We start from the raw sequence: 115,343 nt of genomic DNA, 5'->3' as shown, positions 1-115,343 counted from the left end.
TATCACCAGGAGCACCATTTTTAGCTTTTTGCATGACTCTGTATGCAGAATAGCCAGATATTTCCTCTAACTCATTACATAATTTTTTTTCTTCTGCAATACTAGGAACAATTGATTTAAATTGTTTGTATGTAGCCATTAACACTTCACGATCTATTCCCTTTTCATACGCTTTTTCTACTGATGTGTAGAACTGTATTACCTCTATTGTCTCATCTGTTGTCCAATCATATGAAATTGGGTATTGGTAATCCATTTACTTCACTCCTACTATTTTCTAATTAATTCCATTTTAACACATTTTTTAAATTCCATTCTTATTTTAAAAATTGATATAATTTCATTCAAATGTATAAAATTTCATAATTTATTATATTTTTCTATACAGAAAATTCATAGAATGATATAATCTTTTTGTTTTTCAAATGAAGGTAAGACAGTTTATAACTTAATGAGAGTAAACAGTAGAATTGTTTACAAACATATCACTTCCGAAAAACACTATTATTCATTAAATGGGGTGTATGTTAAATGAAACAAATTGAAACGCCGTTATTTTCTTCTTTATTAGAACATGCAAAGAAGAACCCTATTCAATTCCATATTCCAGGACATAAAAAAGGAAATGGAATGGATCCAACATTTAGAGAGTTTATTGGTGATAATGCATTATCGATTGATTTAATCAACATTGCTCCTTTAGATGATCTACATCATCCAAAAGGTAAAATAAAACAAGCACAAGATCTTGCAGCAAAAGCTTTTGGTGCTGACCACACATTCTTTTCAGTTCAAGGCACAAGTGGAGCGATCATGACAATGGTAATGAGTGTTTGTGGACCTGGCGATAAAATTATCGTTCCTAGAAATGTTCACAAATCTGTTTTATCTGCAATCATTTTCTCAGGCGCTACACCAATTTTTGTTCATCCTGAAATTGATAGTGAATTAGGTATTTCACACGGTATTACGACAAATGCAGTGAAAGAGGCCATTTTAAATAATCCTGATGCAAAAGCAGTATTAGTCATTAATCCTACATACTTTGGATTTGTAGCAGATTTAAAAAGCATTGTTGAATTAGCACATTCACATGGCTTAGCCGTATTAGTTGACGAAGCGCATGGTGTACATATTCATTTCCATAACGAATTACCAATCTCTGCGATGCAAGCAGGGGCTGACATGGCTGCTACGAGCGTACATAAGCTTGGTGGCTCTATGACTCAAAGTTCCATTTTAAACGTAAGAGAAGGCATTGTGAATGTCCACAGAGTACAATCTGTACTAAGTATGCTAACAACTACTTCAACATCTTATTTATTGCTTGCCTCACTAGATGTTGCAAGAAAGAGATTAGCAACTGTTGGTGAAGAATTACTAACGAATACTATAAGACTAGCAAATACTGCGCGAAATAAAATTAATTCAATTAATGGTTTATATTGCCCTGGTTATGACTTAGTTGGTAAAGAGGCTACTTTCAACTTTGATCCTACTAAAATATTAATCAGCGTAAAAAAACTGGGTATAACGGGCCATGATGTTGAAGTTTGGTTAAGAGAACGATTTAATATTGAAGTTGAAATGTCTGATTTATATAATGTTCTTTGTATTTTAACACCAGGTGATAGTGAAGAAGACATTCAGCAGTTAATTCATGCACTTGAAGTATTAGTAACTGAATTTGATATCTCAGAGCGCAATACAAATTTAAACGTTGAGATCCCAACGATTCCAAATTTAGCAGTCTCTCCTAGGGATGCATTTTACTCCGAAACAGAATCTGTTCCACTTGAGGATTCTGTCGGTAGAATTATTGCTGAATTTGTAATGGTTTATCCACCTGGAATTCCAATCTTTTTACCTGGTGAAGAAATTACACTAGAAAATCTAGTTTATATTAAAAAGAATATTGAAGCAGGATTACCTGTTCAAGGCCCAGAAGATGAAGAATTATTAACGTTAAAAGTATTAAAATAACGAAAGATTTCATGAAGAAACTAGGAAATGAATCCTAGTTTTTTTGCATTCTAAATCACATCTAAATTATATAGGCATATGATAGGTAAGGTAATTATATTGATTCGCACGAAAAAATTGTTTTTATGTTAGGATGTGGACTCATTGATAGTCGTGAATAATAAAATTGTTCATGCTTCATTAAAAAATAGCGAAGATTCAAACAATAAACTTTATCAAGAAATATTGTCTAGCTTAACAAACAGTAAAAAGTCTCATATTTATAAATCTGACCGTGAACTTTCTTTTGATTTGACAATTAGAACTAATATACTTCAGGCTTCTAAAGATTTATTAACAAGTGGCATGCAATTTAGGGTTTTTAGACGAGCATATTGTAATCCTATGTTTTGGATTCGCACACCAATGGGTGGATTTAGACTTAGGCCAGGCATAAGAACTTCCATGGGAATTTATGATATTTTTCGTAACGGACAATTTTACGCAACAGAATGTGCAACTGCAATCATTATGATATTTTATAAAGCCCTGCTTGATCTTTTCGGCTATGAAATTTTTGATCAACTATTCGATAATGGCATATACTTATACACTTGGAATTACGACCCTAAATTAGCTATTTTAACGGCTGAAGTTGATCGTCCAGCCCCTGGTGACGTTGTTTATATAAAAAATCCTGAAGTTGACCCAATGACACCAGAATGGCAAGGAGAAAACACTGTAACTATGGGAAGTCATTATTATTATGGTCATGGTATCGGAATACGTTCATTACACGAAATTATTTTCCATTTAAATATGCATAGATATCCTTTTGCGATGGTTTCTGCCTTTTTAACAAATTTAAATACTAGAATTGACTCGAACGAAATGGCTCAATATTTAAAAGATAATTCAAAATTAATTCCAGTTACAACGAGGGAAGCTTCATCCGACGTTATAACTGCAAGAATTGGAGATCAAACTCAAATTGCATAAAAAGTAAAGTGGGTGATTCATAATTGGGTCTCCCTTTTTTATGGTTAATTAAAATCATTTTTACCCTTATAGAAAAACATAAAAAAACCACAAGGAAAAACGATTCCCTTGTGGAATTTCTCATTTATAGATGTCTATAGATACTCTATTAGACTTTATGTTTTAATTAATTATAATTAGCAAACTTCATTATCAGTTGGTTCACAATCTTCACAGTTTTTAACGTAAAGAGTTGTTACTTTTTCATCCTCGAAATGACCTACCGTTTTTTCACAACATTTACATACGAACGTTCCCATCTTTGTAACCCCTTTCATAATGTTGTATCAATTAACTAACTTCATTATAATGTGTTATACTTATTTACGCAAGTGGTAAATAAGTATAACTTAATTTTTCTAATACTAGATTATTCAAGGGGTTTCATAAGGTGAATGCGATTTAATTAGTATAACACATTTATTTTTTATTCATAGCTCTCTTCTATACTTGGTGACGGTAGCCAGTCAGCTAAATATTCTGCAAGTTCCATTGCCTCTTCCTCACTTTTTAGTTTACATAAAAATTTCAACTGATTTGGAAAAGAAACATCTTGTCGATCTAATACAATGCATTGTCTAGATTGCATGCAGATGACGAGTGGCTTTCCAAAGAACATGTTCGTATATACAATACCAATATCGTATCTTGTATCGTTCGTAACAAAGCCAACAAATCGGACTCTTACATTTTCGTGATCATCATATAATTTCTCAAACATTGTTTCACCCACTCCTCCGTTTTAGTATTGTAAGTTAATACATATGAAGAAAAAATTAAATTCATACCGAAAACTTGTCTAAAAATTTGAAATAATGTTATGATAAAAACAGATTAAAAGTGATGTTTTTCATCAAAACATCTTAGGGGGAAAATTTAAAAATGGTTCAACAAGCTACCATTCAATTAGTGGATAAATCAAAATACCAAGAAGCAAATTTAGACTTAATAAATAATTTAATAAATGATTACATACAATCTTCAACTAAGATCGGTCAACAAGTTGACTGGAATTATGAAAGGGTTTCCTTTCCTTACTCTATTTCAAATAAAAAATTAGATGACCAAGATGCACTTTATTTACAGAGCGATGATTCACGTTATAAACATTTTGTTGTTTCAATTCAAGATGACAAAAATATCGTGATTACTCTGTTACCAAACTCAACATACGGTGATAAAGGAAAAGCAAATGAGCTATGTAGATATTTAGCTCAAAAAATTGAAGCAAAGCTTGAATTATTTAACAATCGAATCATGTATTTTTACAAACGATAATTTAAAATAAATTTACGATCGCCTGGCAAAAGAAAAATATCGAAGCATAAAAGCAAGTAATAATAATACTTGCTTTTCTTGTGTTTCCAACGTATTTTGCAATTAAATAAAGCTGGTAAAAGAATACTAGAAACAATATGACTTTAGAATATAATTGATCCCTTTTCGACAAGAATAAAACAAATGAAAATCCTATCCAAAATAGTTGATGAATCATTAATACTATTAATTGTTTTCGCATCAATACTCCCACCAATCAATGATCAAATACTAGAAAGTTTGTTTTTTAAACGTTATGCGAGACATGCCTTAATCATGCAAAAAAACCTCCTAACAAAAAGGAGGTTGCAGACAGTCGTTTTTTTCGTTATTTTGCCATCGTATTGCGCTTAATGCATCTACGTTTAACAAACTACTTTATGCTTTAAACAAACCGTTTCAAATGAATTTGAACAGTAAAAAACCTCCTATAAAATATAGGAGGTTTTTAGTAATTATTTTAAAACGTGGATTGGATGACCCATCGCTAATTCTGCAGCTTCCATTGAGATTTCACCTAATGTTGGGTGAGCGTGAATTGTTTGAGCAATATCCTCAACGCTCATGCAAGCTTCAATTGCAAGACCAAGCTCAGAAATGATATCTGAAGCATTTACACCTGCAACTTGAGCACCAACTAGTACTCCATCTTCTTTACGAGAAACTAATTGTACGAATCCTTCAGTTGAATTTAGTGATAATGCGCGACCATTTCCACCGAATGGGAATTTTGCTACACTAACAGCTAATCCTTCTTCATCTGCTTGTTTTTTAGTATAACCAACAGTTGCTAATTCTGGATCAGTAAATACTACTGCAGGAATTGCTAAGTATTCGATTTGACTTGACATACCACTGATTGCCTCGGCAGCAACTTTACCTTCATAAGAAGCTTTGTGTGCTAATGGAGGACCAGCAATTACGTCACCAATTGCGTAAATATTATTAATTGTTGTACGAGCTTGTTTATCAGTAGAAATTACACCACGTTCGTTAATTTCAACACCAACATTTTCTAAGCCCATGTCACGAGAGTTCGGGAAACGTCCAACTGTTACTAAAACGTAATCAGCTTCGATTTCTTTCATTTCGCCATTTGTTTCGAATTTAACTGTAACGCCATCTGCAGTTTCTTCAACGCCTTTACCGAACGCTTTCGTTACGATATCAACATTACCTTTTTTCTTTAATCCACGTTTAACAATTGAACTCATAGATTTTTCGAAACCATTTAAGATTTCGTCACCAGCTTCAAGAATTGTTACGTGTGTACCAAAGTTAGCATAAGCAGTACCTAATTCCATACCAATATAGCCGCCACCAATAACAACTAATTTTTTAGGAATTTCAGGTAAGTTTAATGCTCCTGTTGAATCGATTACACGGTTGCTCCATTTGAAACCAGGGATTTCGATTGGAGTTGAACCTGTTGCGATGATTGCATTGTTAAAAGTATAAGTTTGAGCTGACTCCTCAGTGATTACACGAAGAGTGTTAGCATCATTAAAGTAAGCTTCACCTTTAATAACTTCAACTTTGTTACCTTTTAATAAACCAGCTACACCGCCAGTTAATTTATTAACAACACTGCTTTTCCAAGCTTGAACTTTTGTAAAATCAACTTTTACATTTTCTGCTGTAATACCGATATCTTCAGAATGCTTAGCTGTTTCATAACGGTGACCAGCTGTAATTAATGCTTTTGAAGGAATACAACCTACGTTTAAACATACTCCACCAAGATTACCTTTTTCAATAACAGCAACTTTTTGTCCAAGTTGTGCTGCACGAATTGCTGCAACATAACCACCAGGACCGGCACCGATAACGACCGTATCTAGTTCAATTGCAAAATCTCCTACTACCATTTATCTTACGCCTCCATTAATAATAATTCTGGATCATTTAATAATCGTTTAATATGATTTAAAGCGTTTTGAGCAGTTGCACCATCGATAATACGGTGGTCAAAACTTAATGATAACGCTAATACTGGAGCAACTACGATTTCTCCATTTAATACTACTGGTTTTTCAGCAATACGACCAATACCTAAAATAGCTACTTCAGGGTGGTTAATTACTGGAGTAAACCATTGTCCACCAGCTGAACCGATATTTGTGATTGTGCATGTAGCACCTTTCATTTCTGCAGGAGCTAATTTACCATCACGAGCTTTAGTAGCTAATTCATTAATTTCAGCAGAAATTGAGAAGATCGCTTTACGATCAGCATCTTTAACAACTGGTACTAATAAACCTTTATCAGTATCTGCAGCAATACCAATGTTATAGTAATGTTTGTGTACGATTTCGCTAGTAGCATCATCGATAGATGTATTTAAAGCTGGGAATTTACGTAATGCAGAAGTTAAAGCTTTAACAACATAAGGTAAGAATGTTAATTTGATACCTTGTGCAGCTGCAACTTCTTTATATTTTTTACGGCTAGCAACTAGTTTCGTTACATCTATTTCATCCATTAACGTTACGTGAGGAGCAGTATGTTTAGAGTTAACCATTGCTTTAGCGATCGCTTTACGAATTCCACTCATTTTTTCACGAGTTTCAGGATATGCTCCTTCTGGAATTGGCATTGCTTTAGGAGCTTCTTGTGTAGCAGCTGTAGCTTCTGTTACAACTTCAACAGCAACTTCTGTTTGTGCTGCAGCAGCTGGTGCTACTCCACCTAATAAGAATGCATCTACGTCTTGTTTTGTTACACGGCCATTTTTACCTGAACCTGGTACAATACGTAAATCTACGTTTTTCTCACGAGCATATTTACGTACAGATGGCATTGCAATTACATGAGCTTTTGGTTCAATTGCAGCAACAGGTGATAGTGGTGCAGCATCTGTTTTTGGTTCACTTTGCTCATATGATTCTTGTACTTTTGCTTGAACTGCATCAGCAGCTTCTGGTACTGGAGTAGTAGTTGGAGCTTCTTCAGCATGTTGTCCTTTGAAGCTAATGTTTTCATATCCAGGTGCATCTAAACGTACTAATACGTCACCAACAACTGCAACTGTTCCTTCTGAAACTAATACTTCTAATACTTTCCCTTTTACAGGTGATGGAATTTCTACTACTGATTTATCGTTTTGAACTTCACAAATGATATCATCTTCATTCACTTCGTCGCCTGCTTTAATAAACCATTTTACAATTTCACCTTCGTGAATACCTTCACCGATATCTGGTAATCTAAATTCAAATAGACTTGCCACTGAGTTTGACACAGATTTCTACCTCCGAACAAAGTTAAATTAATTTTTTAAAATATTTTATCTATAATGTAAGAAAGGTATTGATGAATTCATCAAATACCTTTCACTATTTTTTGTTATAAACTAAATTAGAAGTTTAAAACTTTTTGAATACCTTCAACTACATCTTTATGGTTTGGTAACCATACTGTTTCCGCTTCTGAGAATGGGTAAACAGTATCAGCTGCAGTAATACGTAAAACTGGTGCTTCTAATGAAAGGATACAACGATCATTAATTTCAGCAACAATATTTGCGGCAATACCAGCTTGTTTTTGTGCTTCTTGTACAACAACAGCACGGCCAGTTTTCTCAACAGATGCAACGATTGCATCAGTATCTAATGGATGAACAGTACGTAAGTCAACAACTTCTACTGATACTCCGTCTTTTTCTAATTCTTCAGCAGCTTTTAATGCAGCGTGAACCATTGCACCGTAAGCAAATACTGATACATCTTTACCTTCACGTTTAACATCCGCTTTACCTAATTCGATTGTGTACTCGCCTTCAGGTACATCTTCACGGAATGAACGGTATAATTTCATGTGCTCTAAATAGATAACAGGGTCATTATCACGAATAGATGAAATTAAAAGACCTTTAGCATCTTTAGGTGTTGATGGAATAACTACTTTTAAACCAGGAGTTTGAGCCATTAATCCCTCTAGACTATCCGCATGCATTTCTGGTGTATGAACCCCACCACCAAATGGTGAACGGAAAGTAATTGGAGAAGTAAAACGACCACTTGTACGGTAACGCATACGAGCAGCTTGCCCAGCAATTGAGTCCATAATTTCGAATAAAAATCCGAAGAATTGGATTTCTGCTACTGGACGGAAGCCTTCAATTCCAAGACCGATTGCTAATCCACCGATACCTGATTCAGCAAGTGGTGTATCGAATATACGTTGCTCACCGAATTCTGCTTGTAAACCTTCAGTTGCACGGAATACACCACCGTTTACTCCAACGTCTTCCCCGAATACTACTACAGTTGGATCGTTTTTCATTTCAACGCGTAATGCATCTGTGATAGCTTGAATCATTGTCATTTGCGCCATGACTTACTTCGACTCCTTCTCTTTGTAAATTGCATATTGCTCTTCTATATTACTTGTCATTGTTTCGAACATATTTTCCATTAAATGAGTAACTTTTTGTTTTGGCTCTTGGTCAGCAAGTTTGATAGCATCTTTAATTGCTTCTTTTGCTTCTTCGATAATTGAATTTTCTTCTTCTTCAGTCCAAAGACCTTTTTTCTCTAAGAACTTACGGAAACGAACGATTGGATCTTTTGCTTCCCACTCATTTTCAGTATCTTTTGTACGGTAACGAGTTGGGTCATCACCAGCCATTGTATGTGGTCCATAACGGAATGTTAATGTTTCAATTAATGTTGGACCTTCGCCGTTAACTGCACGTTTACGAGCTTCTGATGTAGCAGCATATACTGCTAATGGATCCATTCCATCAACTTGAATACCAGCAATACCTACAGCAATTGCTTTTTGAGCAATTGTTCTAGCTTTTGATTGCTTAGAAACTGGAGTTGAGATTGCGTATCTGTTATTTTGAACAACGAAAATCGCAGGAGCATTATAAGCACCAGCAAAGTTCATACCTTCATAGAAATCACCTTGAGAAGATCCACCGTCACCTGTATATGTAATGGCAACAGATTTTTGGCCTTTCAATTTCATACCAAGTGCAACACCTGCAGCTTGAATAATTTGAGCACCAATAATAATTTGTGGGAAGATTGTATTTACATCTTCAGGAATTTGACTTCCTACTAAATGTCCACGAGACCATAAAAATGCTTTATATAATGGTAAACCGTGCCAGATCATTTGAGGTACATCACGGTAACCAGGTAAGATAAAGTCTTCTTTTTCAAGAGCAAATTGACTTGCTAATTGAGAAGCTTCTTGTCCTGCAGTAGGAGCATAGAAACCTAAACGACCTTGTCTGTTTAATGAAATTGAACGTTGGTCAAGAACACGAGTCCATACCATACGTTTCATTAATTCTTTTAATTGCTCATCTGATAATTCAGGCATCGCTGCTTCATTAACGACTTCGCCCTCTTCATTTAAAATTTGAAGAGTTCCAACTGAATCACCAAATTGAAGCATTTGATCCATTAATTCAGAAACAGTTTGTGTATTCTTCATTTCTGTTGTTTCCTTTCCAGCTACTTTCTTCGTAGTAGTTGCCACTAAAACCCACACCCTTCTTTAATTATGGAGGATTTATTTTCTTTATCCATCATGTGTATTTTCTTAAGAGTAATTACAAGCAACTTGTACTTATAATTAAAATCTGTACTTATACTATTCGTGTATTACACTAGTACAACATTGAACACTAGTACAGTTTATAACACGTTCATAAACTCGTCAAATATTTTGTTGTATTATTTTATTCATGATTTTTCGGAAAATTTGCCACAAAATTTTCACCCTGTACTACCTTTGAAACAGCAATCTGTTATACAATAACAGAAACTCCTTTAAATTATACTCAAATAGCTATTAATGGATTTTTTTTATCATAAATTTCAAACTGTACTACAACGATTTTTATTTAGTAATTCTAGTCCCAATATGTTATTTACCATATTTTTCATATATGTCTTTTTGTAAATTATTTAATTTTTGAGTATAAAGATTTAATTGATCATTATATTTAATGACATCTTTATAAATGTGATTTGTATCCTTTGTCTCACTCTTTACATTTTTTAAATCAACTTTTTTCTGCGATAATAAGTTATAAATGGAAAGATCCGTTTCCATTGCATCTTTATATTTTGAATTCAATTTATCGTATAACTCGGTTCTTTCTCTCCATGTTTTAATAAAGTTATTAACTTCATTTCGAAACTGTTCATCCTTCGTTTCAATATTTATTGTTTGAAGTTCTTTAATTTTTATGTCTATATCGTGAATTAATTTTGACTCCTCATTGACTCGTTCTTTTCGTTTATTTAATAAATTAATTGCTTGTTTAGCTGACTCTTGTCTTTTATTTACTTCGCTGATTTTATATAAATAAATTTTTTCATAATACTCCAATTCTTTTATTTCCAGTTTTTGAATACCTTCTCCAGCTTTTTGAAATTTCTGTTCCATTTTAGCAATTTCAGCTAGTTGATTTATGACTAAATTCTTTTGTTTTACTTGAGAAGTACAACCCGAACAAAGGATAAAGAGTATGACTATTACAAAAAATAAAGAATTGAATTTTTTATACATAATTTCACCCAATTTTTTTTTCATTATTATTTCCATGTTGCATCTTTTCACACTTTTTATACGTCCTAAAAAATAATCTGGTCACATACCCACACACTTTATGTAGTTTTTCATATTTTGTAGTATCCGCTATATGCGGAAACAGTTTAAAGGGAGGTTATTATATGTACGGTTACGGATACGGTGGAAAAGGTGGATACCCTGGTTATGGTTACGGCGGCGGATGCGGTTGCGGTTACGGCGGTTTCGCATTAATCGTTGTTCTATTCATTTTATTAATTATCGTTGGTGCAGCTTTCGTTTTATAATTCACACTAGTAAGCCTCTACTATTAATGTATAACCACAAACTTTAAGGAGCGATAATTTATCGCTCCTTTTTCCAACTCTATTGCTTTAGACTGACAATTTAAAAAAGATTTGTTAGACTAAATTAATAATACTAGTAAATAGTACATACTTATATTTATGAAATATTAGACAGGAGTGAAATTCATTTGATTACAATGAAAGATATAATTCGAGAAGGCGATCCTAGATTAAGGGAAATCTCGAGTGAAATAAGCTTACCTCCATCGGCAGAGGATATTAATTTAGCTAATTCATTATTAGAGTATGTTATAAATAGTCAGAATCCAGAAATATCTGCCGAATACGGTCTACGATCAGGTATTGGATTAGCTGCGCCACAAATTGGTATTCTTAAAAGAGCCATAGGTGTTCATGTTACTGACTTACAAGGTAATTTATTTAGTTATGCATTATTAAATCCTAAAATTATAAGTCATTCAGTTGAGGAAGTTTATTTATCAGGTGGTGAAGGCTGCTTATCTGTTGATCGTGATGTTCCTGGGTATGTTCCACGTTACGCAAGAATAACAGTCACTGGTTATGACACGAGATTAGGAGAAGTAAAAATCCGTTTAAAAGGTTTACCAGCAATTTGCTTCCAGCATGAAATTGACCATCTAAATGGAGTAATGTTTTATGATCGTATTAATAAAACAAATCCTTTTTCTCCTCCAGAAGGTGCTTCACCTTTAGAGAGAAAATAAAAAAGAGCGATTGGAAAACCAATCGCTCTTTCAGTCTGAGAAAAAGTTTTTTGTACATTGTCTACAGACTTAAAGAATTCCAGCCCATTTTAAACCGTTTAAAATTCCATCTTCATCAACATTCGTTGTAATATGGTTAGCTAATTTTTTTAGTGGATCCACAGCATTACCCATGGCGATACCCGTACCAACTTCTTCAATCATTTCTAAATCATTTAATCCGTCACCAAATGCGATTACATTTTGCATATCAAATCCAAGATGGTTTACCATTTGAAGTATTCCATTCGCTTTAGATCCTCCAACTGGTAAGACATCTGACGAATACTCATGCCAGCGAATAAAATTAAAATCATTAAATCCATCAGTTAAAGACGGTTCTTGATGCTCTTCGCAGAACAGTAAGACTTGGTAAATTTCACGATTATGATAAAAATCATGCTGAACTTCAGGATGTTGCATTCTAATCGATGTCATTGCTTCTTTTATATGAGGATGTGAATCAATTGACGCTCTCATTGTCTCGTTATTTAAATAAATTAGCGGAATACCTAGCTCTTTTGCTTTTTGAGTAAATTGGTGAAGTTGTTCTGGATGTAGAGCATGTTTGTGAATAGCTTCACCTTCAAATTCAGCATATTGCCCATTTAAACTTACAAAACTATTTATATTTAACTCTTCACGAATTTCTTTAAACATGAATGGCGCACGACCAGTTGCAATCGCTACGTGGATATCTTTATTTTGAAGTTCCGAAATTGCTTTCTTTGTACTTTCCGGAATTACTTTATCATGGTTTAAAATCGTTCCATCAATATCAAAAAAAACGATTGGTTTAGTCATATTATTCTCCCCTCACTAAGACGCTGCATTTGCTTTTGAGTTATTCATTTTTGACTTCTGTTTACTATTCGTAATAAATACTCCTAAAAGTACGATTAACAGCCCTAAAATCATTTTGAAAGATAAAGGCTCATTTAAAAAGAAAAATCCCCAAATAGAAGCAAATACAGGTACTATATAAGTAACCATTGTTGCAAATTCTGCACTTCCCTCTTTAACCATATAATAAAATAATAAATATGCCAACCCCGAACAGACAACGCCTAGTCCAAACACACCACTAAAAACTTCAAAATTAACAAATGGTTTTAAAGTGCCTTTCCCGACAACAAGCATATAAAAAAAGCCGAATACACCAGAAATACCTAAGGTTAAAAATGAAACAATCATTACATCAATTTGTTGTAAATACTTTTTTGTTAAATGTGAACCAAGCCCATAACAAAAAGTAACAAATAACATTAATATTGAATAAATTATATTATCCGAGAAAATTGTTGATGGATTAAGATTCATCATAATCATAAGTCCAATGATCCCGATCATAAGTCCAATCCATTGTTTCTTATGAATTTTTTGAGAAAAGAAAAAATATCCAATAATGAGTGTTGCAATTGGCGTAAAAGCATTTAACACTGCCGCTTCATTACTTTGCAGATGGGTCTCACTAAAAGAAAGAAAAAGCCAAGGTATAGCATGATTAAATAATGAGATGACAATAATTAAACTCATTTTCGGTAAATTTTTATAATCAATCTTTACCTTTTTTACTAACATAATAATTAATAATGTCATAGCACCAAAGAAACAGCGATAAAATACAATTGCTTCTGGCCCTATATCGTTTAAAAGGAGCTTAATAAATAAAAAAGATGTACTCCAAATAATACTTAATAAAAACAAAGCTCCATATAACTTCTTCACATTCTTCTCCCCTTAACTTTAAGATACCCTCTATTTTAACTGCTTTTTGGATTATATTGAATGAAAATGTTTTTTCGTTCAATACTACACATAAATATACTATGTCCGTGTTCTATATAAATAAGTTTAATTTCATGTCTAGGAGGTAAAACTAATGTTACGTAAACTTAGAAAAAAATTAAAAAAGCGGCTAAAACAATTTTTGAAAAAGAAGAAATATATCTCAATAATTTCAAATTTTTTTTTAAAATAACTGTATTTTAGGTAATCTTCAATAAAAAGAATGAAAATATATAGAAAATCACTTATAATATTGAGAAGATAGTGATTTGACAAGGAGAGATTTAAATGATTTTTAAAGTATACTATCAGGAATTACCATTAGAGGTACCTGTAAGAGAAAAAACTAAAACAGTTTATGTAGAAGCAGATAGTGAAAGAGAAGTTCGTGCGAAATTATTACCTTTCAATTATAATATTGAGCTTGTTCAAGCTTTAACCGGTGCTCATCTTGAATTCGAAAAACAAAGTGAAAGCTTTAAAATTTTGGAGCTAGCGTAATTTATGAAATTTCTTAAAAATGATCAAGCTGCCGTATTCGCACTAGGTGGCTTAGGGGAAATTGGTAAAAATACATACGCAGTACAATATCAAGATGAAATTATATTAATAGATGCCGGAATCAAGTTCCCTGAAGATGAGCTACTAGGGATAGACTATGTTATACCTGATTATTCCTACTTAGTTCGAAATGAGGAAAAAATTAAAGGTTTATTTATCACTCACGGACATGAAGACCACATTGGTGGTATTCCATATTTATTAAGAGAATTAAACATTCCAATTTATGGTGGAAAACTTGCTCTTGGCTTAATTAAAAATAAACTAGAAGAGCACGGTCTTTTAAGAAAAGCTAAATTAATTGAAATAAAAGAAGACGACATCATTAAATTTAGAAAAACTAGCGTAACTTTTTACCGTACTACTCATAGTATTCCAGATTGTTACGGAATTGTTGTTAAAACTCCTCAAGGACAAGTCGTACATACAGGTGACTTTAAATTCGACTTTACACCAGTTGGAGAAACAGCTAATTTAACAAAAATGGCTGAGATTGGTAAGGAAGGCGTTTTATGTCTACTTTCTGACAGTACAAATAGTGAAGTATCACATTTTACAATGTCTGAAAGAAAAGTTGGAGACACGATTAATGAAATCTTCCGTAAAGTAGACGGTCGAATTATTTTTGCAACATTCGCATCAAACATTCATCGTCTTCAGCAAGTAGTTGAAGCTGCTATTGCAACTGGACGTAAAATTGCTGTTTTTGGTAGAAGTATGGAAGCGAATATCGAGATCGGTCATGACCTAGGTTATATTAAATGCCCTAAGGATACATTCATTGATGCTTCTCAAATTAATCGTATTCCGGCTAATCAATTAGTAATTTTATGTACAGGTAGTCAAGGTGAGCCTATGGCTGCATTATCACGTATAGCAAATGGTACACATCGTCAAATTCAAATTATTCCTGGAGATACTGTAGTATTTTCTTCTTCACCAATTCCAGGTAATACAATGAGCGTAAATCGTACAATCAACTTACTTTACCGTGCTGGTGCTGAAGTAATTCACGGATCGTTAAATGATATTCATACTAGTGGTCATGGTGGTCAAGAAGAGCAAAAATTAATGCTTAGACTGATGAAGCCTAAGTATTTTATGCCAATTCACGGTGAATATAGAATGCAGCGCATGCATGCTAAGCTTGCTATGGACTGTGGAGTACCTGAAGAAAACTGTTTTATCATGGATAACGGTGAGGTTTTAGCTCTTCGTGCAGATGAGGCTATGGTTGCCGGTAAAGTACCTTCTGGTAATGTTTATATTGATGGAAGCGGTATCGGTGATATTGGTAATATCGTTTTAAGAGACCGTCGAATTTTATCTGAAGAAGGTCTTGTAATCGTAGTCGTAAGCATCGATATGAAGGAATTTAAAATCTCTGCAGGACCAGATATCATTTCACGCGGTTTCGTTTATATGAGAGAAAGTGGCGATTTAATAAATGAAGCGCAAGCAATGATTTCTACTCATTTAAACAAAATCATGGAACGTAAAACTTCTCAATGGTCTGAGATAAAAAATGAAATTACTGATACTTTATCACCTTTCTTATACGAAAAAACAAAACGTAAACCAATGATTCTCCCAATTATTATGGAAGTTTAATCATTAGTACATCATAAAAGGGCGATTTCAAAAGTCAAAATACTTTTGAAATCGCCCTTTTTTATTAATCTTGCAAATCATTTTTTTCATTACTTTTTAAAAACACTTTCATAAAAAAAGGTTTATTAAGAACTAAAAATATAAAATACACAGTAAATAAGATAAAAAATACAACAAACAGAATAATTAGTACGATTGCTAAACTACTCTTAGCAAAACTTGTTTCGATTCTTAAATAAGGATATAAGATAAATGGTAGATGACTTATTCCATACCCAAAAAAAGCGAAGAAATATTGTAATAATACTAATATAAACGCTAAACCATATCTTTTTCTTTTTATAACAAAATAAATTGCTATACAAAAGCAAATCAAAGAGATCAGAAAGAATTCCCATACATTATGCATTCGATCAAAATGAACATTATTATGTAATTTCATTGATAAAAATACGATGATACTCGAAATAATAGTTGGCAATGACCAGACTAGTACATACTTTCTTAATTTAGTTTCCGACTCCGAATCATTAATTAATTTTGCAGAATAAATTAAAAACATTGCACTAATAAATAGAACTGAACAAACAGCCAATAGCATAACAGATAGAGAATAAGAATTCGTAATTAATTTAAATGGATAAAAACGTATATCTGTTCCATTCTCGATAATAAATCCACCTTCAGAAATTGTTAAAACAGTAGATAATGTAACAGGTATTAATAGACTTGTCGCACCATACAAAATTAAAAAGAACTTACTCCTATTTCCTCCATATTGCTGAAAAGTATAAAACGAGCCCCTAATTGCTAAAAAAATCATTGCTACACTACCCGGAACTAATAGGGGAACACCATAATAATATGCTACCCTTGGGAATATTCCAACTACACCTACGAAGAAGAAAATGAAAAATAATGTAGCAAGTTCCCAAATAGATGAAAGATGTCGATTTATTAAGCCAATTAATTTTGGTTCTTCTTTAGTTGTAATCGTATAAAACGCATAAAATCCTGCACCAAAATCAATTGAAGCAATAATCATGTAGGCATATAAAAACAACCATAAGATAAAGATTGCGATTGTTTGAATCTCCAAACTTTTTTCCTCCTACAGAATAATTCCTTAAACTAAAGATTAGTTTTCTTTAATTATACCTATAAAATACACTTTCTACTAGTTTCAAATGCAGATTACGGAAATACAAAAAGAGACTTTAAAAAAAGTCTCCTTAATGATGATTGATTCTAAAAACTATTCTACTTTTGCTGCTTCATCTAGTACTCGATTAACACGCTTTTCTAACATTGGCATTCCGCCTTCTCCAGCTTGGAAGTGGCGTAATACACCTGTTTTATCAAATACGTAATATGATGGTACATATTTATTTTCAAAAGCATCTGTAATTGTATGTTGGTTATCAACTAATATCGTTTGTGTAATTCCATGTTCGTTTGCAACTTCTTTAATTTTATCAATATCTAAATCATCTTCAGATCTTGGCATATGAACACTTACAACATTTAATCGATCTTTATATTCATCTCTAAAAGCATTAATGTTTGGCATTGCTACTTTACATAAATGGCAACTAACAGACCAAAAATGAATTAATGTTGGTTTGTCACCGATTAGGTTTTCTTTTTGAATTTCTTCATTTAATACTGTTGTTGCACCATCTAATTCAGGCATTGGTGAGCGAAGTCTCATTTTATAGTCCTCCTACTTGTTTCATTAGCTCTAAGTGAGCTTGTTCTACTTTTAGTTTTTGTCTATTTATAGGCATTTGACTCTCGAGGTCCTGGCCTTATGCTTGTCGGGTCTTAAGCAATCGCCTTCCACTTTTCGTAATTGTGTTTAAAAAGGCCTAACAATAAGTTAGACCTTTGACATTAATTCATAATTGACTGTGAATTATAGAGTTGCTTGACCTGGTTTCCAGTTAGCTGGGCAAAGTCCACCAGTTTGTAAAGCTTGAAGTACACGTAAAACTTCATCAACTTCACGACCGATGTTGTTGTGGTGTACTACTTGGTACATTAATTCACCCTCTGGGCTGATGATGAATAATCCACGTAATGCAATACCTTCTTCTTCAATTAATACGCCATAGTCACGAGAAATAGCGTGGTTTGTATCTGCACCTAATGCATATTTTAATTGGCCTAAGCCATTATCTTTACGATCAGTGTTGATCCATGCTAAGTGAGTGTGAATTGTATCTGTAGAAACACCTACAACTTCTGCATCAAGATCTTCAAACTCGTCGTAACGATCAGAGATTGCTACGATTTCAGTTGGACATACAAAAGTGAAGTCCATTGGATAGAAGTATAATACTGTCCATTTATCGTTTTTCATATTTTCTTCTAAGCTTACTTTACCAAATTCTTTATTTGCTAAAACTGCTTCCATTTCAAAGCGTGGTGCTTGTTTTCCTACTAAACGTTCTGCCATCGTTATTACCTCCAATATTTATGTAACTATTTATCATACAAGTGATATTATAGTAAACTACTTATTTAAAGTCAATATTAATTTATAATTATTATTAACTGAAAATCATTTTCATTGTTATTGTTTCATAAAGTCCGAAATAAATCGAATCATTAATGGAATCACATTTTCATCTGGGTTTAATTTTTGGTTATGGAGTCCGAATTCTGAATTTACGCCGATCCAAAACATTAGGCCTGGAATTTCTTTTGTCATATAACCAAAATCTTCACCTGTCATTGCAACATTGCATAGGGCGGCCTCAATACCGTCATATTGTTTCGCAAAATTTAAGAATTCATTCGTTAACGTTTCATCGTTTATTACTCCATAGTAATTACTTCCAAAATCTACTTCTATTTTACACTGAAAACTCTCTTGAAATCCATTCACAAGACTTTCAATTCTATTTTTTAATTTTAGCATTGCTTCTTCACTTAATGCTCGCATCGTACCTTCTATTCGAACATGATCTGCAATAACGTTCTGAACTGTACCACCAGTTATTTTTCCAATCGTAATGACAGCACTGTCTAATGGATTAACATTTCTTGATACAACTGATTGTACTTGCGTGATAAAGTGACTTGATGCAACGATCATATCATTCGTTAAATGAGGGAAAGCTGCATGACCGCTTAAGCCATGAAAATCAATAAAAAGCTCTGATGTATGAGCAAATAACATACCAGGTTTCGTTGCAATTGTACCAACAGGATATTCAGGCGCTATATGTAAACCATAAATTACATCCGGTTTAAATGGTTTAAATTCTTCACTTTTTAGTAAAGGTTCCGCTCCTCCGGGACCTTCCTCTGCAGGTTGAAAAATAAATACAACATCGTCATTTATTGGCTCATTAACAAGCTTAGTAAGTACACCAAGAGCAATACTCATATGTACATCATGACCACAGGCATGCATATTACCTTCATGAATCGATGAAAACTCTAATCCTGTGTTTTCTTTCATTGGTAATCCATCAATGTCTGTACGGTAACCAATTGTTCTAGTAGGTTTTAACCCTTTTACTCGAACGAAAATACCTGTTCTCCATGTATCAATTATCATTCTTTCTTGATCTAAACTAGATAAATAATCTAGTAAATACGCTTGTGTTTTGAATTCTTGAAATCCAAGTTCGGGGATTAAATGTAAATCCCGTCTAATTTTAATAAATGAATCCATTTTAACTCCTCCAAAAAAAGCGTAGAAATATAATTCTACGCTTCAGACTGCCCACAAAACGCGTGCTTTCTTCGATGATTCACCTGACTGCGGTGCTAAATTACCGTCTAAAAGGTAATTCCACTTCTTATCAGACTTCACGCCTCGAAAGTCAATGCTTGTAATCAGTTCTGAACTTATATTTTAGTATAATGCCTATAAAGTAAGCGTAGAAAATAAATTCTACGCTTACTTCTTGTTATTATTGATTTAGTTGTCGTAAAGCCTGAATGATTTCAGTTTTTGAAATTGTTTTATCATCGATATCTTTGATTTTTCTTGCAGGAACACCAGCAACTACAGTGAAAGGAGCAACATCTTCAGTAACAATTGCACCTGCAGCCACTACTGCGCCTTCACCTACTTTAATACCTTCTAAAATTACTGCATTAGCTCCAATTAGTACATTATCTTCAAGAATAACTGGGTTTGCTGATGGTGGCTCGATTACGCCAGCTAAAACAGCGCCAGCACCAACGTGACAGTTTTTACCTGTTGTAGCACGTCCACCAAGTACTGCGTTCATATCGATCATTGTACCTTCTCCAATTACAGCACCGATGTTAATTACAGCACCCATCATAATAACTGCATTGTCACCAATCGTAACTTGATCACGAATAAAAGCACCTGGCTCGATGCGAGCTTTAATACCTTTAGCATCTAAAAGTGGAATCGCTGAATTACGACGATCTGATTCTACTACATAATCTTCTATGTATTCTTTTTGCTCTTCAAGGATTACTTTAACATCATCCCACTCACCAAATAAAACTCCAGAATTTTGAGAAATAAATGATTGAACTGATTCAGAAATAGTAAGCTTGTCTAATTGACCTTTTACATAAACCTTTACAGGTGTTTTTTTCGTGCTATTTGCAATAAATGCAATAATTTCATTTGCGTCCATTAATTTCATAATGAATTGCCCCCTTTATTATTATCAATAAGAATACTCTATCAAATCTAGTAAGTAACTAGCAACATTTTGTCGATTAATCTTTATTTTTTTTTCGAATTGATTCTATAAATCCTTCTACTTGTTTTAATTTCATCGCATCTCGATTATAAAGTAAGTATGTATCGCGATATAACCCTGATTGTTCTTTTGTAATTAAAGGTGTTTTTATAATACTTTCATCACTAACATCATGTAATACAGAGGAAGGTAAGATCGCAAAGCCTAGTCCATTCAATACAAATTGCTTACATGTTTCAATTTGATCGACTACAATTTCATGTTTTGGTAATGAATTAAAATGCTCATACCACCATGACTGGATAAGCTGATAATAATTTGAATTACTTTTAAACTGAATAAATGGTCTTTGTATAGTTTTATATTCCTCAAGACTATGTTTTTTTGTATCAACTAATAATAGTTCATCAGAAAAAAGTAATTCCTTTTCTCCAAACCAATTTTGGTTTCCTCTTACAATTGCTAGATGAACTTCATTTTCATATAAGCGATTTGTTATTTCACTGCTCCAACCGGTAAAAAGTGAAACTTGTACTTCTGGATAGCTTGACACATATTTTTTTAAAACTGGTGGTAACCAGTATTGCGCAACAACAGATGAAACGGCAATCTTTAAAGTACCTGAAATATCGGATTTTAAAATTTGTAACTGCTCTAACATTGTTTGATACGTTTCTTCCATCTTTTTCGCGTAGTTTAATATGATTTCGCCAGAGGCAGTAATAATCAATCCTTTTTGAGAACGAATAAACAATTCACTACCAATCTGCTTCTCTAAATTTTGTAGCCTTTGACTTAAAGCTGGTTGAGAAACAAACAACCTCTCAGCTGCCTTCCTCATATTCTTCTCTTCAGACAAAGTAATTATTAAACGTATATCATCAATTTGCACATAATCCCCCCTTGCCTTTATATCTAATTGGATCAGACACTTCGACACTAAAAAAGTAAGTCAATTTGATGATGACTTACTTTTTTATCGTTAATGCTTATTATATCTTCTAACATTTTTATTCAATTGTTTTAAAATCGCTCTACGAGTTAATATACCTTCAAACGTATTATTAGCATCAACCACACATACAAAAGGATGATCAACTACAGATTCAAGCCCTTTAGCGAGTGTATCAGTCGTTTTTAATAATGGTATTTCAGTTCCCATTACCTCTTCAACTTTCATATTGCTTAAACGTTCAAATTCAATTCTTTCTAATCCAAGTATTCCATCTAATATCATAGATGTACTAATTAAACCTAGCAACTGAAACTTTGGATTTAACACTGGAATTGAAGAATATCCAGATTTTGTAAGTACTAGTAATGCATGCTCCAAACTATTACCAATTTGTACATGAGCTACTTTTTCACTTGAAATAATGACTTCTTCTACTTTATGTTCAAAAAATTGTGAACCATCAATACTAATCAAAAACATCGTCCCCCAATAGAAAAGCAAAAGTATTAAAAAATGGTAGAAATTATCTATTCATAAATAAACATCAAATAAATACACATACAACTTTGCTAATCATCTGTATAGAAAAAATTCTATACATTATTTTATTCGATTAAGGACTATGTCCCCATCCCTATATTATCAGATTTGTAACCCCTTTCCAATTTAACTTTTCTTAAAAATTTACTTATTTAACTATAACTATTCAAAAAACAAAAAAACGTTTAGATAAATAATTTATTATCTAAACGTTCATCTATATTTGTCTTCATAGCCCTAAATCCCTTAATTTTTGATATAAATGTACTAATCTTTCGTATTGATCCTCGCCTGCATCCATTAAACCACTTTCTATATCAGTTATCTGTGATGAAATGAGTTCAATTGCATAATTTTGTTTCATCACTGTGTCGACCAATAAAGACAATTCATCTTCTGTGAAATTTTGTTCACTTAGCATCCTTCATCCCTCCTAATCCTCATTTTAATCAATGTTTATTTAGTTTAAACTTCTTATTTTGTAAATTTATTTGCATAACTAAATGCTGTATAAGAATCAGGTTTTATCTTAGGAATGATTCCCATTGCGCTTACTTTAGATGTCATTTCTTGTATAAACTCTTTCGTTAGCCCCATCGTACCAATATCTAGATGAATCTCAAAACTAAAATTATTCGAATTAGCATTTTCATGAAGAGGACTAAATATTTTTTCTAAATGAAAAGGTGATAATAAAAAAGCTATTTCCTGACTATACATAGTTTCTAGAAATATTTTCTCTTTTAAATTTCGGATTTTCTTGTGATGCCAACAAGTATGTAAACATCCCCAAGCTCCATTACCTACTCTATGCAAGTGAAGTGCTGTAATAAACTTAGTTCCATTACTATGAACCTGAGAATCTGTTCCAATGGAAAGTCGATATTGTTTATTAGGATCACTTTTTACAAAATGATATAGCCGATCAACAACATGATCAAAACTCATATTTCTTTCACTTACATTGTAAAATCGATACTGATCTTTATTCACGTATATGACCTCCCTTTTCATAACAATACATAATAATGTATTCATTAAGAATTGGGATTAGCACGCCCTTACTATTTTGTAATAAAATATTAAAAAAAAAGAAAAAACAAGCTAAGCTTGTTTTTTCTTTTCTTATGAAATAATTTCGTATATTTCAATTGCTACCATATCGATATTATCGAATGGGAACGTTTGTGGTTTTTCACCTTGTTGAAATACTTCTAATTCAAATGTTTCATTTTTCTCAGAATACTTTACGCTACACTTTCTTTCACCGTTAACTTCAAAATATCTTTGAGCAACCTCACCGTTCGTAGCTTGTTGTTTTAAACTTTCTAAGCGTTCTAAAATTCCTAATAATAAAGACATATTAGAACTCCTTTCTACCATGTGTCATTCCCTAAATATAGGTTTTACTTTCTTACAATTTCTATCCAAAAAACTTCTGATAGATTTCAGCTATGTAAGTGTCCATTAATAAGAATACTTGTATTTCAAGATAAATTCAAGAAAAATAGTCGTTTCAACTAAAAAACAAATTTCTTTATATCCTATATTTTTCTATGTCATAATAGTTTTATACAAATGCTTTAAGAAAAAATAAAAAAGGATGTCGTTTTATGAAGATCGAATTATTCACACAAGATGGTTGCCCTCCTTGTGAATTTTTGAAAAATTATTTAAAAGAAATGAATGCTTCTTATATTGAATATAACGTATCACAAGATGAAAGTGCTAAAAAAAGAATGATGTTTGAGTTAGATTCATACTCAACACCTACTTTAATAATTGATGATGAGGTAATTAGAGGCGTTCAGATGGAGCAAATTGAAGCTGCATTACAAAAACGTTAATCCTATCTATTCACCCTCCTTTTCAAATTAAAAACACCTAAATGAACTGTTTACATCCATTTAGGTGTTTTTTCAATCTATACTTCTTTTGTGATTTAAGAGTTTTTCAAGGACTTGTCCTAAAAATAGTTTCTCATTACCCAACTCCTATAAAATGAAAAACAAAAAACATGACGGACGATGCAAAAAGAACTTTCGAAATAAGTCCTCTCAAATAAAATCCTCCTCGGGCTGAACTTTTACTAATCGTATCATTATTATATTGAAATTTACTATACGAATCGTTCTTATCTTTTTTACATTAGTTGACAGAGAAAAACACTACTTTTAATTAAAATAGGCTTTTATATTTGAATTCGTCGATTTTTGATTAAGATCAACTAAAACTCTTAGCTTCAAATCAAAATTTTTTCTGGGTAATTTCTCCCTTTATCTAGATCAAATTTAATGTTAAAGTTAGATAATTTGTGTCAATTTTTCATTTTTTTTAAAATTTTTTAAACGATTAGGGAGTGTTATTATGGAGTATCGTGGTTCAACGGTTTACACTCAAGATGATTTTTTTTCAGCATACATTCGACGAAAGAATAGAGAAGATAGTCCTAACAATGCAATCGAAGGACCAATCATCAAAGAACTAATTGGGAATGTTGATCGAAAAAACATATTAGATTTAGGTTGTGGTGACGCATCCTTCGGTAATGAACTTCTACTTCTAGGAGCTAAAACCTATACAGGTATCGAGGGATCAGAGCACATGATTAAAGCAGCCTTGACCAATTTAAAGGATACAGTAGGTACCGTCCATCATACTTCAATCGAGGAATATCATTTTCCTACGAATTCATTTGAACTTGTCACTTCTAGATTTGCACTTCACTATATTTCAAACATTGAACTAGTATTTCAAAAAATATTTAACAGCTTAAAGGAAAACGGCCATTTTATATTTAGTGTACAACATCCATTAACTACTGCCTCCTTTTTAAGCAAACTCTCAGGAGATCGACGCGAAAATTGGATTGTAGACGATTACTTTCGAACTGGCGAAAGAAAGGAACCATGGATGAATAAAGTTGTAGTTAAATACCATCGAACAATCGAACAATATTTTAATCTTTTAAGAAAAACTGGATTCAGGATTGATCAACTACATGAAGGTACTCCAAAACAAACACATTTTAAAAGCGAAGAAGAGTTTTTAAGAAGACAAAGAATACCAATCGTACTTGTCTTTTCTTGTTTTAAATAAAATTATTTTTTTTTTAGCATCTAAACAAATAAAATTGACTGTCAATTCAGAGAGTTGAAACGATATTATAGTCATTTTTGAAATCGGAACATAAAGTTGTAATCTTTGTTGGTATAGCCTTAATTTTTGTATAAGTTACACAATGTATTTGTATTTGATTTACAATGTAATTCCTACTATGTTTTTGATTCTTTTACTCTACAACTACATGATTTGTGTCCTTATTGCAGGTTTTATGATTTTGATTGAAGATTTGACTTTTTTTATTTGCTATTTGCACTTCCTTTGAAAGATTTTTCTAAAGTTTTTAATGGCAAACTTTTTTTGATAACAAGTTGATTGGAACGGAAGGTTGCTCGACTCCTATGGGATATGCAGGAAGGCTGAGACCCCGCAGGAACGAGGAGGTTCAGCTCATGCCCCATGGAAAGCGAGCAACCTGTAGAGGAAATCTACAAGACATTACTTATTTAATTGACAACTTCTTTTTCAGCATTAAAAAATGACTGCCTTTTTTCAAAGCGACAGTCATTTTTTGATTAAATCTTATAAGAGAGTCATTAAAAAAGTAACTCATTATGTTTAAATAAAAAATCATAACTTAAGTCAATATATAAATAGCTTCCATTATTCATTGGATAAGAAAACGTTCGAATCTTTTCACCTGTTTCAATATCTCTGTACATATCTGATAATTGTCCCTGATCATTTGATTGCATTTTCAAAACGGTTTCTAAAAAATACGGCCTCCAGCTCCAGTTTCTACCTTTATACTTCTCTTGAAGCTCCCACTGCTCACCATTAATTTTAAACAAGTTAGCTGATTGCTGAAAACCATCCTCATCACAAATATACATCCTAAAACAAAAGGAATTTAATTCACTTGATATATTAATTAAAAATGAATTTATATCCACTCCTAATTTAAATTTATTAATTGTCGATTCGACTTTTTGTTGTATTAAATTAGTCATATCTCTAAGCGCAATTAATTTGTTCTTTTCGCCTCGAATATATTTTAAGATATCATTCTTTAGTGGTTCACATTCATGATTTAACTGACTAATTGATGGTTGTGGTTTAAACAAGTATGCGCCTTGATAGAATCTTCCACCATTCTTCCATGCATTTCTTAATTGAATTGAATCGATTATTCCATCGTAATACATCGATGCCCCTACTTTTCTTGCCACATAAATTACGGAATTTAATAAATCTTGAAATGATGATGTATGAAGTTGTTGAACCATTTTAAAATCGATTTTAATGATATCAGGAGACAAAAATCGAAGTTTTTCTAAGTTAATTAACTTCTCATTTACGCTATTAATCGCAAATTTAATACCATAAGTTTGATAATATGTAATTAAATTTTTTAGTTCTTTCTCAAAACCATAAAAAAGTTGATGTTGAAGAATAATGACAATTTTATTTAGTTGTATGTCCTTTTCTTCATATGATTGTAAAATCGATAAAAGATTTTCTGGGTCATCTGAAAGAAGTGCTGAAGGGTGACGATTAATAAAAATACCACCATCGAATTTAGATTGTACAACTTCATCAAGAGCTTGAATTAATATATGATTGTCAACCTCTAATAAGTAGTCATCTGGCACCAAATCATTTGCAAAGAAGAATTCAAGGCTGTGTAAATTTTCAAGTTTTAGTCTACCAACAACCTCTACTCCTACACAGTTTTGTGTATCGGCTCCATATATTGGTTGAAAATATGGTACGACTTTATCTAAGTTACTTATTACGTCTAAAGGATCCATTTTGAACCTCCTTCTAGAATGGGTATTGATGTAAGGACTGTCCTCCATCCATTGTAAAACAAGAACCATTAATATAACCAGCCTCATTTGAAAATAAATATGCACAAAGTCCCGCTATTTCTTCAGGAGTACCTAACCTGCCTAGTGGTACACTTTGTATTGTTCTGTTTTCTAATTCCTCAGAAAGCCATAGTTTAGCCGCTCCACCTGTCCGCTCAATAGGTCCAGGAGCAATCGCATTGACTCTAATTCCATATTTCCTACCCCACTCAACTGCTAAAGTCCTTGTCATAGCAAGAACACCAGCTTTAGCTGATGCAGAGTGAATAACTCCAGGACCCGCATCCCAGGCATATGTAGCTATTATATTTGTAATCGCGCCTTTAATTTTATGTTGTATCATATACCGTCCTACCTCAGAACTACAATAAAAGGTTCCATTTAAAACTATATTTATAACCGTGTTCCAACCGTTTACAGACAAATCCTCTGCAGCACAAATAAAATTACCAGCCGCATTATTTACTAAGAAATCTATCGTTCCAAATGTTTGATCAACTTCATTGACCATATTTTTAATTAATTCAGGATCCCGAACATCCATAGCTATTGGTAATACTTGACCTTCAAATTGTTCAATTTCTTCTTTTGCATTTTTTAATTTTTCTAAATCTCTTCCCGCAATGACCACTCTTGCACCATCCTTTGCAAAACGCATAGCCATTGCTTTCCCCATACCACTAGAGCCACCAGTAACGATTACAACCTTATCCTTCACTCGTATCACTCCCTTTGTATTCTATAGTTTAACAACATTTTATTATTTTGAGAATATTTTTAACAATTAAACTATTTAATATAGTATGCAGTATTTATTTCTTTAAAAAGGTCGGGGGACAATTGAAAATAAAACTTACATCATTTTTTTTACTATTAATTTGTACAATCTATTATTCAGTCTATGTTGAGCCAACATCAATTCGAACTAAGCATTTAACCTTTTCAGACAATCGGTTAAATTCAAATACTACTATTAAATTAATACAAATCTCTGATACTCATTTTAATAATAAAGAAGATATAGAACGATTTAAAAAGGTCGTAAGTAATATAAACCAAATGAAGCCTGATTTTATTCTATTTACTGGGGATTTGGTTAGTGATATACGAAAGTTTTCCTACAAGCATGAAGTTATTCAGCTTTTAAAAGAACTTAGTCCAAAAATAGGAAAGCTAGCAATATACGGTAACCATGATCATGGTGGTTATTTTACTGAACAATACGAAGAGCTGTTAACCGAAAGCAATTTTATATTATTAAAAAACGAAGAAAAAACTTATTACGTTCAAAAACAAAAAGTTTCATTTATCGGTCTCGATGATTATATGCTAGGAAACAAACAATATAATGACATTTTAGAACGAATTCAAAAAAATAGTTATACAGTTGTTCTAGCTCATGAACCTGACATTGCTGATTTGACGAAAAACTATCCGATAAATCTTCAGCTCTCTGGACATAGCCATGGCGGACAAATCTATTTACCTTTATATAAGTCTTTTATAATGCCTCCATATGCAAAGAAATACAACCGAGGTGTTTACACCCTATCAAGTAAATATAATAGTCATTTAGTCGTTTCAAATGGAATTGGAACAACTAAACTACCAATTCGCCTATTTACTCCACCTGAATTAGTATCAATTGAAATTAAAGGCCAAATTAAAAAGTAAGAATGATAATTCCTCACGGTTCTCACCCATACTAGGTTGGTTACCTATTTTAATGGGTACTTGCTCAATTATTTTAGTACTCCATACACTAATATTGAAGACAAGAGAGGAGGTTAAATACATGAATTATCAATATCACCCTAATTTAAATCATTATTATAGAGACGATCATGCTCCATCCTACTACTTTGATCATAACGAACAACGCTTTGTTCCATTTTTCCCAATTTTGCCAATAATAGGAGGATTAGCGGGATTAGCAGGCGGATTCGCGTTAGGTGCACTAGCGTTTAGACCACCTTATTATCCGCCATATGGACCATACCCACAATATCCAGCATATCCTCCGTACGGTGGTGGATTTGGTGGTGGATTTGGTGGTGGTTTCGGTGGTGGGTACCCTGGATACCAACAACCTTACCCACCTGTAAATCCTGGCGCTTATCTACCTAGTAATGCAGGATTAAATTCGCCAGGTAACATAGGACCCTATCCATACTAATTAAATAAAAAAGCTAGTCGCTTTAATGAATATTATTTCGATTAGCTTTTTATTCTATAACCACTTCTCCATATTTGATTTGAAAAAATTTAAACTAAAGATATAATATATTCATATCTATTATTTTTCGGAGGTAACTAAGAAGCATGAAATCGAAAGAACCTAGCCTGAATAAACTAAATTTTACAAATGAAGAAATTTTTCAGGCAATATTTGTTGTAAATAAACATGCTAAAACAGCACTTGAACCAAGTGAACTATATTCACTAAAAAGACAAGCTATATTAAAGCTTATTGATAAAGGAATTGCTAAGAAAGTTGGATTACATTTTTCAAATAATCCCAAGTCAAGTAAACAACAATCTGATGTATTGATTGCTTGTGGAGATTTTTTCTTTCATATACCACCGTTAAAAGAAGACTTTAAACTTCTCCCGCATTTAGGAATATTAGAAAATACTCATCGTAACCCAAAAGTATCCATGTCATTAAGCTATGCCAAAAAAATACTTCATCATTTCTTAGGTATTCAAAACGTTAAATCTGAAAACCATTTCAAAAACGGATCTAACTACCGAAGAAATACCCCGGGGCAATTTTTAAGAGCTTCTTCATTTCTAAATAACTCTACATTTACTTTTCCGAGTGAACCAATTCGTAAAAATAAAGGTAAGCAAGAGAAATAAGTTGAAACAATTCTTACTAAATTAACATTAATATAGATTAAATGGGAAGATTATAAGACCTTTTAAATTAAAGGGTTTTTAATCCTTCCCTTTTTTATTTGAATGTTCGGAAAATCATTATTTTCCTTTCATATTTTAGTAGATTTGTCTCACCTATTAATTGAGACAAGCATACTATATGAATAGGGGGTGATTGATATGTTCGGTAATAATAACATACAAGATATTATTCGTTATGTTGCTGGGTTCTTATTTGCACTTCAATTGTTACTAAATTCTTTTGGGTTTAAATTCCTAAATAATGAACAAATTGATGCTGTAATTAATATAATTTCATTCCTTTTTATTTTATACTTCGGTGCTAAGCATAATTATTTAGGTAAAAAAGGACAAGCTCAAAAGGCTGTACTTCAAGAAGCTGGATTAGAAAAAACAAATAAGCAAACAAATTCAGATCAATAGATTACTTTATGTCTACTTTTTGATAGATTAGATTACAAATTTAAAGATTTTGTTTGAGAGTGATTAAACATTGAGTCACTCTCTTTTTTTTAGTCGAATTTATGCTACTTTTTAAGTAATATTTTCTATTTTTCACTATTTTTCCTCATATATTGATTTTAATTTTACTAATCATATGGACTTTGTTATACATTGTAGAATTATTTTAAGTAGATTAGGTAGGAAAAATTTAACTTTGTATTGAATGTTCTAAAAACACATATTTTTCAGGAGGATATCAAATGTCAGTAATTTTTACAAGTAAAGACATTTCAAAGAAATTAAAAATAGGTAAATCTCGTGTAAGAGAAATTAGTAAGGAACTAGAAAAGAAAGAATATCATTTTACAAAGAACCAAGATACTAGGATCTATAATCAAAACGATTTCGAATTATTTCAAATGATAATTAATGAGTACCAAAAGAATGAAAATCTTTTACAATCAGTTGAATATGCATTAAATAACCAATCAGTTCAAAGTCAATCTGAAGTTCATGTAATTGAAACAACTTCAATTGAGAATGAAATTACAGAAAAAAATATTGAAATCGTTACAAATAACACCCCGAATATTCCTCTAGAAAATAACATACATAAAAATTTTGATATGAAGAATGACATGGAATTAATTGAAGTAAATAAGAATGATATTGTTGAAGAAGCAGAATCCCAAATTGAAACAATTGATTTGGAATTAATCCATCATTCCATTTTACAAGAAGAAGCACCTATAGCAGCGTCTGTATCCCAAAAAGAACCTATCGAAGTAATAGAGATCAGTCAAATAACTTCACAAGATACTAAGCATTTAGAAGAATCACTTTCTCAACTAGAAACAATTGATGAATATGTAATGGAGCAATCTTTTTCACAAGATAATGAGATGTTTGAAGACTCCGTATCACAATTAGAAATAATTGAAGAAGTCGTAATAGAGCAATCTTTACAAAAAGAAGAGCATGTTACAGTATCTGGTGAATTATCAGTGCATACAGATCAAAATTCTGAGTATGAAGAAGTCCAAGACTATCGTTTTGAAGAAATGACTGTTGAACAAGTACTTGAGGAAAATAAAAAACTACCTGATGAAGTAGTTCTTTCAAAGTTAAATGATTCAAACGTAGTAACGGAACCTATCGTTTCAAAAGAGAATGTTACTACTTTTGTACCGACAAATTCTAATCAAATTATGTTTGAAGAGTTTATGTCCCAAATTACTAATTTAGCATATCAAAATGAACAAATCCTAACTCAAAATCAAACATTAATCAAACAGAACTTGGAGAAGGATCAAAAGTTAGAAAAAATATTATATTCGGTAGAAGAAAAAAGTGAAGAGCTTCAAGGGTTAGCAACAGTAATAGAAGAAAAAGATGAAAAATTAGAGCAAATGTTTGAAGAAATTAAATCAAAAGAATCTGGTCGAGATGCTCAATTAATGAGGATGATTAGAGAATTACAGGAAACAAAAAAAATGGTAGCTGCCTCAAAAGAAAGAGACTGGAAAAATGCAATTAAGTCACTCTTTTTTAAACCTAAATCATTAAAATAATTTGTTTATTTATTTAGTACTTTTACTATATTATGAATTTTAAAGATTTTTAGTTTGAAAAGAGAAGGGAATTTTCCCTTCTCTTTATTCTTTCATTATACCTCTTCACTCTGTTCTTGATGATAAGCTGGTAAGACTATATGAACTTCAGTACCTTTGCCTTCTTCACTTAAATACTCAATCGTACCCTTATGAGCTTCGATAATACTAAAAGTAACCATTAGACCAAGACCTGTTCCTTTTTCTTTTAAAGAATAAAAAGGTTGTCCTAAACGATCCAATTGTGCTTTCGACATACCTACTCCATTATCTTTCACAACAATTCGTATGTACTCTCGATCTCTTACTTTCTCAATATTTGCTTCGATTTTAATATAGCCTTTCGTATCCTTTATAGCTTCTACACCATTTTTTAGAACATTAATGATTGCTTGTTTAAGTTTAGCCCGATCTCCGACAGTATACATATCCTCATTTACATTTACTTGTAAGAAAGCACCCTGCAGTGAGGCGTAACTTGACATTAATGTTGTTACTTCATTCAGTTGTTCTGTCATATTGATTATTTTCTTTTCTTCAATTTGAGGTCTAGCTAAGTTTAAATAATCCGAAATGATATTTTCTGCCCGGTCTAGTTCAGCTAATACAAGTTTCATATACTCTCTATTCGTTCCACTTTCTTGATTCTCAATTAACTGAATGAAACCCCTTACAACTGTTAATGGATTTCTAACTTCATGAGCTACACTCGCCGCAAGTTCACTCACCATATTTAATTTCTCTGATTTCTGCATTTGAACACGAATTTCAGCATTTTCAAATAAAAACTCTCTTAAATAAACATGAAATAGCATTGTAATTGTTAAAACAGTAAAAAATATGCACGCCGAAAAAATTGTTTGATCTGATTGGTACTCTTTTATACCATTTACCGTGGCTTCATAATAAAGCAAACAGACCATACTGAACGAAAATAAAATTGGCATTAAAATACTTAAAGCAAATTTCTTTCGTTTAGAAAAACTAACCCAATGTGGTGAAACAATAAATGGTAAGATACACGAAATCACTTCAAATGGAAAAGATTTCAAAGAAGCTAAACCATATAGCAAATACACAAAAACTGCTTTCGTTAAAATAATAATCGTTCCGATCAATCTTCCACCATATAAAATAGATGAATAGATTAATAAAATACTAAAAGTAATAGCCATGCTTTCACTAATGTGAATTGGGTAAAGCAAGCAAATAAAAATATTAAAAAAAGTTAGCAATCCAACTAATATTCTATTTTGTTTTGGGCTTGTATTGTGGTATCTACTAAGCCAGAACATTTCGTATAAAAAGACCGGAATGATTATGATTGCAAATTGAATTAACAAATCTTTTAATTGCAGCATTAAAGTGTCCCCCACCCCTTCTTTCAACAAATTATAACATAGTTATTTAAACTTCTAATTATTAATACAAAAAATACGAAAAAAACATTTCTACATAGAAAGACACATTATTACAAAGTATTCTAAAATATAAGAAAAGTCGTCAAGCTTAAGTGCTTAACGACTTAAAACCAACCTTTTCTTTTAAAAAATATGTACATTAGGATCGTAACAAATCCCATTAAAATTAAAATAAATAAGTATCCATATTTCCATGTTAATTCTGGCATATAATGAAAATTCATTCCATATAAGCCTACGATAAACGTTAGTGGTAAAAAGAAAGATGATATAATTGTTAATGTTTTCATAATATTATTCATTTTTTCTGAGCTTAATGAAAAATAGCTTTCTCGAATATCAGAAGCTAAATCTCGATTCGTCTCAATCATATCCGAAAGCTTCATTAAATGATCGTGTATATCTTCAAAATAAATTCGATGTTCAGATATATCTTTAAATCGATTCGAATTAAGGATTCGATATAATAAATCACGAGTTGGTAAAATCGTCCTTCTTAATTTCGATAAATCCGATTTAATATCATATAATCTTTCTACAGCATTATTTACTTGTTTCTTTAATGGATCAATTTCTAGGTCTGATAGTTCGTCCTCCAAGCGATAAATTAGTGGAAAATAACTATCAACAAGCTCATCAATTATTCGATGAGTTAAATGAAGTGGACTCTTCGAAGCTCGACGATCTGACATAATATTATCTAAAACTAGTTGTACAGTCGGACTTTTATGCATATGAAATGTGATAACATAATGATCACTTACAAAAATATCCAGTTCCGTCTCCTCTAAGTCTATTTTATTTAATTCGTGCAATATTAAAAAATGATATCCTTCATAGTAGTCAAGTTTAGGTCGTTGTACGTATTCCAAACAATCTTCAATCGCTAAAGGATGAAAATTAAATTCGGTTGATAAAAGTTGAATCTCATCTTCGGTCGGTTCATCAATATCTACCCAATACCATAAGTAATTATTTGATTTTGCATCTGCAATTGTTATATTACGATCGATTACTTTATTTTTAGTTATTCCTATTACTTGTAACAAGTTATTACTCACCTTCTTTAGGCAATCAAATTATTTCACTACTAAATACTTTTTTTATTATATGGTAAAATGAAGAAAATTTCATTGAATAGTTCGATTAAAAAGTTTAATTTTAATATAAAAATAATAAGTAGAGGGTTTTAAAATGAACAAATATATAAACGAAAGTGTAAAAGAAATTCAAATCTCTGGTATTAGAAAATTTGCCCAAAAAATTGAAAAATATGACAATGTCATTGCATTAACATTAGGTCAACCTGATTTCCCAACTCCAGCACCTATTAAAGAAGCTGCTATTCATGCAATTAATCAAAATCAAACAGTCTATACTCCTAATGCAGGACTGCCTGCACTTAGAAATGCTGCTTCAAATTTTTTAAAGAAAAAATATTCTTTATCCTATGATCCAACGAACGAAGTAATCGTTACAGTAGGGGCTAGTCAAGCACTAGATGTTACATTCAGAACAATCCTTAACGATGAGTGTGAGGTTATTCTTCCTGCACCAATCTACCCTGGCTATGCACCCATTATTCAAACATGTGGTGCAAAACCAGTTTTTGTAGATACATCTAATAGTGGTTTTAAAATTACACCTGAATTATTAGAAGAACAGATCACTGAAAAAACACGTTGTATTGTTTTACCTTATCCAAATAACCCAACAGGTGTCACATTAACGAAAGAGGAACTTGAGAAATTAGCTAACTACTTATCTCAGAAAGACGTATTCATTTTATCAGATGAAATATATAGTGAGCTGACATATGATTCGTCTCATACTTCAATTGCAAATTACCCTGGAATGAGAGAAAAGACAATTGTCATAAACGGTCTTAGCAAATCACATTCTATGACTGGTTGGAGAATTGGTTTTATCTATGCGCCTGCTTATTTAGCTCAGGAAATCTTAAAAGTACACCAGTATAACGTATCATGCGCTACATCAATATCTCAATATGCAGCAATCACAGCATTAACAGATTGCATTGATTCTCCAATTGAAATGGCAAAGGAATATAAAATAAGACGTAATTATATGATTGATCGATTAGAAAAGATAGGGCTACCTTGTATTAAGCCAGAAGGTGCATTTTATTTATTCCCATCAATTAAAGAATTCAATATGCCATCCATGGAGTTCGCACTAAATCTAGTAGAAAAACATAATCTAGCGGTTATTCCAGGAGAAGCTTTTTCTGAATATGGAGATTCATATATTCGATTATCATATGCTTATTCAATGAAAGAACTAGAAATTGCATGTGATCGATTAGAAGAGTTTGTAACTAGTCTTAGAAATTAAAATAAAAAAGCAGGGGTGGATTTCTTAATCCTCCCCTGCCTTTTTATCTAGCTTGTATTACTCTTGTTTTAAATAACAAGTCCTGAATTGTTTTATGGTCTTTTCTAAATAACATTAAATAGACATTAACTATTAATGGTACACCTAAAAATAGAACTGATATTCCTGCTATAAAGATAAAACGGATGAAAAATAGTATCATTGTCGTTTCTTCATAGTTATCTTTTATCATTTTAATAGCTAAAAATCTTTGACCAAATGTCATCCCTTTATTAAATTGTGGAACAACTACAAATAATATGATCATAATAATTGAAATTACGATTAAATCGACCGTTGAATTTCCTGATGTAGAATTAAAACGACTTAATATCTTCTCTGGATTCATTGTAATAATAGCGATAATGATCCCATAAGCTACTGAAACGATAAACGTATCGAATAAAAACGCACTTAATCGTTGATAAAACTTTGCAAGTTGAAAATTTTGCACTTGTTAACCTCTATTCATTAAGTTATTGAATGTGGTGAGACGGATCGTATAAAGTATAAAGTGCTTGCGTTCCTTTTTCATCTAAACCATTTTTAGACAGTTCATCGTAGCATTTTTTTGCAAGTAAAAGTCCTGGTAGATTTAATTCCATCTTTTCAGCTTCTTCAATTGCGATTCCCATATCTTTTATAAAATGTTTAATATAGAATCCCGGCTCGAAATCTCCTTTTAAAACACGAGGTGCTAAATTAGATAATGACCAACTACCTGCTGCACCTGTAGAAATACTTCCTAATACTTTTTCACCGTCTAATCCTGCTGATGAAGCATATGCAAGTGCCTCACAAACGCCTAACATACCTGAAGCTATTGCAATCTGATTACACATTTTTACATGTTGTCCACTACCAGCATTTCCATGATACGCAATATTTTTTCCTAAAACATCAAATAATGTGGACATTTTATGAAAAGTTTCTTCTTCTCCACCAACCATAATCGCTAATCTAGCTTCTCTTGCCCCTAAATCTCCACCTGACACAGGTGCATCTAATGATGACATACTTACTGATTTTGTTAGCTCATCAATTTTTTTAGCTAAAGTTGGTGTCGAAGTTGTAAAATCGATAAATGTTGTCCCTTTTGAAGCCGATTGGATGATCCCATTATCGCCAAAATATACTTCCTCTAAGTCACTTGGATAGCCGACCATCGTACAAATAACCTGACAATTTGGTGCTAATTCTTTAGGTGTATCATACCAAGTTGCACCTAAATCAATTAATTCATTTGCTTTTTCTTTTGTACGGTTATAAATATGTAATTTTGCACCTGCATCGATTAAATGCTTTGCCATACTTTTACCCATAACGCCAATTCCGATAAATCCAACTTGTAAATCCTTTAAATTAATTGCTTCCATATTACACACTCCTCTTTTAACATCCATAAATAAACTAACATAAAAAATATTAATAAAAAAGCCTGAGCTATTCTTTTAAAAAAATAAGCAAACTAATCCTTATTTCAAATTAAATTTAGGTTATTTCAACACTAATTTGTTGACTCTAATAATGGAACTATCTATATTAAAAAAGTACATAAAAATGTATCTAATGCACCTAATATTTGGAGGTATTTTCATATGAAAAATGAACAATTTTTTGAAATGATTAAAGAACGAAACTCTACTCGAGTATTCGATTCTTCTACTGAAATCAGTAGCAGCGAAATTACTGAACTTCTTGATGCAGCAATGACTGCACCATCTGCTTGGAATTTACAACATTGGAAATTCGTTGTATTCCATGGTGAAAACGCGCAAGGTAAATTATTACCTGTTGCATATAACCAAGGTCAAATTAAAGATGCTTCATGTGTAATTGCTGTATTAGCCGATACACAATCAGCAAAAAATGTTGACTTAGTTTTTGGCCCTGCAGTGGAAGCTGGTTTTATGACTCAAGAAGCAAAAGACAAATTAAAAGCAAACGTTGAAAATGCTTATGCAACAGAGCAACGTAATCGTGAACAAGGTATCTTGAATTCTTCTCTTGCTGGTATGCAATTAATAATGGCTGCTTCTGCAAAAGGTTGGAACACTTGTGCAATCGGCGGATTTAACGAACAAGCGTTTAAAGAAACTTTCTTAACGGATGAACGCTATATTCCAACAATGTTGATTGCCATCGGTAAAGAAAAAGTACCTGGACATCATACAACACGTTTTTCTGCAAAAGAAATGTCTATTTGGATTTAATCATAAATGAAAAGTAAAAGGGATTCTGACAAAAGTCGGAGTCCCTTTTATGTCATTACGATTCATTAACAATGTTGCTCAACAGTAATGATTAATTTCTTAAGTAATTCTAGAGAAGAATCAATTGCTAATGAATAATATCTATGTGTGCCTTTTTGCTCAATTTGTACTAATTGATTATCACGCAATATTTTTAAATGATGTGATATAGCCGGTCTAGATAATGAAGTTTTTTCCGTAATTTCATTAACAGTTAGCGCTTCACCTTCTGATAACATTAAAATGATATCCTGTCTGTAAGGATCGCTTAACGCTTGGAACAAGGGAATACATTCTCTAAATACTTCAATTGCTTCTTTACTCAAATCTTCCACCTACTTTTATTATCCAAAAATAATCTTATTCGTTTAATAATTTAAACATACACTAAATTAAAGAAGCGAATTTGTCAACAGTAGGAATTTTTCGATTCAGTTTTTCATCTGTCTAAATACTTACATAATCTTAAAAATCTTAAAAATAAAACAACAGGTTTCCCTGTTGTTTATTGTTTTATTTTAGATGCTATTTACTAAGTTAACAACTTCTTCAGCTGTAGACATAGATAAAGCTTTTTCAGCTAATATCTCCATTTCAGCCTTAGAAAGCTTAGCCATTTGACTACGAGCAGGTAAGATTGAAGTAGCACTCATAGAGAATTCATGTAAGCCTAATCCAACAAGTAAAGGAATAGCTAATGCATCTCCAGCCATTTCTCCACACATTCCAGCCCATTTACCTTCTTTGTTTGCAGCATCGATTACCATTTTAACTAATCTTAAAATAGATGGGTTATATGGTTGATATAAATATGAAACCTGTTCATTCATGCGATCCGCAGCCATTGTATATTGGATTAAATCGTTAGTCCCGATACTAAAGAAATCAACTTCCTTAGCGAATACATCTGCTAAAACAGCAGAAGCAGGGATTTCTACCATCATACCAATTTCAATATTGTCGGATACTTGAACATTTTCTTTTACTAACTGTTCTTTTTCTTCTAATAAAACAGCCTTTGCAGCTCTGAACTCATCTAAAGTTGCAATCATAGGGAACATAATTTTTAAGTTACCATATACACTAGCACGAAGTAATGCACGTAATTGTGTACGGAATATTTCCTTCTGATCTAAACATAAACGAATCGCTCTGTAACCTAAGAAGGGGTTCATTTCTTTTGGTAAGTGTAAATAAGATAATTCTTTATCTCCACCGATATCTAGTGTTCTTACTACTACCGGTTTATCACCCATACTTTCAAGAACTGATTTGTATGATTCAAACTGCTCTTCTTCTGATGGGAAGTTATCGCGTCCCATATATAGGAACTCAGTACGGTAAAGGCCAACACCTTCACCACCATTATTGATAACGCCCTCTACATCATTAGGCGTACCAATGTTAGCTACTAACTCAACATGATGTCCATCTTTTGTTACAGTTGGCTCATTTTTCAGTTTAGCCCATTCAACTTTTTGAAGCTCGAATTTTTCTTTTTTAGCTTTATACTCTTCTAATTCTTCGTTCGAAGGATCTACTATTACATGACCATCTAATCCATCAACAATGACCATTACGCCATTTTCGATTTTACTTGTTACTTCTTTTGTCCCTACAACAGCAGGAATTTCAAGAGAACGAGCCATAATAGCTGAGTGAGATGTACGACCACCAATATCAGTTGTAAAACCTAATGCATATTTACGGTTTAATTGAGCTGTATCAGATGGTGTTAAATCTTCTGCGATAATAATTACTTCTTCAGTAATATTAGCAGGGTTAGAAATCGTAACGCCTAAAAGATGCGCCATTACACGTTTCGTAACATCGCGGATATCTGCAGCACGTTCCTTCATATATTCATTATCCATGCTTTCAAACATTTGAACGAACATTGAAGCAACTTCATTCATAGCAAAATCAGCGTTGACACTTTCAGACTTAATTTTATCTTTAACTGGGTTAACTAGCTCTGGATCATTTAAAACTAAGATGTGCGCAGAAAAGATTGCTGCTTTATCTTCTCCAAGTTCAGCATTTGCGTGATCACGAATTTTTTCTAATTCAGTGTTAGAAACTTGAATTGCATTGTCAAGTTTAGCAATTTCAGCATCAATATCTGAAATTTGTTTTTTAACAATGTTTAATTCAGGATTTTCTAAGCGAAATGCTTTTGCAATTGCAATTCCACTAGAAGCGGCAATACCTTTAATATGTAAAGACATTATTCGCCTAAACCTTCTTTTTTCATTGTATCATCGATTGCAGCGATAGCTTGTTCTGCATCTTCACCGTTAGCGCTAATTTTGATCTCAGTTCCTTGTTGAATACCTAAAGACATTACACCCATGATTGATTTTAAATTAACTGTTTTACCATTATACTCAAGATTGATATCAGAATTAAATTTACCTGCTACATTTACTAATAATGTTGCTGGACGAGCGTGGATTCCAGAATCAGCTGTTACTTTAAAAGTTTTTTCCATATTAATTTATCTCCTTTGTGATTAAATCTACATTTTTGGTATAGACGTTTGGCCTACTATAAATATTCTATTAAAAGGGGTGCATAGTGTCAACTATACTACCCCTTTTAAAATCAAACATTTTTCGTCTATTTAATTAGATTTATTTAATCTTAATGATGCCTACTTCACCTTTTGATTGCTTACCTGGTTTTTCAATTACAACTTGTTGTCCTTCAGCTAAGTTTGTAAATACAACAGGTGTAATTGTAGAAGGTGCATTTTCACGAATAAAGTGTAAATCAATTTTAACTAATTGTTGACCTTTTGTTACTTTCTCACCTTGTGATACCAGTACTTCAAAGCCTTCACCATTTAGTTTTACCGTATCAATACCAATATGGATTAAAATTTCTTTTCCACCATTTGATAAAATACCAATCGCATGTTTTGTTGGGAATACATTTACGATTTCGCCATCTACTGGAGAGACAACTGTACCTTCTGAAGGAATAATCGCAAATCCATCACCCATCATTTTTCCAGAAAATACCTGGTCTGGTACTTCTGTAATTGGGATTATTTCCCCTTCAATAGGATTAATAATCGCTTCTTCAATAGTAGTATCTACTGCTGAAGCTGTTTCTTTATGTGCTTCTTGACTAACAACTGGTGTTTTTCCAGTCATAATGTCTTTAATTTGTGATTTTAATGTATCTGATTTAGGTCCAAAAATAGCTTGAATATTATTTCCAACTTCAAGAACTCCAGCAGCACCTAATGATTTTAAACGATCTTTATTTACTTCATCTTTTGAATTTACTTGTACTCGTAATCGTGTGATACATGCATCTAATGAAGAAATATTACTTTTTCCACCTAATGCTTGTAAAATTTCATATGGTAATTCATTAGCTGGCGTATTACTTTTAGTATCTTCAGCGATTGCATCTTCACGTCCTGGAGTTTTTAAATCCCATTTTCTAATTGCAAATCGGAAACCGAAGTAGTAAATCACTGCTAATACTAAACCAACGATGATTACCCACCACCAGCCAGTTCTATTCGGTAAAACACCGAATAATAAGAAGTCGATTAGACCACCTGAGAAAGTCATACCAATTTTTACATTTAATAATTGCATTACCATAAATGATAAACCAGCAAAGATTGCGTGAATTCCGAATAATACTGGTGCAACAAATAAGAATGAGAACTCAATTGGTTCTGTAATACCTGTTAAGAAAGAAGTTAATGCTGCTGATGCTAAAATACCACCAGCGATTTTTTTGTTTTCAGGTTTTGCTTCATGATACATAGCTAGTGCAGCAGCAGGTAGACCAAACATCATGAATGGGAATTTACCTACCATGAATGTACCAGCAGTTAATTTTACTCCGTCTTTTAATTGAGCGAAGAAGATTTTTTGATCTCCGTGTACAACCATACCTGTTTTATCAGTATAAGAACCAAACTCAAACCAGAATGGAGCATAGAAAATATGATGTAAACCAAATGGTATTAATGAACGTTCAATAACTCCAAAAACGAATGCTGATAACGTTAAATTCGCATCGATCATATTATGCGAGAATGCGTTTAAGCCATGTTGGATTGGTGGCCAAATGAAACACATTAATATTCCAAGTACTACTGAGAATGCTGCTGTAGCAATTGGAACAAATCGTTTACCAGCGAAGAAACCTAAATAAGAAGGTAAATCAATTTCAAAGTATTTGTTATAAGCCCATGCAGCTACTAAACCAACGATAATCCCGCCAAATACACCTGTTTGAAGTGTAGGGATACCTAATACAAACGCATAGGATGGATCATCAAATTTAGCAATATTTAAAGCTTTATCTAAAACGACAAAATGTCCAATATCCTTGAACACGCTCATTGTTTTATTCATGATCAGGAATCCAACGATTGCTGCTAAACCTGCAACACCTTCTCCTCCTGCCAAACCAACGGCAACACCTACTGCAAATAATAATGACAGATTACCGAAAATGATGTCACCAGATTGTTCCATAACTTTTGCAACTAGTTGGAACCAGTGTGCGTCAAGAAATGGTAAGTACTTTAATGTTTGTGGATTTTGAAATGCATTACCGAATGCAAGTAACAATCCAGCAGCTGGTAAAATTGCAACTGGAAGCATAAGCGCTTTACCAACTTTTTGTAAAACTCCAAAGATTTTCTTAAACATTATAATCCTCCTTTTGTCCAAACAAAAAAGGCATGAGCAGAAAAAATGAGATTATTGAATCCTGGATATAGTTTCCCCTACCCAAGTATAATAATTCACATTTTTTCAACTCATGCCTGATCGAATCAGTAACACGTTTAATGTGTACAATATTCAATTATGTTTTTAATGATTTCGCTTTCATTATATCTATAGAATTTAAAAATATCAAGCCAAATTACCTATTTTTTAAAATATTTATTTTCTATGCTTAAAAGAACCAAATTTCTCATTAGGTTAATTGAATTATTAATTAATTTTACTTTGAACAAGCCGTTCTAAGTGTAAGGTTAAGTATATTACTTCGGCTTCGCTTGCCTTTTTATTTAATGAAGCTTGGATTGACTTTAAAATTTTCCATGCTAAGTCATAGCATACAGGATATTCTTTTTTTAAGATTATGCCCAGAGCTGGTGACTCTTCAGATGAATTACCATGAAATATACGATCAATTAAAAATCGTAAATGACGAACTAATCTTGAATAATGAATACTTTCTTTATCAATTTCAATTTTTAAATATTCTTCTATATAGATTACTAAATCTTTAATAATCTGAGAAAACTTATTTACATCCGACACAACTTCCATCGATAAATTACTAACGATATGAAGAGTTACAAACCCTACTTCTTCAATCGGTAAATTTATATCTATTTCTTTATTTATCAAATCAATAACTTCTTGTGCAATTTTAAAATACTCTGGATACATTGCTTTCGTTTCTTGTAGGAACGGATTATCAACATTATAGCCTTCTCTAATACGCTTGATCGCAAATATTAAGTGGTCTGTTAACCCAATATGAATTTGCTCATTTAAAGTACATCCCGTTCTTTCTGAAATTAAATAAATCGCCTGCTGCAGCGTACCCATTAATTTTTCATCCATAAAGTTGATTAATGATTTATATTGTTTTTGTTTTTGTTCATCTTTTAAGATAAACATTTTTTCTACTACACCTTCAGAAATTAAATCTCCTCTAGTTTTATTAAAACCGATGCCTTTACCTAGCAAAACTACTTCGGTATGATCGGGATTTTTCGCTATTAAAACATTATTATTAAGAACTTTTTTAATTGTATAACATACTGACATCTCTGACATTTTTTTTATCACCCCCAAGTTTAAAAAATCGCTTTTATATCATAACATAATTTTTCTGAAAAAGTTAAAACACAGTTTAAGTTTCATAATTTAATCATATTTTTTTGATAATCTATTATAGTAGGATAGAATATAAAAGTATAAATATAAATTGAGTAGGTGTTAAGAAAAATGATTAAGTTATTTGTTAGTGATCTGGATGGGACGATGTTTCACCAAGGTCAACTATTTGAACATGATGTAGAAGCATTAAAAACCCTTTTAGATCGCGGTGTTTTATTATGTTTTGCATCCGGACGTTTAGATTATGAAATCGTAAAAATTATGGAAAGCTTAGAAGGTAATTTTCACCGTATTAGTATGAATGGAACTTATATTTATTCAAATGATGGCGAAGCATTATTAGATGCAACCTTCCATCCAAGTGTAATCGATAAAGTTTACGAAATGATTTCACACGATAAATTTTTAATCTATGTAGCTGATAATTCAACATACTATATAGAAGAAAAAACCGATTTAGTAAGAGAAATTGAAAAGAACTCTAGCATGAATGCAGTTGAATTAAAAACACTAAAAACCGATTTAGGTAAATCGATTACTCCAAAAAAATATGTAGTTTTAGGTGAAGATGAGGACTTACTTGAGCTACAAAAAGAATTACAAAAAGAACTACCTGAATTTGTAACTTCTTTTATTTCTGCTAAAAATTGTTTAGATATCGTTCCAGTTAACGTAAGTAAAGGTTCAGCAATTCAAATACTAATCGAAAAATTAGGAATTAAACCTGATGAAATTGCTTGTATAGGTGATGCATACAATGATATCTCTATGTTTGAACTCACTCCTAATAGCTTTGCGATGGAAAATGCTGACGATGAAGTTAAGAAATATGCTTCGTATATCGTTCCTTCAGTAGCCGACGCAGTTAAAATTGTTTTACAAATTAAGTAAGAGGAAAGGGTGCTACTTGGAGCACCCTTTTTCTTATTGAATATTAATGTATCAGAGTCATATGAGTTAGTAGATTTCAGTAGTGGAAATCAACATCACTCTACTCCTTTTACGAAAATTTGGTAATTTAATTGACAAGGTTGTTTTTCACCAGTGTTAAAAAGAGTGCTTAAAAAAGCACTCTTTTTAACGGTCGATATCAATTGTAAAACGATAGCGATCAGCCCGGTAAATACAACTTACATATTCAAGTGGTATTCCTTCATTAATAAACGTTACTTGGTGTAATTCTAATGCTGGAGAATCCTCCGCCACCTCAAGAATTAATGAATCTTTTTCTGTCATTAAAGATGCTTTAATCCATTTTGTGGCTTTTTTTATTGAATAACCTAATGTAACTTCAAAATATTCATATAATGAATGATTTAATACTTTTTCATCAATTCGATTTACTAATTTTTTTGGTAGGTATGTTGTTTCGATTGCAATGGGATGATCATTTGCTAAACGACATCTTTCAATTTTAAAAATTTCAGAACCACTTTCAATTGATAACACTTCTGCCAAATATTCATCAGCTTCAATCGTTGAAAAGCCAAGTAGTTTATTTGTAGGGGTCAATCCTATGGATGTAATATCCTCAGAAAAACTCCTTAATGATTTTAGTGATTCCTCAACTTCAATCCCATCTTTTACTGAAACAAACGTACCAATTCCTCGTTTCCGACTTATTAATGATTCCTTTACAAGATTATTTAATGCTTGTCTTATTGTCATCCTGCTTACATTTAACATCTCACTCAATGTTTGCTCAGAGGGAATTCGCTCACCAGGTTTCCATTCTCCTGAGTTAATTTTAAGCTTTAAAATCTCTTGTATTTGAAAATAAATCGGTAACGGTGAATTTTTATCTAGTTTTAACATTATTTATTACAAAGTGAGTATGCTTCTTCATCAACAACAATCGTTACATTGTTGTGGTTTTGAAGTGCAGTAGCAGGACAGTTAATATCTAATTTTCCATTTAACATTTCCTTAACTGCTTCAGCCTTTTTGATGCCTGAAGCTACTAAAATGATCTCTTTCGCTCTCATAATTGACCCAATTCCCATAGTTACAGCATGTGTTGGGACATCTTCTTCATTTTCAAAATAAATTTTATTGGCGTTACGAGTTGATTCAGTAAGCTCTACAATATGAGTAGGTGTATCGAATGGTGTACCAGGCTCATTAAATGCAATATGGCCATTCTCACCAATTCCTAAAAGTTGTAAATCTACAGGATGCTTTTGTAGTAATTCCTCATAATTTTTACAAGCTTCTTCTAAATTTTTTGTATTTCCATTTGGTAGATGGTTTTCTTTAAAATTTAAATGGTTAAAAAGTTGTTCTGCCATATAAGTGTGGTAGCTTGTTTGATCATCTTCAGCAAGTCCAACATATTCATCAAGATTTACAGTAATGACGTTTGACACATCTGGTTTATGAATACGGAAAAGTTCATAAATACCTAGTGGAGATCCACCTGTAGCTAATCCTAATGTGAATTCCGCTTTCCCTTCAAATGCCTTTACCATTTTTTCATATGCTACTTTTGAAATTTCTTCTGCATTTTTTGCTACGATTACGTTCATAAAGTCACCTCATTCATATTTTTACCTTGTCTAGTTGTATCAATAACGAAGAAATCAGGAGTCATTTGCACAAAATCAGCGTCTTTACCTGGTTCTAATACGCCCTTATGTTTAAGACCAAACTCTTCAGCTTGGTTTATTGATGTCATTTGTACTGCCTCTTCAGGACTACAGCCAGTAAATGCCATAATGTTTCTGAATGCATCATCCATTTTCAAAATACTACCCGCAAGCGTTCCGTCTTCTAATCTTGCACTTTTATTTTTTACAAATACAGGTTGTCCACCTAATTCATATTTGCCGTCCTCTAACCCTTTTGCTCTCATCGCATCAGTAATTACACTTATTTTTTTAGCACCTTTTAGGCGATAAGCAAGCTTTACCATATCAGGATGAATATGAATTCCATCAGGTATCATTTCTACCATTACTCGGTCATCAAGTAATACATGTCCAACTGTTCCTGCTTCACGATGATGCATAGGTCTCATTTGGTTATACAAATGTGTAGCGTGGAAAATATTTCTACCTTCAAAATCTGAACGGATCGCATCAGAGTGACCTACTGTGCCAACTACATTTGTGCGTTCTAGCTCTTTTTCTAACTCTTTTGCACCTTCAACCTCAGGTGCATAAGTAACTAATTTGATTAATCCACCAGAAGCTTCTTGCCATTCTTTGAATAGTTCAACGTCAGGGTTAATAATGTACTCTAATGGTTGTGCTCCAGCTTTATTTTTATTAACAAACGGTCCTTCTAAATGAATATATTCAAAATGAGCGCCAAGTTTTTTAGCCTCGTTTAAAGACTTTAAAGCATTTTTAATATTTTCTTTAGATTGCGTCATTGTAGTCGGGAAGAATGTTGTTACTCCTTCCTTCATCATTTCTTTACTCATCGTTACCATTGAGTTTGGATCAGCATCCATTGCATCGACATCATATGCACCATGAATATGGACATCAATCATTCCAGGAATAATAACAGTTCCTTTTCCATCAATGATTTCTTCACCTTCATTTTCATAACCATTCATATGACCAACAGAAGAAATTTTTTCATTGTATCGAATATAACCATTTTCAATTACTTCTGTACCTGTGTATATTTTTACATTAATAATTGATTTCATTTACTCTCCTCTTTCCTTTGCTTAAGAAGTCTTCGCCAATACCCCAATATAGAAAGTAGTGTTTACTTAATCATCATTCACATTCATTTATATAAGTACCTTGATTTCTTCATAACTATTTTATGATATATACTCCTAGTTGTCTATACTACTTATAAGCAATTAACAAAAACGTCACAAATAATGACGGATTTAGTTTGCTTTTATCCTTTATACAAAAAAAGTAAAAGTATTGGTTCTTGTCCTTCAAGGATCTACCAATACTTCTTCTTTTTCAATATATAAACTATGACCATTTGTTGATAATTCGATATCTCCGAATTGGTCCGTTGTATATTGCTTAATTCCTAGGTGATTTAACCTCTTCATTACTGACCGATGTGGATGACCAAATAAGTTAAATTTATCATATGAAAGGATTGCGACTGTAGGATTTACAGCAAATAAAAACGCTTCTGAAGTTGATGTTGATGATCCATGATGCGGAATTTTTAGAACTTGAGCATTAATATTCTCATTTTTAATTAATCTTTTTTCAGTGTTTCTTTCAATATCACCAGTTAATAAAATTGAAATGTCATTATATTTAACCTTCAATACAATTGAACTGTTATTATTTGTATACGATTTTTTCCCGCTATTTAAAACAGTAATATCTACATTAGGGTCAAGCATTACTTTTTCATTTAACTTAGCAATACTAATTGGAATATTCTTCTGATACGCTTCTTTCTTATATAAGTAATAAGAATGTGAATTATATTTTTTCCCACTATCTAGGATTTTTGTTACCTTAACACTATTCATTACTTTTAATAACCCACCAATATGATCGATATCTGGATGTGTACTGACTAATAGATCAATCGCATTTATATGTAGTCGTCTAAGTTTTTTTATAACGACTCCACCATGTTCAACATCTCCTCCATCGATCAGTACAGTCTTACCATTTGGTAAAATCATAACCATGCTATCTCCTTGACCTACATCAAAAAAATAAATTAATAACGGGTGAGTAATATAGCCGTAATTTGTAGTTCTTGCTTCACTATTTATGTTATTACTAAAAAAAGCAGTAAAAAAAATAAAGATAGAAAATATGAGAGAGTATCGTTTTCGATTTTTGTTCATTCACACTTCCTCCTAACATTATTTTCTCATAGCCATTTCAAAAGTATGTATGATGCCCATAAAAATAAGTTGGAAATTGAGTATACTTCAAATTGGATTTGTAATTCAAATAAGTGTTAAAAATGCCCACTGCACAATAAAAAACTGTAAGCAATTTTTCGCTTACAGTCTTTTTTAGTTATTCAAATACTTCCTCTAGTTTTTTTACAACTAACAAGGAGTCACTAACTTGTAAAGTCGTTTGATTTGTAATATAAACTCCGTGCATTCCTAATTTTAAAGCAGGAGAAATTTCATTAATGAAATTATCGCCGATTGACACAATTTCATGTGGCATAACATTAAACTTATTCATGATATTTTTAAAATGGTTTTCTGTTTCTAATGGCTTCTTACCATCCGTAATTTCTAGATGAAATAAATCATTTAAATTAAGTAACTTCAATAATCTAGTTACATCTTCTCGATCAGAGTTCGTTAACAATACTATTTTTTTTGAATCCTTAACTTTTTCTAAAGCCTCTTTTAATCCTCTTATATAAGGAATATTAAACTCTTTTGTTGCCATATACTCTTTTGTTTTATCATAACAGTGATATACGTCTCTTGCACCGTAGTGATAAATTGCTACTAAAGGAATCCACCAACCATCACCTACTGGGATATATGGTAATTCATAATTAATTTTTTCAAGATATTTCTCTGGAAGTTCGTCTTTAGAAAGTAGTTGCCCTTCCCAAGTAAATACTTGTATTGGCTTCAATGTAATTGGATCTAACGATATGATTAAATCATTTTCTGAGTCATAAATTTTTCCAATTGTTAATGCGTGATCATAATCTTTTATTTTTTTATAATCCTTTAAAAAAGAATCACGCTTTTCTGAACTTATTTCATTAGCTAGTAATTTAGCATAGTAATCGTAGTGCTCAGTACCATCATACAAAGTACCATCTAAATCAAAAACTAATACTTTTGAATTCATTAATAAATTATGCATTTCCTACTCCTTAGCTGTCTTTGTCTTTTACGTCTAAAATAAAATCAAATGATTTTTGATCGTCATTTAATTTAAATTCATAAAATATTTTATACATACCTGCTTCAGGTAAATCAAGTTCATAGTTTACTTTTGAATGATTATTAGGATTACTAATTAGCTTAAAATATGTTCCTTCTTCATTCATAATATAAAATTGCTGATCTGTAAATTTAGAACGTTTTTTAAATTGATCAAAATCAAAAGTAATTTTACTCTTAGTTTTTGGAAGAATTGAAGTATATAGTAGAGAAACTCTATAATCATCAGTCTTTTTCGTTAAAATTGCTGTCGGAAATACTTCTTCTTTTTTGTCCTTTTGTTTTTGTAAAATCTTTGTATCAAGCGTTTGATTATTTAAAAATATACTAACATAATAAGGAATGTCTTTCTTAAAAGAATACTTAAATGTAAATTGATTATTTCCATTATATACTGGTTCAATGACTTTATAAGATTTTAATTGATCTGTCGTAATAAATATTCTGATTTTTTCGCGTTGTAACACATTCAAAGTTCTAGAGGATACGGTTACTTCTTGTGAATTTTTTTTAGTCGTAAGATTCCATTTTACCTTTTGAACTTTTAGGTGGCTAACCTGACTACCACTTGATAATATACTATGATTAACTAGGCGATTGCTAATTAATAGAATAATTAATATAGCTATACATAGAGCTGCAATAAAACGAAATTTCATAGATCATTCTCCCTTAACTAGTTAAAATTATTAATTTTTAGTTATCTCAAGAAAGCTGAAATTTAATTGTAAACTCTTTCATAATTTTATCACCTGTGCAATAATTAAAATTCGCCATAAATTATCTGTATTGGTTAATTTTGTCTATGAATATTTCTATATTTAATATGTACTACGTCCATCTTACTTTTTCCTTTAAGTAGTATACAAATAAGAATGTTTTTTATTTAAATGTAGAAACTAACATACTGATAATGGATGGGCTATTTACACACAGTTTTAAGGAGGAACATTAAATGAGTATACATATTGGTGCCGAACAAGGTGCAATTGCTGATAAAATTTTATTACCTGGGGACCCATTAAGAGCTAAATATATCGCAGAAACATTTTTAGAGGATGTTGTTTGTTATAATGATGTACGTGGAATGCTTGGTTTTACTGGTACATATAAAGGTCAAAGAATTTCCGTTCAAGGTACTGGAATGGGAGTACCTTCAATTGGTATTTATGTAAATGAACTGATTAATAGTTATGGTGTAAAAACTTTGATTCGCGTTGGTACATGTGGTGGACTTCAAAAGGATGTAAAAATTCGTGATGTCATAATTGCGATGACGACTTGTACAGATTCAAATATGAATCGTCAAACATTCCCTGGTTTCGATTATTCTCCATGTGCTAGCTTTGATTTATTAAAGAAAGCGTATGATGGTGCAGTGAATAAAGGGTTAAATGTTAAAGTAGGAAATATTTTAACTTCAGATCTTTTCTATCGAGATAGTATGGACATGTATGAAAAATTAGCTAATTACGGTGTTCTGGCTGTAGAAATGGAAACTACTGCATTATACACAATCGCAGCAAAACATAATGTAGACGCTCTTACTGTTTTAACTGTAAGTGATCATATCTTCACTGGTGAAGAAACATCTGCACAAGAAAGACAAACTACTTTTAATGACATGATTGTCATCGCTCTAGACGCAGCAATCGCATAATATAGCTAAAAAAACCTGGGATTATGATCTCAGGTTTTTTTAGCTTTTATAATATTCTTTTTATCAAAATCAAAAAAAGCCTAGAATATTTTTCCTGGCTCTTTAAAATAACTAAAATTTAAATTTATTAAATATTAGTGACCAAACGTCGTTTTTATACCACTTTACATCCAATCAAAGGTACAATAGCAATATCGAAAATCAAATTAAGGATGGTAAGGAATGAAGAAACAGCAATCAATTTTATTTTTCACCTGGATTGTAAGTATTATTGCAACACTAGGTAGTTTATCATTTTCAGTAATTAATCATTGGACACCTTGTTCATTATGCTGGTATCAGCGAATTTTTATGTACCCAATCGTTTTTATAATAGGAATCGCTTTTTATAAAAATAAAATAAAAGATGTTATTTATGTTTTACCTTTATCATTAATAGGTATGTGTATTTCAATCTATCATATTTTAATTCAAAAAGTTCCTGCACTTAAGGAAACAGCAACACAGTGTGGTCCGGTCCCTTGTACTGGAGATTATTTAAATTGGTTTGGATTCATTACAATTCCAATGCTGGCATTTGTTGCATTCCTACTTATTAATATTTGCTGCATAACTCTTTTACGAAAATCAAATTAAAATAATTCAAGCTGCTCGGTAGAAGATGGTCCAAACTCTATACCTAGCAGCTTCATTAACTGTTTAGCATTATCCGCTGCATCTCCACCAGAGTTATTATTAAACAGTATACAAATTTCTTTTGTGTTTTTTGATATCTGTTCAATTCGATCTACCCATTCGTATAATTCTTCTTCATTATATCGGTATAAATAACGTACCTCACGCCAATTATCTTGTCCATTATGATTCCAACCATATATATTTCTACCGTGGAAACGAATTAAAGTGAAATTTGGATTCGTAGGATGTAATACGATTGGTATGCTTCCATTACCTGCTTGTGGCTCATCACAAATTGAATGAATCCATCCTTCATCCTCCATAAACTTCAACGTTTGCTCATAAAACCTAGGATAAAACCATGACTGATTACGAAATTCTAAAATTGCAGGAAGACCTTTAAGTTTACTTTTCAAAGTTCTTAATAATTCAACATTTTCTTTTTTACAATTAAACCATGGTGGAAACTGAAATAATATACCTTTTAATTTATTCGCTTCAATTAAAGGCTGGATTGATTCCAAAAATGGCGTTAACAGTAAAATTTGTTCCTCTTTAGAATAGTTTTGCCTTGAATGGCCGGTGATTCCGCCATATGCTTTAACGATAAATGAAAAGTCAGTTGCTGTTTGATTTACCCATTTTTGATAGTTTGATTGTGGCATAATACTATAATAGGAAGAATCAATTTCAACAATTGGAAAATGCATACAATATTGTCTCAATTTTTTTGAAGAGTGAATCCGATCAGGGTATAGACTATCATGATCGCCCCACCCAGTAACTCCAATTTTTATTTCCATACTTCTCTCCCATTAGTTCTTTCATTACTAATTAATTATTTCTAATTTTCATTAAAATAAACGAATTTGTTTGATATAATGACTACAGTATAATCTTATTTTAGTAGAAATTGGAGTATAGTGTAAATGATTAACGAGACAGTACAAGAACTAAAAAATAAAATAACCGAGCTTGAAGAAAAAGTAAAATCGTATGAAATAATTTTAAATACAATAACTTCCGGATCTATATTTTCAAATGAAACTCGTGAATTATCAAATTCAAATCATTTAACTAGAAATACAAGTTTATGTAATACAAATAATGAAACACTTCCATTACATACTAAATTCTCTAGCTTTTTATCTAATAGTCGAAGAACTTTGCAATCCATTTACGATGCTTTACCGCATCACATAGTATTTATCGATAAAGATGGGATCATTACGCTATATAACCAACAAGTTGCGATTGATTTTAGAATTACTAAATACGAATTAATCGGACGGCATATTAGAAATTTATTAAAAATAGACGATAAAGACATTTGTTTACTACAAACACTTTATTCAGGTGAAGAATTTTATAATAAGGAAATTTTAAATATTAACTATGGCATTATCAATACCCGTATTATTCGTGATATAAATGGGGAAATTTCGAGAGTAATTGGTGTTTTTCATAATTTAAACGAGGCAAGGGATTCTGAAAAGCTAGCAATGTCAGGTAGAATTGCTGCAGGTATAGCACATGAAGTCCGAAATCCACTTACAACTGTTAGAGGTTATTTACAATTCTTGCAAGAAGAAGCTCCACCTCAATATAAGCAATTGTTTAATGATTTATTGATTCCAGAATTAGATAGAGCAAATGGAATCATTACTGACTTTTTATCTATTACAAAGAATGCGAACTATAAACCAGAGCCTATTAATATTAATGATTTTTTATCGAATCACATAAAACAATTATTATTTAGCGAGACTGTTTTAAATAATGTTAATATTGAATACTACCTATCTGAGGAATTAACAGGAGCACATATTTTCTTTGATAAAAACCAACTTGTACAAGTTATTTTAAATTTATTTCATAATGCATTAGATGCAAAAAAAGAAGGTCTGCTTACAATTATTATATCAACTTACATTGAAAAGGATTTTATTTATATTGCATTAAAAGATGATGGATTAGGAATTCCACCTTCAGATTTACCATATATATTTGATCCATTCTTCTCAACTAAAGATGACGGTACTGGACTAGGTTTATCTTTAACTAAAAAACTAATCCAAAATCATAATGGTACTATATGCGTAATGAGCGATAATAATGGAACTACTTTTACAATTACATTACCAATTAAATAACAAATTTTTAATATTTTGTCTACAAACAAAGACCAAAACTTTGATGTTTTGGTCTTTGTTATTAAACAGATAATATGATTTTTCCAGTTGATTTTCTACTTTCTAATAGATCATGAGCAAGCTTACCATCTTTTAAAGGAAACACAGTAGGTTGTTGTACGATTAATTGTTTAGTTGCAATCCAATTAAATAGCTCATTACTTCTACGTAGTCTCTCTTCTTTTGAAATTAGAACATTCCACAAGTCTCCACCAGTTAGTGTTTTTGAAGTATCCATTAACATTCTTGGATCAATATGTACTGGATCCCCTCCAGCCATTCCATAAAATACAACTGTACCGTGGACTTTTGTTGCTTCAAAGCTATCCATTATTGTAGATCCTACTGATTCATATACAACATCTACACCATTTTTTTCTTTCGTAAACTCTTTTATTTGTGAAACCCAATTATCAGTATATAAAAATACTTCTTTCGCACCGATTGATAAAGCTTTTTCCCTTTTTTCTTGTGATGAGGTTAATCCGATTACCTCTCCACCTTTTAAAAGAATCATTTGAGTCAATAATTGACCAACACCACCTGCTACTGCATGAACAAGTGCAACATCACCTGCTTTTATTTTATAACTATCATTGATTAAATAATGTGCAGTTAACCCTTGTAGCATAATAGAAGCAGCAATTTCAAAATTAATTTCATCTGGAATTGGTACAATATGAGATTCCTTTGCAGCAACATACTCTGCATTCGAAAAAGGAACATCTGCAAACGCTACGCGATCTCCTACTTTATAGTCCGTTACATCAGAACCGACTTCGGTAATAATTCCAGAGCCTTCATACCCTAAAATATACGGAGGATCACCTGCTAAATGATAATTTCCTTTACGACGATAAATATCTGCAAAATTAACGCCTACAGCCTTCATTTCAACTAATACTTCATCGTTAGCAATTTTAGGTGTTGCTATTTCTTCGTATTTCAATACGTCTGATTGACCAAATTCTCTAAAAACAAGTGCTTTCATTTACATACTTCCTTACATTTTAAAATTCAAAGACAAAATCCTCATCTGTTAATTTTTCCACTGTAACTGCTTTTACATACCCATTACCTTTAACAGAGAAGAAATCATGATTTTTTGTATCCGTTTTTAAGCCATTTAAAACAATTGGATTAATATCTTCTTCATCAAAATAATAATCAAAACCTAAGTTCATTAACGCTTTGTTTGCATTATATCGAATAAACTTATTAACTTCATCTACTAAACCAATTGAAGAATAAATTTCGTCTGTATATTGTAACTCAATTTCATATAATTGAACTAATAATGACATTGTTTCATTGTAAAGTCGAGTTTTTTGTTCATCAGTAAATTGGTCATAAATTTGTTGCGCTAATATTCCTACAAATACACCGTGAATACTTTCATCACGTAAAATCAGATTAATAATCTCACCACTAGCAGTCATTTTACCTTGACCGGCTAAGTATAACGGGAAGAAAAATCCACTATAAAATAAGTAACTTTCTAAAAATACACTTGCAACCATTGCCATGTATAACTCTTCATCCGAAACATCACGCTTTAATAGATTTAAATAGTAAGAGGAAATTAATTCCGATTTTTTAGTTAAAATTGGATGCTCGTCCACCCATTTAAACAAATCTTCAATTTCATCTTCTGTAGCAAGAGTTGTAAAAATATGCGAATAGCTTTTTGCATGTACTTCTTCCATCGCACCCATAAATGCTAGTACACTTTTTGCTTGTAAATTTTTAAGGTGAACTAAGATTAAAGGCATACCTTCTCCGCCTTGCTTAGTATCTAATAAAGTTAGACCACCTAAAACCTTTTTAAATGCTGATTGTTCCTCTTTTGATAATGTATTCCAAGTATTTTTATCAGATGAAACGACAATTTCTTCTTCAGTCCAAAACTGCGATAGATTTTGCTTCCAAAATACTAAACTAAAATCATCTTCTTTTTTATTCCAGTTAACAGCTTTCATTCATATTTCCCCCTAATCATAAAGAAAGCTCGATAATATAGAACAATAGCAAAAGCATTCTATATTCGAGCTTTTCATTTTAGATCATTAAGTAATTTAATTTAGATTTCAATTTAGACTATTGAACTCTTTATATACTAAAGTCCAATACTAATTTTTTTATACTGAACAACTAATACATTCTTCAACACTTAATTTACGAGTACGTGTGTAATATAAACTCTTTAATCCTTTTTTATTAGCATAAATATAGTATCTAGCAAGCTCTCGCGTTGAGATATCACTGTTTACATATAGGATTGTACTAATACCTTGATCGACATGCTGCTGAATTTCAGCAATTAAGTCAATTAACTTAAATTGGTTAATATCATAAGCTGATTTATAATACCAGAAACTATTTTTTGATAAATATGGCATCGGATAATAAGTTGTTGAATTTGCGTAAGTTCTAGACTCTATAACATTTACAATCGGCATAACCGATGAAGTTGCATTTTGAATGTAGCTAATCGATTGTGTAGGCGCGATTGCTAAACGATAGCTGTTATATAATCCATACGCTTGTACTTGCTTACTTAATGTAACCCAGTCAAATTCATTTGGGATATAGATCCCATTAAATAATTCCTTTACCTTGTCAGTTTTAGGTTCAAATGATTTTGAAGTATACTTTTCAAAATAAGTACCTTTAGCATATTCACTCTTTTCAAAATCCTTAAACGTTTTACTAGTTTCTTTAGCAATTAGCATACTTTTTTCAATTGAATAAAAGTTTACCATCATAAAGAATGTATTCGCAAAATCTTTAGCCTCAGCACTTTCATATGAAATTCCATTTTTCGCTAAAAATCCATGCAAATTCATTGCACCTAGACCAACCGAATGAAGTTCTTCATTTGCCTTTTTCACTGTAGGTGCATTCTCTATTTCCGTCATATCTGTCACAGCTGTTAATGCCTCAATTCCAACATGAACAGATTCTCTGATCGCTTTATTTTCCATTACGTTTACAATGTTTAATGATCCTAAATTACAATTCACATCACGTTTGATCTGATCTTCTTCACCATAGTTATTGATGACTGATGTTTCTTGTAGTTGGAAAATTTCTGTACACAAATTAGACATTTTAATTTCGCCAATATCCTTTAATGCATGCTGCTGATTAGCATTACTTTTATACATCAAATATGGATAACCAGATTCTAACTGAATCGCAGCAATTTTTACTAAAAGATCACGTGCACTTAAATCTAGTTTTTTCTTTTTAACTCGCTCATTATTTAATAATTCTTCATATCTTTCATCTAGATCAAAATCATCTAAATGAATACCATACTCTTTATACACTGTATATGGAGCGAATACGTAGAATGGTTCATTTTTTTCTGCTAGTTCAAAGAATTTATTTGGAACAATTAAACCGATTGATAGTGATTGAATTCTACTTTTCTCATCGGCATTGATTTTTTTTGTATCAAGAAATTCAACTACGTCCCAGTGGAAAATATTTAAATATGATGCACCAGCACCTTTACGTTGTCCAAGCTGGTTAGCATATGAAAACGAATCTTCTAATAGCTTCATAACAGGAACAACACCACTTGCAGCGTTATCAATTTCTTTAATTTGCTCTCCACGCGCTCTAAGTTTTGATAGATTTAGTGCAACACCACCGCCGATTTTTGACAGTTGCATTGCTGTATTAATTTGAAATCCTATTGAATTTAAACTATCGTCCATTTCTAGTAAGAAACATGACACCAATTCGCCTCTTCTACTTCTTCCAGCATTTAAGAAAGTTGGAGTAGCTGGCTGATAGTTTTGTTGAATCATCATTTTTGCTAATTTCAATGCTTTTTCAATATTGCCTCTTCCTAAATATAGTGCAACGATCGCAACTCGATCTTCATATCCTTCTAAATAATGCTTTCCATCATTTGTTTTTAATGCGTAATCTTTAAAGAATTTTGATGCGGCCATATATGATTGAAAAGTGAATCCTGCATTGTATACTAACTCATATAATTTTTCTATTTCATCAAAGGAGTAATCCATCTCAACATTATAATAGTAGTTTTCTTGAATCATATAGTTTAAGCGTTCTTTTAAAGAAGAAAACTGAATCTTTTTATCTTCAACTTCTTTTAAGAAACAGAGAAGCGCTTCTTTATCTTTTGCGAGATCAAAAAAACCATCTTTTTTAATCGTCAATTCATTATTCAGCTCAATATGTCTCAAGCTTTTCCACTCCCTCAATAAAATATTGTACATCTCGACTTGTCCCTGACAGTTCAAACTTTGATAACACTGGAACTTGATAGTCTGATGCTATTTTATCTGCACTTGCTGCAAAAGAATCTCCCCAGTTTTTATTACCACTTGCACTGACTGCTTTTAAATACTTCGAATTACTCTCCAAAAAAGTACTTACGTTTTCAGGTACGCTACCAAATCCTGTAGTATAGGTTACGAGAATATACGGTACTTCAATTTTTAGTCCATCTTTTATTTGGATTGACGGCATTCTAACTTTATTGACAAATCGCTTAACATTGCCAGTCATTGAACTGTAAACTATCACCATATTATCACCCTCGTTAATATGTAAGAATATTGAAAATACTTATATTATATACCTACATATTGTATTACCTTTTTAGAACAAACACAACATATAGGTACTGAATTTAGAAAATAAACATTTCGACAATATGTCTCGAAATAAAACAATATATGAAATTTAACAAATTATGGAGAAGAGTGCAATAAAGTGTAAAACGATTTTTTTGTCAAATGAGGTCATAACATTTTCACAAAAAAAGTACTCATTAACACCTTGCGAAATAAGAAAAAAAGCTAAAAAAACTTTTTTTTTTCGCAAACTTTTAATGAGTACATGATTAAAATAATATAATTTTGACTTTAATTTTTAACAAAAATAGTTAACTTCTAGCTTCTGCCAAGTAAGTATAAATTGCATGGCCACCATGCTGAGCGATTCCACGAAAGTGCTTAAAATCCTCGCGATTAACGATTATTTGTCTAAATGTTAAAAAATCATCTTTTGTAACGCTAATTTCTGAAATCTCACCTTTAGCTAGCTGATCAATCAAATTGATAAATTCATTTTGTTCCATATAATCACCCTTTATTATTTTGATCGTTTTTTTTGATGGCTACAAGAAATAAACTTCAATTCTAACATTAACAAAGAATGTACTTAATGGAAACTAAATCGTCACATCAAGAATTTTTTCTGTAACAGCTAAATTCATATTTTTATTATTTACTAAAATTACTTCACTTTTTCCATCTTTTAAAACTAAAAATGCTTTAGGAATTACTTCTACTCCTGTTCCAATACTCGCAAACTCGTATGATGAATGAGCTTCGCCAAGCGCTAAAATCATTTCAAAAAATGGTACTAAAATAATGTTTTCAAAAAATAAAATTGGATCACCTATAAGCGTATTACTACTTACTAAATTTTTAATTTCATTTGAAATTTCTACTTCAAACTCTTCAAACCATTCTTTCAACAAACTAACCTCCTGAAAGTGCTACAACCATTTTTGCCTTTCAAAAGGTTTTTAAACATAATTTCTTATGAAAAAAGACAAAATTGTATAAAAATTTAAATTTTCTCTTTACCTTTAAACCGTTTTCATGCATTATAGAAGGTGTCAAGTCAAAACTTTGTTAGGAGATACGCTCATGAAAATTGCAGAAGCAGGAAATATCATTGAGTTTAAACAGGGGTTGAAAGGTAGAGTACAAAAAGTTAATAAAAATTCTGTCATTGTTGACATATCCATAATGGAAAACTTCAGAGATTTAGAAATGGAACCGCTAACAGTCGTAAACCATAAAAATTATAAAATAGTAAGAACAGCGGAATAGTTTATAAATAGTAGATTCTGCTTATATTCATATTTTAAAAGGTTCGAACTACATAGATTTCGATTCTATTAAAATTTTATTAGAATTCTTTACCAAATCAGTCTCAGGTCCCGTGTATATCACGGGACTTTTTTTTATGATTACAAATGAAAATGTGATAAGTGATATGCACGAAAAAAATCTGGTACCAATCACTCTTTAGTAAAGGAGATGGCTATTTTGTTTCTTTGTCCAATTCTTTAAACGATTTTACTTTATCATGTGGCTGATGGTTCGACTTTCTTTCATTCCAAAATCGTTCCTTTTCTTTTTTTGATTTTGTCATTTTCATACCTCCTAAAAATAATCAATTTCTTGCCATCTTATCATTTCACAAAAAATGAAAATATATGTTAATTATTTTTAGAAGGATTGAGCAAGAAAATCGTATAAAAACTTTAAGATCTTTCTCTTGAATTTTAAAGCGAGCATCCTATGGTTAAAATGTGCATTCTTCTTAGAGAAAAAACGCCATCAAAAGATTGAAAATTCGGATTATACATATTTATCACTTTATCACGATCTATAGAAAGGAAGGTAGCTAATGAACTTTTTAACTAAGTTTAGTTTAAAAAACTCTGTAGCAATATTTATTATTTCGTTTTTATTAATATTTGGAGGATTATATTCTTATTCAAAATTAAAAGTTGAAGAGCTTCCAAATATTGAATTTCCAGCAATCTCTGTTCAAGTAGTTTACCCTGGTACAGCACCAGATGATATAAATGAGCAGATTACAACAAAACTTGAAAATTCATTTAAATCAATCGAAGGAATTAAGACACTTTCAAGCTCTTCTTTCGAAAGCGTTTCTGTTATTAATTTAGAATTTCCATTTAATACGGATATGGATAAAGTTGAACAACAAATAAATACAACTTTAAAGGACGCTGGATTACCTGAAAATGTAACAACAAAAGTAGACCGGTTTTCGTTCGGATCATTCCCTATTTATTACCTCTCTATGTTTTCAAAAGATGGTTCAAATATTGAATCAACTTTAAACGACGAAATTGTACCAGCTTTAAATAAAATTGAAGGTGTAAATAGCGTTTCGATAGGTGGAGGAAAATCTACTTCCCTATCAATCGAAGTTGATAAGCAAAAAATTGCAAATTTTGGACTTTCTTTATCAAGTATAAAAGATCAAATTAATGCAAAATTCCTATCCTTCCCTGCTGGAAAAATAACTGATGGCGATATTAAAATTCCAATTCGTGTCGAAGAAAAATTAGATACACTTCAAAAACTAAAGGATTTAGAGTTACAACCTGCATCTTTTATTTCTTCCGCACCAAATCAAAATGCTCAAACTCCGAAAGTTTTATTAGGAGAAATCGCTAAAATTGAATCAGTAGACTCTAAAGATGAATTAATTCGTTATAACGAAAACGATGCTATTTCAATGGCAATAACGAAAAAACAAGATGCAAATACAGTTGAAGTAGCTGACAAAGTAATAAACGTACTAGATAAGTACAAAAATGAAATTTCATATAAAGTGGGTTATAGTTCTGCTGAAGGCGTAAAGTCATCTGTTGAATCTTTAATTAAAGAAGGTTTATTAGGCGCATTATTCGCCTCATTAGCAGTATTGATTTTCTTACGTAATTTCAGAGCTACATTTATTGCTATTATATCGATACCTTTATCATTATTAATTACATCGATTTTCTTACTTAAATTAGATATAACATTAAATATTATGACGCTAGGTGGTATGGCAGTTGCAGTAGGGCGTGTAGTGGACGATAGTATCGTTGTAATTGAAAATATTTTCCGAAGAATACGTAAATCAAAAGAAGGCATTTCAAATAATTTAATTTTATCTTCAACAAAAGAAATATTAAAAGCAGTCACATCTTCTACTATTACTACAATTGTAGTTTTCTTACCTTTAGGTGTTGTAGGTGGATTTACCAGTAAAATATTCCTACCTTTTGCTTTAACAATTGTTTTTTCTTTACTTGCTTCATTATTAGTTTCGATTACGATCGTTCCAATATTAGGACGCTATGCATTTAAAAAAGTGCCACCTGAAGAAAAAGAAGAAAAAATTCAAGTTTGGTACGGTAAAGTGATTGAAAAATCTTTAAATCGCAAATGGATTATCATTATACTAGCTATTGTATTACTTGCAGGTTCTTTCTCTTTAGTAGGTAGACTTGGTTTTACATTTATTCCTAATGAATCTTCACGATCTATCATTGCTTCATTAGAACTTCCATCCTCAACATCATTAGAAAAAACAAATGAAGTTTCATTAAAAATGGAAAAGATGTTCTTAAATATGAAGGAAGTGCAAGAAGTTTCTACTGGTGTTGGTAGCCGGGACTTTATGACAGGCCTAAAAACTGAGAATAAAGCTAGTTATTTTATTAATTTAAAACAAAGTGCAGATGTTGATCAATTTATTAAAGATACAAAAAGTAAAATGGAGAAAGTAGCAGCTTCAGAAGTTCAAGGTGCTAAAGTAGGATTACAAGAAAACTCTTCTGGTGGGCCACCATCAAATAATAATGTTGACATCAATTTATATTCTAATAACTTAGTTGCACTTCAAGAAAGTGCAAAAAAAGTTGAAGACTATATGAAAAAGAATGATCACCTAAAATATGTTACAAATAATTTCTCTGAAAAACAAAAACAAGTTATTGTTTCAGTTGATGAGAAAAAAGTTTCTGAAAATGGTCTCTCCGCTAGCATGATCTTAGGTTTAGTTGCAGACCAAACAAACCCAGTCAATATGGGAACATTAAAAATTGATGGTAAAGACCAAAATGTGCAATTAACTTATAATAAAGAACTCCAATCCGTAGAGGATATTAAAAATATTAAATTGCTTGGTAAATTAGGACCAATTAAATTATCAGATGTAGCCGAAGTTAAAGTAGTTGAAACATATTCTGCCATTCAAAAATTAGATGGTAAAGTATTTGCGAAGGTTTCTGCTCAAATAAAAGGAAAAGACATTGCAAAAGTAACAAATGAAGTAATCAATGATGTGAAAAAAGATGTAGACATACCATCTGATGTAACTTTAAAAGGTGGCGGCGGTAGTGATGATACTACTCAAACATTTAAAGACTTAGGTGTTGCAATGGGAGTTGCAATCGGATTAGTTTATTTAACGATGTTAATTACTTTTGGAAAAGCTCGAATTCCATTTATTATTTTGTCTGCATTAGTATTTGTACCAATCGGTTCATTCGTTGCACTATTCCTAGCAGGCGAACCGCTTTCAATTAGTGTAATGATTGGTTTACTAATGTTAATTGGGATTGTTACAACAAATGCAATCGTACTAGTCGATCGAATCGGACAAAATATAGAACAAAAAAGATTACCTCTTCGCCAAGCGATCATCGAGGGAGGTAAAACACGTCTGAGACCTATATTAATGACCGCATTTGCTACAATAGCTGCTTTACTCCCTTTAGCATTAACAAAGTCTAGTGGTACACTTATTTCGAAAGGATTAGCTATTACAGTAATTGGTGGTTTAACTTCTTCGACTTTATTAACGTTAGTATTTATTCCGGTTGTATATGAACTGTTCTTTACTAAAAGATCAAAGAAGCATGCTAATTCTTTAACTGCCAAAGTAGTTAATAATTAATTTGAAGAGAAAGGTTAATCCTTTCTCTTTTTGCTTTCTTCTTTAATTGTACTTTATCGGCCTAAGAATCCTTTCCTCATGATTTATAACCAATATAAAAACTCCGACTTTTAAAAAGTCGGAGTTTTTCCTTATAAATTTTGATCGTTAACTCCTACTAGCCATTTTCTAACAGGTTCTAGTGTTTCCTCAATACAACCATCATTAAATGGAGATTCAAGTTTAGCCTCTTTAACTAAGCCTAAAAATGATTTACTTCCCCCTAATTGGCAAAGTCCAACATAATCGGACCACGCTGAATTTCGGTCTTCATGCATTTTATTCCAAAATTGTAATGCACAAATTTGAGCTAAAGTATAGTCAATATAATAGAATGGTGATTGGTAAATATGCCCCTGTCTTTGCCATAAACCACCCTTTTCTAAATAACTATTTCCATCATTTGCTCGATGAGGTAAATATTTTTCTTCTATTTTCTTCCAAAGTCCGTGACGTTCCTCAGGTGTTAAATCGGGATTTGCGTAGATTTCATGCTGGAATTCATCTACTGCCACACCATAACTAATAAATGTAATTGCACTACTTAAATGTGTAAAATAATATTTTTGGGTATCTTCCTTAAAGAATTCTTCTTGCCAAGGCCATGTGAAAAATTCCATACTCATTGAATGAATCTCACACGCCTCAAAAGTTGGCCAGTTATACTCAGGAGTTTCAAATTTACGACTTTCATAAACTTGGAATGCATGACCAGCTTCATGTGTTAATACGTCAATGTCACCAGATGTTCCGTTGAAATTCGAGAAAATAAAAGGAGCCTTATAGTTTGGAATATAAGTACAATATCCCCCACCTTGTTTTCCTTCCTTAGCAACTAAGTCTAGTAAATTTTCTTTTAACATAAAATTGAAAAATTCACTTGTTTCTTTCGATAATTCATCATACATTTTTTTACCATTCTCAATAATCCATTCAGGATTACCTTTAGGTGTTGCATTACCAGTTACAAATTCGAATTTATCGTCATAGTAATAAAGTTGTTCTACACCAATTCGATTAGCTTGTCGTTCTCTTAATTCGGTAGCGATTGGAACAATTGTTTCAAGAACTTGCTCTCTAAACTTCTTAACATCATTTGCATCGTAATCTGTCCTCATCATACGAGCATATCCTAGTTCAATAAAGTTCGAGAAACCAAGTTTGTTTGCAATACGAGTTCGGATTTTTACTAATTTATCGTAAATCTCATCAAATTTATCTTGATTCTCCGAGAAGTATCCAAAGTATGTATCGTAAGCTGTCTTTCTAACCTCTCGATCTTTATCCTCGAAATGTGCTGAAATTTGTGCTAACGTTTTCACTTCTCCATAAAACTGAAGTTTAGCAGCCGCTACTAACTTAGCATATTCAGTCGTTAGTTTATTTTCTTCCTGTAAATCCGGAATTACTTCTTCACTTAAAATTTTCACTTCACATTCAGCTAAAGCAAATAATTGATGGCCATATTTTTCTTCAAGTTGCTCTCTAAATGGAGAACCGATTAATGCTTTATAATACTGTTGCCCATATGATTGGACAATTGGAGTGTTCTCATCAAAAAACGCTTGCTCATCCTCATAAAACTTATCGTTTGTATCAACCGAATGGCGAACTGCACATAAATTTTCCATTGTTGAAAATTCATTCCTTAAATCATTGATTTCATTCATTGCTAATTCTTGTTCGTAGACCGTTGAAGCATCATAAAAATTTTGTAGTGAACGTTTAAATTGTTCCCCAAAGTTCTTAATACTTGGTCTAGAATAATGGTAATCTTGAAAACCCATGTTAATCCCTCCATTTTTTGTGATATTGCTATTATATAAAAAATCTTCCTGTAAAAAAACCTAAATCTAAATAAATTTCTGAAAATTTAAAAATTTTTTCACTTAAAATCCTACAATATAATTACAAAGAAACTAGTTTTTAGCAGCATATATAGTTGTAAATACAAATTAATTTAAACGATAATTGTTTGAAAATAAAAAAAAGCCCCATCAAATGAGAGCTTTTTTAGTTAGACCCATGGTATCCAATTTTCTTCAATAAGTGAATTAAGAAATTTTTTTCTTCATTAGATAGATCACTCATTTGTTCATGTAAAAATTCTTCGTGCACAGGAAATATTTCTTCCATCAGTTTATTTCCACTTTCAGTTATTTCTGCATAAATTACTCGACGATCTGCACTACAAGGATTTCGATAAACTAGACCCTTTTTCTCGAGTTTATCTACAACATAAGTAATACTGCCACTTGCAATTAATATTTTTTCTCCAATATGTTGAAGTGGTTGATTTCCTTTATGATACAAGAGCTCTAGCACTGCAAATTCAGTTGGATTTAAATTAAAACTAGCAATTGATTTGTTTGCAGAATCATTTATCTTTCTATGAGCTCGCGATAATACAATAAATAGCTTTAAAGAAAGCTCTATATCTTTTCTATTTGTCTCTTCCATAATAATACCCCTTCAATTTCTTTTACATTGCTCATTCTATATTATTATTTTACACTTATTAATCAATCTTAAGATTATTTCAATGAAAATGACTTATTTAATTCCGATAGCAATTTTTTTTGGTATGAAATAATTAACTCGTCCAATTCTTGACTGGCCTTTAAGGTCAAATGTTCATTTAACCCTTTAGTTTCCGCAAAAAATACCATTTCTTCCCTTTTTAATGAAATAGATAATAATAAACGGCTGAGTTGATATTCATTCATTAGACTGATTCCCTTCTACAGGATGTTTTTTAACAAACCTTTTCATTCTTAATCGAATTAATTTCTATTATTCATTCTATCTAAATTATTTAAAATAGATACAATATGAAACCTACTAAGCAAAATTACCTAGTAGGTTTATTTATTTTATGAAATAGCGCTTTTTTCTATCGTTCTTACTTATAAATTAGACGACTTTTTATTAAATCCTGCTTAAAATGATTAATTTTGATTTAAGTGAAATTGTATAGACACTTTTATATAAAGTTAATTAAATTGTAGCTATGAACAAATTTTATTGCTCAATTCCTTTATATACAGTATACTCTAAAAAAATTTTATTTAGCAAAACCTTCTAGAAATGATCAATTTTAAAAAATAGTATAATTTTATTATAAAATAAAAAAGCTGAAATGTAATGGAATTTATTTACCACTACTATTTCAGCTTTTTTCGCTTTTATTTAGTTGCCTGCTTTTATTTTATGACCTTGAATCATCATTAGTTTTACTTTATAACTTATTAAAAATTCAATTCCTTCTAGCCACTTCTTCGTTTCTAGTGGGCTTCTTCCCCAAACAGTGATCCCGTGATTTCTAACAAGAACAGCCCCAAAATCCTTTGTTAAAAATGGAGTGTATGCACGTTTAAAAGTTTCCATGTCTTGTGCATTCTCAATGATTGGAACTGTTATTTTATTTTCAAAATAAGAACTTGTTAATATATGAATCATTTCATTATTTTCAAGTTCTACCTGCCCCTCACCACCAAATAATTCAGAAATAACATTATTATCTACGGTATGTACATGGAGCACACAATTAGCAGATGTTTTTTCGTAAATATTTGCATGAACTAAAGTTTCAAGTGATGGCTTTAATACCGTATCAAATACTGGTTCACCAAGATTATTAACTACTATAAATTCTTCATCACAGCGTGCTCTCTTATCCTTTTCATCAGCTGTTACAAGAAATAATAATGGATCGTCTGAAATTTTCATAGACAAGTTTCCACTAGTACCATAAAACCAATCTCTTTTAGCCAAATCACATTTAATATTCGCAAGCTTTTTCCATTGTTCTAAAAATAAACTCATATTTACACCTCCACTTATTTAGACTATCTATTTGGACACCGTTAAAAATTCAAACTATTCATACTATTTAATAAAATTATGTCATGTGACGGTGTTCATTGTCAATAGTTCTAAGTAAATGAACAATCATCAATTTTCTACAACTTTTATCCATTTTTGATAGTAATTAATGATTTAATACTTTTTTTACATCCTGATTTGACAGCACTCCTATTTTATTACACAAATAAGTGAAAAATAAGACTTTCTTACTCATATTGTTTATCCTTTCTTTCCCAAGGGAAACTTTTTTGTATTTAGTAAATCATATGTCTTTTTTATAAAAAATGTGAAGAAAATCTACTATAAAATATGGTAAGTTTCAGTTAGACGAAATCACTTTAAGGCGTTAAGTATTTTGGAGAAGGACGGACTAAAATACCCTAATAAATAAGTAATTTGATATTTGGATCGCTTCTTTTCATCATTCATTTTCTATTTCGCTTTTGAAAATTTAGTAATCTCAATATTTTATGATAAAATAAATCGATAATAATTTAGAACGAGGTATATAAATGAACATTGTTTTAGCAACATTAAATGCAAAATATATCCATACTAATTTGGGAATTCGATACATTAAAGCGTATGCTCAGCCTGAATATGATATAGAGCTTGCAGAATATACAATAAAAGACCCAAGTCTTAACATCATCACTGACTTATATAAACGCAAGCCAAAAATACTTGGTTTTAGCTGTTATATTTGGAATATCGAACAAACAATTGAAGTCATCCGTATGTATAAAAAAATTGATCCTTCCGTTATTATTTTTGTTGGCGGACCAGAAGTAAGCTATGATGTGAATTATTGGTTAGATCGCGTAAAGGAAATTGACATCATTACGATTGGGGAAGGAGAAATTACTGTTAAGAAATTAATTAAAGCTATTGAAAATGGGAATGATTTCACTTCCATAAATGGCATTGGTTATCGAGATGAAGGAAAAAATATCATTAAACCGCAAACCGAAAAATTAGATTTAACAACTATTCCTTCCCCATATCGCTTTAAAGAAGATTTACCTTTTCTAAGTAAAAGAATTCAATATATCGAAACAAGCCGAGGTTGCCCATTTAATTGCCAGTTTTGTTTATCTTCTATTGAAGTTGGGGTGCGATATTTTAATCGAGAGGTTATCAAAGACGATATTCGTTACCTAATGGCAAATGGAGCTAAGGTTTTTAAATTCGTAGACAGAACTTTTAACATAAGTCGTAGTTATGCAATGGATATGTTCCAATTTTTAATTGACGAACATGTGGAAGGAACGGTATTCCAGTTTGAAATTACTGGTGATATTATGCGACCAGAAGTCATCGAATTTTTAAATCAAAATGCTCCAAAAGGCTTATTCCGATTTGAAATAGGTGTTCAATCTACAAATGATGCTACTAACGAACTAGTTATGAGAAGACAAAACTTTGAAAAACTTTGCAGAACTGTCACACTTGTACGAGATGGCGAAAAAATAGATCAACATTTAGATTTAATTGCTGGTTTACCTGAAGAGGATTACAATTCATTTCGTCAAACATTCAATGACGTTTTTGCTTTAAGGCCAGAAGAGTTGCAACTAGGATTCTTAAAAATGCTAAGAGGCACTGGAGTACGACTAAGAGCGCATGAACATGATTATGTTTATATGGATTATGCTCCGTACGAAGTATTAGGTAATAATGTACTATCATTCGATGATATTGTAAAAATTAAGCAAGTTGAAGACGTACTTGAAAAATATTGGAATGACCATCGAACAAATAATACGATAGAATATTTAATTAAAAATGAGTTTGAAAGTCCATTTGATTTCTTCCAATTATTTGGTTCATATTGGGAAGAAAGAGGTTGGTCAAGAATCGGCCACCAGCTTGAAGATTTATTTAAGCGTCTTAATGAGTTTTTAACTCAATATCAAATCAAAAACGATACAATCGTTAAAGATATTATGAAAATTGATTATTATTTAAATCATAAATATAAACCGCGTAAACCTTGGTGGGACGAAGTAACAAACCATGATTTTGCGAAGGATATTTATAAACGAATTATCGAAAATCCTGAATATTTAGGCTCAGATTTTATTACACTTAATCTAAATGAAAAAGAAATTTATAAGCATACAATGATTGAATCACTTTCATTTGATATCGAACATTTCTTACTAACTGGAGAGTATAGAACTGGTAATTATGCGATGCTAGTTTATTTCTCACCTAAAACATTATCGCCTTCATTTTTTACAATAGAAGCATAAGTAAAAGAGGACAATATTCATTTTGGATATTGTCCTTTTTGTATTGATTTTACTATTTAGCAAATAATAATTGGTAAGTAGAGGTGATATATAATGAAGAAAAAAAATGAGAAAACCAAAATTGATTCGCCGGTAATGAATGATACTTTACCCCATATTTCAAATTTCCCTTCTTTTAAAGGGACAAACATTAAAATGGAAGAGCCTTTTGTAAATTCAAAGGGGGTAGTAATTGGAGATAGTAAGTATAGCTCTCCTAACTCTCCAATAAATAATTGGTCTGACGATGTTGATCCATCTGTTATGGCAGGCGACGAGTGGGTTCATCCAACTAATGATATTGGTTGGGCAAGTGCAGAAAACACAGACTTATTAGAATCAAGAAAACGAGAACAGCCTGCAAAACAATTTATGCATCCACAGCACGAAACGAAAGACTGATGAAGTACAAGATTAGGGGATAGGAAGAAAGTATCATTTCTCCTATCCCCTATTTTTTCTTTAAAATAGTCCGATATTAATATCGCCCTTTTTTTGGACTAGTAGCATATGTAATTGCGCTCTGTGGTGAGTGAAGTGGACTAATATCTCTAATAACCACTCAAATTTTGAATATTGAAGACCCCAATATGAAGTAGTTTTTTCAACTAAATCTTTTTCTTTCAAATTAAAATAGAATTCCTTTAATTCATGAAAGTTTTTTTGTAATAAACTTTTCATTTCAACTAGTGATTTACATTCAACCCCGGTATAGTATTTAACCATTATTTCTTGACTAGCACCGCTCATAATTTCCATATCAGCACCAATAAGCTCACATAGATGTTGGACTAACTCCCCCATCGATTTCTTGTCCTTAACCGGTCGGAACGTTAAATCTTCCTCATTAATTAAATCAATCATTTCTAAAACACTCTTTACACATAAACTCAATTGATGAATCACATTCTCAATATACATAAGTTTTGTGGGACAAGAATGGCGGAATAGTTCTAGTTCAATCCCTCAAATAACTTCCAACCTTCTCCCATTTCCTCCCTTCCTGCTTAAACTCTACCTTTTTTTCGTCATATCACCATTCCTTACTGAATAGACTTGTACAATAAAGGAGGGATCCTGATGAGAACATTGGCTTGGCATGAAACCTTAGAATTACATGAAATTGTTGCAACAACTACTTACTACTTATATAAGCTTAAAACAAATATAAAAAATATAACAGATTCTGGATTAAAAGAGTTATATAAAACTTCTATTACATTGTTTGAAAATAACTTACGGGATTTACTAAAATTTATGAGCAATATAACGATTGGGGACAGGGATGCAGCAAGCGATAAATTAGCAAGCGAAATGAGTGCAGAAGATTTATTATCAGCAACAAAAGTATTAACAAAAATGTATGCACATGCAACTACAGAAACAGCTACTCCTGATTTAAATAATTTATTTATTAAACATCTAGTATCGGTGAACAATTTGCATACGCAAATTTTTAGCTATTTATCAAAACAAGGTCAATATTCCGTATTTAATATTAATAAGTTAATCGAAAACGATGCTAAAAAAGCTATGGATGTCATAAATATGCCGTATTAAAAAATGGACGTAATAGAACGTCCATTTTTTAATCTTTATTGAAGTTTTTATTAGATAAGTCAGTAACCTTTTCAGCTGCTATGTGATGATATCTTTTCGTATTTTCAACTAATTTTATCAAATTCAAATAAGTTTGCTTAGCCCCTAATACAAGTAATGGAACCCCAATAAAATCGATATGTAAAAATCTTGATGTAAAACCACCTAAAGTCATAGCTAGTGGTACTGTTGGCGATGTACTTGATAAAATAATTTTATCTTCTTCATTTAATAAGATTTTTCCTAAACTTTCGATCGCTGTCGGTACATTTTTAGTATATCTTTTTGCTACTGTATACACTTGGTCTCCATTTTCGTCTTCACCGTGAAAAAATAGTTTTCCACCATCTTTTGGTTTTAGTTTATTAAATAAATAGGTATTCTTTACTTCTTCCGTTGTCGGCTGGCGATCAAGTGGTAATTGCTTTAAATGATATGCAGCAGCCAAAGGTGAAGAATGTGTACCACCAAAACAGTAATAAATATAATATTTCATTTATCTCATCCTCAAATTTTTATATTAATACGTATGTAAATGTAATTGTTTTGAATCCCATTCTGCAAAGCATACTTGTTTAAGTGATAAATTTGACTCAGAAAGTTTTTTATGAACCCATTTTTCATCTTTTTTCAAAGAGTTAAGAGCCCTTTTAATTATTTTTCCATCACTAATTACGACCACAGGTAAAAATTCTTTTTCCATTTGAATTTTTAAATCCTGTTTAGTAGGCGTGTCAAAGTTTGATTTCTTCAGGACACTAATCGTGCCGTCATTTTCTAAAATAGCATACGCAACTTCACTAACTGCAAAAGTATCCTTTGCTCTTAGTAATTGCATCAGTTGGTCAGTGTCCAAACGATTTCTCTTCAATTCTTTCCATTGAATTGCTCCATGTTTAATTACAATAGAAGCATCACCTTCTAAGAACTTTCTTGCCCACATTGATTTTTGTGTCAAGACCTCAGTAACAAATATTAATGCACCCCAAACAAATATACTAAAAAGAATTTTTGGTAGATTTGCTTCTTTATCATATATTCCATCTCCTAGTATATTTCCTAACACTAGTGACGAAATCAAATCAAATGGCGTTATTTGTGTAATTTGTGTTTTCCCATTAATTTTAACGACAATAAAAAGAGCTATATAACCTAAAAACAACTCTGTAAACATTTCATGATAACTCATGTAATACACTCCTATATTTTTATTACCTATTAAATTTTCTTACTACTTTACTCTTTTTATACATAAAATTGGTAATCGATTAACATTCTAATTAAAATTTAATGATCCATATAAAGATATGCGTCTGGATGAGACCCCACAGTAACTAGATCTTTTAGTATTTTAGCTAATATATAACTATAAACCGTTCCATTGCCGCCATATGCCATTAAAAAAAGGCAATTAGGATATTCATCGTATTGTCTAATCATTGGTAAGCCGGAATGTGTTCCTCCAAATGTACCTGTCCAATAATATTCTGCTTTAGCTTCTTTATAATGAGGAAACAACTCTATTAAATTTTTTATTAGCAGTTCTTTTTTATGGAATAACATAGATTCACGTTTTTCTGGTATTATTGTAGGTTCGTCAAGTCCTCCGACAATTATTCTTCCATCCACTGTAGTCCGTAGATATAAATATGGTCTTGCCGTCTCCCAAATTAAACAATTTTCATACCATGCATTGCTATTTTCAACTAGAGGTTGTGTTGCAATCGCAAATGTTGAAGTTAAAATTGCATTTTTCTCACTTTTTATCTCTAACGATTCATAACCCCCAGCAAAAATAACTTTTTTTGCTCGAACCGTATGTTTATTTTTAGTAAAAAGTTGTACCCCTTCATCTTTACCGATGATCCGAGTTACCTCTGTATCCGAATACACCTTCAATCCTCGTTTCAGAGCATATAACAGTAAGCCGTGTGCGGATTTATATGGATTTACTTCAGCGTCATCCCCTGTGAACAATGCAACTTCCTTTGTAAAATTAAACTTTTCTTCAATTTGCGATTTTGTATATCGTTCAACATTAAAACCATTTTCTTTTAATGCTTTATATTCCAAATCAATCATTTCTTTACCATCTAAATTACTAGCATAGTATAAACTTTTTCTTTTTATAAAATCAGAATTAATTTCAAGTGTTTTTGACATTTCTTCAAGCCCTTTAATTGCCTCTACACATAATTGGTAATGACGAACAGCTTTTTCTTTTCCATATGAATTAATAAATGAATTTAAAGATTTGTCATTTGTATACTGTAAGAGCCCCGTATTTGCACTAGTACTTCCCTGTACAACTTTTTTTCGCTTATCTAATAAAATGACCTTAGCTCCCGTTTGACTTAAGAAATATGCGCATAAACTTCCTGATTCACCACCGCCTATTATTACAAAATCACAATCTAAATCTTCATCGAGTGGCTTTATCTTTTCTAGATCGGGATGAGAATCAGTGTAAGTCGTTGGCCAATACAAAACTCCGCTAATACTTTTCACGTCTTCTATTCTCCTTTCTTCAGATCATATTTAAGGTAGTTTTTGTCAGTTGAATAAAAAAAATCCCACTTTTTTAAAAGTGAGATTTTTTAATATAATATTTAATGTGAATGGATTTCTAGAAATTTACTGAAATTATGATCTTTCAGCTAACCATTTACCAATTGTAGGATATGTCGTTTTTAATGAAACAGGTCCAAACATGATTGATACATGGCCCGATGGAATCGAAACATACTGCTTATCTACACTAGAAATATGCTCATTTAATGCTTCAACTTGGCAAGGCATCGCAATATGGTCCTTCGTAGCAGAAATATTTAAAACATTAGCTTTAATGTTTGATACATCTACTTTTCTTCCTCTAATTTCTAAGTCACCGCTTAATAATTTATTTTGTTGGTAAAACTCTCTGATCCATTGGCGATATGCTTCACCTGGGAATGGAATACCATCTGTAACCCATTTTTGCATTAACTGCCACGACCTAATAAATTTTGTATTATCAGAGCGATCCAATAATGTTACATAAGGTCCAACAAAATTAGTAACAGGTTTTAACATTTTGTTACCAAAATCGATCATTTCAGGAGGTATATTCCCTAATGTATCAACAGCTTTATCAAGTGCAAAGTATTTTTCATTTAAAAATGCACCATATAAACCTGTATCTGAAAAATCGAATGGACTAGTTACAAAAATTAAGTTTTTAATTGGTGCATTTTCATAAAGTGATGCGTAAATACTTGTTAACGTACCACCCATACAATATCCTAACATCGATAGTTCTTTTGCACCTGAAAAACGAAGTACCTTATTTACCGCTTTTGCAATATAGTCGTGAATAATATCGTCAAATTTTAAATGACGATCTTCATGAGCAAAGGTTCCCCAATCTAATAAATAAACATCAAATCCTTCATTAACAAGATACTCAACAAACGAGTTCCCCTTTGTTAAATCAAGAATATACGGTTTATTAATTAGAGCGTAGATAAGAAAGATTGGAGTCTTTTTTACCTTTTTTGTAGTTGGAATATAATGATATAACTTACTTTTATTTTTCGTCCAAATAACTTCTTTAGGAGATTGACCTACTAAAGGTTCTCCCTCTTTTATAAGAATATCTGCAGTTTTCTTCAATCTTTTGTATGATTCTTTTAATCCGCTCGGAAGCGATTCCGTAGCTTCTTCTAACATTTGTGAATTAAACACACATTTCCCCCCTTTTGATCTTAAAAAAGGTAATCTATTAAGTAAGCCTTAAACGTAAAGTCCGCCATTTACATTAATCTGTTGACCAGTAATGTACTCTCCACCTTCACATAAGTAAATTACAGCTTTAGCAATCTCTTCAACTGTACCAAATCTTCTTTTTGGTATTCTTGATTTAATTTGCTCTTGTACATTTTCTGGAATTTCTCTTACCATGTCAGTTTCAATAAATCCTGGACATACAGAATTTACCGTAACGTTTGTTTTTGCTAATTCAAGTGCTAATGATTTAGTAAATCCAATCATACCAGCTTTTGCAGCAGAATAGTTTGTTTGGCCAAATCCGCCTGCCTGACCAATAACTGATGAAATATTAACGATACGAGCGTTATCAGATTCAAGTAAGTATGGTAAAGCAGAATTACAAGTGTTATAAACACTGCTTAAATTTACATCAATAACCTCATGCCAATCTTCTGCACTTAGTTTTTTGAAACTACGGTCTCTAGTAATACCAGCATTATTAACAATAATGTCTAATCGGCCAAAATGCTCAACCGTACGATCAATTAATGCTTTCGCTTGATCTAATTCAGCAACATTAGCTTGCACTGCTAACGCTTCATAACCATTTTCAAAAAGTTCATCTACCACTGCTTTTGCGTGTGCTTCACTATTATTATAATTGATTACAACTTTTGCTCCTTTTTCTGCTAAAGCAAATGCTATACCTTTTCCTATCCCTTTTGCTCCACCTGTTACGATCGCTACACGATTTACTAAATCCATTATCATTTCTCCTTTTTTAACTAATTATTGTTTTGTTGGTTGTTTAGTCGTTAATTGTTGTAAAAGTTGTTCAATGTTAGCCATTGAAGACTTTAATTGTTCAATACTTTCCATTGATGACTTTAATTCACTAACTTGTTGATGAATTGATTTGGTTTCAGCTTTCAATTTTGTAAGATCTCGTTTAACTGTCACAATGTCTAACTCTTTTTTCAATGCTGCTACATCTAACTCGGGTTGGGAATCTAAATATAATTGATCTTCTAATGTATCTACTTTCGATTCTAAATTAATCACTAAGCTAGCTACATTTGCAATATCTTCTTTAGAAGCAATATTTGAAGCCTCTAAGAAAGTTTTTGATTGATCATTCAACATCTTTTTACAGAATAGATTAAAATCTATTACAGAACCCATCCACTCGGAAAATTCTTCTTTCTGAACATATTCGTTCATCATTTTTCCAAAGTATTTTTCATTTACATCATACATTTGCTTCCACATTTTCAATGGATCTGAATAATTTTGCTCTGACATGTTAATCCCCCTCACTACTTTTAAGTATAGAAAACAAGCTAACGACAAAACAATCCAATGTTTTCGTGATATTTCTACATTTTCTGTCGAAATTTGTTTTATAATATTCATTATATTTAAAATACATTGACAATAAATTTAACTAAGTGTAAATTACACCTAAGGGATGATGATTCCATTACTACGATATAGGGGGGAACATAACTTTATGACAACAAATGAAAAGGAAACAAGTAAAAAAAATAAACACGAAACCTCTGATTCGATTACATTGCCTAAAAACTTCTTAGTTCCCTTTCTACTTCTTAGCCTTAAGCAATGGAATATGCATGGCTATAAATTAATGCAAGTATTATTTGATTTAGGTTTTACTACGCTTGATTCAAGTAATGTTTATCGAATTCTAAGACAACTTGAAAAAGAAAGTTATATTAAATCTAGTTGGGAATATGGAATGGAAGGTCCGGCAAAGCGAATTTACTCAATTACAGATGCCGGAGAGGAATATCTAAAAACTTGTCATAATTCATTTACTCAATATAATCAGATGCTCCAAACATTTTTTTCGATTTACACAAATTCATTCTTTCCATTTAGCAACTCTGATCAAAGTTTTAAAGATGATTGAAATTGCAGCAATGCATTCAATAATAAATTTTTTTGGAGGAAACACTAATGACTGAAAAAACAATCGAATTACAAACTGAACTTGCAGCTGAGAATTTTCAAAAAATGCTTCAATATTTGTTAGACAATCAATTACAAATTCAACAATGGACAGAGTCTTTATTTCAAGAACAAGCAAAACAATGGAAAACTTTAAACGAGCAAGTTCAAGTACAACAACAAGAGTCTTACGAGCAGTTCCAAGAAATGATTAAGTTATTAAACGAAATTAAACCTACCATTAATCAAGAAACTTATGAAAAAACTTGGAAAAAATTATTTGATCAGTTTGCTCCATTTCAATCTTTATGGACAAATATGAATCAAAACCCATATCAACCGTTTTTTCAAGTTATGAGTACATTTTCAAATCAACAACAACAATTTTTTCAACAATTTTTTAAACAACCATTAAATAACACACCTTACACTGCTTGGACGAACATGTACCAACAGTTCCAAAAAACACAAGAAGATTGGTTTAAAAACTTACAAGAATTCTCATTCACAAAACTATAATTAATATACTTAAACAATTTTCTTGATTAGCTAGACATTTCATCAAGGAGAGGATGAAACAAAATGAATGTTTTCGAAAGTGCAAGAAATGTACAGGAAGTTCATTTTGACTCCATTTCAGTTGGTGACGAAGCTACTCTTGAAGTTAAAATTACTGCAGAGTTAATTGAACAATTTGCTGCAATTTCAACAGATGTAAATCCAATTCACTTATTAGATGATTTTGCAAAAGAAAGCATCTTTAAAGAAAGAATTGCACATGGCATGTTGATTTGCAGCTTTATTTCCTCAGTACTAGGTACAAAACTACCCGGCAAAAACACCATCTACTTATCTCAAGAAGTATTCTTCAAAGCACCAGTAAAAATTAATGACACAATTAAAGTAATCGTCAGTGTTGTACGTAAAAGAGATGATAAAAAATTATTAACGCTTCAAACGAATGTATATAATCAAGAAAATGTACTCGTCGTTGAAGGCTCAGCATTGGTTAAAAAGTTAACATAACCCTAATATGACTGTATTTACCAAGCATGAGAAAACCCTAAATGTAAAAAATAGAATTGTAAGCTATTACTTACAGAAAGGGAGATAATCATGACAAGAACAAATAAATTATTAGTTCCAGGTGTAGAACAAGCACTTGATCAATTTAAATATGAAATCGCTAACGAATTTGGTGTAACTTTAGGATCAGATACAACTGCACGTTCAAACGGATCAGTTGGTGGCGAAATAACTAAACGTTTAATTGCTCAAGCGCAAAGTCATTTAAAGGGTCAATGATTAAAGAAAAACAAACTATATAAAATGGCTTAATATAGGGGGAGAATTAATTCTTCCCTTTTTATTTTTAATTTTTTTGGAAGAAAATAGCAATTTTTATCTTAACTAGTTGTATAGACAAGTTAGAGCTTTTAAGTTATTATTGAAAGCGTAATCATTATAATAATTTTCGGAGGGAAAATAATATGCTTAGTTTCTTACAACGTATTGGTAAAGCATTAATGCTACCAATCGCTGTCCTTCCAGCTGCAGGACTTTTACTGCGCTTTGGACAACCAGATCTTCTAAACATTCCGTTTATGGCGGCTGCTGGTAATGCAATTTTCTCTAATCTTCCATTAATCTTTGCAATCGGTGTTGCAATCGGTATTTCAAAGGATGGAAATGGAGCCGCCGGTCTTGCAGGTGCAATCGGTTACTTTGTATTAACTGCAGGAACAACTACGATAAATAAAGATATTAACATGGCTGCCCTTGGTGGTATTATTACAGGGGTTGTAGCTGGACTTCTTTACAACCGTTTCAGTGGTATTAAATTACCTGAATGGCTAGGATTCTTTAGTGGACGACGATTCGTTCCAATTATAACATCAGCTACTATGCTCGTATTAGCAGGAATATTTGGTTATGTATGGCCAACAATTCAAGATGCAATTAACTCAGTTGGTAACTGGATCATTGATATCGGTCCAATCGGAGCTGCTGTATTCGGTTTCTTAAACCGTATTTTAATCCCACTAGGATTACATCACGTATTAAATACAATTTTCTGGTTCAACTTAGGTGACTTTACTGATGCTGCTGGTAAATTAGTTCACGGTGACTTAAACAGATTCTTCGCTGGTGACAAATCTGCTGGTGCATTCATGACTGGTTTCTTCCCTATTATGATGTTTGGTCTTCCAGCTGCTGCATTTGCAATGATCGCTGCTGCAAAACCAGAAAGACGTAAAACTGTTGCAGGTATGTTTATTGGGCTTGCTTTAACATCTTTCTTAACAGGTATTACTGAACCAATCGAATTTGCATTCATGTTCATTGCTCCAGTACTATATACGCTCCATGCAATCTTAACTGGTTTATCAATGGGTATCGTAAATGCTTTAGGAATTAAAGATGGCTTTACATTCTCAGCTGGTTTCATGGACTACATTCTAAACTACAATATTGCAACTAAACCAATTCTGTTACTCCTAATCGGTTTAATCTTTGGTGTAATTTACTTTATCGTGTTCTACTTCGCAATTAAGAAATTTAACATTAAAACACCAGGTCGTGAAGACGAAGATGTTGAAACTGATGAAGTAACAACTGAAATTGGTGATTCTTTATACCTACAAGCTCTAGGTGGAAAAGAAAACTTAACAAATATTGATAACTGTACAACTCGTTTACGCTTACAAGTAAAAGATGCTTCTAAAGTAAATGAAGCACTTCTTAAAAAAGCTGGTGCTCGTGGAGTTATTAAATTAGACGATAAAAACGTACAAGTAGTTGTAGGCACAAACGTAGAGTTTGTTGCTGAAGACTTGAAAAAACAAGTTAAATAAATGATTTTAAAAGCTTGTCCATATGGGCGAGCTTTTTTTTGCTTATTTTTCTGATAAAGGGATTTATGAGTTGGTGAAAAAGCTAAAATTGACGGATATATGCTTATAATGGCTGGGCTTCATGGGGAACTAAATTAGCTGAATCAAGATTTATACTTCCTCATAAGCATTTCATGAGGGTCTATTTAACCTAAATCATGAATCTTACTTCCTCATAAGCGGTTCATGAGGAACTAAATAACCTAAATCATGAATTATACTTCCTCATAAGCGGTTCATGAGGAACTAAATAACCTAAATCTTGAATCTTACTTCCTCATAAGCGGTTCATGAGGTACTAAATTAGCTGAATCAAGATTTATCCTTCCTCATAAGCGGTTCATGAGATACTAAAATAACCTAATTCATGAATCTTACTTCCTCATAAGCGGTTCATGAGGTAATGAATAATCTAATTCATGAATTATACTTGCTCATAAGCATTTCATGAGGATCTATTTAACCTAAATCATGAATCTTACTTCCTCATAAGCGGTTCATGAGGTACTAAATAAGCTAAATCATGAATTATACTTCCTCATAAGTGGTTCATGAGGAACTAAATAAACTAATTCATGAATTATACTTCCTCATAAGCGGTTCATGAGGTACTAAATAAACTAAATCGTGAATTATACTTCCTCATAAGCGGTTCATGAGGTACTAAGTGACCTAATTCATGAATCTTACTTCCTCATAAGCGGTTCATGAGGTACTAAAATAACTTAAATCATGAATCTTACTTCCTCATAAGCGGTTCATGAGGTACTAAATAACCTAAATCATGAATTATACTTCCTCATAAGCGGTTCATGAGGTACTAAATAACCTAAATCATGAATTATACTTACCCTTAAAAGTTTCATGAGTAACTAGATAGCCTAAAGCCTAGAGTTTTACCTTCCATAAATAGAGAAAAAAAGATCAAAATACCTTTATTATATTGAAGTGAACTTTACATTAAATGCATATTTCTTTAATAAAATAAACAAAGGGATTTAAATTACATAAAGTAGGTGGCTAGAATGGAAAGAACATACTTTATTACTGGATTTCCTGGATTTATTTCGAAGCATTTACTCTTCAAAATTCTTGATAATGAAATGTCTTTTCAAAAAATTTATTTACTTATTCTTCCTAATACTGAAAAACAATGCCGAGACTTTTTATTTACATTAGATCAAAAGTATCCAGATTACACTCTTTTAAAAATAGAACTTTTAAGTGGTGATATCACCAAGAAAAACTTTGGGCTCAGCCTAAAAAACCTTAATGTACTATTTAATGATATAACGGATTTATTTCACTTGGCTGCAATTTACGACCTTGCAGTCCCTAAAAAAATCGCATATGAAGTAAATGTGAAAGGAACTATAAATGTAAATGAATTTGCACTTAAACTGAAATCTTTGAAGCGTTATACCTATTTTAGTACTAGCTATGTCTCAGGAACTCGTGAAGGAAGAATTTATGAACATGAGTTAGAAATGGGACAAACTTTTAAAAACTTTTATGAAGAAACGAAGTATTATGCTGAAATAGAAGTTGAGAAACTAAAAACACAAATTCCAATCACCATTATAAGACCTGGGATTGTAGTTGGTCATTCAGAAACTGGTGAGACAAGTATATTTGATGGACCATATTTCATTTTAAATTTCTTCACAAAACTTCGCTATTTACCTATACCTCAAATAGGTAAAGACAATGCTTATAGCAATTTCATTCCCATTGACTATTTAATTAATGCTGTTTACTATTTGAGTCATGCAGAAATCGGAGTTAACAAAACTTATCAAATTACAGATCCCTCTCCTTGCCCTGTACAAGATGTTTATAAAGATTTTCTTTCCTATTATTTAAACAAATCTACCGTAGGCATTATTCCAATTAAATTTATTAGTCCTCTCCTTTCGATTCCATTCTTTAGACGATTACTTAAAGTTGAAAAAGAGGTTTTATCTTATTTTAATTGTAATTCTGAATATGATTGTATTAATACCTTAACTGATTTACAAAACACAGGTATTAAATGTCCGGATTTTAAAGATATACTCCCTGTTATTACAAATTATTATAAAGTGCATAAGACAGTGATAGAGAAGCATGTATTAATTAATTAAAACTGGTTATGTAATTTCGCTACTATATATATGAAGGAAAAGTTTAAAGGACACTATAGTATTAGTGTCCTTTTATTAATAATAGCTCTATGTAATTTAAGTTTTTTGTTTCTTTTCTTCTATTATTAATGATTTAATTTCATTTTTCATTTTAAAAAGCCAAGTATGCTATATAGATTTATTTACCTTACATAATAACCTACTGCAATAAACCTCTTTTCATTCTTTTAATCCTTCATCAAAAGGTCTTGCCAATATAAATCCCAAATGTAATGGCCTAGTATCATCAATAAATAATTTCAAATTATTCACCCTCAATACGTTCATTACAGAATGATTACAATCGTAACTGGATAACAACAAATCTGGATTTTTCTTCCTGTATTATAACGTTAAAATAGGACGTTTTCTTAACTTCAAACTTTTTTAGTGGAAATTTTAAGCAAAAATTTATGATTCTTGTTTAATATTATTCTAGTAAAATAGTTGTCATAACAACGATTTTATTTATTTCTGTACTAAGACACTACTACCAAAAAAATCCTCAAATATAGCTCCCCATTATTTCCCATAATTATGTCATGCGTTTTCATGCTAAAGTATTACTTGTACAGCGAGACAATAACCAAACAAATGGAGGAATAAGACATGAAAAAAGTAATCTCATTATCAACATTGGCTGCTACTCTACTAGTGGGTGCTCCTGTAACTGCAGTACACGCGGATACAATTAATAAGGATACAAAAGCATATACTCAAAAAGTTGATTTAAATAATGTATTATTTAGCTACTTTAATCTACCAAGCTTAAACACTAGTAACGGTAAAATAGATTTATCTAAATTTGGTATTGATATGACTAAGCTTCAAGATTCAATTAAACAACAATTAGAAGCTCAACTAAAACAAGGTAATAGTTCAAATACAACTACAAAACCAACAGTACCAACGACGCCAGCTACACCGGCTAAACCATCAACACCAACAACAAAACCGACGGTACCAACTACACCATCTAAACCAACAACGCCGTCAACTGAAACACCATCTAAACCATCAACACCATCAGATACAACATCAAATTCAGCATCATTATCAGCTTATGAATCAAAAGTAGTTGAATTAACAAATGCTGAACGTACAAAAGCTGGTTTAAAACCATTTACTGTTAATGCAACATTATCTAAAACAGCACGTTTAAAATCACAAGATATGACTGACAAAAATTACTTTGATCACACTTCACCGACTTATGGATCACCATTTGATATGATGAAACAATTCGGAATCACTTATAGTTATGCAGCAGAAAACATTGCTAAAGGTCAAAAAACACCTGAAGAAGTAGTTACTGCTTGGATGAACAGTGCTGGTCACCGTGCAAATATCTTAAATCCTAACTTAACTCAAATTGGTGTTGGTTATGATTCAAGATCAAATGCTTGGACTCAACAATTTATCGGTAAATAATAAATAACATTTGTATAAAGCTGTATTATAAGTAGTCCGTTTTTACGGACTACTTTTTTATTATGTGAAAATAATTTTGATGTATTCAAACATTATTTGATTGATCCTCGTACTAACCTTCTTCGCAAACTTTCCATTAAATAAGAATCAATTTCTTCAATTGCAGAGTTATTTTTTCGAACCCCAGAACCGAAATGTATTTCTTCTACATTCGTAAATGCAATGAAGTCTGATACATTTTCAATCGATAATCCGCTTCCTGCTAAAATTTTTATATTCGATTTATTTGTCAGTTCAATCATATTTTTTATTGTTTCTTTCCCATCAATTGCACTAGCAAGACCGCCCGATGTTAATACATGCGTAATCTCAGGGTACTGTTTTAATGTATCAATAGCTGATAACAGATCATTTGATTCATCTATTGCTCTATGAAATGTAAAGTTCATATCTTTTACTCGAGCTGTTACTTTTTTTAAAAAATCTTCATCAATTGTATTCTCTCTGGTCAAGGCTCCAAAAACGATACCAGCTGCTCCGAGCTCATTACATACATCAATATCGCTTAAGATTACTTCTTGATCATACTGATCATATAAAAATGAACGACTATGTGGTCGAATCATTACATGCACTGGAATTGAGACACTTTGAACAACCTGTTTAATTGTAGCGTAACTTGGTGTCAATCCTCCCTCTTTTATTCCAGTAACTAATTCGATGCGATTTGCCCCAAACCGTTCTGCATCTAATGCATCTTTTACGTTTGTGGCAATGACCTCTAATAACATTTCATTCATCTCACTTTTCGTTAAGTATTTGTTTTATGTCCGACGGGTATGGAATATCAATCGATAAATTTTCTTTCGTAAAAGGATGCGTAAATTGTACATTACTAGCGTGTAATCCTTGACGATTCAATAATTTTTGTTTCCCACCATACAATAGATCTCCAATTAATGGATGACCTAAAAAGCTTAAATGAACTCGGATTTGATGTGTTCGACCAGTATCTAACTGACATTCTAATATCGTTACGTTTAACTTTGATATATATCTTATTTTTTTATAATGTGTAATTGCTTTATCGCCTTTTGGTGAAACCCTTCTTCTGGTAGGGTGATGTCGATCCCTTCCAATTGCTTCATTTATTGTACCTTTAGGTGATTTAACATTCCCTTCAACTATAGCTGTATAGGTACGTTTTATTTTACGTTGACTTAACATCGAATCTAGAATTGAACTACTTAATGCATGTTTAGCAAATACGACTCCACCGGTAGTGTCTTTATCGAGGCGGTGTATATGACGTACTTTTGTTTTTAATCCATTTTCTTGAAAATGAAATGCTACCCCATTTGCTAATGTATTTAACTGACCTTTTTCATTCGGATGTGTGTCGACTCCAAATGGTTTATTAGTAATAAGTAAATGTTCGTCTTCGTAGCAGATCTCAATAGATTGATCCTGTGGAATTACACCATAATCCTCTTCTATGTACAATTGCATTTCAACTTGGTCACCACTCAAAAGGATTGTATTCCAAGGTTTAATTTCTCCGTTAATCCTACAACCTTTTGCCATCCTTAATTCATGTAGCAACTTCTTTGGAAACTGCCACACATTTTTTAAATATGACTCCACTGTTTGATTTTTATGCTCAACACCTATTATTACCTTAAACCATGGATTTTGTTGCTTTAACTCCATCATTAATCACCACTTTCAATATGACTATTATATCAAAATATAATTAGTCAAAAAAGAAGCACCTGTTTAGGTGCTCCTTAATGAAAAATTTAAATTCATTAACATCCTTTAAAAGCATTAAGATAAACTTCTTCTAATTCTTTTACTAGAGGTAGTTTAGGATTTGCAGTAGTACATTGATCTTCGAAAGCACGATCAGCTAAATATGAAATTTTTTCTAAAAATTCTTTTTCAGTAACTCCTTGTCCTTCGATACTCATATTTATATTTAATTCCTTAGATAACTTAATAACAGCTGTAATTAAACTTTCAACGCCTTCTTCAACAGTTACAGCTGGAAGCCCTAGGAAACGAGCAATTTCAGCATATCGTTCATCTGCAATGAAATGCTTATATTTAGGGAATGCTGTAAACTTAGTTGGTTTTTTTGCATTGTATCTTATTACATGTGGCATTAAGATTGCATTTGCTCTGCCATGAGGGATATGGAATTCCGCTCCAATTTTATGAGCTAAACTGTGGTTAATTCCTAAGAACGCATTTGCAAATGCCATACCTGCTATTGCTGAAGCATTATGCATTTTTTCACGTGCTTCAAAATCGTTTCCATCTTTGTATGCTCTAGGTAAATATTTAAACACTAATTTTATAGCTTGTAATGCTAATCCATCTGTATAATCATTAGCTAGGACACTTACATAAGCCTCAATTGCATGAGTTAATACATCCATACCAGTATCTGCTGTAATACTTTTAGGAACAGTTGATACGAACTGAGGGTCAATAATTGCAACGTCAGGCGTTAATTCATAATCAGCTAAAGGATATTTTATATTGTTAGCTTTATCAGTAATAACAGCAAAAGGTGTAACCTCTGAACCAGTACCAGAAGTAGTTGGTATTGCGACAAACTGAGCTTTACGACCTAATTTAGGGTATTTATAAGCTCTTTTTCGAATATCTAAGAATTTTTGTTTAGGCCCGTCTAAAGTAGTTTCTGGGTATTCAAAAAACATCCACATACCCTTGGCTGCGTCCATTGCTGATCCACCACCAAAAGCGATAATTGTATCGGGTTCAAATGATATCATTCTATCTGCACCCTTCAATACAGTAACATCTGAAGGATCCGGTTCTACATCTGAAAAGATTTCAATCTGAATATTCTCTTGTCTTTTCTCTAGATAATATTTAATCACGTCAACATAACCTAATTTAACCATTGCTTCGTCTGTTACAATAAATGCTTTTTTAATATTAGGCATTTTTTCTAAATACTGAGTTGAATATTTTTCAAAATAAATTTTTGGTGGCAGTTTGACCCATTGCATATTCATATTTCTTCTTCCTAATTTTTTAATATTTAATAAGTGTACAGTTGTTACATTAGTCGAAACAGAGTTTTTACCATGCGATCCACAGCCTAATGTAAGAGAAGGAATAAATGCGTTATATAAATCCCCAATTCCTCCATGTGCTGAAGGAGCATTTGTAATAACACGACATGCTTTCATTCTTAGTCCAAATTCTTTTTGAATTTCTTCATTATTACTATGAATAACTGCCGAATGGCCTAATCCACCTAGCTCTAACATTTCTTCACAACGTTTAAATCCTTCTTCTTTTCCATTTACCTTAATTGCAGCTAAAACTGGACTTAGTTTTTCTCTAGTTAAAGGTTCATTTGCACCAACGCTTTCACATTCAACGATAAGAATTTTTGTATCTACTGGTACATTTACTCCAGCTATTTTTGCAATTTCATATGCAGATTTACCAACAATGTCACCATTTACAGCACATGTAGCTTCATTTATGACAAGCTTTTCTAATTTCTTTTTATCTTCTTTTGTAGCATAATAACAATTATTTGCTTTTAACTCTGCTTTCACTTCTTCATATACTTCTTTATCTACAATAACTGCTTGTTCAGAAGCACAAATCATTCCATTATCAAATGTTTTTGAAAGAATAAGATCATTCACTGCACACTTAATTTCAGCAGTTTTCTCGATATAACATGGAACATTACCAGGTCCAACCCCTAAAGCAGGTTTCCCTGTACTATAAGCCGATTTAACCATTCCAGCACCACCTGTTGCTAAAACAAGGGCCACTCCTTCATGATTCATTAAACACTTTGTTGCTTCAATAGAAGGGACTTCAATCCATTGTACACAGTTTTCAGGTGCTCCAGCTTTTATTGCCGCATCACGAACGATTTTTGCTGCTTCTCTACTACATTTTTGTGCGGAAGGATGAAAAGCGAAAATAATCGGATTTCTTGTTTTAATCGCAATGATTGCTTTAAATAATGTTGTTGATGTAGGATTAGTTGTTGGAGTGACACCTGCAATCACCCCAACAGGTTCAGCAATTTCTGTTATTCCAGTTTGTATATCTTCACTAATAATCCCAACCGTTTTATTATCCTTTATTGAATTCCATATATATTCTGTAGCAAATATATTTTTAATAATTTTATCCTCATAAATCCCACGCCCTGTTTCCTCAACTGCCATTTTTGCGAGTGGCATATGTTGATCCAAACCAGCTAGAACCATCGAATGTACAATTTCATTGATTTGATCTTGATTATAGCTTTCAAATTCTTTTAGTGCTTTTTGTCCTTTTACGACTAAATCATTTACCATTTCAGAAGCATTACTTATTTCATTAACAATTTTTTCTTGAACAGCCATTTGGCTCTCCTCCTCTGATGTTGGACATTAATGATTCATTAGGATTCATTAAGTCCCATTTATCTCTTAGTATTGTGAAATCTTTCACAATATTGTTTACACATATAATATATATCGTTTTTATTGAAAATGCTATGGCTAAATTGTGAAATCTTTCACATTTTTTTAAGGTTAATTTCAACAAAAAACTGTTTCACATCTACTTATTCCCGTCCCTACTTCTAACTTTTTGTAGATTTTTGTTAATTCTTTTCTTTTTTCAAATATTTTCGCATATGATAAAATTAAGAATAAGTTCTCAACGAACTTATTTTTCACCTGTTAGATTATTCTAACAAAACTGGTAAAAAGGACGTGTAACCATGATTGCTCGAAGGAGCATTTGGCAACGTAAAGACTTATCCTACACTTAGCAGTTTTAATTTAGAGAACCAAAAGAACTCTAAAATAAAACTGAAGGTAGGCGAAACTATGGTTGACAGGCGATTATGTTATTTCTTCAATGATATATAGCTATGTAGTTAGAAAGCAAAAAAACTAACTACGAGCTCTATATGTACGTAGTTAGTTTATAAGCTGTACTTTTAACTACTAACTACGAAAAGAGGAAATAACAATGAGTAACAATCGTTTGGGTGAGACCTTAATGATTTTAGTTGGTTCATTTATTTTAGCCACTACACTGTATCATTTTCATTATCAAAATAATTTAGCTGAAGGTGGATTTATTGGTATTGCTTTATTAGTAAAGAACGCATTAAATATATCGCCTTCAATTACAACTTTGCTACTCGATATTCCAATTATCTTGATCGCTGGATTGTATTTAGGTAGAAAATTATTAATCAATACTACCATCGGCGCCATCTCGTTTTCTGTTTTTTATTCTATAATAGAAAAAACATCTTCTAATATTACATTTAACTTTGGAAATCATCTTTGGATACCCGCTATTCTAGGTGGAATTTTCGCTGGACTTGGTTTAGGGTTAATTCTAAGAAGTGGTGGTGCGACTGGTGGGGATGATTTAATAACAATAATAATGAGCAAAAAATCAAAAATATCGATTGGTAAAGTATACTTTATTTTTGACGCGGTTATTCTTCTTTGTTCACTAAGTTATCTTTCATGGAATGAAGTAGGATATACAATTCTTTCAGTTGCAATCTGCGCCAAAGTAACCGAATTAGTCTATGAAAGTAAATTTCAAAAAAAATCTGTTACAATTAAAACTAATGAAAAAAGATTACATGCTTAATGCATGTAATCTTTTTTACGTATAAATTAGATAAATTTTAATGCATGTAATCTTTTTTTGAATCAGAAAAATCAGTGAGCTCATTTAGAACATTTTCGGCAGCTAAATCGTAAAGACAATCTTTAAAAAGTATTGCCAGTCTTCGATAATCATTATATTTATCTAATAGCTCGTCAACAGATGAGGCTTCACCTATGAATGTTTTCTTTACTTCTTCTTGCTTTTTAGCAAACTTAATTGTAAATGTACCTAGTTTTTCAAACATTGAACCGTAGAATTCATCAAAGTTCGATACGCTTACTAATTCTTCTTCTTCAGCGTCAACTTGAAGACCATCAAATTCTCGTAAGAGTTCGTATATAATGCTACTGTACTCATCATTTAAATAAATACTTTTTTCGATCCTGTACCCGATCACTCGATAGAAATGACCATCGTTCTTTACAAATTGAACAGTATCATTTATTTTAAACTTAAAATACTTAAACATTGAACTTCACCCCTACCAATGTCTTTTATCATACTATTTACAAAACACTATAGATACTATACAGCCAAAACTTAGCAAATTTAAAAATCTTGCCTAAAATCGTGCTTTCTTGAAAATCAATTAGAAAATTGGTAACCTATACGTACAATACTCACTATATTTACATAATTAAATCATAATTTAGGAGGTGGATTCTGCTTGTTAACCGAAAACGACAAACTTCTACTAGATGATTTAACAAGTTTAATGATTCGAGTTCGAAAAAACTGGCAAAAAACTGATGAGGAATTAAAAAACTCCTTAACTCCACCAAAATATTTGCTTTTATATTTAATTTATAAAAATCAAAAACTTACTGCTTCTGAACTTGGAAGACAAATTGGATTATCTTCAGGTTCTATTACAACAGCTGTGAATAAATTGGTTAATAATCATTTAATTTCTCGAAAAAGAGATAGCCGTGATCGAAGAGTTACATGGCTTGAATTAACTGATGAAGGAAAAAGTTTAATTGAAGAAAACTTTAATTTCCGTCAAGAATTGTGGCTAAATTTATTCGAAAATCTTTCACATAGTGAAAGAGATCAATTTCGATTTTTATTAAACAAATTAATCTCAAACTAAAAAGGTTATCTCCTAGGAGATAACCTTCTATGTGTATACAAAATATTAAAAAACTAATTTTCAGACTGATTGCAAGCGTTTGGCGGGCAGTCTGAAGTTATTTGCCAGTTTTTAATTCTGTCCAATACTTATCATATAATTCTGTTTGGTCCCCAACGTCCTTAATCCAGTTGGTTGCATCAGTTTGTTCTATTGTTACATTAATATACGGATTTTGTTTATACTCCGCCGAATGATATGCACCTGATTTACTATTTGGATCAGCATAACCAATTGCCTCATAATTTTGTGCACTTACTTTTGGGTCATATAGATAGTTAATAAACTTTTCAGCTAGATCTTTTTGTTTAGCATCTTTTGGTATTGCTAAAGTATCTGCCCATCTTGATGATCCTTCTTTTGGTACAACCCATTTAATATTTTTAAGCTCTTTTTGAATATATGCAGCGTCTCCGGACCATACTTGACCAATCCATGCATCTTCTGTAATAAACTTTTGTTTCACCGTATCTGTGTCGAATGCTAATAAGTTAGGTGTTAGTGTTTTTAAATTGTTATAAGCTTTTAGCAATTCATCTTCATTTGTTGAGCTATTTGAATAACCATTTTTAATTAATCCCATTCCAAATACTTCTCTATTGTCATCAAGTAAAGTTACATGACCTTTGTATTTTGGGTTCCATAGATCATCCCAGCTATCTATATTTTCTTTTACATATTTTGGATTATAGGCAATCCCCGTTAATCCTCCAGTATAAACAACTGAATAGTCACCTTTTGGATCAAACTCTTGATTTGTATATTCTGGTGAAATATTATTTAAATTTGGCATCTTACTTTTATCCAATTTAGCCAACATATTTTGATGAATCATTAGTTTAACCATATAATCTGAGGGCTGAATTACGTCATAATTCGAACCACCAGCTTTTAGTTTTGCATACAACTCTTCATTACTTGCAAAAACTTGATAATTAATTTTAACATCATATTTCTTTTCAAATGATTCTAAAACCTTCTCGTCAAAATTATCTGCCCAGCTATAAATATTTAATTCTTTTTTTCCAACTGAACAGGCAGATAAAAGTAAACTTACTAAGCCTAAAGAAACCATTATTGTAGCAGTTTTTTTAAATATACTCATAATGCCTACTGACTACCTCCTTAAAATTTGGCACATAAATCCAAAATGCCTTAATTGAATTTTAATCCAAAAGAGTCGTTTTTAAGTGGAACTAGACTTATAAAGGTCACTAGAAGCACTTTTAAACGATATAGGATTTTTTTTCTGATTCTTCTTGATTATTAATACCTTTTGTACGAAAAACTTCAGAAATTACCATTAAGAAAATAATTGTAACAATTAAAATCGTCGAAATTGCATTTATTTCAGGAGTTACACCTTTTTTAACCATTCCATAAATATAAATTGGCAATGTAGTTGAACCTGGTCCTGAAACAAAAAAGCTTATGACAAAATCATCAATACTTAATGTAAAACATAAAAGTGCTGAAGCAATAATTCCAGGCATTAGCGCTGGTAAAGTTACAAATCTAAATGTCTGCCATGGTGTAGCACCTAGATCACTTGCAGCATCTTCTAAATCAGATGACATTCCTGAAAGTCGAGCTGCTAAAAGAATAATGACATATGAAATACAAAAAGTGACATGGGCAATAATAATTGTGATACTACCTAATTCAATATGAAAATTAGTAAATAGTATTAGTAATGAAAGTCCCATTAATATATCTGGAACGACAATTGGTAAGTAAACTAGCCCACTAATAAGATTTGAAAATTTATATTTATGCTTATGTAAGGCAAGTGCACAAATAGTACCAAGAATTGTTGAAAGGATTGTCGTTACAATTGCAATAAATAAACTATTCATAAAGGCATCAATAACTTGCGGGTTATGAAATAAATTTAAATACCAATCAAACGTAAATCCAGTCCAGTGTGCATTAATCTTTGATTTATTAAATGAAAATAGTATTAATATCAAGATTGGTAAGTATAAACAAATCAAGACAATTGTTGAAAATCCAATAAGTATAGGTTTTTTCATTTATTTTTCACCTCTACTTTTATCAGCACCAATATTTTTTGTAGCTAAATAGTAAAGTCCTATTAAACCGATTGAAGTAATGACTAAGAAAATTGAAAGTGCGGAACCAAATGGCCAGTTTCTTGCTGCTAAGAATTGATTTTGAATGACATTTCCGATTAAAGCAACTTTTGATCCACCCATGACATCAGAAACGACAAACATTCCAAATGAGGCAACAAAAACTAAAATACTACCTGCAAAAATCCCCTTCATCGTTAATGGAAGAGTTACATATATAAATGTTTGAAATGGAGTAGCTCCTAAATCATTAGCAGCGTCCAATTTTCGGTTATCCAATTGTTCAATTGCAACAAAAATCGGTAACACCATAAATGGTAATAATGTATAGACCATTCCCATTATGACTGATGGTGTATTATAAAGTAGTTGTAAAGGTTCTTTTATAATCCCAAGCTGGATTAATAAAGTGTTAATAATACCTTTTGAACGAAGGATAACAATTAATGCATATGATCTAACTAAGAAATTTATCCAAAAGGGGATTGTGATTAATAATAGTAAAATCCTCTGCCATTTTTCATTTACAACTGTAGCCGTATATGCATAAGGATATCCAATCAAAAGAGTTATTATTGTAGTTAATAAAGCAATCCAAAAAGTTGTCCATAAAACTTTTAAATAAAGTGGGTCAAAAACTTTTACAATATTTTCTAGAGTAAATGTTTTTTCAATTTCCCCGTACATTCCATTTTTCATAAATGCAAAACCAAAAATTAATAATAAAGGTACTAGAAAAAAAACTAATAGCCAGATAATCGTAGGTGCAATTATGTACTTTTCATTTCTCAATACATAATCACCTCATCTTCCGACCTCCAACTAATCTCAACTTTATCATTTCTATTAAAACTTGTTTGATCTGGCATTTGATAGACTATAATGGTTTGTTCATGTTTATGTAAATCAATAAAGATTTTATTTAGAGTCCCGACAAATTCTACATCTCTTATGATGCCTGAATAAGGATTATTCTCATTTGTAGCATGAGAAACTTTAATATTTTCTGGTCTAACTGCAATTTCTTTCACACCTTTATCAAAGAAATTATTTTCACCAATAAATGTAGCAACAAATTTGCTTGCTGGATTTTGATAAATTTCTTTCGGTGTTCCGATTTGTTCGATTTTCCCATTATTCATAACCACGATTCGATCACTCATGCTCATCGCTTCTTCTTGATCATGGGTTACATAGATAAAAGTAATGCCTAATTCGCGTTGAAGATTTTTCAGTTCCCTTTGTAAATCTTTACGAAGCTTAAAATCAAGAGCTCCTAGTGGTTCATCTAATAATAAGACTTTTGGATTGTTCACTATTGCACGAGCGATTGCAACCCTTTGCTGTTGTCCACCCGATAACTGACTAGGTTTACGATTTCTAAATTCAGTTAATTGGGTTAATCTCATCGCTTCATCAGCACGGACTTTTTGCTCTTCTAACGAAATACCTTTCATTTTTAATCCAAATTGAATATTTCTTTCAACATTCATATGAGGAAATAATGCATAGTGTTGGAACACTAAGTTCATATCCCTTTTATATGGAGGTAAACTATTAATTGCTTCTCCATTTAGTTTGATCACACCTGACGATGGTTCTTCAAAACCAGCAATCATTCTTAATAGTGTCGTTTTCCCACAACCACTTGGTCCTAAAATTGTTAAAAATTCTCCAGAATAAATTTCTAATGAAAGTGGAGAAATCACATTATTTTCACTAAAATTTTTCTCGACTTGTTCAATTTCAATTATATTTTTCATTTTCGCTTCCCATCTATATTAATATTTTATTATTATGTAAAAATGACTAAATTATTTTCAACATATAAAAAGCCCCTTTTGTCAAGGAGCTAAGAAACTAAGTTACAATTAACCTTTATTTTAACAATTTACGAATAAACCGTAAAGCGTTTTTTGTTGTATGATATCTAATTTTCAAGTCAATTTTAGTAGTTTGTAAAAGAACACTTTTTTCATGTGTAAAAGCAGCAAAACTGTACTCCCCATGATAATTTCCTGAACCACTTTCTCCTACCCCACCAAAAGGTAAATTCGGATTCGCCATATGATAAAGCGTATCGTTTACACATCCACCACCAAATGGAACTCTCTCAATAACTTTATCAGCAATCTGTTTACTTTCTGTAAAAACGTATAGTGCTAATGGCTTAGGGTGTTGATTAATTTCATTGATTACTTCATCTATATTTTCATAGGTAAGAATTGGTAAAATGGGACCGAATATTTCTTCAGACATAATTGGTGAATCCCAAGATAGATTAGAAATTAAAGTTGGTTCGATTTTATGAGATAATTGATCATATTCCCCTCCATGTAGGATTTCACCATTATTCAAAAAGCCAACTAAACGATTAAAATGGCGATCACTGATGATCTTTGTATAATCATTATTAAACAAAGGCTTATCACTATAGAACTGAACAATTTCATTCTTTAATGCATCAATAAAATCCTTTTTTACTGATTTGTGGACATAAGTATAATCTGGAGCAATACAAGTCTGTCCTGCATTTGTAAATTTCCCCCAAACAATTCTTTTCGCAGCTAGTTGGATATTCGAATCGCTATGTACAATTGTTGGGCTTTTCCCACCTAATTCAAGTATTAATGGCGTTAAATGTTTACTTGCTGCTTCCATCACAATTTTTCCAACTTGAACACTGCCAGTAAAAAAGATAAAATCAAATTTTTGTTGTAGTAATATCGTACTTTCTTCAATTCCACCATCAACTACCGCAATATATTCTTTATCAAAATTCTCATTAATTATTTTATTAATAATGATTGATGTATTTGGCGTTAATTCCGATGGTTTAATAATAGCAGTATTTCCCCCAATTATTGCACCAATTAATGGAGCCATCGTTAATTGAAAAGGATAATTCCAAGGGGAGATAATTAATGTTACTCCATACGGTTCTCTGTATATATATCCTTTCGTACCAATATGCGTAATCGGAGTTTTAACTTTTTTTGGCTTCATCCATTTTTTAATATGTTTAATTGCTTCCGATATTTCTTTTAAAGTAAATCCAATTTCAGTCATATAGGCTTCAAAATCTGACTTATTTAAATCCTTTTTTAAGGCTATTTTTATTTCTTCCTCGTTCTCTACTATTGATTTATATAATTTTTTTAATTGTTCAATTCGAAAATTTGAAGTTTTAGTTGAACCAGTCTGAAAAAATGTTTTTTGCCTAGTTACTAATTGTGTTATTTCAGATGCTTTATATGTACTTTCCAAATTTATCACATCCTTTTTAAGTCCAATAGTTTAAACGTATAATCTAATGCTAATTTAAAATCTCACATAAAGTCAATATTTCTGTGAATACTATTATTAATATTAACAGGTGTAGGAATCGAAATATTAACTTTGTTAAGGAAATGTAAAGATATTGTAAATTTGTAAATTAATTAAACGTTTTTAATTGATTAATTTCAAAAACCAATTATTATTATTAACGTGGCCTTTACTTTTTTCGACATTTTTACATAGTTTCTGACATTTTAAAATTAACTGACAAATGTGAAGGTGATAATAAATTATATGTTTTAGTTGGAGGAATCATAATGTTTTTTGGACAAAAAAAGGATGTATTCTTTGAAAAGCTTTTAGGTATTGCTGAGAACTTGCACGTATCATCAAAGTATTACGTTGATTTTAAAATAAAAAATGCAAGCGACTTAAAGAAGTTTCAAGAAGAAATGAAAGAATATGAAACAAAAGGTGATAAGTTTATTCACTCTTTAATCGTTGAATTAAACAAAACTTTTATTACTCCAATTGAGCGAGAAGATATTTTACAACTTGCAATGAAAATGGATGATGTATTAGATGGATTTGAACATTGTTCAGCACGATTTGAAATGTATTCAATCACTTCTGCTGATGAATATATGGTTAAATTCGTTGATATTCTTCAAAAAGCTGTTGAAGAAATTTTACTTGCAGTTAAATTACTTTCAAATAAAAAATTATTAGAAATCCGTGTTCATGCAATTAAAATTAAGGATTACGAGTCTCAGTGTGATGAGCTATTACGTACATCAATTAAACAATTATTTATGAACGAAAAAGATCCAATTAAAATTATTCAGTATAAAGAAATCTACGAAAATCTAGAATCTGTAGCTGATAGTGCGCAGGATGTAGCAAACACACTTGAGCAAATTATCATGCGAAATGCGTAAGGAGTCATAAAATGGAGCATTTATTTTTACTTACGATTTTAATCGTGATTTTTGCATTTTTGTTTGATTTTATTAATGGATTCCATGATACTGCAAATGCAATTGCAACGTCAGTTTCAACAAAAGCATTGAAACCACGTACAGCTATTTTATTAGCCGCAATAATGAATTTCATTGGTGCGATTACATTTACAGGTGTTGCAAAAACGATTACAACTGGTATCGTTGATCCGATTACAATTGAAGGGTCAAATGGACTTGTTGTCGTAATTGCAGCTTTATTAGGCGGTATATTTTGGAACTTAATAACTTGGTACTTTGGAATTCCAAGTAGTTCTTCTCATGCAATCATTGGTGCAATAGCTGGTGCTGCTGTCTCTGCAAAAGGAATTGGCGTTTTAGAGGCAGACGGTTTTGTTAAAATTATTGAAGCTTTATTAATTTCTCCTGTTATTGCAATTACGCTTGGTTTTATCGTAATGACAATTTTAGCAGCTATTTTCAGACGTTCTAATCTTTCTAAAACTAATAAAGGCTTTAGATTAGTCCAAATTTTCACTGCTTCTTTACAGTCATTTACTCACGGTACAAATGATGCACAAAAAGCAATGGGAATTATCATGATCGCTTTAATTGCCGCTAAAATTGAACCAGCAGGTGCAGATGTTCCTTTATGGGTACGTATCGGTTGTGCTATGGCAATGGCTATTGGTACATCAGTTGGTGGATGGAAAATTATTAAAACTGTTGGTGGAAAAATCATGAAGATTCGCCCGATTAATGGTGCAGCAGCTGACTTATCATCAGCAGCTATTATTTTCACATTTACTGCTTTACATTTACCAGTAAGTACAACTCACGTAATTTCTTCTTCTATTATGGGGGTAGGTTCTGCTCAACGAGTTAAAGATGTAAACTGGGGTACAGCTAAACGTATGGTAATAACATGGATTATAACAATCCCTATTTCAGCAACAGTAGCTGCAATTTTCTATCAAATTTTAAAACTAATCTTATTATAATAAAAAAAGGCGAAACGTAAAAAATACGATTCGCCTTTTTTATTTACATATATTCTCTTTTCCTTTTTGGTTTTGTAATAAAAAATATTAACACCAAAAGTAAAATTACCGATCCTGCAATGATAAATGTATTCATAGAAAGGATGGTCGGTCGGTCATATGATTTAGCAGCTAATAACGAAGTACTGAAAAGTTCTTCGTTATTCGTCCATACTTCAACTCTACCAACTTTTTGATTTTTAGAAATTCCATTTTCCTTGTATGACTTATCGATTGCATTTAAAGGTTTTATTTTAATATCGTAATTTGTATTCGTGCCTAGTGCAGTTAAAAAAGATAAATCGTTTGGTATTTTTGTTTGAATTAAATCATTTCTAATTTTTAATTCTCTCTGCCAATCACTTTGTTTTATAAGAGTTTTTTTATGGATTCTTGAAAATGCATAGGAATCTAATAACTTAATATCTTGTAGATATTGCGGTTTTGATGAGCGCAATAAAATATTAATAATCATTTGGCCGTCTTTTTTATCTATTTCAATTAAAGTATTCCTAGCAGAATCAGTATATCCAGTTTTCCCCGCAAAAAAGTTAGGATTTTTAAACATTTTTCCACGATTATAAATAAATACATTCTTTTGCTTAGATGTACTAATACGAGCATCTTTTGTACCCATTGCTTTAATAATTAGTGGGTATTTTAAAGCTTCCTTTGTAATTAAAGCTAAGTCATGTGCAGTTGTATAATGATTTACATTGTGAAGACCATTTGGATTCATGAAATTTGTATGATTTGCGCCAATCTTTTTAGCTTTGTCATTCATCATTTTTACAAAGTTGTCCATATTTCCGCCAACTCGTTCACCAATAGCATATGCTAAATCATTGGCACTTAAAATCATCATTGTTTTTAATGCTGTATTTCGATCTAAAACCTCTCCTTCAGAAAAAAGGATTTGGGAATTACTTTTTTCTTCTTGGATACTTCTTTTTGTCATTTGAATTTTATCATTCTCTTTTAAATGATCCATCATAACCATTGCGGTCATTATTTTAGTTGTGCTAGCTGGGAAATCAACTTTATTTGCGTTCTTACTATAAATTACTTCCCCACTATCAGCCAATATTGAAATTGCCTTATCACTAAATAGGTTTATATCGTCTGCGTGTACAGTTTTTTGAATAAAGAAGCTACTAATTAAACTTATACTAAGACATAATTTCATAATATTATTAAAAGTAGATTTCATGAACACTAAATCTCCTTTGAACTTTTTTCATTTAGTTATTCCGTACAGGTTACATAACTCAAATTTTAATAACACGACTTGATAAAAGAGGCGTGGTTTGAAAAAACAATAATGCACCTATTATAACCTTTTCATCCTAATGTCTCAACTTACTTAAATTAGTAGTATTTTTCACTTAAAATAGAATATATCGGTTATTTCCCGGAAAATCGACATATCTATTACTTTAATTTATCAATATATTTTAATCCCTCTCTTTTGCTTAAAGTTGATAGATTAGTTTGTTTGATAAATAATTCAACCTCTTTAGGATTGATATAGGAATACTCTCTCAATGCCCAACCTATTGCTTTTTGAATGAAAAATTCTTTGCTTTCTTTGAGTAGACGGCAATAATGAAATAAACGCTCCTGATCCGTTTTCTCCTTAAACTTCATCTGAAATAATAACGCTACTCTATTCAGCCACATATTATCCGAAGAGATCCACCTATTAGAATACTCATCAATCAATTGTGGATAGATTAAAAAATGAAAACTAATTAAACGTCCAGCAATAGTATCAACGGTATCCCACCAAGATTTTTCAACTACTAGTTGTTCATATAATTTAATCCGTTCGAGCTCTGCTTTTTTATACTGGCGATCTAAACAAGTTAATGCAATATATTGAAATTCTCTTTCCTCTAAACTCCAAATATCGATTATTGATTCTAAATTTGGTGGTTCACCATTACTCATTCGAAACTGTCTAAACAATGCATTTCGTTCTGGTGCTTTAATTCCTAAAAATGTAAATCTATTTTTCATATACGCTTCCATTGCGGGCCGATTTTCATTATTTTTATATTCTTTAAAAAATCTCATTAACTCTGTTGAATAGTTGTCCATTCTACACTCCCTACTGATTATTAATTATCATCTTTAAAAATTTACTTAGCATAGCAACTTATTAAATACAATTTAAATCTTTTCTTCTATTATAAATGAGCATAAAGTTTAATGAAAAGTGTATAAGGCAAAATTGTGTAAATTTTCCGAAGATTGGTTTATGATAGAAAAGTCAATAAGAAAGGAGGATATTATGCAACCAGCAGTTAATACAAAGGTTATTAATCAGTCAACAATGTATCAAATTTTATTTGCAATCAGTTTGGGCCATTTATTAAATGACTCTATGCAAGCAGTTGTACCAGCCATATTTCCAATTTTAGAAAAAACAATGAATTTAACTTATACAGAAATTGGATTCATAGCCTTTGCGCTAAATATGACTTCCTCTGTAATGCAACCCGTTTTTGGGATTTTTTCGGATCGAAAGCCATCACCATTTCTCCTACCGATTGGAATGGCATCCAGTCTACTCGGAATGCTTTGCTTAGCATTTGCACCTAATTTATTTATTGTATTATTATCAGTTCTATTAATTGGAATTGGATCTGCCATCTTCCACCCAGAGGGCTCAAAAGTAGCCTTTTTAGCGTCTGGATCAAAAAGAGGACTCTCCCAAGCTATTTACCAGGTAGGCGGAAATACAGGGAACTCACTAGCGCCAATCTTTACAGCGTTAATTTTCGTACCTCTAGGACAAAAAGGTGCTGCATGGTTTACAATCTTAGCTGCTATAGGAATTTGTGTATTAATTTACGTATCTACATGGTATCGAAATAAACTGAAAGAAAATCCGTTTAAATTAAAAAGTAAAGGTCAGTCTTCAGGTGAACCTATCAAAATTACATCAGCTGTAAAATTTGCTATTATTCTACTAGTATTTATTACATTTGCACGTTCGTGGTACTCAGCAGGCATAGGTAATTATTATCAGTTTTACTTAATTAAAAGTTATGGTTTATCCATTAAAAGCACACAGTTATATTTATTTATCTTTATGATTGCAGGCGTAATAGGTACTTTCATAGGTGGAACGCTAGCTGATCGTTTCGGAAAACGGAATATGATCTTATTCTCATTAGTTGGTACATTTCCTTTAGCCTTACTGTTACCTCATATCTCTTTGCTAGCAGTTATTCCAATCTTATTTTTAATTGGCATCATTAGTTCAAGTTCCTTTAGTGTAATTGTTGTTTACGCTCAAGAACTCGTTCCTGGAAAAGTTGGTTTAGTAAGTGGATTAATAGTTGGCTTAGCATTTGGAATGGGTGCTTTAGGGGCAGTATTATTAGGTGTAATTGCCGATGCAACTAGCCTTAATTTCGTAATGAATTTATGTAGCTTCTTACCACTATTAGGTTTAGTAGCTTTTATGCTACCAAATGATCGAAAAAAATCAGCTTAAGTAGGAATGTATTTTTCAAATGCTCCTTTAAACTTAATTTAATTTACAACACAAAAAATCCTCCCTGATTGATCAGGAAGGATTTTTATTTACCCCATATTATTTAATATATTGTATATTTCCTCATCCGAGGTCGAAGCGATCTGCATTCATGACCTTAACCCATGCAGCTATAAAGTCACGTACAAACTTCTCTTTGTTATCATCTTGAGCATACACTTCGACTATTGCACGTAGCACGGAATTTGAACCAAACACTAGGTCAACACTAGTTGCTGTACGTACTTTCTCACCTGACTTGCGATCACGGCCTTCAAATACGTCTCCGTCTACTGGTGTCCACGCAATTCCCATATCTAGCAAGTTGACAAAGAAGTCATTAGTAAGTGTACCAACTCGGTCAGTAAATACTCCGTGTTTTGTGCCATTATAGTTTGTACCTAGTACGCGCATACCGCCTATAAGTGCAGTCATTTCTGGTGCAGTTAGGCCTAATAATTGTGCCTTATCTACTAATAGTTCTGCTGAATTTACAGTATACTGTTTCTTTTGATAGCTACGGAATCCATCAGCGATAGGCTCTAGCACTGCAAAGCTTTCTATATCTGTTTGCTTTTGTGTTGCATCGCCACGTCCTGGAGTAAATGGAACTTTTACATCAAAACCTGCATCTTGTGCAGCTTTTTCTACCGCGGCACTACCACCTAGTACAATCAAGTCGGCCATGCTGACTTTCTTATGCAGATGGTTTTGAACGCTCTCTAATACATTAAGTACCTTTGAAAGTTGGTCAGGCTGATTTACTGCCCAATCCTTCTGTGGTAATAGTCGTATTCGAGCTCCATTAGCACCCCCACGCATATCTGAGCCACGGAAAGTACTTGCTGAAGCCCAAGCTGTATTTACTAACTCACTAATAGTAAGTTCTGTATCTAGAATCATTAATTTGATTTTTTCAACTTCTGAATCAGTTATTTCATATTCTGAGGCAGATATAGGATCTTGCCAAATTAGAACTTCGTCAGGGACTTCTGGACCTAAATATCTTGAACGAGGCCCCATATCTCTGTGGGTTAGTTTAAACCACGAACGTGCAAATGCATCAGCAAAATCCTCTGGATTTTCATGGAAACGACGGGATATCTTTTCATATTCTGGATCAAAACGCAATGCCATATCAGCTGTAGTCATCATTGTTGGAACACGAACGGTTGGATCTTCTGCATCTGGAGCAAGATCCTTCTCTTCAGGATTTACAGCTAGCCACTGAAACGCACCTGCTGGGCTCTTTGTAAGCCACCATTGATATCCAAACAATAGATCAAAGTAACCATTATCCCACTTTGTTGGGTTTGCAGTCCAGGCACCTTCAATACCGCTAGTAATCGTGTCACGACCTTTACCAGAACCATGAGTGCTTAGCCAGCCTAAGCCTTGGGAATGAATCGGAGCTGCTTCTGGTTCAGGACCAACATGAGCAGCATCTCCTGCACCGTGAGCTTTACCAAAAGTATGCCCTCCAGCGATTAGTGCAACTGTTTCTTCATCATTCATTCCCATTCGAGCAAAGGTTTCGCGTATGTCACGACCACTTGCAATAGGATCTGGATTACCGTTCGGTCCTTCTGGGTTAACATAGATAAGACCCATCTGAACAGCTGCTAGTGGATTCTCAAGTTCACGATCACCCGTATATCGCTTATCCCCTAGCCATTCGGTTTCAGTACCCCAGAATACGTCTTCTTCAGGATGCCAAACGTCTTCGCGTCCTCCTCCAAAACCAAAAGTTTTTCCGCCCATTGATTCAATAGCAACATTACCTGTTAGTATAAATAAATCAGCCCAAGAAATCTTGTTACCATACTTTTGCTTAATCGGCCAAAGTAATCTACGGGCTTTATCGAGATTTCCGTTGTCAGGCCAACTATTAAGTGGAGCAAAACGTTGTGTACCAGTTCCTCCACCACCACGACCATCACCTGTACGATATGTACCTGCAGAGTGCCAAGCCATACGTATAAAGAATGGGCCATAATGTCCATAATCAGCAGGCCACCAATCTTGACTATTTGTCATTAGATTGTGAAGATCCTGTTTAAGCGCTTGATAGTCTAACTTTTTAAATGCTTCTGCATAATTAAATTCTTCATCCATCGGGTTAGATTTTCTGTCATTCTGATGTAGAATGTTCAAATTTAACTGGTTTGGCCACCAGTCTTTATTTACTGTACCAGCTGATTTCGGAGTAGTTGTGCTACCGTGATTAAACGGGCACTTTGCAATGTTAGAATTCTCATTCATTTCCATACTTTTTTCCTCCTTAAAAGTAAATAAATACCCAAATAATTATGTATCTTGTATTACTTTTCAAACAAGATATGATTAATTATTATGCAATCATTATATTAAACTATTACATATATTAATAGTAATAACTATCACAAATAAGATATTATTCATAACATTGTGAACAATTGATGACATTACTTTTTTTTGCGGAATAATTTGTCCAACTTTAGTTCAATTAGAGACATAAACAACTGTTAATACAGTCTTATTTAATGCTTATCCCTCATTCATTTTATGTAATAGTTCAAAAGTATAACCTCAAATATTTTTAATTACTTACTTCTACATTTAATACAAGACGACCTGCTATCTAATTGATTTACCACTATTTTATTTTTCATAATTAAACAATCTTGCAGATAAGAAAATCTAAATCTACCATTAAAAAAGAAAAAAAGCTCTTCGAATGTCGAAGAGCTTTTAACTATTACATACCCCAAATTAATGTCCAAAGAGTACCGAAAACAATTGCTACTGCAATAAATACTGCGTAACCTAAATTGATATATAATACTCCTTTATTTTCATTTTCATTCATATGCATGAAAACAATTAACTGAAGACCACCTTGTAATAATGCAGTTACAATTAAAATAATAAATGATACATTAAACGGTAAATTTAAATAATAAACACTTAAAGCTATGATTGTTAGAACAAGTGATTGAATGAAGCCAACCACTTGATGCTTAGGGAATAACGCGCTCATCCAATCAGTCCTTTCACGTAAACAAAACTAAAGATAAAGATCCATACTACGTCTAAGAAGTGCCAGTATAATGAATAAATAAATGTTTTGTTTGCAGTAGTTTCTGTAATTCCCTCACGAGAAACTTGAATTAAGATTGCAATACCCCATAACATACCGAATGATACGTGGGCACCGTGAGTACCTAATAAAACGAATAAGGCTGATAATGCTCCACTACTTTGGATTGTTGCGCCTTCATGAACATAAGTAAAGAACTCTGTAATCTCTACACCTAGGAAGACTGCACCTAAAGCTAGTGTTAATACAAGGAAGCTTATAAAAGCTTTTTTGTGATTTAATTTTATTGCGTTTACGACTAAACCAATCGTAAAACTACTTGTTAATAGGGCAAATGTTTCTATCATTACACCTTTCATCTCAAATAATTCTTTTTGAGTAGGTGCTGAACCAGTGTTATTTGCTAAAGTGAAGTAAACTGCGAACAATGTTCCGAATAAGGCAATCTCAGCTCCTAAAAATATCCAGAAGCCTAAAATCTTATTAGAACTTTCTTCACCTAGACTATACAGAGGCCTGCTGCTCATAATGATCACCTCGTAATTTTTTCTCTGTTTCGATAATTTCTTCTTTATGAATATGGAAGCCATGATCGCGTTGGAAAGAACGTGCAATTAAGCAAAGTGCGATAGGAACTGCAAATACAATCATTGGAACCCACCATTCAAATATTAAGAAGAAACCAAATGCCATAAATGCTGCACCTAAAATGAATGGTATACCACTATTACTTGGCATATGAATATCTGTAATCTCGCCTTCAAGTAATGATTTACCTTCTTTTTTAGCTTTCCAGAATGGATCTAAAGAATCAACTTTTGGAATAACTGCGAAATTATAAGGAGCAATTGGACTGCTTGTAGCCCACTCTAATGTTCTTGCATTCCATGGATCACCAGTTGTTTCTCTTTGTGCGTAACGTACACTGTAATAAATATTGTAAACAAGTAAACAGAAACCGATTGCTAACCCTACAGCTCCAATTGTAGCAATCATATTTAATGGTCCGAAACCTGACTCTGCACTATAAGTATAAGTACGACGAGTCATACCTTTTAATCCTAATAAGAATAATGGGAAGAATGTTACGTTAAAGCTAACGATAATTGTCCAAAACGTAATCTTACCAATTTTTTCATCTAATTTGAAACCAAATACTTTAGGGAACCAATAGTAGAATCCTGCGATTACCGCAAAAACAGTACCTGGAATTAATACATAATGGAAGTGAGCAACTAAGAACATCGTATTATGATATTGGTAGTCAGCACTTGCCATAGCTAGCATTACACCTGTAACCCCACCGATTGTAAAGATTGGAATAAATGCTAGTGAGTACAACATTGGAACGGTAAATTCGATTTTACCTTTTCTTAAAGTAAACAACCAGTTAAAGATTTTAACACCGGTTGGTATACTAATTGCCATTGTTGTAATACTAAAGAAGCCATTTACAACAGAGCCTTGACCCATCGTATAGAAATGGTGAACCCAAACAAGGAAACTTAGAGCAGAAATGGCGATCATACTCACAACCATGCTCTTATAACCGTATAAATTCTTTCTTGAGAAAGTAGCTATAATTTCACTGTATATACCGAATGCCGGAAGAATAACAATGTAAACTTCAGGATGTCCCCAAATCCAGAATAAGTTCGCCCAAAGCATATCATTACCATGTGCCATCGTAAAGAATTGAGTACCAAACTCACGATCAAACATCATTAATGCTAAAGCTACAGTTAATACTGGGAATGCGAATACGATAATAACGTTTGTAATTAAAATACTCCAAGTAAACATTGGCAATTTCATTAATTTCAAGCCTGGAGCACGCATTTTTAAAATTGTTACAATAAAGTTAATACCAGTCATTAAAGTACCTAGACCAGCAATTTGAAGCGAAATTGCGTAATAGTTATTCCCAACTCCTGGGCTGAATTCCTTACTAGCTAGTGGGAAATAAGCTGTCCAACCAGCATCAGGTGATCCTCCAATAACAAAGCTTAAGTTTAAAAGCATTGCACCAGCAAAGAATAACCAGAAACTTACTGCATTTAAGTAAGGGAAAGCTACGTCACGAGCTCCGATTTGTAAAGGAATAACGATGTTCATTAATCCAATAATGAAAGGCATCGCCATGAACAGAATCATAATTAAGCCGTGAGTTGTAAAAATTTCATTATAATGTTGCGCATCTAATATTTTTAAATCTGGTCCTGCTAACTGTGCTCTCATTAATAACGCATCTACTCCACCACGGAATAGCATTAATAATGCACACAGAATATACATTACACCGATACGTTTATGGTCAACAGTCGTTAACCATTCTTTCCATAAATAACCCCATTTTTTAAATTTGGTTAAACCAATTACAATAGCAAGAGATACAACAACGATACTCACCATTGCGCCATAGATCATTGGTTCACCTGTTACAAAAAAGTGATCCCATTTAAAACCCATTATTTCATCCCCTCCATATTATCCATGTCATGGTGATCAGATGAATCCTTCATAGAACCATGTTGATGTCCTGCATTTTTACCTTCTGGAGCTGGTCTAAATCCTAAATGAGTTGAAGTATATGTCTTTCTACCTAAATGCTCAATTTTTAGTAATTTATTAAACTCATTTTCAGTTAAAGCAGGAGCTGTTTCTTTAACGTCTTTAACCCAACCGTTAAAATCCTTATCATTCATTGCTAGTACTTCAAATTCCATTCCAGCAAAGCCTTTACCATTGAAGTTACTGTTCTTACCAATATAAGAACCTTCATTTGAAGCAACAAAATTTAATTTAGTTACCATGTCACTCATTGCATATTTTTGTCCACCTAATTGAGGAATCCAAAAACTTGTAATCGGACCGAATGAATAAAGTCTGAATTCTACGTTTCTATTCGTTGGAATATTTACATAGTTAACAGTTTCAATTCCTTGTTCAGGATAAGAGAAATGCCATTTCCAGTTTGAAGAACTTGCATAAATAACAAGTGGTTTATCATTTTCATGACCTTTTGGTACACTTTCAACTGCATTTGTTGTTTTAACAGTTACTACTGATAAAACTGCAACAATAATGATTGGGATGACAGTCCAAATAATTTCAAGTGTTTTACTTCCCTCTTCATGAGGCGGTTCGTAATCTTTTGGAAGTTTACTAGCACGATATTTATATAGAATAACAATATAAAGAATGTAAACTACTAGTAAAACTCCTAACATCATCAACATCGAGAAGATAATCGTGTCTGCTTGCGTTTTAGCGACAGGACCCTTGGGATTAAGAACTGCAATCTTGTCACAAGCACCCATTACTAATGCAACCAGCATGATCATCATGCCCATTAGAAATTTTTTCATTTCGCTCTTCCTTCCTATAACGTAAGTAAAAGTTCAAAATAGTTTTTTTGAATTATTTCTTAGATAAGTATTTTTATAAATTGTCACTAAAATGACAAACAATGTCCACAGTTATAGTAAGATACTTTAATTAAAAAAACAAACAATTAATTTCCATTTTGGAAGGAAAAAAAGAGTGTTCACATTTTAGACATATTTGAAAATATGCTTTTTTCTTTAAAACCTATATATATCAATGGTTCAACACAATTGCTCACTTATTCACAACGTTCACATTTTAGACAAATATTAGATTTTGATTAACTTTTTGTTCACATTTCGAAACTTACATATTAGTAAATTAGTATAATAATTTTTGTGTGATTTAACAAAATAATCTGTCTTTTCACACAAAAAAAATAACGCAGAATAATCTGCGTCAAAAAACAGGGTTATTAATTTGGTGAAGAGAAAAACTACTGTCCTAGCGCGTTCTTCTCTTCTTTAGGGTTGGGGGGTTCTAGGGTCGCATTCCACATTTTACTTTTTAATGTGTATACAAACGAAGAACTAAGAAAAACAATGGCTTATTTCTTAAACTTCTTTTATTAATCTTAGATTACCACGAATGAAAATGATTATCAATACCAATTATTGGTTTTTTTATCCACAGAAGTATTCTAAATAGGAAATGATTAAGATAATATGTTCATTAAGAGTTGTGCAATTAAGGTGGGATTTTCAATATTAGGAATATGTCCTGCTTTCAAATTATGAATTGTCATCCCTCTTTCCTTTGCACGTTCTACTGATCGAAAAATTCCATAGTAAAATGGATTTTGTTCTTTTTCTGTACAATTAATATAGGAAGTTTTAATATTGTTTAACTCCTTTTTTTTAAGCTTAAGCGGAGTTTTAAAACATTTGTGAGGATGATCAGTGAGACGATGATCGTATCTGTCTTCTTCTACAACAGGAACTTTCCACCCTTCACCTAATGTATCAACCAATCCTTGAAGAAAATTTACTATTTCATCTGGAAACAAATTAACAACTGCTTCACCATCATTTAATAACATCGCATCTAAATAGATGACTTCATCAATTAGTTCTGGAATTCGATCAACTACTCCTGATGCTACTGCACCACCATAGCTATGACCAATTAGAACAATATTATGTAAATTTTCATAATGAATCACATTAACAATGTCATTTATTGCAGTGTTTAAATCTACTTCTTTATTCGCTAAATGAAACCTTTCCCCGCAACCAGTCATTGTAGGTGTATATACTGTATGACCCTCTTTTTCTAATAGTATTTTTACCTCTTTCCATGCCCAGCCCCCTGAACTCATTCCGTGACAGATAACGATTGTTTTCATCTATTTCACCTTTTCATATTTTTTTGATCTTTGATTCTTACACAAAGCCAAATAAATATATTCAATGTAAACTTAGTAAAACCATACTTAGAAAAAATTAAACTAATTTCATTTTTAAGTTATAATTGTAGAAAAAAAGGTGGGACATTTATGCCTCAATTATTAATTAAAGGGATTTCAACTGATGATATTTGCAAAGTTAGTAAGTCTTTAATCGAAGAACTCGCAGTGGTTTGTGAATGTGGAACTGATAATTTTACGATTGATTGTATCCATTCAACTTCAATTTTTAATGGTGAAATTGTAGAAAGCTTTCCATTTATTGAAGTAAAATGGTTTGAACGTGGAGGTGAAACTAGAGATCGTTTCGCAGCTACAATCGAGAAACATATTAACATATTGAAGATTCCTGAATTTGAAATTGCTTTTATTACATATCAAGAAGATTGTTATTATATAAATGGGAAGAAATTCTCATAATGATATTTCAAAATAATTTAGGTCAGCATAGCAGCTGACCATTTTTTTTTGAAAATTAATTTTCTCTGGGGCATGTGTACCTATAGGACAATGTCATTTCGGGACATTTCAACTATGTGGACAAATATACAAACTAAAAAAAATGGTTAACTAACTAAGTACATGATTCGTAAAATTGAATATTAGTATATTAATCGGACAAGTAGGGAACGAAAAAATACTACCGATTAGGGAAAGGTGAATAAGAATGAATTTTGAAATTGCAATGACAGCATTTGTTTTCATTATGACGATGGCTGTCATATTCTGGAGACCTAAAGGAATTCATGAGGCATGGCCTGCTTCATTTGGAGCAATAATCATTCTAGTAACTGGAATTGTTACTCGACACGATTTATATGACATTATTACGAAAATCGGTGGAGCTTCAATTACAATTATTGCAACAATTGTTATGGCTGTTATTTTAGAAAGTTTTGGGTTCTTTCATTGGTCAGCAGCTCGTCTAGTAACATTAGCTAAAGGTTCAGGTTATCGATTATATTGGTATATCCAACTATTATGTTTTCTGATGACTTTACTCTTTAACAATGATGGCAGTATTTTAATTACAACACCAATTTTAATCCTTCTATTAAAAAATCTCCGTCTAAAACCACACCAAAAAATTCCATATTTATTATCAGGTGCACTTATTGCTACAGCTTCTAGTGCGCCGATCGGAGTAAGTAATATTGTAAATTTAATCGCTTTAAAGATTGTGCATATGACTCTATATATGCATACAGCGATGATGTTCGTACCAGCAACATTAGGTTTATTGTTTATGTCAGCGCTAATGTATGTCGTTCTAAAAAATAAATTACCTGAGACACTACCAATTTCAACAGATGATATTGAAGAATCGTTCTTTATAAAAAACTTCCATCCGTTAAAAACAAAAATTTCTGTTGAAACAAAAAAGAAACGTACAAAATTTATGTTAAAAGTACTTGCTTTCGTATTTTTAATGAGATGTTTATTATTCGTTGCATCTTATTTATCAATACCGATTGAATTAGTTGCAGTACTTGGCTCTTTAGTCTTATTAATTTGGAGATGGTACCATTTAAGAACAAGTCCTGTAGATATCTTAAGAAAGACACCTTGGCAAATTTTAATTTTTGCATTTTCAATGTACGTGATCATCTATGGACTTCATAATGCTGGATTAACAGAGTTTTTAGTAAAAGAATTTGAACCGATCGTTAATCAAGGATTATTCCAAGCGAGCTTCATTATGGGCGGTTTAGTATCTGTTTTATCAAATCTATTTAATAATCACCCAGCTCTTATGATTGGAACAATTACATTAACTGAAATGGGTCTTGATCCAATTACTTTAAAAACAATTTATCTTGCAAATATCATCGGAAGTGACATGGGTTCATTATTATTACCAATTGGTACACTTGCATCATTAATTTGGATGCACATTTTAAAAGAAAACAAAATTAAAGTAAAATGGAAAGATTATTTAAGTGTAACAATAATTGTTATCCCATTAACAACAATCGTTACATTGTTACTTTTATTCTACTGGGTACAATTAGTATTCGCACATTAATCAATACTTTTACCTCAAGGAGGAGATCTACGTGAGTGATGTATCTACATTGCTTGGTGAACAAGTCTCAGTAAGATTATCCGGAGATGTCATATTCGAAGGAATTCTTACTGATTTAGGACAAGATATTTTAGTGCTTTTTAACGGCATAAAATATTATTATATCCCTTGGATGCATATCCATATGGTATATCAAAATAATGAAATAATAGAAAAAATAAAGAACCCTATTGAACCGTCTATTACTCAGGAAATGGAAACAATTTCATATCGTAAAATTTTACTAAATGCTAAAGGAATATTTTCAGAAATCTATGTAACTGGTAATATAACTCTTCATGGCTATATTATGAATGTACTGAGTGATTATCTTGTATTTTACTCACCTGTATTTCATACAATGTATATTTCTTTATCACATTTAAAATGGATTACACCATATAACCATAAAGTGGTTCCATATAGTTTAGGAGATGATACCCTGGTGGTTCATCCATCTTCAACTCCTTTACACAGATCTTTTGAAAGTCAGCTAAAAAAAGAAATTGGAAAGCTTGTTATTTTTGATGGTGGAACTGATCCAATGAAAATTGGGCTTTTAAATAAAGTAGATAATAATCAAATAGAACTTTCCGTTGCGAGTGGACAAAATGTTTATCTAAAACTTGGACATATAAAATCTGTACACTTACCTTAGCTGGATATAACCTTTGATACAAAATGTATTTAAAGGTTTTTTTTTGTAAAAAGCAAATTCTAATAAGTCTTAAGTAAAAAAAGCCCCATGCAATATATGGGGCTCTTAATCTTTTAATCTTTATTTACGTAAATTGATCCATTTCTCGTTTTTAAATTAAGTTGATGTTCGCCACTTCCAACCATCGCCTTATTTGTATTATTATCATCATTATTTTTCATTTTCCATCCAATATTACCATTAAAACTACCATCATTTGTTACCGCGTTGATCGTTAGATTGTTATTCTTTAGTAGGTCTACTTGAATTTCACCATCATCAGAAGAAACTTTACTATTACCATTTAATAAAGCATCCTCAACATTAATTGCACCATTATTTGTTTTTGCGTTAATTTTTCCTTTATAATCTTTTAAGTTAATTTCTCCATCATATGTCGTAATTTCAATTGTTCCTTCTATATTTGCATGTTCAATCGAAATGCTACCATCTCTTGTAGTGGAATTTAAATAACCAGAAATATTTTTGATTGTAATTTCACCATCTCTCGTTTCAATTTCACTATCACTTTTTAAATTTGCATTCGTTAAGCTGATCGAGCCGTTTCTAGTTTTTGCAACTAAGTTTCCAGTAACATTCTCAATATTGATTTGACCGTCATTTGAATTTATGACTGTTTTATTGTCTTTATTTGATACATTTACAGAGCCATTTTTTACGTTTATATTCGTTAAAATACTTTTAGGTAAATCAATATTTAGTTGGGATCTGTCATTATCAAAGTGGAAAATCTGATTGTCGTCATTACGAATCTCTATAATCATTTTATCACCAAGTGTTTTTACTGAATAATAATCAGATACTTTTTCACTGTCACTTTTATCTCGAAACGGAACTCTTATATTACCATTTACGTTTACTGCACTAGAATCAGTTCCATTTACACTGATTTCACTATTATTAGCTTTAATAATCACTTCATTAATTGATGAAGTGATCGTTTTCGAGTCATTTATCTCAATATTTTTTGATTTGAATGTATAACCAATTTCTTTGATAAACAAATGACCAATACTAAATAGTAATGAAACAACCATCATTAATATAAGTAAGAAAATACTAAATCCATGAAAACGGAGTGTGTCTTCTTTTCTTACTAAATTGAATAGTAATATTTCAATTCCTAATAAAATACAAGCAACTGGCCATGCATTAATAAGAAGCTTCGAATAAGGAATTGAAATAAAATTTTGAAGAAACCATAGTAAACCAATAGCGATTAATATTATTCCCGCTGTTATAGTGCCAACCTTCCAATTCCTCATACTTCTTTTTTCGACTTTCCAGTTAATAATTTAATACCAAGACCGACAAAAACAATACTGATTAGTAAATTTTGTACTAAATTATAGTCAATAAAAATATTGTAATGTCTAGAAATATAATCAGAAGCGTTCTCTAATAAAGATAAGCAACCAAAACCGATTAATACCCAACCAATTAAAAACTTATTAAATTTAAATTGATGATTTACGATTGGCTCATCTACTATTTCAATGTCCTCACGATATTTACTATGATATTGAAGTGCATCAAAGTAGCTATAAAATACGATGACTGGTATAAAAAATCCAAAGCTTGAAATTAAATGTGTTAAAAATACTGTACCGAAAAATAACAGCATAAACTGCAATCCTCGACTCATTAATCCTAAATAAAAATGGCCAAGACCTGGTAAGATTGATAATAAATAAACTAATTTTTTACGTTTTTTCAAAGTTTGTACCTCCATTATTTTTTATTTCCTTTCAAAATTTTTGGAATTGGAATTGATAGTTTAATTTTTTCACTTTTTTCAATTAACGAAGACGTCTGATCAATCGTTTGTACAACGTGACGATTGGAATTTGTAATCCGTTCAGTTAATTGGAATTGGAAGAATAAAAATGTTGCTGCAGCAGCCAATACTAAATGGATTAACCGAACTTTTTTTGAATTAGTGTTAGATTTCTTTTCATTCGTTTTTTCCGTAATCTGTATTGGTTCAGTTTGTTTCATTATTTCGCTCACTAGCTCATCTGAAAACTGGATTTCAGGTGGATTCATCCATTCCATGTCTAATTCATTTAAAAGTTCAAGTTCCGCCTGGCATGAGATACATTCATTTAAGTGCTGTTCAAGCAAAAGAGATTCTTTATTTGAAAGCTTCTTTTGTTGATACGATAATAGTTGGTCAGAAGTTAAATGTTTCAAATGATCCCTCCTTTATGCTTGTCTTTAATTAATCGTTTGGCTCGATATAAACGTGATTCTACAGTTTTAACGGCTACATTTAATTTCAAAGCTATTTCCCCATAGGTAAGTTCTTCAAAATAATATAATTTCAATACATCGCTATATGCCTGTGGCAATTCAATTAAATATGAATGAATAAGTTCTTTATCAATCGTTTTTAGTAAGGCTTCTTCAGGTGATAATAACTTCTCCTCTGGTAAAGTAGAAAGTAATTCACTAGTTTCATTTTCCTGTTGTTTTACTTGTTTTCTTTTAAAATCAATTGCTTTATTCATTGTAATTCGATAGATCCATGTGGCCAAACTAGATTCCCCGTTAAAGTTTTCGAGAGAACGATACAATTGGAGAAAGACTTCTTGCGAAATATCTTCAGCATCCTTTTGGTTATTTGAAACTTTCAATGCTACTGCAAATACCTTTGATTGGTATCTTACTATTAATTCCTTAAATAGTTGATGATTCCCCTTTACTATATTCCTTACTAATTGTTCATCCGACTCCATTGCATCACCTCTTTTCCTCTTCCATAACTTTAGACGAAGGCAAACTTAAAAACCCTGCAAAAAAAAATAAGTTTTTTAAAAAAATTTTTAAAAACTATCTTTCTTACTTAAATAAAAGAAGAATAGTTGATTTTCCACTACAGGTTGCTTTCCATTTGGCCTAAACTGTTACCTAAAATAAAATAAAAATTAATACAGTTAGAAAATAGTTTGTGAATAATACTCTTATTTAATTAACAAAAAAAAGCTTGTAAAAACAAGCTTTCACGCTGGAGAAAAACAACCTTGTCAATTAATTACCAAATTTTCGTAAAAGGA

117 protein-coding genes and 1 pseudogene (1 of these 118 only partly in view) are annotated in these 115,343 nt (G+C 31.8%); 40 read left to right on the top strand and 78 right to left on the bottom strand.

Annotation, left to right across the window (positions count from 1 at the left end; all coding sequences use genetic code 11):
• Positions 1-256, bottom strand: the 5' portion of a protein-coding gene (locus ABEY15_RS08355) for a UPF0223 family protein (RefSeq protein ID WP_056468540.1). The gene continues 14 nt to the left of window position 1, outside the view; 256 of the gene's 270 nt are visible here — the first part of the coding sequence; the start codon lies at positions 254-256; its stop codon lies off the left edge, out of view.
• A 275-nt stretch (positions 257-531) separates the two neighbouring features.
• Between ABEY15_RS08355 and ABEY15_RS08350 the strand changes: the two genes are divergently transcribed.
• Complete coding sequence (locus tag ABEY15_RS08350) at positions 532-1,983, top strand: aminotransferase class I/II-fold pyridoxal phosphate-dependent enzyme (protein ID WP_429889622.1); 1,452 nt, start codon at positions 532-534, stop codon at positions 1,981-1,983.
• A 153-nt stretch (positions 1,984-2,136) separates the two neighbouring features.
• A complete protein-coding gene (locus ABEY15_RS08345) occupies positions 2,137-2,961 on the top strand; it encodes a protein-glutamine gamma-glutamyltransferase (RefSeq protein WP_429889665.1) in 825 nt (274 codons plus the stop codon).
• A 176-nt stretch (positions 2,962-3,137) separates the two neighbouring features.
• On the opposite strand, the gene ABEY15_RS08340 is transcribed toward ABEY15_RS08345, so the two are convergent.
• Positions 3,138-3,260: a GapA-binding peptide SR1P gene (locus ABEY15_RS08340; RefSeq protein WP_098234026.1), complete on the bottom strand. Its 123-nt coding sequence runs from the start codon at positions 3,258-3,260 to the stop codon at positions 3,138-3,140.
• A gap of 167 nt (positions 3,261-3,427) precedes the next feature.
• A complete protein-coding gene (locus ABEY15_RS08335; RefSeq protein ID WP_097975693.1) occupies positions 3,428-3,721 on the bottom strand; it encodes a DUF3055 domain-containing protein in 294 nt (97 codons plus the stop codon).
• A 161-nt stretch (positions 3,722-3,882) separates the two neighbouring features.
• Here ABEY15_RS08335 and ABEY15_RS08330 point away from each other — a divergent pair, with 161 nt between their 5' ends.
• The gene (locus ABEY15_RS08330) at positions 3,883-4,278 is read left to right on the top strand and encodes a DUF1885 family protein (protein WP_429889621.1); all 396 of its coding nucleotides are present in this window, start codon (positions 3,883-3,885) and stop codon (positions 4,276-4,278) included.
• 1 nt (position 4,279) lies between these two features.
• Here ABEY15_RS08330 and ABEY15_RS08325 read toward each other — a convergent pair whose 3' ends face one another.
• The 6 genes from ABEY15_RS08325 to ABEY15_RS08300 all read right to left on the bottom strand — a co-directional run bounded on the left by ABEY15_RS08325 (position 4,280) and on the right by ABEY15_RS08300 (position 10,872).
• Positions 4,280-4,519, bottom strand: coding sequence for a hypothetical protein (locus ABEY15_RS08325; protein ID WP_069035545.1), 240 nt, complete (start codon positions 4,517-4,519; stop codon positions 4,280-4,282).
• A gap of 253 nt (positions 4,520-4,772) precedes the next feature.
• Positions 4,773-6,185, bottom strand: a complete 1,413-nt coding sequence (gene lpdA / locus ABEY15_RS08320; RefSeq protein ID WP_429889620.1) for a dihydrolipoyl dehydrogenase — start codon at positions 6,183-6,185, stop codon at positions 4,773-4,775.
• 5 nt (positions 6,186-6,190) lie between these two features.
• A complete protein-coding gene (locus ABEY15_RS08315; RefSeq protein ID WP_429889664.1) occupies positions 6,191-7,546 on the bottom strand; it encodes a dihydrolipoamide acetyltransferase family protein in 1,356 nt (451 codons plus the stop codon).
• 128 nt (positions 7,547-7,674) lie between these two features.
• Entirely contained in the window at positions 7,675-8,652 is a 978-nt protein-coding gene (locus tag ABEY15_RS08310; RefSeq protein ID WP_429889619.1) for an alpha-ketoacid dehydrogenase subunit beta, read from the bottom strand.
• A 3-nt stretch (positions 8,653-8,655) separates the two neighbouring features.
• Complete coding sequence (gene pdhA, locus ABEY15_RS08305) at positions 8,656-9,735, bottom strand: pyruvate dehydrogenase (acetyl-transferring) E1 component subunit alpha (protein ID WP_429889663.1); 1,080 nt, start codon at positions 9,733-9,735, stop codon at positions 8,656-8,658.
• A 465-nt stretch (positions 9,736-10,200) separates the two neighbouring features.
• A complete protein-coding gene (locus ABEY15_RS08300; protein ID WP_429889618.1) occupies positions 10,201-10,872 on the bottom strand; it encodes a YkyA family protein in 672 nt (223 codons plus the stop codon).
• 140 nt (positions 10,873-11,012) lie between these two features.
• Between ABEY15_RS08300 and ABEY15_RS08295 the strand changes: the two genes are divergently transcribed.
• Together ABEY15_RS08295 and def are read left to right on the top strand one after the other, a co-directional pair.
• Positions 11,013-11,156, top strand: coding sequence for a YjcZ family sporulation protein (locus ABEY15_RS08295; protein WP_069035541.1), 144 nt, complete (start codon positions 11,013-11,015; stop codon positions 11,154-11,156).
• A gap of 188 nt (positions 11,157-11,344) precedes the next feature.
• Positions 11,345-11,902: a peptide deformylase gene (gene def / locus ABEY15_RS08290; RefSeq protein ID WP_429889617.1), complete on the top strand. Its 558-nt coding sequence runs from the start codon at positions 11,345-11,347 to the stop codon at positions 11,900-11,902.
• A 69-nt stretch (positions 11,903-11,971) separates the two neighbouring features.
• Here def and ABEY15_RS08285 read toward each other — a convergent pair whose 3' ends face one another.
• Both ABEY15_RS08285 and ABEY15_RS08280 read right to left on the bottom strand, forming a co-directional pair.
• On the bottom strand, positions 11,972-12,745 hold the full coding sequence (locus ABEY15_RS08285; protein WP_429889616.1) for a Cof-type HAD-IIB family hydrolase: 774 nt from the start codon (positions 12,743-12,745) through the stop codon (positions 11,972-11,974).
• Between the two features lie 15 nt (positions 12,746-12,760).
• Entirely contained in the window at positions 12,761-13,669 is a 909-nt protein-coding gene (locus ABEY15_RS08280) for a DMT family transporter (protein ID WP_429889615.1), read from the bottom strand.
• Between the two features lie 348 nt (positions 13,670-14,017).
• Between ABEY15_RS08280 and ABEY15_RS08275 the strand changes: the two genes are divergently transcribed.
• Both ABEY15_RS08275 and rnjA read left to right on the top strand, forming a co-directional pair.
• Positions 14,018-14,230 carry a DNA-dependent RNA polymerase subunit epsilon gene (locus ABEY15_RS08275; RefSeq protein ID WP_056468578.1) on the top strand — a complete coding sequence of 71 codons (213 nt, stop codon included), beginning with the start codon at positions 14,018-14,020 and terminating at the stop codon, positions 14,228-14,230.
• Positions 14,231-14,233: 3 nt separating this feature from the next.
• Positions 14,234-15,901, top strand: a complete 1,668-nt coding sequence (rnjA, locus tag ABEY15_RS08270) for a ribonuclease J1 (RefSeq protein WP_331223881.1) — start codon at positions 14,234-14,236, stop codon at positions 15,899-15,901.
• Between the two features lie 64 nt (positions 15,902-15,965).
• On the opposite strand, the gene ABEY15_RS08265 is transcribed toward rnjA, so the two are convergent.
• The 10 genes from ABEY15_RS08265 to ABEY15_RS08220 form a co-directional block, all read right to left on the bottom strand.
• On the bottom strand, positions 15,966-17,000 hold the full coding sequence (locus tag ABEY15_RS08265) for a cytochrome d ubiquinol oxidase subunit II (RefSeq protein WP_429889614.1): 1,035 nt from the start codon (positions 16,998-17,000) through the stop codon (positions 15,966-15,968).
• Positions 17,001-17,156: 156 nt separating this feature from the next.
• Positions 17,157-17,612: a TlpA family protein disulfide reductase gene (locus ABEY15_RS08260; RefSeq protein ID WP_429889613.1), complete on the bottom strand. Its 456-nt coding sequence runs from the start codon at positions 17,610-17,612 to the stop codon at positions 17,157-17,159.
• A gap of 204 nt (positions 17,613-17,816) precedes the next feature.
• Positions 17,817-18,359 (bottom strand): peroxiredoxin, encoded by a 543-nt coding sequence (locus tag ABEY15_RS08255; protein WP_056468592.1) that lies wholly within the window; start codon positions 18,357-18,359, stop codon positions 17,817-17,819.
• A gap of 117 nt (positions 18,360-18,476) precedes the next feature.
• Positions 18,477-19,586, bottom strand: coding sequence for an N-acetyldiaminopimelate deacetylase (locus ABEY15_RS08250; protein WP_429889612.1), 1,110 nt, complete (start codon positions 19,584-19,586; stop codon positions 18,477-18,479).
• A 241-nt stretch (positions 19,587-19,827) separates the two neighbouring features.
• Positions 19,828-20,544: a 2,3,4,5-tetrahydropyridine-2,6-dicarboxylate N-acetyltransferase gene (gene dapD, locus ABEY15_RS08245; RefSeq protein ID WP_429889611.1), complete on the bottom strand. Its 717-nt coding sequence runs from the start codon at positions 20,542-20,544 to the stop codon at positions 19,828-19,830.
• Positions 20,545-20,620: 76 nt separating this feature from the next.
• Complete coding sequence (locus ABEY15_RS08240) at positions 20,621-21,496, bottom strand: LysR family transcriptional regulator (RefSeq protein WP_429889610.1); 876 nt, start codon at positions 21,494-21,496, stop codon at positions 20,621-20,623.
• A 90-nt stretch (positions 21,497-21,586) separates the two neighbouring features.
• Positions 21,587-22,033, bottom strand: a complete 447-nt coding sequence (gene cbpB / locus ABEY15_RS08235) for a cyclic-di-AMP-binding protein CbpB (protein ID WP_069035530.1) — start codon at positions 22,031-22,033, stop codon at positions 21,587-21,589.
• A gap of 295 nt (positions 22,034-22,328) precedes the next feature.
• Complete coding sequence (gene abbA / locus ABEY15_RS08230) at positions 22,329-22,520, bottom strand: antirepressor AbbA (RefSeq protein ID WP_429889609.1); 192 nt, start codon at positions 22,518-22,520, stop codon at positions 22,329-22,331.
• Positions 22,521-22,573: 53 nt separating this feature from the next.
• Positions 22,574-23,047 carry a ribonuclease H-like YkuK family protein gene (locus tag ABEY15_RS08225; RefSeq protein WP_387324921.1) on the bottom strand — a complete coding sequence of 158 codons (474 nt, stop codon included), beginning with the start codon at positions 23,045-23,047 and terminating at the stop codon, positions 22,574-22,576.
• A gap of 177 nt (positions 23,048-23,224) precedes the next feature.
• Positions 23,225-23,461: a YkuJ family protein gene (locus ABEY15_RS08220; protein ID WP_056474223.1), complete on the bottom strand. Its 237-nt coding sequence runs from the start codon at positions 23,459-23,461 to the stop codon at positions 23,225-23,227.
• Between the two features lie 251 nt (positions 23,462-23,712).
• Between ABEY15_RS08220 and ABEY15_RS08215 the strand changes: the two genes are divergently transcribed.
• Positions 23,713-23,946, top strand: a complete 234-nt coding sequence (locus ABEY15_RS08215) for a glutaredoxin domain-containing protein (RefSeq protein WP_025568652.1) — start codon at positions 23,713-23,715, stop codon at positions 23,944-23,946.
• Positions 23,947-24,466: 520 nt separating this feature from the next.
• Positions 24,467-25,198, top strand: a complete 732-nt coding sequence (locus tag ABEY15_RS08210) for a class I SAM-dependent methyltransferase (protein WP_429889608.1) — start codon at positions 24,467-24,469, stop codon at positions 25,196-25,198.
• Between the two features lie 560 nt (positions 25,199-25,758).
• Here the strand turns inward: ABEY15_RS08210 and ABEY15_RS08205 are convergent.
• On the bottom strand, positions 25,759-26,973 hold the full coding sequence (locus ABEY15_RS08205) for an EAL-associated domain-containing protein (protein WP_429889607.1): 1,215 nt from the start codon (positions 26,971-26,973) through the stop codon (positions 25,759-25,761).
• A 13-nt stretch (positions 26,974-26,986) separates the two neighbouring features.
• Complete coding sequence (fadH, locus tag ABEY15_RS08200) at positions 26,987-27,751, bottom strand: 2,4-dienoyl-CoA reductase (RefSeq protein WP_429889606.1); 765 nt, start codon at positions 27,749-27,751, stop codon at positions 26,987-26,989.
• A 122-nt stretch (positions 27,752-27,873) separates the two neighbouring features.
• Between fadH and ABEY15_RS08195 the strand changes: the two genes are divergently transcribed.
• The 5 genes from ABEY15_RS08195 (at position 27,874) to ABEY15_RS08175 (ending at position 31,949) form a co-directional block, all read left to right on the top strand.
• Complete coding sequence (locus ABEY15_RS08195) at positions 27,874-28,707, top strand: metallophosphoesterase (RefSeq protein ID WP_429889605.1); 834 nt, start codon at positions 27,874-27,876, stop codon at positions 28,705-28,707.
• A 121-nt stretch (positions 28,708-28,828) separates the two neighbouring features.
• Positions 28,829-29,209, top strand: a complete 381-nt coding sequence (locus ABEY15_RS08190) for a hypothetical protein (RefSeq protein WP_429889604.1) — start codon at positions 28,829-28,831, stop codon at positions 29,207-29,209.
• Positions 29,210-29,355: 146 nt separating this feature from the next.
• Complete coding sequence (locus ABEY15_RS08185; RefSeq protein WP_025568646.1) at positions 29,356-29,895, top strand: YkyB family protein; 540 nt, start codon at positions 29,356-29,358, stop codon at positions 29,893-29,895.
• Positions 29,896-30,093: 198 nt separating this feature from the next.
• Positions 30,094-30,357 carry a phage holin gene (locus tag ABEY15_RS08180; RefSeq protein ID WP_429889603.1) on the top strand — a complete coding sequence of 88 codons (264 nt, stop codon included), beginning with the start codon at positions 30,094-30,096 and terminating at the stop codon, positions 30,355-30,357.
• A gap of 281 nt (positions 30,358-30,638) precedes the next feature.
• On the top strand, positions 30,639-31,949 hold the full coding sequence (locus ABEY15_RS08175; RefSeq protein WP_429889602.1) for a DUF3967 domain-containing protein: 1,311 nt from the start codon (positions 30,639-30,641) through the stop codon (positions 31,947-31,949).
• A gap of 95 nt (positions 31,950-32,044) precedes the next feature.
• Here ABEY15_RS08175 and ABEY15_RS08170 read toward each other — a convergent pair whose 3' ends face one another.
• Both ABEY15_RS08170 and corA read right to left on the bottom strand, forming a co-directional pair.
• Positions 32,045-33,349 (bottom strand): ATP-binding protein, encoded by a 1,305-nt coding sequence (locus tag ABEY15_RS08170; protein WP_429889601.1) that lies wholly within the window; start codon positions 33,347-33,349, stop codon positions 32,045-32,047.
• Positions 33,350-33,513: 164 nt separating this feature from the next.
• Positions 33,514-34,458, bottom strand: a complete 945-nt coding sequence (gene corA, locus ABEY15_RS08165; protein ID WP_429889600.1) for a magnesium/cobalt transporter CorA — start codon at positions 34,456-34,458, stop codon at positions 33,514-33,516.
• A 145-nt stretch (positions 34,459-34,603) separates the two neighbouring features.
• On the opposite strand from corA, the gene ABEY15_RS08160 reads away from it, so the two are divergent.
• Complete coding sequence (locus tag ABEY15_RS08160; protein WP_429889599.1) at positions 34,604-35,764, top strand: aminotransferase A; 1,161 nt, start codon at positions 34,604-34,606, stop codon at positions 35,762-35,764.
• Between the two features lie 43 nt (positions 35,765-35,807).
• Here ABEY15_RS08160 and ABEY15_RS08155 read toward each other — a convergent pair whose 3' ends face one another.
• On the bottom strand, positions 35,808-36,257 hold the full coding sequence (locus tag ABEY15_RS08155; protein ID WP_025568640.1) for an RDD family protein: 450 nt from the start codon (positions 36,255-36,257) through the stop codon (positions 35,808-35,810).
• 22 nt (positions 36,258-36,279) lie between these two features.
• Positions 36,280-37,170, bottom strand: a complete 891-nt coding sequence (locus ABEY15_RS08150) for an NAD(P)-dependent oxidoreductase (RefSeq protein WP_429889662.1) — start codon at positions 37,168-37,170, stop codon at positions 36,280-36,282.
• A gap of 231 nt (positions 37,171-37,401) precedes the next feature.
• Between ABEY15_RS08150 and ABEY15_RS08145 the strand changes: the two genes are divergently transcribed.
• Positions 37,402-38,016 carry a nitroreductase family protein gene (locus ABEY15_RS08145; RefSeq protein ID WP_429889598.1) on the top strand — a complete coding sequence of 205 codons (615 nt, stop codon included), beginning with the start codon at positions 37,402-37,404 and terminating at the stop codon, positions 38,014-38,016.
• A 65-nt stretch (positions 38,017-38,081) separates the two neighbouring features.
• Here the strand turns inward: ABEY15_RS08145 and ABEY15_RS08140 are convergent, their stop codons facing one another.
• From ABEY15_RS08140 to glcT, 5 genes are all read right to left on the bottom strand, one after another.
• Positions 38,082-38,381, bottom strand: coding sequence for an ArsR/SmtB family transcription factor (locus tag ABEY15_RS08140; RefSeq protein ID WP_025568637.1), 300 nt, complete (start codon positions 38,379-38,381; stop codon positions 38,082-38,084).
• Between the two features lie 192 nt (positions 38,382-38,573).
• The gene (ptsP, locus tag ABEY15_RS08135) at positions 38,574-40,283 is read right to left on the bottom strand and encodes a phosphoenolpyruvate--protein phosphotransferase (protein WP_335480572.1); all 1,710 of its coding nucleotides are present in this window, start codon (positions 40,281-40,283) and stop codon (positions 38,574-38,576) included.
• Positions 40,283-40,546, bottom strand: a complete 264-nt coding sequence (locus ABEY15_RS08130; RefSeq protein ID WP_025568635.1) for a phosphocarrier protein HPr — start codon at positions 40,544-40,546, stop codon at positions 40,283-40,285. Before ABEY15_RS08130 ends, ptsP begins: the two co-directional genes overlap by 1 nt.
• A 142-nt stretch (positions 40,547-40,688) precedes the next feature.
• The gene (ptsG, locus tag ABEY15_RS08125; RefSeq protein WP_429889597.1) at positions 40,689-42,740 is read right to left on the bottom strand and encodes a glucose-specific PTS transporter subunit IIBC; all 2,052 of its coding nucleotides are present in this window, start codon (positions 42,738-42,740) and stop codon (positions 40,689-40,691) included.
• Between the two features lie 288 nt (positions 42,741-43,028).
• Entirely contained in the window at positions 43,029-43,877 is an 849-nt protein-coding gene (gene glcT, locus ABEY15_RS08120; RefSeq protein ID WP_429889661.1) for a glucose PTS transporter transcription antiterminator GlcT, read from the bottom strand.
• 180 nt (positions 43,878-44,057) lie between these two features.
• On the opposite strand from glcT, the gene ABEY15_RS08115 reads away from it, so the two are divergent.
• On the top strand, positions 44,058-44,840 hold the full coding sequence (locus ABEY15_RS08115) for a Cof-type HAD-IIB family hydrolase (protein ID WP_429889596.1): 783 nt from the start codon (positions 44,058-44,060) through the stop codon (positions 44,838-44,840).
• A gap of 186 nt (positions 44,841-45,026) precedes the next feature.
• Here ABEY15_RS08115 and ABEY15_RS08110 read toward each other — a convergent pair whose 3' ends face one another.
• The 6 genes from ABEY15_RS08110 to ABEY15_RS08085 all read right to left on the bottom strand — a co-directional run bounded on the left by ABEY15_RS08110 (position 45,027) and on the right by ABEY15_RS08085 (position 50,480).
• Positions 45,027-45,764, bottom strand: coding sequence for a GntR family transcriptional regulator (locus tag ABEY15_RS08110; RefSeq protein WP_098429933.1), 738 nt, complete (start codon positions 45,762-45,764; stop codon positions 45,027-45,029).
• Positions 45,764-46,474 carry a glucosamine-6-phosphate deaminase gene (gene nagB / locus ABEY15_RS08105; RefSeq protein WP_429889595.1) on the bottom strand — a complete coding sequence of 237 codons (711 nt, stop codon included), beginning with the start codon at positions 46,472-46,474 and terminating at the stop codon, positions 45,764-45,766. Before nagB ends, ABEY15_RS08110 begins: the two co-directional genes overlap by 1 nt.
• Positions 46,471-47,607 carry an N-acetylglucosamine-6-phosphate deacetylase gene (nagA, locus tag ABEY15_RS08100; protein ID WP_429889594.1) on the bottom strand — a complete coding sequence of 379 codons (1,137 nt, stop codon included), beginning with the start codon at positions 47,605-47,607 and terminating at the stop codon, positions 46,471-46,473. Before nagA ends, nagB begins: the two co-directional genes overlap by 4 nt.
• 246 nt (positions 47,608-47,853) lie before the next feature.
• Positions 47,854-48,741, bottom strand: a complete 888-nt coding sequence (locus tag ABEY15_RS08095) for a ComEC/Rec2 family competence protein (RefSeq protein WP_429889593.1) — start codon at positions 48,739-48,741, stop codon at positions 47,854-47,856.
• A gap of 178 nt (positions 48,742-48,919) precedes the next feature.
• The gene (locus ABEY15_RS08090) at positions 48,920-49,741 is read right to left on the bottom strand and encodes an HAD family hydrolase (protein ID WP_429889592.1); all 822 of its coding nucleotides are present in this window, start codon (positions 49,739-49,741) and stop codon (positions 48,920-48,922) included.
• A 10-nt stretch (positions 49,742-49,751) separates the two neighbouring features.
• Positions 49,752-50,480: a hypothetical protein gene (locus ABEY15_RS08085; RefSeq protein ID WP_429889591.1), complete on the bottom strand. Its 729-nt coding sequence runs from the start codon at positions 50,478-50,480 to the stop codon at positions 49,752-49,754.
• Positions 50,481-50,776: 296 nt separating this feature from the next.
• Between ABEY15_RS08085 and deoD the strand changes: the two genes are divergently transcribed.
• Together deoD and ABEY15_RS08075 are read left to right on the top strand one after the other, a co-directional pair.
• On the top strand, positions 50,777-51,481 hold the full coding sequence (deoD, locus tag ABEY15_RS08080) for a purine-nucleoside phosphorylase (RefSeq protein WP_088013894.1): 705 nt from the start codon (positions 50,777-50,779) through the stop codon (positions 51,479-51,481).
• Between the two features lie 222 nt (positions 51,482-51,703).
• Positions 51,704-52,117: a disulfide oxidoreductase gene (locus ABEY15_RS08075; protein ID WP_088013893.1), complete on the top strand. Its 414-nt coding sequence runs from the start codon at positions 51,704-51,706 to the stop codon at positions 52,115-52,117.
• Here ABEY15_RS08075 and ABEY15_RS08070 read toward each other — a convergent pair.
• The gene (locus ABEY15_RS08070) at positions 52,114-52,962 is read right to left on the bottom strand and encodes a DUF72 domain-containing protein (protein WP_429889590.1); all 849 of its coding nucleotides are present in this window, start codon (positions 52,960-52,962) and stop codon (positions 52,114-52,116) included. The two genes, ABEY15_RS08075 and ABEY15_RS08070, sit on opposite strands and share 4 nt — an antisense overlap.
• A gap of 126 nt (positions 52,963-53,088) precedes the next feature.
• Between ABEY15_RS08070 and ABEY15_RS08065 the strand changes: the two genes are divergently transcribed.
• Positions 53,089-54,312, top strand: a complete 1,224-nt coding sequence (locus ABEY15_RS08065; protein ID WP_429889589.1) for a two-component system sensor histidine kinase NtrB — start codon at positions 53,089-53,091, stop codon at positions 54,310-54,312.
• Positions 54,313-54,373: 61 nt separating this feature from the next.
• On the opposite strand, the gene ABEY15_RS08060 is transcribed toward ABEY15_RS08065, so the two are convergent.
• The 6 genes from ABEY15_RS08060 to ABEY15_RS08035 all read right to left on the bottom strand — a co-directional run bounded on the left by ABEY15_RS08060 (position 54,374) and on the right by ABEY15_RS08035 (position 59,875).
• On the bottom strand, positions 54,374-55,342 hold the full coding sequence (locus ABEY15_RS08060) for a quinone oxidoreductase family protein (protein WP_429889588.1): 969 nt from the start codon (positions 55,340-55,342) through the stop codon (positions 54,374-54,376).
• Positions 55,343-55,361: 19 nt separating this feature from the next.
• On the bottom strand, positions 55,362-56,330 hold the full coding sequence (gene nrdF / locus ABEY15_RS08055; protein WP_429889587.1) for a class 1b ribonucleoside-diphosphate reductase subunit beta: 969 nt from the start codon (positions 56,328-56,330) through the stop codon (positions 55,362-55,364).
• Positions 56,331-56,489: 159 nt separating this feature from the next.
• Entirely contained in the window at positions 56,490-58,574 is a 2,085-nt protein-coding gene (gene nrdE, locus ABEY15_RS08050) for a class 1b ribonucleoside-diphosphate reductase subunit alpha (RefSeq protein ID WP_429889586.1), read from the bottom strand.
• Positions 58,561-58,920 carry a class Ib ribonucleoside-diphosphate reductase assembly flavoprotein NrdI gene (gene nrdI, locus ABEY15_RS08045; RefSeq protein ID WP_429889585.1) on the bottom strand — a complete coding sequence of 120 codons (360 nt, stop codon included), beginning with the start codon at positions 58,918-58,920 and terminating at the stop codon, positions 58,561-58,563. The genes nrdE and nrdI overlap by 14 nt, the downstream gene beginning before the upstream one ends.
• 358 nt (positions 58,921-59,278) lie before the next feature.
• A complete protein-coding gene (locus tag ABEY15_RS08040) occupies positions 59,279-59,473 on the bottom strand; it encodes a hypothetical protein (RefSeq protein WP_429889584.1) in 195 nt (64 codons plus the stop codon).
• Positions 59,474-59,566: 93 nt separating this feature from the next.
• The gene (locus ABEY15_RS08035; protein ID WP_098234421.1) at positions 59,567-59,875 is read right to left on the bottom strand and encodes a spore germination protein GerW family protein; all 309 of its coding nucleotides are present in this window, start codon (positions 59,873-59,875) and stop codon (positions 59,567-59,569) included.
• A 175-nt stretch (positions 59,876-60,050) separates the two neighbouring features.
• On the opposite strand from ABEY15_RS08035, the gene ABEY15_RS08030 reads away from it, so the two are divergent.
• Entirely contained in the window at positions 60,051-60,236 is a 186-nt protein-coding gene (locus tag ABEY15_RS08030; protein ID WP_069035503.1) for a YkvS family protein, read from the top strand.
• Between the two features lie 214 nt (positions 60,237-60,450).
• On the opposite strand, the gene ABEY15_RS08025 is transcribed toward ABEY15_RS08030, so the two are convergent.
• Positions 60,451-60,561, bottom strand: coding sequence for a DUF6254 family protein (locus tag ABEY15_RS08025; protein ID WP_235832784.1), 111 nt, complete (start codon positions 60,559-60,561; stop codon positions 60,451-60,453).
• Positions 60,562-60,819: 258 nt separating this feature from the next.
• Between ABEY15_RS08025 and ABEY15_RS08020 the strand changes: the two genes are divergently transcribed.
• Positions 60,820-63,894 carry an efflux RND transporter permease subunit gene (locus ABEY15_RS08020; protein WP_429889583.1) on the top strand — a complete coding sequence of 1,025 codons (3,075 nt, stop codon included), beginning with the start codon at positions 60,820-60,822 and terminating at the stop codon, positions 63,892-63,894.
• A 131-nt stretch (positions 63,895-64,025) separates the two neighbouring features.
• Here ABEY15_RS08020 and ABEY15_RS08015 read toward each other — a convergent pair whose 3' ends face one another.
• From ABEY15_RS08015 to mtnB, 4 genes are all read right to left on the bottom strand, one after another.
• The gene (locus tag ABEY15_RS08015) at positions 64,026-65,720 is read right to left on the bottom strand and encodes a M3 family oligoendopeptidase (RefSeq protein ID WP_429889582.1); all 1,695 of its coding nucleotides are present in this window, start codon (positions 65,718-65,720) and stop codon (positions 64,026-64,028) included.
• A gap of 226 nt (positions 65,721-65,946) precedes the next feature.
• Positions 65,947-66,393 carry a MarR family winged helix-turn-helix transcriptional regulator gene (locus ABEY15_RS08010; protein WP_056474121.1) on the bottom strand — a complete coding sequence of 149 codons (447 nt, stop codon included), beginning with the start codon at positions 66,391-66,393 and terminating at the stop codon, positions 65,947-65,949.
• A 74-nt stretch (positions 66,394-66,467) separates the two neighbouring features.
• Positions 66,468-66,659, bottom strand: a complete 192-nt coding sequence (locus ABEY15_RS08005) for an aspartyl-phosphate phosphatase Spo0E family protein (RefSeq protein WP_025671755.1) — start codon at positions 66,657-66,659, stop codon at positions 66,468-66,470.
• A gap of 463 nt (positions 66,660-67,122) precedes the next feature.
• Positions 67,123-67,758, bottom strand: a complete 636-nt coding sequence (mtnB, locus tag ABEY15_RS08000) for a methylthioribulose 1-phosphate dehydratase (protein WP_429889581.1) — start codon at positions 67,756-67,758, stop codon at positions 67,123-67,125.
• Between the two features lie 554 nt (positions 67,759-68,312).
• Here mtnB and ABEY15_RS07995 point away from each other — a divergent pair.
• A complete protein-coding gene (locus tag ABEY15_RS07995; protein WP_429889580.1) occupies positions 68,313-70,055 on the top strand; it encodes a B12-binding domain-containing radical SAM protein in 1,743 nt (580 codons plus the stop codon).
• Positions 70,056-70,148: 93 nt separating this feature from the next.
• The gene (locus ABEY15_RS07990; RefSeq protein WP_429889579.1) at positions 70,149-70,496 is read left to right on the top strand and encodes a DUF3905 domain-containing protein; all 348 of its coding nucleotides are present in this window, start codon (positions 70,149-70,151) and stop codon (positions 70,494-70,496) included.
• Between the two features lie 60 nt (positions 70,497-70,556).
• Here ABEY15_RS07990 and ABEY15_RS07985 read toward each other — a convergent pair whose 3' ends face one another.
• Complete coding sequence (locus ABEY15_RS07985) at positions 70,557-70,958, bottom strand: DinB family protein (RefSeq protein ID WP_429889578.1); 402 nt, start codon at positions 70,956-70,958, stop codon at positions 70,557-70,559.
• Positions 70,959-71,174: 216 nt separating this feature from the next.
• On the opposite strand from ABEY15_RS07985, the gene ABEY15_RS07980 reads away from it, so the two are divergent.
• Positions 71,175-71,654 carry a spore coat protein gene (locus ABEY15_RS07980; RefSeq protein ID WP_429889577.1) on the top strand — a complete coding sequence of 160 codons (480 nt, stop codon included), beginning with the start codon at positions 71,175-71,177 and terminating at the stop codon, positions 71,652-71,654.
• Positions 71,655-71,682: 28 nt separating this feature from the next.
• Here the strand turns inward: ABEY15_RS07980 and ABEY15_RS07975 are convergent, their stop codons facing one another.
• The 6 genes from ABEY15_RS07975 to ABEY15_RS07950 all read right to left on the bottom strand — a co-directional run bounded on the left by ABEY15_RS07975 (position 71,683) and on the right by ABEY15_RS07950 (position 76,742).
• Entirely contained in the window at positions 71,683-72,189 is a 507-nt protein-coding gene (locus ABEY15_RS07975; RefSeq protein ID WP_429889576.1) for a DUF3189 family protein, read from the bottom strand.
• Between the two features lie 24 nt (positions 72,190-72,213).
• Positions 72,214-72,882: a DUF421 domain-containing protein gene (locus tag ABEY15_RS07970; RefSeq protein WP_429889575.1), complete on the bottom strand. Its 669-nt coding sequence runs from the start codon at positions 72,880-72,882 to the stop codon at positions 72,214-72,216.
• 98 nt (positions 72,883-72,980) lie between these two features.
• On the bottom strand, positions 72,981-74,201 hold the full coding sequence (locus ABEY15_RS07965; protein ID WP_429889574.1) for an NAD(P)/FAD-dependent oxidoreductase: 1,221 nt from the start codon (positions 74,199-74,201) through the stop codon (positions 72,981-72,983).
• A 135-nt stretch (positions 74,202-74,336) separates the two neighbouring features.
• Complete coding sequence (gene phaC, locus ABEY15_RS07960) at positions 74,337-75,401, bottom strand: class III poly(R)-hydroxyalkanoic acid synthase subunit PhaC (protein WP_429889660.1); 1,065 nt, start codon at positions 75,399-75,401, stop codon at positions 74,337-74,339.
• 63 nt (positions 75,402-75,464) lie between these two features.
• The gene (locus ABEY15_RS07955) at positions 75,465-76,208 is read right to left on the bottom strand and encodes a 3-oxoacyl-ACP reductase (protein ID WP_429889659.1); all 744 of its coding nucleotides are present in this window, start codon (positions 76,206-76,208) and stop codon (positions 75,465-75,467) included.
• A gap of 21 nt (positions 76,209-76,229) precedes the next feature.
• On the bottom strand, positions 76,230-76,742 hold the full coding sequence (locus tag ABEY15_RS07950) for a polyhydroxyalkanoic acid synthase subunit PhaR (RefSeq protein WP_097975792.1): 513 nt from the start codon (positions 76,740-76,742) through the stop codon (positions 76,230-76,232).
• 208 nt (positions 76,743-76,950) lie between these two features.
• Here ABEY15_RS07950 and phaQ point away from each other — a divergent pair, with 208 nt between their 5' ends.
• The 7 genes from phaQ (at position 76,951) to ABEY15_RS07915 (ending at position 83,895) form a co-directional block, all read left to right on the top strand.
• A complete protein-coding gene (gene phaQ / locus ABEY15_RS07945; protein WP_429889573.1) occupies positions 76,951-77,370 on the top strand; it encodes a poly-beta-hydroxybutyrate-responsive repressor in 420 nt (139 codons plus the stop codon).
• Positions 77,371-77,417: 47 nt separating this feature from the next.
• Positions 77,418-77,927, top strand: coding sequence for a hypothetical protein (locus ABEY15_RS07940; protein WP_429889572.1), 510 nt, complete (start codon positions 77,418-77,420; stop codon positions 77,925-77,927).
• A gap of 63 nt (positions 77,928-77,990) precedes the next feature.
• The gene (locus ABEY15_RS07935) at positions 77,991-78,434 is read left to right on the top strand and encodes a MaoC family dehydratase (protein ID WP_069035488.1); all 444 of its coding nucleotides are present in this window, start codon (positions 77,991-77,993) and stop codon (positions 78,432-78,434) included.
• A gap of 90 nt (positions 78,435-78,524) precedes the next feature.
• Positions 78,525-78,713: an alpha/beta-type small acid-soluble spore protein gene (locus ABEY15_RS07930; RefSeq protein WP_056474082.1), complete on the top strand. Its 189-nt coding sequence runs from the start codon at positions 78,525-78,527 to the stop codon at positions 78,711-78,713.
• A 185-nt stretch (positions 78,714-78,898) separates the two neighbouring features.
• A complete protein-coding gene (gene nagE / locus ABEY15_RS07925) occupies positions 78,899-80,263 on the top strand; it encodes an N-acetylglucosamine-specific PTS transporter subunit IIBC (protein WP_429889571.1) in 1,365 nt (454 codons plus the stop codon).
• Between the two features lie 1,064 nt (positions 80,264-81,327).
• Positions 81,328-82,425 carry an SDR family oxidoreductase gene (locus ABEY15_RS07920; protein WP_429889570.1) on the top strand — a complete coding sequence of 366 codons (1,098 nt, stop codon included), beginning with the start codon at positions 81,328-81,330 and terminating at the stop codon, positions 82,423-82,425.
• A 648-nt stretch (positions 82,426-83,073) separates the two neighbouring features.
• On the top strand, positions 83,074-83,895 hold the full coding sequence (locus tag ABEY15_RS07915) for a CAP domain-containing protein (RefSeq protein ID WP_429889569.1): 822 nt from the start codon (positions 83,074-83,076) through the stop codon (positions 83,893-83,895).
• A 92-nt stretch (positions 83,896-83,987) separates the two neighbouring features.
• Here ABEY15_RS07915 and ABEY15_RS07910 read toward each other — a convergent pair whose 3' ends face one another.
• The 3 genes from ABEY15_RS07910 to adhE form a co-directional block, all read right to left on the bottom strand.
• Positions 83,988-84,686, bottom strand: coding sequence for a copper homeostasis protein CutC (locus tag ABEY15_RS07910; RefSeq protein ID WP_429889568.1), 699 nt, complete (start codon positions 84,684-84,686; stop codon positions 83,988-83,990).
• Between the two features lie 10 nt (positions 84,687-84,696).
• Positions 84,697-85,605, bottom strand: a complete 909-nt coding sequence (locus tag ABEY15_RS07905) for an RluA family pseudouridine synthase (RefSeq protein WP_429889658.1) — start codon at positions 85,603-85,605, stop codon at positions 84,697-84,699.
• A 98-nt stretch (positions 85,606-85,703) separates the two neighbouring features.
• The gene (adhE, locus tag ABEY15_RS07900; protein ID WP_429889567.1) at positions 85,704-88,307 is read right to left on the bottom strand and encodes a bifunctional acetaldehyde-CoA/alcohol dehydrogenase; all 2,604 of its coding nucleotides are present in this window, start codon (positions 88,305-88,307) and stop codon (positions 85,704-85,706) included.
• A 646-nt stretch (positions 88,308-88,953) separates the two neighbouring features.
• On the opposite strand from adhE, the gene ABEY15_RS07895 reads away from it, so the two are divergent.
• Positions 88,954-89,565 carry a YitT family protein gene (locus ABEY15_RS07895; RefSeq protein WP_429889657.1) on the top strand — a complete coding sequence of 204 codons (612 nt, stop codon included), beginning with the start codon at positions 88,954-88,956 and terminating at the stop codon, positions 89,563-89,565.
• Positions 89,566-89,856: 291 nt separating this feature from the next.
• On the opposite strand, the pseudogene ABEY15_RS07890 reads toward ABEY15_RS07895, so the two are convergent.
• Positions 89,857-90,055, bottom strand: a pseudogene (locus ABEY15_RS07890) (histidinol dehydrogenase); the annotation flags it as partial.
• Positions 90,056-90,253: 198 nt separating this feature from the next.
• On the opposite strand from ABEY15_RS07890, the gene ABEY15_RS07885 reads away from it, so the two are divergent.
• Positions 90,254-90,679, top strand: coding sequence for a MarR family winged helix-turn-helix transcriptional regulator (locus ABEY15_RS07885; RefSeq protein WP_429889566.1), 426 nt, complete (start codon positions 90,254-90,256; stop codon positions 90,677-90,679).
• Between the two features lie 97 nt (positions 90,680-90,776).
• On the opposite strand, the gene ABEY15_RS07880 is transcribed toward ABEY15_RS07885, so the two are convergent.
• The 5 genes from ABEY15_RS07880 to ABEY15_RS07860 form a co-directional block, all read right to left on the bottom strand.
• Positions 90,777-91,823 carry a polyamine ABC transporter substrate-binding protein gene (locus ABEY15_RS07880; RefSeq protein ID WP_429889565.1) on the bottom strand — a complete coding sequence of 349 codons (1,047 nt, stop codon included), beginning with the start codon at positions 91,821-91,823 and terminating at the stop codon, positions 90,777-90,779.
• Between the two features lie 121 nt (positions 91,824-91,944).
• Positions 91,945-92,751 carry an ABC transporter permease gene (locus tag ABEY15_RS07875; protein WP_429889564.1) on the bottom strand — a complete coding sequence of 269 codons (807 nt, stop codon included), beginning with the start codon at positions 92,749-92,751 and terminating at the stop codon, positions 91,945-91,947.
• Positions 92,752-93,603 carry an ABC transporter permease gene (locus tag ABEY15_RS07870; protein WP_429889563.1) on the bottom strand — a complete coding sequence of 284 codons (852 nt, stop codon included), beginning with the start codon at positions 93,601-93,603 and terminating at the stop codon, positions 92,752-92,754.
• Positions 93,600-94,574, bottom strand: coding sequence for an ABC transporter ATP-binding protein (locus tag ABEY15_RS07865; protein ID WP_429889562.1), 975 nt, complete (start codon positions 94,572-94,574; stop codon positions 93,600-93,602). Before ABEY15_RS07865 ends, ABEY15_RS07870 begins: the two co-directional genes overlap by 4 nt.
• A 115-nt stretch (positions 94,575-94,689) precedes the next feature.
• Positions 94,690-96,078, bottom strand: coding sequence for an aldehyde dehydrogenase (locus ABEY15_RS07860; RefSeq protein WP_429889561.1), 1,389 nt, complete (start codon positions 96,076-96,078; stop codon positions 94,690-94,692).
• Between the two features lie 329 nt (positions 96,079-96,407).
• Between ABEY15_RS07860 and ABEY15_RS07855 the strand changes: the two genes are divergently transcribed.
• Together ABEY15_RS07855 and ABEY15_RS07850 are read left to right on the top strand one after the other, a co-directional pair.
• Positions 96,408-97,028, top strand: a complete 621-nt coding sequence (locus tag ABEY15_RS07855) for a DUF47 domain-containing protein (RefSeq protein ID WP_097975815.1) — start codon at positions 96,408-96,410, stop codon at positions 97,026-97,028.
• 11 nt (positions 97,029-97,039) lie between these two features.
• Positions 97,040-98,050: an inorganic phosphate transporter gene (locus ABEY15_RS07850; protein WP_429889560.1), complete on the top strand. Its 1,011-nt coding sequence runs from the start codon at positions 97,040-97,042 to the stop codon at positions 98,048-98,050.
• Between the two features lie 43 nt (positions 98,051-98,093).
• On the opposite strand, the gene ABEY15_RS07845 is transcribed toward ABEY15_RS07850, so the two are convergent.
• Positions 98,094-99,299 carry a D-alanyl-D-alanine carboxypeptidase family protein gene (locus ABEY15_RS07845; protein ID WP_429889559.1) on the bottom strand — a complete coding sequence of 402 codons (1,206 nt, stop codon included), beginning with the start codon at positions 99,297-99,299 and terminating at the stop codon, positions 98,094-98,096.
• A gap of 221 nt (positions 99,300-99,520) precedes the next feature.
• Positions 99,521-100,189 carry a DNA alkylation repair protein gene (locus tag ABEY15_RS07840; RefSeq protein ID WP_429889558.1) on the bottom strand — a complete coding sequence of 223 codons (669 nt, stop codon included), beginning with the start codon at positions 100,187-100,189 and terminating at the stop codon, positions 99,521-99,523.
• Positions 100,190-100,382: 193 nt separating this feature from the next.
• Between ABEY15_RS07840 and ABEY15_RS07835 the strand changes: the two genes are divergently transcribed.
• The gene (locus tag ABEY15_RS07835) at positions 100,383-101,594 is read left to right on the top strand and encodes an MFS transporter (protein WP_429889557.1); all 1,212 of its coding nucleotides are present in this window, start codon (positions 100,383-100,385) and stop codon (positions 101,592-101,594) included.
• 123 nt (positions 101,595-101,717) lie between these two features.
• On the opposite strand, the gene katG is transcribed toward ABEY15_RS07835, so the two are convergent.
• The 6 genes from katG to ABEY15_RS07805 all read right to left on the bottom strand — a co-directional run bounded on the left by katG (position 101,718) and on the right by ABEY15_RS07805 (position 109,444).
• Entirely contained in the window at positions 101,718-103,901 is a 2,184-nt protein-coding gene (gene katG, locus ABEY15_RS07830; protein ID WP_429889556.1) for a catalase/peroxidase HPI, read from the bottom strand.
• A 469-nt stretch (positions 103,902-104,370) separates the two neighbouring features.
• Positions 104,371-104,652, bottom strand: coding sequence for a cytochrome aa3 quinol oxidase subunit IV (gene qoxD / locus ABEY15_RS07825; protein WP_069035468.1), 282 nt, complete (start codon positions 104,650-104,652; stop codon positions 104,371-104,373).
• Positions 104,649-105,248 carry a cytochrome c oxidase subunit 3 gene (locus tag ABEY15_RS07820; RefSeq protein ID WP_056474257.1) on the bottom strand — a complete coding sequence of 200 codons (600 nt, stop codon included), beginning with the start codon at positions 105,246-105,248 and terminating at the stop codon, positions 104,649-104,651. Before ABEY15_RS07820 ends, qoxD begins: the two co-directional genes overlap by 4 nt.
• On the bottom strand, positions 105,217-107,181 hold the full coding sequence (qoxB, locus tag ABEY15_RS07815) for a cytochrome aa3 quinol oxidase subunit I (protein ID WP_429889555.1): 1,965 nt from the start codon (positions 107,179-107,181) through the stop codon (positions 105,217-105,219). The genes ABEY15_RS07820 and qoxB overlap by 32 nt, the downstream gene beginning before the upstream one ends.
• Positions 107,181-108,080: a cytochrome aa3 quinol oxidase subunit II gene (gene qoxA / locus ABEY15_RS07810; protein ID WP_248266570.1), complete on the bottom strand. Its 900-nt coding sequence runs from the start codon at positions 108,078-108,080 to the stop codon at positions 107,181-107,183. Before qoxA ends, qoxB begins: the two co-directional genes overlap by 1 nt.
• Before the next feature lie 674 nt (positions 108,081-108,754).
• Positions 108,755-109,444 (bottom strand): alpha/beta fold hydrolase, encoded by a 690-nt coding sequence (locus ABEY15_RS07805; RefSeq protein WP_429889554.1) that lies wholly within the window; start codon positions 109,442-109,444, stop codon positions 108,755-108,757.
• Between the two features lie 150 nt (positions 109,445-109,594).
• Here ABEY15_RS07805 and ABEY15_RS07800 point away from each other — a divergent pair, with 150 nt between their 5' ends.
• The 3 genes from ABEY15_RS07800 (at position 109,595) to ABEY15_RS07790 (ending at position 112,227) form a co-directional block, all read left to right on the top strand.
• Positions 109,595-109,924: a DUF1904 family protein gene (locus ABEY15_RS07800; protein WP_429889553.1), complete on the top strand. Its 330-nt coding sequence runs from the start codon at positions 109,595-109,597 to the stop codon at positions 109,922-109,924.
• 247 nt (positions 109,925-110,171) lie between these two features.
• Positions 110,172-111,530, top strand: coding sequence for an arsenic transporter (locus ABEY15_RS07795; RefSeq protein WP_429889552.1), 1,359 nt, complete (start codon positions 110,172-110,174; stop codon positions 111,528-111,530).
• Between the two features lie 31 nt (positions 111,531-111,561).
• Entirely contained in the window at positions 111,562-112,227 is a 666-nt protein-coding gene (locus tag ABEY15_RS07790) for a DUF2642 domain-containing protein (RefSeq protein ID WP_429889551.1), read from the top strand.
• Positions 112,228-112,340: 113 nt separating this feature from the next.
• On the opposite strand, the gene ABEY15_RS07785 is transcribed toward ABEY15_RS07790, so the two are convergent.
• The 4 genes from ABEY15_RS07785 to ABEY15_RS07770 are packed head-to-tail and all read right to left on the bottom strand — an operon-like array spanning position 112,341 to position 115,025.
• Positions 112,341-113,552: a DUF4097 family beta strand repeat-containing protein gene (locus tag ABEY15_RS07785; protein ID WP_429889550.1), complete on the bottom strand. Its 1,212-nt coding sequence runs from the start codon at positions 113,550-113,552 to the stop codon at positions 112,341-112,343.
• The gene (locus tag ABEY15_RS07780) at positions 113,549-114,004 is read right to left on the bottom strand and encodes a hypothetical protein (RefSeq protein WP_429889549.1); all 456 of its coding nucleotides are present in this window, start codon (positions 114,002-114,004) and stop codon (positions 113,549-113,551) included. Before ABEY15_RS07780 ends, ABEY15_RS07785 begins: the two co-directional genes overlap by 4 nt.
• 14 nt (positions 114,005-114,018) lie before the next feature.
• On the bottom strand, positions 114,019-114,480 hold the full coding sequence (locus tag ABEY15_RS07775; protein ID WP_429889548.1) for a hypothetical protein: 462 nt from the start codon (positions 114,478-114,480) through the stop codon (positions 114,019-114,021).
• Positions 114,477-115,025, bottom strand: a complete 549-nt coding sequence (locus ABEY15_RS07770) for an RNA polymerase sigma factor (RefSeq protein WP_429889547.1) — start codon at positions 115,023-115,025, stop codon at positions 114,477-114,479. Before ABEY15_RS07770 ends, ABEY15_RS07775 begins: the two co-directional genes overlap by 4 nt.
• Positions 115,026-115,343: the final 318 nt, after the last annotated feature.

The organism is Gottfriedia acidiceleris, from assembly GCF_050457485.1.
In the GTDB taxonomy this organism is placed as follows: Bacteria; Bacillota; Bacilli; order Bacillales; family Bacillaceae_G; genus Gottfriedia; species Gottfriedia acidiceleris_D.
The sequence above is the reverse complement of the archived record's forward strand: the minus strand, read 5'-3'. Positions and strand labels throughout refer to the sequence as shown.

Coding starts and splice junctions, on each gene's coding strand:
- ABEY15_RS08275 (WP_056468578.1), top strand. CDS start 14,018: ATGATTTTTAAAGTATACTATCAGGAATTACCATTAGAGGTACCTGTA.
- ABEY15_RS08070 (WP_429889590.1), bottom strand. CDS start 52,962: ATGGAAATAAAAATTGGAGTTACTGGGTGGGGCGATCATGATAGTCTA.
- ABEY15_RS07995 (WP_429889580.1), top strand. CDS start 68,313: ATGAACATTGTTTTAGCAACATTAAATGCAAAATATATCCATACTAAT.
- ABEY15_RS07915 (WP_429889569.1), top strand. CDS start 83,074: ATGAAAAAAGTAATCTCATTATCAACATTGGCTGCTACTCTACTAGTG.
- ABEY15_RS08335 (WP_097975693.1), bottom strand. CDS start 3,721: ATGTTTGAGAAATTATATGATGATCACGAAAATGTAAGAGTCCGATTT.
- nagE (WP_429889571.1), top strand. CDS start 78,899: ATGCTTAGTTTCTTACAACGTATTGGTAAAGCATTAATGCTACCAATC.
- ABEY15_RS08255 (WP_056468592.1), bottom strand. CDS start 18,359: ATGGCAGAACGTTTAGTAGGAAAACAAGCACCACGCTTTGAAATGGAA.
- ABEY15_RS07905 (WP_429889658.1), bottom strand. CDS start 85,605: ATGGAGTTAAAGCAACAAAATCCATGGTTTAAGGTAATAATAGGTGTT.
- phaQ (WP_429889573.1), top strand. CDS start 76,951: ATGACAACAAATGAAAAGGAAACAAGTAAAAAAAATAAACACGAAACC.
- ABEY15_RS08330 (WP_429889621.1), top strand. CDS start 3,883: ATGGTTCAACAAGCTACCATTCAATTAGTGGATAAATCAAAATACCAA.
- ABEY15_RS07920 (WP_429889570.1), top strand. CDS start 81,328: ATGGAAAGAACATACTTTATTACTGGATTTCCTGGATTTATTTCGAAG.
- deoD (WP_088013894.1), top strand. CDS start 50,777: ATGAGTATACATATTGGTGCCGAACAAGGTGCAATTGCTGATAAAATT.
- ABEY15_RS08130 (WP_025568635.1), bottom strand. CDS start 40,546: ATGGAAAAAACTTTTAAAGTAACAGCTGATTCTGGAATCCACGCTCGT.
- ABEY15_RS07785 (WP_429889550.1), bottom strand. CDS start 113,552: ATGAGGAATTGGAAGGTTGGCACTATAACAGCGGGAATAATATTAATC.
- ABEY15_RS07980 (WP_429889577.1), top strand. CDS start 71,175: ATGAGAACATTGGCTTGGCATGAAACCTTAGAATTACATGAAATTGTT.
- ABEY15_RS08065 (WP_429889589.1), top strand. CDS start 53,089: ATGATTAACGAGACAGTACAAGAACTAAAAAATAAAATAACCGAGCTT.
- ABEY15_RS08025 (WP_235832784.1), bottom strand. CDS start 60,561: ATGACAAAATCAAAAAAAGAAAAGGAACGATTTTGGAATGAAAGAAAG.
- ABEY15_RS07770 (WP_429889547.1), bottom strand. CDS start 115,025: ATGGAGTCGGATGAACAATTAGTAAGGAATATAGTAAAGGGGAATCAT.
- ABEY15_RS08085 (WP_429889591.1), bottom strand. CDS start 50,480: ATGAAATTTCGTTTTATTGCAGCTCTATGTATAGCTATATTAATTATT.
- ABEY15_RS07855 (WP_097975815.1), top strand. CDS start 96,408: ATGTTTTTTGGACAAAAAAAGGATGTATTCTTTGAAAAGCTTTTAGGT.
- ABEY15_RS07940 (WP_429889572.1), top strand. CDS start 77,418: ATGACTGAAAAAACAATCGAATTACAAACTGAACTTGCAGCTGAGAAT.
- ABEY15_RS08170 (WP_429889601.1), bottom strand. CDS start 33,349: ATGCTGCAATTAAAAGATTTGTTAATTCAATTTGCAATCATAATCATT.
- phaC (WP_429889660.1), bottom strand. CDS start 75,401: ATGTTAGAAGAAGCTACGGAATCGCTTCCGAGCGGATTAAAAGAATCA.
- ABEY15_RS07950 (WP_097975792.1), bottom strand. CDS start 76,742: ATGTCAGAGCAAAATTATTCAGATCCATTGAAAATGTGGAAGCAAATG.
- ABEY15_RS08310 (WP_429889619.1), bottom strand. CDS start 8,652: ATGGCGCAAATGACAATGATTCAAGCTATCACAGATGCATTACGCGTT.
- ABEY15_RS08350 (WP_429889622.1), top strand. CDS start 532: ATGAAACAAATTGAAACGCCGTTATTTTCTTCTTTATTAGAACATGCA.
- ABEY15_RS08300 (WP_429889618.1), bottom strand. CDS start 10,872: ATGAAAAAAAAATTGGGTGAAATTATGTATAAAAAATTCAATTCTTTA.
- ABEY15_RS08185 (WP_025568646.1), top strand. CDS start 29,356: ATGAAATCGAAAGAACCTAGCCTGAATAAACTAAATTTTACAAATGAA.
- ABEY15_RS07840 (WP_429889558.1), bottom strand. CDS start 100,189: ATGGACAACTATTCAACAGAGTTAATGAGATTTTTTAAAGAATATAAA.
- ABEY15_RS08220 (WP_056474223.1), bottom strand. CDS start 23,461: ATGTCTTTATTATTAGGAATTTTAGAACGCTTAGAAAGTTTAAAACAA.
- ABEY15_RS08030 (WP_069035503.1), top strand. CDS start 60,051: ATGAAAATTGCAGAAGCAGGAAATATCATTGAGTTTAAACAGGGGTTG.
- ABEY15_RS07835 (WP_429889557.1), top strand. CDS start 100,383: ATGCAACCAGCAGTTAATACAAAGGTTATTAATCAGTCAACAATGTAT.
- ABEY15_RS07875 (WP_429889564.1), bottom strand. CDS start 92,751: ATGAAAAAACCTATACTTATTGGATTTTCAACAATTGTCTTGATTTGT.
- ABEY15_RS07895 (WP_429889657.1), top strand. CDS start 88,954: ATGATTTTAGTTGGTTCATTTATTTTAGCCACTACACTGTATCATTTT.
- ABEY15_RS07985 (WP_429889578.1), bottom strand. CDS start 70,958: ATGATTGATTTAATTAATGAGGAAGATTTAACGTTCCGACCGGTTAAG.
- ABEY15_RS07910 (WP_429889568.1), bottom strand. CDS start 84,686: ATGTTATTAGAGGTCATTGCCACAAACGTAAAAGATGCATTAGATGCA.
- ptsP (WP_335480572.1), bottom strand. CDS start 40,283: ATGTCTTTACATATTAAAGGTATTGCCGCTTCTAGTGGAATTGCAATT.
- ABEY15_RS08340 (WP_098234026.1), bottom strand. CDS start 3,260: ATGGGAACGTTCGTATGTAAATGTTGTGAAAAAACGGTAGGTCATTTC.
- ABEY15_RS07845 (WP_429889559.1), bottom strand. CDS start 99,299: ATGAAATCTACTTTTAATAATATTATGAAATTATGTCTTAGTATAAGT.
- ABEY15_RS08020 (WP_429889583.1), top strand. CDS start 60,820: ATGAACTTTTTAACTAAGTTTAGTTTAAAAAACTCTGTAGCAATATTT.
- nagB (WP_429889595.1), bottom strand. CDS start 46,474: ATGAACGTAATCGTAGCAAAAAATGCAGAAGAAATTTCAAAAGTAGCA.
- pdhA (WP_429889663.1), bottom strand. CDS start 9,735: ATGGATCAAATGCTTCAATTTGGTGATTCAGTTGGAACTCTTCAAATT.
- ABEY15_RS08285 (WP_429889616.1), bottom strand. CDS start 12,745: ATGACTAAACCAATCGTTTTTTTTGATATTGATGGAACGATTTTAAAC.
- ABEY15_RS07930 (WP_056474082.1), top strand. CDS start 78,525: ATGACAAGAACAAATAAATTATTAGTTCCAGGTGTAGAACAAGCACTT.
- nrdF (WP_429889587.1), bottom strand. CDS start 56,330: ATGAAAGCTGTTAACTGGAATAAAAAAGAAGATGATTTTAGTTTAGTA.
- ABEY15_RS08040 (WP_429889584.1), bottom strand. CDS start 59,473: ATGGAACAAAATGAATTTATCAATTTGATTGATCAGCTAGCTAAAGGT.
- ABEY15_RS08015 (WP_429889582.1), bottom strand. CDS start 65,720: ATGGGTTTTCAAGATTACCATTATTCTAGACCAAGTATTAAGAACTTT.
- ABEY15_RS08210 (WP_429889608.1), top strand. CDS start 24,467: ATGGAGTATCGTGGTTCAACGGTTTACACTCAAGATGATTTTTTTTCA.
- dapD (WP_429889611.1), bottom strand. CDS start 20,544: ATGAAATTAATGGACGCAAATGAAATTATTGCATTTATTGCAAATAGC.
- ABEY15_RS07990 (WP_429889579.1), top strand. CDS start 70,149: ATGAAGAAAAAAAATGAGAAAACCAAAATTGATTCGCCGGTAATGAAT.
- ABEY15_RS08190 (WP_429889604.1), top strand. CDS start 28,829: ATGAATTATCAATATCACCCTAATTTAAATCATTATTATAGAGACGAT.
- ABEY15_RS08010 (WP_056474121.1), bottom strand. CDS start 66,393: ATGGAAGAGACAAATAGAAAAGATATAGAGCTTTCTTTAAAGCTATTT.
- ABEY15_RS08110 (WP_098429933.1), bottom strand. CDS start 45,764: ATGTTAAAACTAGATAAAAATTCACCGTTACCGATTTATTTTCAAATA.
- ABEY15_RS08215 (WP_025568652.1), top strand. CDS start 23,713: ATGAAGATCGAATTATTCACACAAGATGGTTGCCCTCCTTGTGAATTT.
- ABEY15_RS08005 (WP_025671755.1), bottom strand. CDS start 66,659: ATGAATGAATATCAACTCAGCCGTTTATTATTATCTATTTCATTAAAA.
- katG (WP_429889556.1), bottom strand. CDS start 103,901: ATGGAAATGAATGAGAATTCTAACATTGCAAAGTGCCCGTTTAATCAC.
- ABEY15_RS07850 (WP_429889560.1), top strand. CDS start 97,040: ATGGAGCATTTATTTTTACTTACGATTTTAATCGTGATTTTTGCATTT.
- ABEY15_RS08115 (WP_429889596.1), top strand. CDS start 44,058: ATGATTAAGTTATTTGTTAGTGATCTGGATGGGACGATGTTTCACCAA.
- ABEY15_RS07935 (WP_069035488.1), top strand. CDS start 77,991: ATGAATGTTTTCGAAAGTGCAAGAAATGTACAGGAAGTTCATTTTGAC.
- ABEY15_RS07975 (WP_429889576.1), bottom strand. CDS start 72,189: ATGAAATATTATATTTATTACTGTTTTGGTGGTACACATTCTTCACCT.
- abbA (WP_429889609.1), bottom strand. CDS start 22,520: ATGCTAAGTGAACAAAATTTCACAGAAGATGAATTGTCTTTATTGGTC.
- glcT (WP_429889661.1), bottom strand. CDS start 43,877: ATGTCAGTATGTTATACAATTAAAAAAGTTCTTAATAATAATGTTTTA.
- ABEY15_RS08180 (WP_429889603.1), top strand. CDS start 30,094: ATGTTCGGTAATAATAACATACAAGATATTATTCGTTATGTTGCTGGG.
- ABEY15_RS07970 (WP_429889575.1), bottom strand. CDS start 72,882: ATGAGTTATCATGAAATGTTTACAGAGTTGTTTTTAGGTTATATAGCT.
- ABEY15_RS08250 (WP_429889612.1), bottom strand. CDS start 19,586: ATGGATTCATTTATTAAAATTAGACGGGATTTACATTTAATCCCCGAA.
- ABEY15_RS08095 (WP_429889593.1), bottom strand. CDS start 48,741: ATGAACAAAAATCGAAAACGATACTCTCTCATATTTTCTATCTTTATT.
- ABEY15_RS07880 (WP_429889565.1), bottom strand. CDS start 91,823: ATGAGTATATTTAAAAAAACTGCTACAATAATGGTTTCTTTAGGCTTA.
- ABEY15_RS08325 (WP_069035545.1), bottom strand. CDS start 4,519: ATGCGAAAACAATTAATAGTATTAATGATTCATCAACTATTTTGGATA.
- ABEY15_RS07800 (WP_429889553.1), top strand. CDS start 109,595: ATGCCTCAATTATTAATTAAAGGGATTTCAACTGATGATATTTGCAAA.
- ABEY15_RS08160 (WP_429889599.1), top strand. CDS start 34,604: ATGAACAAATATATAAACGAAAGTGTAAAAGAAATTCAAATCTCTGGT.
- rnjA (WP_331223881.1), top strand. CDS start 14,234: ATGAAATTTCTTAAAAATGATCAAGCTGCCGTATTCGCACTAGGTGGC.
- ABEY15_RS07795 (WP_429889552.1), top strand. CDS start 110,172: ATGAATTTTGAAATTGCAATGACAGCATTTGTTTTCATTATGACGATG.
- ABEY15_RS08075 (WP_088013893.1), top strand. CDS start 51,704: ATGAAGAAACAGCAATCAATTTTATTTTTCACCTGGATTGTAAGTATT.
- qoxB (WP_429889555.1), bottom strand. CDS start 107,181: ATGGGTTTTAAATGGGATCACTTTTTTGTAACAGGTGAACCAATGATC.
- mtnB (WP_429889581.1), bottom strand. CDS start 67,758: ATGAGTTTATTTTTAGAACAATGGAAAAAGCTTGCGAATATTAAATGT.
- ABEY15_RS07865 (WP_429889562.1), bottom strand. CDS start 94,574: ATGAAAAATATAATTGAAATTGAACAAGTCGAGAAAAATTTTAGTGAA.
- ABEY15_RS08295 (WP_069035541.1), top strand. CDS start 11,013: ATGTACGGTTACGGATACGGTGGAAAAGGTGGATACCCTGGTTATGGT.
- nagA (WP_429889594.1), bottom strand. CDS start 47,607: ATGAAATCAATTATTAATGTAAAAATATACACAGGTACAGAAGTAATT.
- ABEY15_RS07805 (WP_429889554.1), bottom strand. CDS start 109,444: ATGAAAACAATCGTTATCTGTCACGGAATGAGTTCAGGGGGCTGGGCA.
- ABEY15_RS08205 (WP_429889607.1), bottom strand. CDS start 26,973: ATGGATCCTTTAGACGTAATAAGTAACTTAGATAAAGTCGTACCATAT.
- nrdI (WP_429889585.1), bottom strand. CDS start 58,920: ATGGTGATAGTTTACAGTTCAATGACTGGCAATGTTAAGCGATTTGTC.
- qoxD (WP_069035468.1), bottom strand. CDS start 104,652: ATGAGCGCGTTATTCCCTAAGCATCAAGTGGTTGGCTTCATTCAATCA.
- qoxA (WP_248266570.1), bottom strand. CDS start 108,080: ATGAAAAAATTTCTAATGGGCATGATGATCATGCTGGTTGCATTAGTA.
- adhE (WP_429889567.1), bottom strand. CDS start 88,307: ATGGCTGTTCAAGAAAAAATTGTTAATGAAATAAGTAATGCTTCTGAA.
- ABEY15_RS08145 (WP_429889598.1), top strand. CDS start 37,402: ATGAAAAATGAACAATTTTTTGAAATGATTAAAGAACGAAACTCTACT.
- lpdA (WP_429889620.1), bottom strand. CDS start 6,185: ATGGTAGTAGGAGATTTTGCAATTGAACTAGATACGGTCGTTATCGGT.
- ABEY15_RS08225 (WP_387324921.1), bottom strand. CDS start 23,047: ATGAGTTTTGATCATGTTGTTGATCGGCTATATCATTTTGTAAAAAGT.
- ABEY15_RS08260 (WP_429889613.1), bottom strand. CDS start 17,612: ATGAGACTTCGCTCACCAATGCCTGAATTAGATGGTGCAACAACAGTA.
- ABEY15_RS08090 (WP_429889592.1), bottom strand. CDS start 49,741: ATGCATAATTTATTAATGAATTCAAAAGTATTAGTTTTTGATTTAGAT.
- ptsG (WP_429889597.1), bottom strand. CDS start 42,740: ATGTTTAAGAAAATCTTTGGAGTTTTACAAAAAGTTGGTAAAGCGCTT.
- ABEY15_RS08060 (WP_429889588.1), bottom strand. CDS start 55,342: ATGAAAGCACTTGTTTTTAGAGAATTTGGTCAATCAGACGTATTGAAA.
- ABEY15_RS08175 (WP_429889602.1), top strand. CDS start 30,639: ATGTCAGTAATTTTTACAAGTAAAGACATTTCAAAGAAATTAAAAATA.